Source organism: Niallia sp. Kr1 (assembly GCF_050389805.1).
In the GTDB taxonomy this organism is placed as follows: domain Bacteria; phylum Bacillota; class Bacilli; order Bacillales; family Cytobacillaceae; genus Bacillus_BD.
Genome location: NZ_CP130945.1, coordinates 3905830 through 4021172, shown reverse-complemented (window position 1 = coordinate 4021172; position 115343 = coordinate 3905830). Strand labels below are relative to the sequence as shown.

Below are 115343 nucleotides of genomic sequence, written 5' to 3'. Positions count from 1 at the left end.
AAAAAGACATTAAGATGCTTGTGATTGCTTGTAATACAGCTACTGCTGTTGTCCTTGACGAAATCAGGCAGGAGCTTTCAATCCCTGTTCTCGGTGTAATTCATCCAGGAGCAAGGGCCGCGATTAAAGCAACAAGAAATAACCGGATTGGGGTTATTGGCACAATTGGAACGGTAAAAAGCGCGGCGTATGAAAAGGCGTTAAAGCAAATTAATCATCGGACAAAAGTGACGTCCCTTGCTTGTCCTAAATTTGTTCCTCTGGTAGAAAGCGGTGAGTATCGGGGGTCTCTTGCGAAAAAAATTGTTGCAGAAACGCTTAATCCTATTAGAAATAAAGGATTAGATACATTAATTTTAGGATGCACCCACTATCCTTTATTGGAACAATTAATTCAAAATGTGATGGGAAATCGAGTGAAAGTAATTAGTTCTGGTGATGAAACCGCAAGAGAAGTCAGTACCATTCTATTTCATAGCGGGTTATTAAATATCGATGAGAGCGATCCAGAACATGTCTTTTATACAACGGGATCCAAAAAAATGTTCGCTAAAATTGCATCAGATTGGCTCGATAAACCGCTCAAAAATGTAATATCAATTAAATTAGGACAAGAAGAACCTCAAAGTGATTCATGAGGTTTTTTTGTTAGTCTGTGTTAATGATTTTGGAGCACTGTTAATGGGAGTAGAAGGAACAAAGACTTCTGCTGGAAAAAAAGACAGACTAAGGCACGAAGGATCAAGGTGTTTCAGACATAACCGAACTGAAAACGAAATGGCTAAAACGGAAATTAACAATCAAGAGTTTCTTAAGCTCAAGGCACTCTCGCTTTTCAATACTTGTATTAATTTTTTTCTCAAAGACGGTCTAATTTTCAAAAAAGCTCGTATATATGTAGTACAAACTGTCTTTGGGGGGAATTGTAATGCCTAAGTCTAAATATAAGATGACGTTAGCATCAGGTGTTGTAGGAACAGCTTTATTTTTGTCAGGATGCGGGCTTTTAGGTGGAGAAGAAAAAGCAGTTGAAATTGACCCACCTCAAGAGGTCACATATACAGACGAAGAAATTGAAGTTACTGAACAAGCTGCTGAACAAGAAGTGTCAGAAGATAAAGCTGTCGAAGAAACCATTAAAACAGAACTTTATCTCATTGATAAAAACGGTTATGTCGTTCCACAAACATTGGATTTGCCAAAAACGGATTCAGTGGCAACTCAAGCGCTGCAGTACCTTGTCAAAAATGGACCTGTGACAGAAATGCTGCCTAATGGATTCCAAGCGGTTATTCCGGCAGATACAAAGGTGAGTGTAAACGTAAAGGATAAAGTGGCGACGGTTGATTTCTCAAATGAATTTAAAGAGTATCAAGCAGAAGAGGAAATGAAAATTCTTCAGTCTATTACATGGACATTAACTCAATTTGATGGGATCGAAAAAGTAAAATTACAATTGAATGGGCATCCAATCGAAGAAATGCCGGTAAATGGAACACCGATTGGATATGAATTATCAAGAAACGATGGTATTAACCTAGAGACATCCAGTGTAGCGGATGTGATGAATACAAAACCTTTAACAGTTTACTTCGTTGGTGGCGATAAGGACAACTACTATTATGTTCCGGTCACAAAGCGTGTAAGCAATGAAGTAGAAGACAATATTACAGCAGCAGTGAATGAACTTGTAGACGGACCTGGAATGTTTTCAAATCTATTAAACGAATTTAGACCAGAAGTGAAGCTACTAGATAAAGCAAAAGTAGAAGACGGTCTTGTAACCCTTAACTTCAATGAATCGATTTATAATAGCTTTGAAGAAAAAATGATTTCAGAACATGTCCTAAATACACTTGTTCTCTCTCTAACTGAACAACCTGGTATTGAAAGTGTAGCGGTAACGGTAAACGGTAAAGCTGAACTTTTAGATGAGGACGGTAAAAAACTAACTGAGCCTGTTAGTCGACCAGAAAAAGTAAATACAGGTAGTTTTTAAAAGAATATTTTTGTTATACTAAATAAAGAATGTAATGAAAGAGTGGGCTGTGATGCCGACTCTTGTTCTTTTTAGACCCACAGGATGTGGGTCACCCAGGCGAAGGCATACGGACGTGGCGCTTTTAGCCAGTGTTCATTGATATCTATCTTTACAAAGGGGTTTCAACATGGAAAATATAATCATTGCAACGAAAAATGCCGGCAAGGCGAAAGACTTTGAACAAATATTCCAGCCATATGGAGTAAAGGTTAAGACTTTATTAGATTTTCCAAAAATTGAGGATGTGGAAGAAACAGGTGAAACCTTTGAGGAAAATGCCATTTTAAAAGCGGAAGCGATTAGTAAAAAGTTTAATGAGATGGTCATCGCAGACGATTCAGGTGTGATGATTGATGCACTTGATGGTCGACCTGGAGTATATTCTGCTCGATATGCTGGCGAGGAAAAGAATGATGAGGCTAATAATGAAAAGGTATTAAAAGAATTGGCAAATGTCCCAGAAAAGGACCGAGGAGCCCAGTTTTATTGTGCAATCGCTGTAGCACAACCAGGAAAGCCAACCATTACCGTCAATGGAATTTGTGAGGGGTCGATTCTCTTTGAAGGAAAGGGCACAAACGGCTTTGGCTATGATCCCATCTTTTTTGTTACCTCAATGGGAAAATCAATGGCTGAGTTAACGCCAGAAGAAAAGAATACAATTAGTCATCGGGCGTCAGCTATGAAAAAACTTGAGGATCAATTAACTGAGTTTTTTCATAGATCATAATAGAGTTGAGCTCTCTAGAAAGGATATCAAAAGTGAAGGTACTTTTTGTTAGTGATAGTCATGGATTAACAAGTGAACTTGAAAAAATCGTGGAAAAGCATCAAAATGATGTAGATTTATTTATTCACTGTGGGGATTCTGAATTACCCCCAGATCACCCTGCATTGAAAAAATATGTAGTCGTTGCAGGAAATTGTGATTTTGATGAGCGTTACACTGAAGATCTTGTAAAAAAAGCAGGGGATAAGATGATTTTTATTACGCATGGTCACAAGTATTCCGTGAAGTCCAACCTTATGAAAATCTCCTATAAAGCAAGAGAAGTGGGAGCTGATATTGTTTGTTTTGGTCATTCCCACTATTTAGGTGCGGAAATGGATCGGGGAATTTTATTGATTAACCCTGGAAGTATTCGGCTGCCACGCGGAAGAATGGAAAGAACGTATGTGATTTTAGAGATAATGGAAAAGTCCTATGATCTACATGTTTATGATGTGGATAAGGGAGAACTAAAAGAGCTAGCACAAACCTTTCTCTACTGATTCGCGGTAGAGAAAGGGAAATAATCTATTCTAGAAAAAAATTTAAAAAATGGTTGACATTCTATCTTAAAGTTAATATAATAAAAAATGTCCTTGAAAAAATATTGTCCCAGTAGCTCAGCTGGATAGAGCATACGCCTTCTAAGCGTACGGTCGGGAGTTCGAATCTCTCCTGGGACGCCATCTATATACCAATGAAATACATAACTACTACCGATAATAAATAAAACTCATCTTTCTAGAAGATGAGTTATTTTTTTGCGTTTTAGACATTCTGGTGAAATCTTTTTGATCATTGATTCTTTTAACCGTTTGAAACCCATATTTTAAAAAAAATTTAAACGGTCAAACATTGATTAGACCAAGTTGTAACCGAATACAAGATTGTGTGATTTCTGTTAATTTTAAATAATTCTTCGGATTGCTCTTGACTCAATTGCAAATTCAGCGTAAGATAATTTCAACAAACAAGTTAATCATTCTTTCAGAAAGAATAATTGCTTGATTAAGTTTACATTTAAACTTATTTGATTGAAAATTTAAATCATTATTATTCTTTTTGGACATATACTAATGATTAAGAAAAAGTGATGATGAGGACAAGTAATTTTTTACGTTAGATTGCCAAGAGAGCCGGGGGAGCTGGGAGCCGGTGAATCGCGTATTAAATGAACTCACCTCTGAATGTTTATCTGAAAAACAATAGTTGTTTATTAGGATAAGCCGGGTGTACGCCACCCGTTACTAAAAGCGAACAACAATTTGTTGTTCTTGAGTGTACGCTTTATTGCGTAAACGAGGGTGGTACCGTGGAATGGTTCTCAAAGCCTTTTCATCCCTTTGCCATATATTGGCAGATTAGGGATGAAGGGGCTTTTTATATTTTATTATTGGCTAGCTTCAGCGCCTAACCCGCTCGTCTTTTGAAATTTGGGGATGAGCAAGGCGCTTGCGCATTTCAAAATAAGAGGAGGTATAATCCATATGTTGCAGAAAACTGCCTCTACCGACAGTCAGAGTCAACAAAAAGTGGTAAGTGGGGCTGAATTATTTGTTAAATCGTTAGAACGTGAGAATGTTGAAGTTATTTTTGGATATCCGGGTGGAGCTGTTTTACCTATATATGATGCGATCTATGATACTAAGATCCGTCATGTTTTACCGCGACATGAACAAGGTGGAATTCATGCTGCAGAGGGTTATGCGAGAGTTACTGGTAAACCAGGAGTTGTGATTGTTACATCTGGACCAGGAGCAACCAATGTAGTAACTGGTATTGCAGATGCAATGATGGATTCACTGCCAATGGTTATCTTTACGGGGCAGGTAGGAACTAGCTTAATCGGATCAGATGCTTTCCAAGAGGCAGATGTTTTAGGGATCACAACACCAATTACAAAACATAATTACCAAATTCGCAACATTGAGGATATTCCTCGAATCATTAAAGAGGCATTCTATATTGCTTCCACTGGTCGCCCAGGTCCTGTATTAATCGATATTCCAAAAGATATCGCAACAGGTAAGATTGAATATAACGATGTTGATGAAGAAGTGAATTTACCTGGTTATCAGCCTACTCTTCAACCCAATTATTTACAAATACGCAAATTAACAGAGGCTGTAAGCTCTGCGAAAAAACCAGTAATCTTAGCTGGTGCAGGTGTCCTACACTCGAAAGCGACAGAAGAATTAAAAAAATATGTAGAACAGCAAAAAATCCCTGTTGTCCATACTTTACTTGGATTAGGTGGATTCCCAGCTGATAATGAGCTATTCATTGGTTTAGGTGGAATGCACGGATGCTACGCTGCTAACATGGCAATGTATGAAGCGGATCTTCTAATTAATATTGGTGCACGTTTTGATGATCGGTTAACAGGGAATTTAGAGCATTTTGCTCCTAATGCAACAGTAGCCCATATTGATATCGACCCAGCTGAAATCGGGAAAAATGTATCAACTGACATTCCAGTTGTAGCGGATGCGAAAGAAGCGTTAAAACAATTATTTGACCAAGATGGTAAACCACCAGTGCATCAAGAATGGATGAATAAAATAAATAATTGGAAGAAAGAGTATCCTTACTTTTATAAGGAGGATTCTGAATATCTGAAGCCACAAAAAGTCTTTGAGTTGATTTACGAAAAAACAAACGGCGAAGCGATTGTGGTAACCGATGTTGGACAGCACCAAATGTGGGCTGCGCAATTCTATCGTTTTAATAAAGCTGATAAGTGGGTAACATCCGGAGGACTTGGAACAATGGGCTTTGGACTTCCAGCTAGTATCGGTGCTCAAATTGCTTCACCTGATGAAACAGTTGTGATGATTTCAGGAGATGGCGGTTTCCAAATGTGTTTACAAGAGCTTCAAATCATCAGTGAACACAAACTGCCAATCAAAATGGTGATTATCAACAACCAATCACTTGGAATGGTTCGCCAATGGCAAGAACTTTTCTATGAAGAACGTTATTCTCACAGTTTAATTCCAGGTCAGCCAAACTTCATTAAATTAGCGGAAGCGTATGGAATTAAAGGTTACACGATTACGACAAGCGAAGAAGCAGATAAAATTTTAAATGAAGTATTACACAATAATGAACCAGTCCTATTGGATTTTAGAGTAGAACCTAAAGAATGTGTCTATCCAATGATTGCAGCAGGAAAAGGACTACATGAAATGGTAGGTGTCAAACCAAATGATTAAACGAATCATTAGTTTAACTGTTCTTAATCAACCTGGAGTACTAAACCGTATCACTAATTTATTTTCAAAAAGAAATTACAATATTGACAGTATATCCGTTGGTCCTACTGAACAAGAAGGGGTTTCAAGAATCACCTGTGTTGTTGAAGTAGAGAATGAAAGCATCATTGAACAAATTACAAAGCAATTAAACAAACAAATTGATGTTTTAAAAGTTATTGATATTACAGATCAATCGATTGTTTCACGTGAATTGGCATTGATAAAGGTTCAAACATTACCAAACACAAGACATGAAATCTATTCGCTTATTGAACCATTCCGTGCATCAATCATCGATGTAAGTAAAGATAGCATTGTGATTCAAATTACTGGTGAAACAGAAAAAATCGAGGCCTTTATTGAACTTGTCAAACCATTTGGCATCAAGGAAATGGCTAGAACAGGTACAACTGCATTTCCAAGGGGTATGCAATTACAAGGGAAAAAGAAACTTAACATTGTTTAATCAATTGTTTCTTATTAACTATTTGGAAAAGATAAGTAGGTATTAATAAGAAATAATATTAATAATAAAAAAATAATAAAACTATAAATGATGATCAGAGAGGGAGTTTTTTAAAATGGCAAAAATGTACTATAACGGAGATGCAAATGCAGAATTCTTAAATGGAAAAACAGTAGCAGTGATTGGATATGGCTCACAAGGTCATGCTCACTCTTTAAATATGAAAGAAAGCGGAGTAAATGTTATTATCGGTCTTCGTAAAGGTCGTTCTTGGGATCGTGCAGTAGAAGCTGGTTTTGAAGTATTTTCAGTTGGTGAAGCAACGAAAAAAGCTGATGTAGTGATGATCCTTTTACCAGACGAACAACAAGCTAAAGTTTATAAAGAAGAAATTGAACCAAACCTAAACGGTCAAGCATTAATGTTCGCTCATGGTTTCAACATCCACTTTAGCCAAATCGTACCACCTGCAAATAGTGATGTTCTATTAGTAGCACCTAAGGGTCCAGGACACTTAGTAAGAAGAACTTACACTGAAGGTGCTGGTGTACCAGCAATTTTCGCTATTTACCAAGATAATTCAGGAAACGCAAAAGAATTAGCTTTAGCATACGCACAAGCAATCGGTTCATTACGTGCTGGAGCAATTGAAACGACATTCCAAGAGGAAACTGAAACAGATCTATTCGGTGAGCAAGCAGTTCTTTGTGGAGGTTTAACATCTCTAATTAAAGCTGGTTTTGAAACTCTAGTAGAAGCTGGATATCAACCAGAAGTTGCTTACTTCGAATGTTTACACGAAATGAAATTAATCGTTGACTTGATTTACGAAGGAGGAATGGAAAACATGCGTTATTCTATTTCTGATACAGCAGAATGGGGAGACTTCGTAAGCGGTCCACGTGTAGTTGATGCAAAAGTGAAGGAAACAATGAAAGAAGTTCTTAAAGATATTCAAACAGGTGAGTTTGCAAAAGGCTGGATCCTAGAGAACCAAGCAAATCGTCCAAAGTATACAGCAATTAAAAATCGTGAAAACCAACACCAAATTGAAGTAGTTGGTCGTGAACTAAGAAAAATGATGCCATTCGTAAACGACGCTAAACAGAAAGAAGTGGTGGGTAGTGCAAAAAATTAAGATCTATGATACGACACTTCGAGATGGGGAACAAACTCCAGGCGTCAATCTTAATTTTTCTGAAAAACTAGAAATTGCTAAACAACTTGAACGTTTAAATGTAGACATCATTGAGGCGGGCTTCCCAGCCGCCTCAAAAGGTGATGCTGACTCTGTCCGTAAAATTGCTCAAACGATCAAAAACAGTACAGTAACAGGTCTTGCTCGTTGTACACAAAAAGACATGGATATTGCATGGGAATCATTAAAGGAAGGGGTTAATCCAAGACTTCATATTTTCTTGGCTACTTCTCCGATTCACCGTGAATACAAGTTAAAAATGACAAAAGAACAGGTTATCGAAAATTCTGTGGCTGCCGTTAAATATGCAGCAGCAAAGTTTCCTGTTATTCAATGGTCTGCAGAAGATGCAAGTCGAACAGAATTAGACTTTTTAGCTCAAATTGTTGAAGAGGTTATTCAAGCAGGAGCTCATGTGATTAACATCCCAGATACAGTAGGATATGGAACTCCATACGATTATGGTCAAATTTTTAAATACTTAAAAGAAAATGTTCCATCTATTGATAAAGTAGATCTTTCCACACACTGTCATGATGACTTAGGGATGGCAGTTGCAAACTCTTTAGCAGCTATTGAAAATGGGGCCACTCAAGTAGAAGGTACCATCAATGGTATTGGAGAAAGAGCGGGTAATACAGCATTAGAAGAAGTGGCACTAGCGCTACGTATTCGAAATGATTATTACAAAGCAGAAACACGTTTAAACCTACAAGAAATTAGCAGAACTAGTACCGTTGTAAGCAAATTAACGGGCATGGTTGTCCCGGCAAACAAAGCAGTTGTTGGTGCGAACGCCTTCGCTCATGAATCTGGCATCCATCAGGATGGAGTCTTAAAAGAAAAGTCAACGTACGAAATTATTTCTCCTGAATTAGTTGGAGCTTCTTCGAACAACCTAGTTCTTGGAAAACATTCAGGACGACATGCTTTTAAAAATCGTTTAGAAGAAATTGGATTTGTTGTTGAAGATGAAGAAGTAAATGAATTATTCTCTGCTTTTAAAGATCTTGCTGACCGCAAGAAAGAAATGACAGACGATGATTTAGTTGCACTTGTGTTAGAAAACAAAATTTCTAAAGATGACCAGTACTATCAATTAGTGAATGTAGCGGTTCAAAGCAATGAGAGTGAGCATTCTGCAACGATTACCTTAACTAGTAATGGTGAAGAAATTACGAAAACTGGAACGGGTAAAGGGAGCGTTGAAGCCGTTTATAATACATTAGAACAAATGGTAGATGAATCTGTAACATTATTAGATTATCGGATTCAATCTGTTGGCGGGGGACGTGATGCTCTTGCGCAAGTATTTGTAAAACTCCGCTGTTCCAACTTGGAAACAAGTGGGCGTGGTCTTGCTCAAGATGTCATTGAAGCATCTGCAAAAGCGTACTTAAATGCCATTAATCGAGTGATTTATTTAAAAGAAAATGCTCAATCAGAGTTAGTAAACTAATAAAATATAACGGGCTGACTCAGATGGAAAAGTGACTAGATGACCTTAATGGGTGCTATCCTTCTTCTAAAGAGTCAGCCCTGTTTAAAATAATGAATAGTTTTCTGAATTTATAAAAAGTATTAAAAGATATTGGAAAAACGACGGAGGGATTACTATGGAGAAACGAATCGCAGTATTGCCAGGAGATGGAATTGGCAAAGAAGTTATTCAAGGTGCGATTGAAATATTACAAGCGGTAGGGGAGCGATACAACCATCAGTTCTCATTTACATATGGAGAAATCGGAGGATCTGCCGTTGATTCAACTGGAGTACCGTTGCCAGACGAAACCATTCGCCTATGCAAGGAAAGCGATGCCGTTCTTCTAGGAGCAGTAGGTGGACCAAAATGGGAAACATTACCTGTTCATCTTCGTCCGGAACAAGGATTACTAAAAATCCGTAAAGAATTAAATCTTTTTGCGAACTTACGTCCAACGACTTATTATCAAAGTCTTGCCGACTCTTCACCGCTTCGAAAAGAAATTATCGAAGGTGTTGATATGCTAATGGTAAGGGAATTAACGGGTGGAATTTATTTCGGTAAACCAAGTGAAAGAAGAAACGTTGAAGGCAAAGAAGTGGTTGTAGATACCCTATCTTATGAAAGATATGAAATTGAACGAGTGATCAGACAAGCATTTGAATTAGCGAAAACAAGAAGAAAAAAGGTCACTTCTGTTGATAAAGCCAATGTACTAGAATCCAGCCGTGTGTGGAGAGAAATCGCCATCGAAATCAGCAAAGATTATCCAGATGTAACACTTGAGCATATGCTTGTTGACAATGGAGCGATGCAGCTTGTTCGAAACCCTAAGCAATTTGATGTTGTAGTAACGGAAAATATGTTTGGTGATATTTTAAGTGATGAGGCATCTGTATTAACAGGATCTCTAGGAATGTTACCATCCGCAAGTATCTCAGAAAATGGACCATATCTATTTGAACCAATCCATGGCTCTGCACCAGATATTGCGGGGAAAAATATTGCTAACCCACTAGCGACTATTCTATCTGCAGCCATGATGTTGCGCGTTTCATTCAACTTACATGAAGAAGCAGATGCGATTGAAAATGCTGTGAATGCGGTACTAGATGCGGGATATCGCACAGGTGACTTAATGTCAGAAGGCATGACTAGAGTGTCAACAACGGAAATGACTGAGAAAGTAAAAGCTGCTCTCGCATAATTGGAAATGAAAATACATTGTGATGATGTGTATATGAATCTATTATAAATATGAAAAATCTAAAGCAATAGGCTTTATTATAAATATAAAATTTTAACTTTGAAGAATGGATTAGCGTTTCACACTATGCCCTGCGCAATATGTTGATACGCTTCTCGCTTTTCAAAATAGGGGGGATTACGATGGGGAAGTCTATTATTGATAAAATTTGGGACAAGCATATCGTTCATCAAGAAGAAGGGAAACCGGATTTACTTTATGTTGATTTGCATTTAGTTCATGAGGTTACTTCACCGCAAGCTTTTTCAGGATTAAGAATGAAAAATCGTAAGGTAAGAAGACCGGATAAAACCTTCGCTACAATGGATCACAACGTTCCAACTAAAAATCGTCATGTGATTAACGATGAAGTTGCAAAAACTCAAATGACAACATTAGAGAAAAACTGTCAGGAATTTGGTGTTCCATTAGCGGGAATTGACAGCCCTGATCAAGGAATTGTCCATGTTATTGGACCGGAGCTAGGGTTAACGCAACCAGGTAAGACGATAGTCTGTGGAGATAGCCATACATCTACACACGGTGCATTCGGTGCCCTAGCATTTGGGATCGGTACTAGTGAAGTAGAACACGTACTTGCTACACAAACAATTTGGCAATCAAAACCAAGAACGTTAAAGTTAGATATTAAAGGTTCTTTGCAAGAGGGTGTTACTTCAAAAGACGTGATTCTTTACGTCATTGCAAAACACGGCATCGGTTTTGGAACAGGGCATGTCATTGAGTATTGTGGAGAAGCGATTCGCAAACTTTCAATGGAAGAACGTATGACCATTTGTAATATGTCAATAGAAGGTGGAGCGAGAGCTGGATTAGTTTCACCAGATGAAACGACTTTTGCATACTTAAAAGGAAGAAAATATGCACCGAAAAACTTTGATGAAGCGGTAGCTACATGGAAGGAACTTGCTTCAGATGAAGATGCCGTTTATGACAAGGTGATTGAAATTGATGCATCTGATATTGAACCAATGGTAAGTTGGGGAACCAATCCTTCCATGACTTCAAAAGTAAGTGCAAGCATTCCAACACTTGAGGATTGTAAGGATGAAAACGAACGAAAAGCATTAGAGAGTGCACTTCATTACATGGGGTTAAAAGAAGGTCAAAAAATTGAAGACATTCACATTCAACATGTCTTTATTGGTTCTTGTACAAACTCACGTATTGAAGACTTACGTGCAGCAGCTGGGGTGGCAAAAGGCAAAAAGGTACATCCATCTGTTCGCGCATTAGTTGTACCTGGTTCACAACAAGTGAAAAAACAGGCTGAGCAAGAAGGGTTAGATCAAATTTTTGTTGAAGCTGGCTTTGAATGGCGCGATGCAGGCTGTAGTATGTGTTTAAGTATGAATAATGATGTCGTACCGGCTGGTGAACATTGTGCGTCAACCTCAAACCGTAACTTCGAGGGCAGACAAGGAGCAGGAGCGAGAACTCACTTAGTGAGTCCAGCAATGGCAGCTAATGCAGCAATCCATGGGAAATTTGTAGATATCCGAAAAACTTCAGTAGTAGGGTAAGGGGGAAGCATTTATGAGCGGAATTAAAATACACACAGGTAAAGCAGTCGCTTTAGACCGAGTAAATGTAGATACAGACCAAATCATTCCAAAAAACTTTTTAAAGAGAATCGAAAAAACAGGCTTTGGACGTTTCTTATTTAATGATTGGCGATATCTTGAAGACGGAACACCTAACCCAGAGTTTGAATTAAATCGACCTGAAAACCAAGGAGCTTCTATTTTAGTAGCAAATGATAACTTTGGATGCGGATCATCTCGTGAACACGCTCCATGGGCATTACAAGATTACGGTTTTAACGTCGTTATTGCCCCATCTTTCGCAGATATTTTTTATCAAAACTGTTTAAAAAATGGTATGGTGCCAATTAAACTAGAGCAAGAAAAAGTCAACTACCTATTAAATCAAGCAAAAAATCAACCATACGAATTAACTGTAAATGTTGAAGAAGCAACTGTTTCTGATGATAAAGGCTTTAAAGAAATCTTCCCACTATCTGATTACTGGAAAAAGATGCTAGTCAATGGATGGGATGAAATTGAAATCACTCTTCAACTTGATGAACAAATTTCTAAATACGAAGAAGAACATCCTGTTTTAAAATAAAAAAACTCAGGGACAGGTAATTTATCTCTGGGGATTGACCAAGCACTATCTTCAAGACAGATTTCTCTGCTTAAGATAGTGCTTGTTTATTTATTGATCGTTCTGGGACAAGGACCTTCTTTCCCACTTTCATTGTTTTTTTCAATGTGCTACACTTACAAAAGAAAAATGAGTACGAAGGTATAAAAGGGTGTTTTTGTTATGAATAAGGGTCAGACCGTGAACAAAACAAAGGTCATTAAGTTCCCTGGACTTGAAAATAAGTTATTGGAAAAGGGTCTAGAGCATTTACAAGCAAAGAACTATCAAGAAGCTGTCCGTTTGCTTGAACAATGCGTTAACCTGGATCCAACCAATCAGGAGGCTTATATCGGATTATTACTAGCCTATTTCGACTGTGGATTGGTCGAAGAGGCAGTCGCACTTGCTCATCATATGCTACAAGAGGATATAGGAGATGAATTAGAAACGTTAAACATTTATCTCATGTTACTTGTGCAAAGAAACGAGCACGAAAGAGTTGTTGCTGAAATCAATCAGCTTATGAAGGAAAGTCGAATTCCTTTTCATAAGCTAGAGCATTTTGAAAGATTATTGCATTTAAGCGAAAAAATGTTAGAAAACCAGATTGATTCAGAACCAATGGAATTGGACGAAGAGTCATTCAGTCCGCTAAACCTATTCCAATATCAAGATCCACAGGAGCAAATTATGATTGCGGCACAATTAAACAATCGTCCAATCGAACCCTATGAAAAGGAATTGAAAGAATATCTTCAATCTCAGACAGGGGATTCTTTTTTCAAAACTTTGCTTCTTAATGTTTTAAAAGAACAACAATATGACCATCCTGTACTCATTGAGAAATTTGGGAAGAAAATGACGATGAGCCCAGCTCAAATAATCGATCTTCAAGAGAATGAACAATTATCTTCCCTATTAAACGTGATTCGAGAAAGAGTAGCAGACGAAGATCCAATCCTTTTTGAAAATACAAAAGCCTTAATCGAGAGGCATTTCTTCCTCATGTTCCCGTTCCCATTAGAGGATCTAGATATTCAGGCTTGGGGTGCAGCTTATCATTATACTGGTAACGAGTATTATGGTATTCATCAATCGGTAGATGAAATGATAGACCAATATGGAACGAGTTATGAGGATGTAGAGAAAGCTCTATTATTTATAAAAGAATTCGAGGAACTTCTTTAAAACTAGACTGTTGAAACACGCCAAACATGTGCTATAATATAGTGGTTGCTTTTGTGTGAAAATATTTTATCTAAATAGATTATGACTAGATTTTTACATATGTATGTGATTTTACTAGTGATAGCAAATTGAATAGATTGTTGGAGGGAAAATCAAGTATGTCGGCGAAATTTGAAAAATTAGAAGGGAACCAAGGGGTTCTAACAGTAGAAGTAGAAGTAGAGAAAGTAAACGAAAGCCTTGACGCTGCATTCAAAAAAGTTGTCAAGCAAATCAATGTACCAGGATTCCGTAAAGGAAAAATGCCTCGTCCATTATTCGAAAAGCGTTTTGGCGTTGAATCATTATACCAAGATGCAATTGATTTAATGCTTCCAGAAGCATATTCATCAGCAATTGAAGAAACAGGAATTGAGCCTGTTGATCAACCTGAAATTGATGTAGAGCAAATTGAAAAAGGTAAATCATTTATTTTTACAGCTAAAGTAACGGTTAAGCCTGAAGTTAAATTAGGCGAATACAAAGGACTTGAAGTTGAAAAGTTCGATACAACTGTAACGGATGAAGATGTTGATGCTGAAATCAAATCTCTTCAAGAAAGACAAGCTGAACTTGTTGTGAAAGAAGAAGGAAAAGCAGAAATTGGCGATACTGTTGTAATGGATTTCGAAGGTTTTGTTGATGGTGAAGCATTCGAAGGCGGAAAAGCAGATAACTATTCTTTAGAATTAGGTTCTAATTCATTTATCCCAGGTTTCGAAGATCAATTAGTGGGTGTAGCTACTGGTGAATCTAAAGATGTTGAAGTATCCTTCCCAGAAGAATATCATGCTGCTGAATTAGCAGGAAAACCAGCTGTATTTAAAGTAACTGTTCATGAAATCAAAGGAAAAGAACTTCCTGAACTTGATGATGAATTTGCAAAAGATGTGGATGATGAAGTTGAAACATTAGATGCATTGAAAGAAAAAATCAAAAATCGTTTAGAGCATGACAAAAAGCATCAAGAAGAACACCACATGCAAGATTCTGTAGTTGAAAAAGCAACTGCAAATGCTGAAATCGATCTTCCAGAAGTGATGGTTAATAATGAAGTAAATCGTATGCTTCAAGAATTTGAACAACGTCTTCAAATGCAAGGAATGAACCTTGAGTTATACTTCCAATTCTCTGGTCAAAGCGAAGAAGATTTACGCGGCCAAATGAAGGAAGAAGCAGAACAACGCGTACGCGGTAGCTTAACTCTAGAAGCAATTGCTAAAGCAGAAAACATCGAAGCAACTGAAGAAGAAGTAAATGAAGAATTAGAAAAAATGTCTCAAATGTACAATATGACAGTTGAAAATATTCGTGCAGCTTTAGGAAACCTTGATGCTGTTAAAGGTGATGTTCAAGCTAGAAAAACAGTTCAATTCCTTGTTGATAACAGCAAAACAGTAGAAAAGCAAGATTAATTTTTTGTATTTTGACTTTATAAAGGGTATAATAAGTAAAATAAAAACAAGGTGCGATTTTATCGTGCCTTGTTTTATATAACCGGAAAAGCACATATAATAAGGGTAATCACTTATCACATTTTACTTTCAATGGATAGAACAGAGAGACTTACAATTACATAAGGGCAATAACTGGATTTAAATGATGTAAATATCATGGAACTATACATACATAATAAAGGAATGAAATCAAACACATTCTTTTTACAAACCGTACAAAATGCAAGCAATATTATTTCCTGTATATTCATAAAATGTGATACAATTCAGTAAATAAGTGATTCTCTTATCCAGCGTGTGATCCGCATTTCTATAGATCCGATCAACTCATTCAAGGGGTGAAAGCATTGTTTAAATTTAACGACGAAAAAGGCCAATTAAAATGCTCGTTCTGTGGCAAGACCCAAGAACAAGTCCGAAAGCTAGTAGCCGGACCAGGAGTTTATATTTGTGATGAATGTATAGAATTATGTACTGAAATTGTTGAAGAGGAATTAGGAACAGAAGAGGAAATTGAATTTAAAGATGTTCCAAAGCCAGCTGAAATCCGTGAAATATTAGATGACTATGTCATTGGACAAGATCAAGCAAAGAAATCTTTATCTGTAGCCGTTTACAATCATTACAAACGTATTAATTCAAACAGTAAAATTGATGATGTTGAACTTGCGAAAAGTAATATTGCAATGATTGGACCAACTGGTAGTGGTAAAACATTACTGGCTCAGACACTCGCTCGTATTCTAAATGTTCCATTTGCGATTGCTGATGCCACTTCTTTAACAGAAGCTGGGTATGTGGGTGAAGATGTTGAAAACATCCTATTAAAATTGATCCAAGCTGCTGATTATGATGTGGAAAAAGCTGAAAAAGGCATTATCTATATTGATGAAATTGATAAGGTTGCACGTAAATCTGAAAATCCTTCTATTACAAGGGATGTATCAGGTGAAGGCGTTCAGCAAGCCTTGTTAAAAATCTTAGAAGGTACAGTGGCAAGTGTTCCTCCACAAGGTGGCAGAAAGCACCTACATCAAGAATTCATTCAAATTGACACAACCAATATTTTATTTATTTGTGGTGGTGCATTTGATGGAATTGAAACGATTATTAAACGCCGTCTAGGTCAAAAAGTAATTGGTTTCGGTTCTGATATGAAAGAAACTGAAGTGGATAACAAGGATCTTTTAGCAAAAGTATTGCCAGAAGATTTACTACGCTTTGGTTTAATTCCTGAATTTATTGGACGTTTACCAATTATTGCAAGTTTAAATCAACTAGATGAAGAAGCTCTAGTTGAAATTTTAACAAAGCCAAAGAATGCTCTAGTGAAACAATATCAAAAAATGCTTGAAATTGATGATGTTGAATTAGAGTTTGAAGATGGAGCATTACGTGAAATCGCGAAACAGGCAATCGAAAGAAAAACAGGTGCTCGTGGTTTGCGCTCCATTATTGAAGGAATCATGTTAGATGTGATGTATGACCTTCCTTCACGAGATGATATTCAAAAATGTATCATCACAGCAGAAACGGTTATCAATAAAAATGATCCTAAATTAGTTTTAAAAGACGGTACCGTTGTTGAAGAAAAACGTAAAACGTCTGCATAAATTAAAAAAACACAAGAGATTCTTAAATCTCTTGTGTTTTTTTTGTTAAGAAACCTAAAAGAAATTCTGTTTAATCCTGCTTTTATACGGAGATACTAGCATATATCATCTCGTACTAATTAGCAGGAGGGAACAATATGAGTTGGACTGGAATCGTCATCTTTATCCAATTATTTTTTGGTATAGTGATTGGTTTATACTTTTGGAATTTACTCAAAAACCAACGCACACAAAAAGTAACCATAGATCGTGAATCAAAAAAAGAAATGGATCAATTACGAAAAATGCGTGATATCCAATTAAGTGAACCATTATCAGAAAAAGTTCGACCATCCAGCTTTGATGATATTGTCGGTCAAAAGGATGGCATCAAATCATTAAAAGCGGCATTATGTGGACCGAATCCACAGCACGTCATTATATATGGACCTCCAGGTGTCGGAAAAACAGCAGCAGCGCGCCTTGTATTAGAAGAAGCGAAGAAAAATACGAAATCTCCTTTTAAGCCATCCTCAGTGTTTGTGGAATTAGATGCAACCACGGCAAGATTTGATGAACGAGGAATTGCCGATCCACTCATTGGATCTGTACATGATCCCATTTATCAAGGAGCAGGTGCGATGGGACAAGCCGGAATTCCACAACCTAAGCAAGGAGCGGTCACCAATGCCCACGGGGGCGTTTTATTTATCGACGAAATTGGAGAATTGCATCCCATTCAAATGAATAAGCTGTTAAAGGTACTTGAGGACCGTAAAGTCTTTTTAGAAAGTGCTTATTACAGCGAGGAAAATACACAAATCCCGAATCACATTCACGATATTTTCAAAAATGGATTACCTGCTGATTTCCGTTTAATTGGTGCCACCACTCGAACGCCAAGTGAAATTCCGCCTGCAATTAGATCTCGATGTATGGAAGTCTTTTTTAGAGAATTATCCCAAGAAGAAATCTCCATCGTCGCGAAAAAGGCAGCAGACAAGGTAGATCTAACGATTAGTGAAAAAGGGCTTGAGATTTTGGCTTCCTATGCAAGAAATGGTCGCGAAGCCGTGAACATGATTCAATTGGCAACAGGTCTTGCGATTACAGAAGAACGTTCATACATAAAGGAAGAAGATATTGAATGGTTAGTTCATTCAAGTCAACTCACGCCAAGAATGGAACGAAAGGTATCCGGTTTTTCAAAAGTAGGGTTGGTGAATGGTCTTGCCGTTCATGGTCCGAATACGGGCTCTTTACTTGAGATTGAAGTGACCGTCATTCCAGCTAAGGAGAAGGGCTCCATTAATATAACAGGCATTGTCGAAGAGGAAAGTATGGGAAATAGCAGCAAATCCATTCGCCGCAAAAGTATGGCAAAGGGATCGATTGAAAATGTGATTACTGTACTACGGACAATTGGGGTACCAGCACATGATTATGACATTCATGTGAATTTTCCTGGAGGAGTTCCTATTGATGGACCATCCGCAGGGATTGCAATGGCAACAGGCATTTACTCAGCCATTTATCAATTACCTGTTGACAGCAAGGTCGCCATGACTGGAGAAATTAGCATTCATGGAAGTGTCAAACCAATTGGTGGGGTTTATCCAAAAGTGAAGGCGGCCAAAGATGCAGGTGTCAAAAAAGTTATTATTCCAAAGGAAAATATGCAATCAGTATTAAATGAAATCGAAGACATCGAAATCATTCCCGTTACTCATATCAATGAAGTGTTTGACATTGCTCTTAAAAAGACTTATGCAACTGACGAATCCATTTCGGCTTCCATTGATATCGATGTATCCAAAAAAGAAAGTATATAACATAGAAGAAGCTTCGCTTTGTTGCTTTGTGAGGCCCTAGCGAAGTTTCTTTTTGTAATAAATAAGAAGCCATCGTGATTGTCCACCAAATTAGACACGCTCACTTAAATACGATAAAATTGTCTAATATAAAAATGTTTTTATACAGAAAATGAATATGGAGGTGTAGGTTTTGGCTAACAATGAAGAAATCATCGTTCCTTTGTTACCATTGCGAGGATTGTTAGTATATCCCACAATGGTTCTTCATTTAGATGTTGGGCGTGAAAAATCTGTTCAAGCCCTTGAAAAAGCAATGGTTGATAATCATTTAATCTTTTTAACAACCCAAAAGGATCTATCAGTAGATGTCCCAATTGAAGAAGACTTATATGAAGTTGGTACATTAACAAAAGTAAAACAAATGCTTAAGCTTCCGAACGGAACCATTCGTGTTTTGATTGAAGGCTTAAAAAGAGGGAAAATCATTGAGTTTTTAGATGAACCTGATTATTTTTCCGTTAAATTAATGACCTATGAAGACGATCCAACCGTTGATCCAGAAGATCAAGCGTTAATGAGAACAATGTTGGAGTACTTTGAACAATACATAAAAGTATCGAAAAAAATATCTGCAGAAACATTTACATCTGTAAGTGATATAGAAGAACCTGGCCGTATGGCTGATATCATAGCAAGTCATTTGCCCTTAAAATTAAATGAAAAACAAGAGATTTTAGAGTTAACGGATATTAAAGAACGCATGAATCGCGTCATTGAAATCATCCATAATGAAAGAGAAGTACTAAATCTCGAAAAGAAAATTGGCCAGCGTGTCAAAAAATCAATGGAAAGAACGCAAAAGGAATACTATCTGCGTGAACAGATGAAAGCCATTCAAAAAGAACTTGGGGATAAAGATGGTAAGTCAGGTGAAGTCGCTGAGTTAACGGAGAAAATTGAAGAAGCTGGTATGCCTGATCATACAAAAAATGCTGCATTAAAGGAATTAGATCGATATGAAAAGGTTCCATCCAGTTCTGCGGAGAGTGCAGTCATCCGCAATTATATCGATTGGCTCATTAGCCTTCCTTGGTCCAAGTCCACAAATGATGATATTAATATCGAAAAAGCGGAAAAAGTTTTAAACCGCGATCATTTTGGACTAGAAAAGGTGAAAGAACGTGTCCTCGAATATCTAGCGGTTCAAAAATTAACGAACTCTTTAAAGGGACCGATTCTCTGTCTTGCAGGTCCTCCAGGGGTTGGTAAAACAAGCCTTGCTCGTTCTATTGCGACGTCATTAAATCGAAACTTTGTAAGGGTTTCACTTGGTGGCGTACGGGATGAATCTGAGATTCGCGGTCATAGACGGACTTATGTTGGGGCTATGCCGGGTAGAATCATTCAAGGTATGAAAAAAGCGGGTACAATCAATCCTGTCTTTTTACTTGATGAAATTGATAAAATGTCGGGAGATTTCCGTGGTGACCCGTCTGCTGCGTTATTAGAAGTGTTAGATCCAGAACAAAACCATAATTTCAGTGATCATTATATTGAAGAACCCTATGATCTATCTAAGGTTATGTTTATCGCCACAGCCAATGATTTAGCTTCTATTCCAGGACCATTACGTGACCGGATGGAAATTATATCGATTGCTGGATACACAGAAATCGAAAAAATCCATATTGCTAAAGACCATTTATTGCCAAAACAAATTAAAGAGCATGGTTTAACGAAGGCGCAGCTTCAAGTTCGTGAGGATGGCATTAAGCAAATCGTGCGCTATTATACGCGTGAAGCAGGCGTTCGTAGTCTTGAACGGAAACTAGCTAGCATTTGCCGTAAAACAGCTAAAATTATTGTATCAGGCGAGAAAAAACGTATCGTTATCACAGAGCAAAATGTGGAAGAGTATCTTGGAAAAACGATGTTCCACTATGGTCAAGCAGAACAGGAAGATCAAGTCGGTGTGGCGACAGGTCTTGCTTATACAACGGTTGGCGGGGATACGCTACAAATCGAGGTTTCCTTGTCACCTGGTAAAGGGAAATTAGTCCTAACTGGAAAATTAGGCGATGTCATGAAAGAATCGGCGCAGGCCGCATTTAGTTTTATCCGCTCCAAAGCGACAGAGCTTGGAATTGACCCTGAATTTCATGAGAAAAATGATATTCATATCCACGTTCCAGAAGGTGCTGTTCCAAAAGATGGTCCATCTGCAGGAATTACGATGGCAACGGCCTTGGCTTCTGCGTTAACAGGCAGACCTATTCGCAAAGAAATTGGGATGACCGGTGAAATTACGCTTCGTGGTCGGGTATTGCCAATTGGTGGATTAAAAGAGAAGTCATTAGGTGCTCATAGAGCGGGAATTACAAAAATTATTTGTCCTAAGGAAAATGAAAAAGATTTAGATGATATTCCTGAAAGTGTAAGGCAGGAGTTAGAATTTGTTTTTGTTTCTCATGTGGACGAAGTGCTGGCTCAGGCTTTAATAAGTGAGGGATAAGAATGAAAGTAACAAGTGCTGATATTATCATAAGTGCGGTCAAACCAGAGCAATATCCAGAAGGTGGACTACCGGAATTTGCTTTGGCCGGACGTTCAAATGTAGGGAAATCTTCTTTTATCAATAAAATGTTAAATCGAAAAAGTCTTGCACGGACTTCATCTAAACCAGGAAAAACACAGACGTTAAATTTTTTCTTAATAAACGAAAATTTTTACTTTGTGGATGTTCCAGGCTATGGATATGCAAAGGTTTCTAAAACTGAACGAGCTGCATGGGGAAGAATGATTGAAACGTATTTAACTAATCGTGAACCATTAAAGGCTGTCGTATTAATTGTAGATTTACGCCATCCCCCAACAGCTGATGACGTGATGATGTATGATTTCTTAAAGCATTATGGAATTCCGTGTATCATCATTAATACAAAGGCAGATAAAGTACCAAAATCAAAATGGCAAAAACATGTGAAAATCACAAAAGAAACACTCAACCTAGATCCCAATGACCCAATTGTCCTCTTCTCATCCGACACAGGCTACGGAAGAGACGAAGCCTGGTCCGTACTACAGAGTTATATGTGAGTCAGGGGGACAGGTTCCTTAACTCAGATTTAAAAGCACTAGCTTAGTTTTCCTCTAAGCTAGTGCTTTTTTACTTTAGAATGAGACAAGGGGCCTGTCCCCTAGACTCAATGACTTCCTCTACTTCCGCTTAAAAAACAACAAATAAATCCCAACTACAATGAGTAGAATCGGCCAATATTGAATGATTGAATCAACTTTATTTGTTAATAAACCCAGCCAGCCCATAATCTTTTCATAGAATATCATCAATCCGGCTAAGGATAAAAATATAATTCCCTGTCCCAAACCATTACTGGTTTTTTGATAACGAAGAAAGGATCCGAGGGCAATGAATAGGATAAGGGCACCACTCGCATCAGGCCAGATGGATAAGCGATTAACCAAATGAAAATGAAGACCAAATCCGGTTAAAATGACCCCAGGCATGATCGCTTCATAATCTTTTCCTCCGTAGCCTTGAGCTAAAAAGGCGATTCCAACAATGATTAAAAGGGTTGACCATGTCATAAATTCACTTAAAAAAGTAATATTGGCTTGTTTCCAAATAATGTATATTCCAAATCCTAATAAAATGATCCCAGGGAAAAAACGCTGATTTTTCATTCTCTTATTCCTTTCGTACCTGTTTTCTTGAATATTCGCCCATTTTTTGTTACTGTACAGAGGAGATATGATTCTAGAATTTATAAATACTTTCTTAAATATATTACCATATTATTGGAAAAACACTTTTGCATTTTTACAGGAGTTTCCAAAACTGTTCGTTATTTTCAAAAATAGTTAAAGGTTTTCATGATATAATAGGCTCTAGGGATTTATGCTTATTTTTAAGGGGGATAAAAATAACATGCATATCATTGTCGTCGGTATTAACCATAAAACCGCCCCAGTAGAAATCCGCGAACGGTTGACATTTGACCCATCGCAATTAGGGGATGCGATGACTACTTTAAAACAAAAGAAAAGTATTCTTGAAAATGTCATTCTATCAACATGTAATCGGACGGAGATATATGCTGTCGTTGATCAGATTCATACAGGTAGATACTATATTAAAGAATTTTTATCAGAATGGTTCCATATTGAAAAAGAAGAATTTACACCATTTCTATTTATATATGAAGAAGACGGTGCCATGGAGCATCTCTTCAAAGTAACCTGTGGATTGAATTCACTCGTTCTAGGTGAGACTCAAATCCTAGGTCAAGTTCGTACAAGCTTTTTAACCGCACAAGAAGGGCAAACAAGCGGAACGGTTTTCAATCAATTATTCAAGCAAGCAATTACGTTAGCGAAAAAGGCGCATTCTAACACAGATATTGGATCCAATGCGGTATCTGTTAGTTATGCGGCAGTCGAATTAGCGAAGAAAGTGTTTGGGTCGATTGAGAACAAACATGTGATCATTTTAGGTGCCGGAAAAATGGGTGAGTTGGCGATCCAGAATCTTCATGGCAGTGGCGCAACGAAAATCACGGTGTTAAATCGTACGTACGAAAAAGCTGAAAATTTAGCTTCTCGTTTTAACGGGCAAGCAAAAACGATGGATGAGCTTCAAACTGCATTGATGGACGCTGATATTTTGATCAGTTCAACTGGAGCGAAGGATTTTGTCTTAACCAAGAAAATGGTTGAGGAAGTTGAGAAAAAGCGTAAAGGCAAGCCATTATTTATGGTGGACATAGCGGTACCTCGTGATTTGGATCCAACAATTGCTGAACTTGAAGGGGTCTTCCTCTATGATATTGATGATTTAGAGGGTATTGTAGAAGCGAACCTGCAAGAGCGTAAGAAAGCGGCAGAAGCGATTATGTTGATGATCGAGGAAGAAATCGTAGAATACAAGCAGTGGTTAAATATGCTAGGCGTTGTCCCAGTGATCTCTGCTCTTCGTGAAAAAGCATTAAATATCCAAGCGGAAACGATGAAAAGCTTGGAGAGAAAATTACCGAACTTAAGCGAACGTGAAATGAAGGTCTTAAATAAACATACAAAGAGTATTATCAATCAAATGTTGAAGGATCCGATTTTACAAGTGAAGGAATTAGCTGGTTCGAAGGACGCCGATAAAAACTTAATATTCTTTATGAGTATTTTTAATATTGAAGAACAAGTTGAAAAGCAAAAGAATGTAGAATTCGTGAAAGAAACAGCCGTTAATGCTCCATCACCAATAACTGTTTTTCAATCATAGAATGAGGGTATGATATGTTGGATAGCTTAATACCTCGGCTACAAGAGCTAACGGTTATTTTATACGCCATATGCGTATTGTTATATTTTATTGATTTTCTTCACCAAAACCGGAAGGCAAATCGTGTTGCCTTCTGGTTACTTTTATTTGTATGGATCCTTCAATCCTTTTCATTGTATTATTATATGGTTGATACGGGGCGATTTCCGATACTGACGATTTTTGAAGGGCTTTATTTTTATGTGTGGGTGCTCATTACCCTCTCATTAATCATTAATCGTGTCATGAAAGTCGATTTTATCGTGTTTTTCACCAATATTATTGGGTTTATGATTTTGGTTATACATACCTTTACTCCCGATCAAATCGGCTCAACCGTACGAGCTGAGCAGCTTGTTTCAGAGCTTCTTCTGATTCATATCACAACGGCCATCTTGTCGTATGGAGCTTTTTCACTTTCATTTGTTTCTTCGATTCTTTATTTAATTCAATATAATTTGCTGAAACAAAAGAAATGGGGGAAAAGGCTCTGGAGAATAGCGGATCTACAAAAATTAGAGCAGTTTTCATACATTTTGAATATGATTGGAGTCCCAATCCTCATGATCGGAATCATCTTGGGAGTACGATGGGCTTATATTAAATTACCGATTGTCCCATGGTACGATCCAAAAGTTATCGGCTCCATTATCGTTGTTATGATCTATTGTATTTATATTTATTTTCGCATTAAAAAAGGGATGACTGGGAAGTCGCTCGCCTTATTAAATATCGCGGCTTTTCTGATTTTGCTTATCAATTTTTTCTTAATCGGAAACATCTCTTCTTTTCATATTTGGTTATAGTAACTATTCATTTGGAGGCTATCATGAGAAAAATAATCGTTGGCTCTAGACGCAGTAAATTAGCAATGACTCAAACAAAATGGGTGATTGAGCAGTTAAAAAAATTAGATGATTCATTCGAGTTTGAAATCAGAGAAATCGTCACAAAAGGCGATCGGATTTTAGATGTCACCCTGTCAAAAGTTGGAGGAAAAGGGTTATTTGTTAAAGAGATTGAACAAGCTATGCTTGATAAAGAAATCGATATGGCTGTACATAGTATGAAGGACATGCCAGCTGTTCTTCCAGAAGGGCTTGTTATCGGCTGTATTCCAGAAAGAGAAGATCACCGAGATGCCTTTATTTCCAAAGGTCATATTAAATTTAACGATTTAAAGCCAGGAGCTATTGTCGGGACAAGCTCGTTAAGAAGAGGTGCACAGCTGCTTGCCAAGCGTCCTGATATCGAGATTAAATGGATTCGAGGAAATATTGATACAAGACTTGAAAAGTTACAAACAGAAGACTATGACGCCATCATTTTAGCGGCAGCAGGCTTATCAAGAATGGGATGGACATCTGAAACCGTCACTGAATTTTTAGATCCAGATTCTTGTCTTCCTGCAGTGGGTCAAGGAGCGCTTGCGATTGAATGTCGTGCTAGTGACGATGAACTTCTTTCCTTGCTTAAAAAGTTCAATAGCGTTGAAACAAGTCAAACGGTACGTGCGGAGAGAGTCTTTTTAAATAAAATGGAAGGTGGCTGTCAGGTGCCAATTGCTGGCTTTGCCACGCTAAATGATGCTGATGAAATTGTTCTCACTGGTTTAGTTGCTTCCCCTGACGGAAAAACCATTTATAAAGAACAGGCTGTTGGTCAAGACCCAGAACAACTTGGTGAAAAAGTCGCTCAACAATTAATTGGTTTGGGTGCCAAGGACTTAATCAAAGAGGTAACAGAAGAGAATGAGAGTGAATGAACCCCTCTCTTCCTTTGAAAAATAAACAGGTTTTAGTAGCCAGACGAAAAAATCTAGCGAAATCATTTTCAGAGATTGTGAAAGGGATGGGCGGGATTCCTGTTGAAATTCCATTATTGGCGTTTAGACCAAGGGAAATCACGCCTGAGATTCAAAGTAAAATCGATGAAGTATCACGCTATGATTGGATTATTTTTACAAGTAATGTAAGCGTTGAAACCTTTTTATCATATGTTGAGCTGCTACCTTCTCAATTTCCTCAAATTGCAGCGATTGGGAAGAAAACAGCTAAAGTACTAACAGACAGAGGGCTTACGGTTGAGTTCATACCGACTGAGTATGTGGCTGAAGCATTTGTTGAAGAATTCGCTCCCCTCGTCCAAAAGGGGACAAAGATACTGATACCTAAAGGGAATTTGGCCAGAGATTATATTGCGAAAAACTTAATCGAATTAGGGGCAGAAGTAGATGAAGTGATCGTATATGAAACTTACTTTCCACCTGAAAGCAAAGCGGTATTGAAGCAAAAAATAGAGCAGCAAGAGTTAGATATCATTCCCTTCACAAGTCCATCAACCGTGGATTACTTTATGGAAGTGATTCATGATTTTAAATTAGCCGATGAGTTATCTTCCTTTATTTTTGCGTGTATAGGTCCTGTAGCGAAAAAAAGGGCGGAAGAATATGGTCTACCTGTTCATGTCGTTCCATCGGTTTACACAGTTGAGGAAATGATGAAGGAAATTGCCCATTACATATTAAAATTAAAATAGTTGTTGGAGGGGTTTTCGATGGATTTACAGTTTAAGCGCCATCGCCGATTAAGACAAAACGCGACAATGCGTTCATTAGTAAGAGAGAATTTTATTCGATTAGAAGATTTCATTTACCCTATTTTTGTGATTGAAGGCGAAAATATTAAAAATGAAATTTCCTCAATGCCTGGGATTTACCAATTTTCCCTTGATCGTTTAGCCGAGGAAATGGATGAGGTACAATCCCTTGGAATTAAATCCGTCCTACTTTTTGGGATTCCTGCTCAAAAGGATGAATGTGGTACAGGCGCTTTTCATGACCATGGGATTGTTCAAGAAGCGACTCGTTTTATTAAAGAGAAATATCCTGAAATCCTTGTGGTTGCCGATACATGTCTGTGTGAATACACAAGTCATGGCCATTGTGGAATGGTCGAAGGAGATCAGATCCTAAATGACTCTTCCCTAAAAGTTTTAACAGATACTGCGGTTAGCCAAGCTAAAGCAGGTGCTGATATTATTGCTCCCTCCAATATGATGGATGGGTTTGTGGCAGCGATTCGGCAAGGACTCGATGAAGCTGGATTTACCCATATTCCAATTATGTCTTATGCAGTAAAATATGCTTCGTCTTTCTATGGTCCATTCCGCGAAGCCGCTGATGGGGCTCCCCAATTTGGTGACCGCAAAACCTATCAAATGGATCCAGCGAATCGTCATGAGGCGTTCCGTGAAGCCCATTCGGATATCGAAGAAGGTGCCGACTTTTTAATTGTGAAACCGGGTATGCCATACTTGGATATCGTTCGTGATGTAAGAAATGAGTTTCATGTACCTGTTGTGATTTACAATGTCAGTGGAGAATTTTCAATGGTAAAAGCAGCAGCTGCAAACGGATGGATTGAAGAACAAGCAGTTGTCATGGAAATGTTGACTGGAATGAAGCGCGCTGGAGCTGATCTGATCATTACGTATCATGCGAAAGATGCTGCTCGTTGGTTACAAGAAAATTAAAATAATACATAGAGAAGAGGGATTGCATGCGCTCATATAATCGATCAATCGAAGCTTTCCAAGAAGCCAAAAACTTAATGCCAGGTGGCGTAAATAGTCCTGTACGTGCCTTTAAATCTGTAAACATGGATCCAATTTTTATTGAAAGAGGAAAAGGGTCCAAAATCTATGATATTGATGGCAACGAATATATCGACTATGTCCTTTCATGGGGTCCACTTATTTTAGGACATGCAGATGATAGAGTTGTTGAAGCATTGAAAAAGGCAGCTGAAATGGGGGCAAGCTTTGGTGCGCCGACTCTCAGTGAAAATAAATTAGCTAATCTAGTAAAAGAACGTGTTCCATCGATTGAAATGATTCGAATGGTTTCTTCAGGAACAGAAGCCACGATGAGTGCCCTTCGCTTAGCTAGAGGGTATACAGGTAGAAACTTAATATTAAAATTTGAAGGCTGTTACCATGGTGCCTCCGATTCTTTATTAATTAAAGCTGGTTCAGGTGTTGCAACTCTAGGGCTACCTGACAGCCCTGGAGTACCCGAAGGAGTGGCTAAAAATACATTAACGGTTGCGTATAATGACCTTGACGGTGTGAAGTACGCATTTGAGCAATATGGAAAAGACATTGCCGCAGTCATTGTCGAGCCAGTTGCAGGAAATATGGGCGTTGTTCCACCACAACCAGGCTTCTTATCTGGATTACGTGAATTAACAACAAACTATGGTGCTTTGTTAATTTTTGATGAAGTCATGACCGGTTTCCGTGCTGGTTACAACTGTGCCCAAGGCATTTTTGGTATAACTCCTGACTTAACTTGTCTTGGCAAAGTAATCGGTGGGGGACTTCCAGTCGGTGCTTACGGTGGTAAGGCTGAAATTATGGAAAAAGTCGCTCCAAGCGGTTCGATTTACCAAGCAGGAACCTTATCAGGAAATCCACTAGCGATGACAGCTGGGTATGAAACAATTAGTCAGTTGAAGCCAGAGGATTACAAAGAGTTTGAACGTAAAGGAGACAAATTAGAAGCAGGCATAAAAGCAGCTGCGGATAAGTATGGGGTACCCGTTACCTTTAATCGCGCTGGTTCCATGATTGGCTTCTTCTTCACAAACGAAGACGTGATCAATTATGATACAGCGAAAGCTTCTGATCTCAAATTCTTTGCAGATTATTACAAAATTATGGCGGACAATGGTGTTTACCTGCCACCTTCTCAATTCGAAGGATTATTCTTATCAACAAAGCATAGTGATGAAGATATCGATAAAACCCTTCAAGCGGTAGAAGTCGCATTTTCAACGTATAAAAAATAAGGAAAACCAGCCAGTTACTCATTTACGAGTAACTGGCTTTTTTGATTCGATGGGACAGGTCCCGTGACTCATTTTCTGGGGGATAGGGAACCTTTCCTTGTGTCCCTCATAAATCAACGTTTTTTTTAATATGAAAAATCATAAATCCCTTTTTCTGTTCATAAAGTGTAATGACATAGTGATTAACGTGATGGAATAGAAGGGAGGAGTCGCTTTGTCACATGGTAATCAATCCTATTTGCGATTTTCATTAGAGGAATCTGTCTGGTTTCAAAAAGGACAGGAAGTGGATGAATTAATCTCGATCTCACTTGACCCAGATATTACCATTCAAGAGAGCGATCAATATATAACCATAAAAGGGTCGTTAGAGTTAACGGGTGAATATAACCGTGAACCGTCATTTGAAGTAGAGGAAGAGGACAACACGGATTATTTTCACACTAATCCAAGAACCATTCAATCCGTAGAGTATCGGAATGAAGAAGGTCTATGTGCTTTTACCCATCAATTTCCTGTTGAAGTTACGATTCCTAAGAACAGGATTCAAAACTTAGACGATATTGATGTAGCGGTTGAAACTTTTGACTATGCTTTTCCTGAAAAAAGCTGCCTGCGACTGACTGCTGATTTGATGATTGTTGGTTTATATGGAGAGCAGCAACATGAGCTTTATGAGGAAGAAGAGGAACCTGTTGAAATCGAGGTTGAGGAAATTAAGCATGACCAACCAACATTCAGTGATGATTTTAAGGAATTCGATTTATATTCAAAGCCATCTCTACCAGAGATCCATACGGATGACACTTACCGTCCATATCAAGCAGAAAGAAACAACCTAGAGCCTGTAGAAGAGCCTGCTGAAGAACCATTCTCTTATGCAAAACCAGAAATTCCTGAAGAGAACGAGGAGATTTACGTGCCTTTTGAAGTAGAAGCAAGAAAACCACCAGAAGAGGAACAAAAAGTTGAAGAGGTTGTAGGATTTCAATCGTTTGAGGAGAAATACCCGGATATTACTTTAGGAAATGATGAAGAAGAAGACGAGCGAAAAGAAGCTTCTGAAAAGGAACCTGTACTTGAAAAAGCTACAGCAAAGGAACCAGAAGAAGTGGTTCCTGAAATTACATTTATAACCCAGGAAAAAATGAAAGCACCTGTAGAGGAAAGTTCTTCTTCAGAAGAAAGTTCCGCTGAAGAAGAGGAAGTCCTTCATCAGGAAGAAAAACCTGCTCAAGAAAAGAAGAAAAAGAAGAAGTTAAAAAACAAACAGTCGATTACACTTTCTGAATTTTTTGCTCGTAAAGATGACGAGGAGCACACAAAAGTGAAAATGTGCATCGTCCAAAGTGGGGATACCCTTGAAAACGTTGCAGAACGCTATGAGGTTTCTGTTTCTCAAATCCAACGAGTCAATCAAATGGAATTGAATCAAGACATTTACGAAGGGCAAGTGTTATATATCCCGATACCACAAACACAAAGTTAAAACCCCCGATGAGGATTGAGGGATAACATGAGAAACGCTAATAGAGAACAAACAGTGGCTGCCATTTTGAAAAATTACGGACTACAGCCAACCTTTGTAGAACAACAGGGAAAAGTGGATAAAGTGTATACTAATCAAGGGATTTATGCGTTAAAAAAAATCCATCCCCATCAAGGGCTCGATTTTATACGATATGTCCAAAATCTTTATCAACATGGATACAATCGCATTGTTCCGATTTATCCAACGTTAGATGGTCGATATGGGGTTCTTCATGAACAGGATCTTTATTATTTAATGCCATGGCTTCCGAATCAGGAAAAAGGAGATTATGCCAAAATCTTTCGCGAACTAGCACGTCTTCATACGCTGTCAGCACGTGAAGTAAAGGTGAATAAAGAAGATCGCAAGGCTCACTATGAAAAATCCATTGAAGAATTGGACCGAGAAGAAGAATTTATCAATGAATTAATTGAGGAATGTGACAAAAAGGTGTATTTGTCACCATTCGAATTAGCATTTTGTTCGTATTACCATACCATTAAGCATGCCTTGGCTTTCTCGAGAAGAAAACTAACAGAGTGGCACGAAAGTACAGAAGAGAACGACAAGGCACGGATTGTCATCATTCATGGAAAATTATCAAAGGATCATTTTCTCTTTGATGATAAGGGTTATGGTTATTTTAGCAACTTTGAAAAATCAACCATTGGTTCGCCGATCCATGATTTATTGCCATTCACGGTTCAATCGTTACGAGGTTATCCGAAGCAGTTCGAGGATTTAGTGGAATGGCTCTATACGTATTTTAAGTTTTTCCCTTTTAAAGAAGAGGAAATGCAGCTATTTCTTAGTTATTTAGCACAGCCCTCATTAATGATTAAGACCGCTGAGAAGCTTTATCTTGAAGGGAAAAATCGCAATGAGCGCAAGGCGGTTAAAAAGCTCCAAAGAGAATATTGGCTTTTAAAAAATATTGAATACGTCGTTTCTCGTATTGATGAAACGGAAAGACAAAAAAAGCTGCAACAGCAGCAAGAAGAAGCCCAGAACGCAGAATAGGGCTTCTTTTTTTTTATGTCCAGCTCCAGCGCCTACCCCCTCGAGGTCACAAGCTTGTCTAGTGTCGGCTCCTAGGGCCTAGGGTCATAAGTCAAGTAATTCTGAAGGCAAAGAACGCCTTTAGAAATACTCGTCATATGCCCTTCGTCCCTGGGCAGTCGCCTATACTTTTCTGCCAATCCGTCAAGAAGATAAAGAACAATCTTCATGCCGGCTTGTCTTGTGCTTGGTCGTACCGGCATAAGTACAACTACTCCTCTGTCTTCGCCTAAAGGCTAGCCAGTCGGAGAGTTTTTTTTATCGGGGGGGGACAAGGCGCTTGTGCTTTTCTTGTTAATGAACTTCAATAGCGGTTGGTGACTCGATGTTCAATTCGTTCTTTTCCATCCAGTCTTTTCCTTCCACATTTCTGGATACGAGCATGGCCGCTGCATTGTCGCCGGTAGCGTTTAACATCGTGGCTGGTGCGTCAATGATGGTACTGATCGCGGCAATAATCGGTAAAGATTCGATCGGAAATCCGTATAAGCTAATAATGAGCATTTCTGCAATCATGCCTCCGTTTGGAATAGCCCCCATCACTGTTCCTCCAAGTACAGCAATTAACATAGCAAGTCCAATTGTAGTGAAGCCAGAAAACTCCATATCAAATACACTAAACAAGACTGTAATTTTTAAAATAACCCCCATAACCGATCCATCTTTGTGCATCGACGCTCCTAACGGGATGACCGTTTCACGAATATCCTTTGGAATTCGCATTTTTTCAGTTGCTTCGATATTGACTGGAATTGCCGCCATTGAACTACATGTTGCTAAAGCGGTTACAGAAGGAGAAAGCATATTTCCCCAAAAACGACCTACCGCTTTCTTCCCACCAGCGATAAAGGCATAGGCTGTATAAAACACGAAGAAAAACACAATCGTAACACCTAAATAGAGAAGAGTTGTATGAAGATAGGTTCTCAGCATACTAGCTCCAAATGAACCAACTAAATGAGCGAAATAGGCGCCCAATCCGATTGGTGCATAATACATAATTAAATTCACCATTTTCGTAAGTACGACCGAACCTGCATCCATGAAACGAGCTAATGTTTTCGCCTTTTCACCTACGAGCGAAATCGATAACCCGAGCAGCAGTGAAAAGAAAATCAGCGCTAACATATGCTCACGTGTAAAAAGATTGATAAAGTTATCGGTTGTAAAAATCCCAACAATTTGGTCGGCAATCGAAATCTTTTCTACATCTTCAGGTTTCGTCAAAGCGATATTCATATCAGTAGCAGCTGGAAATAACTTAACCGCCGCAACCATTACAAGAGCGGCGACTAACCCCGTTCCGATAAAGACAATAAAAGTAGAACCCATGACTTTTTTGAATCGTCCCGCACTATCCATATTGGCAATTGCTGAGGTGACGGAGAAAAACACTAAGGGAACAACTAGCGTAAACATTAAATTTAAGAAAATATCTCCTAGCGGTTTCAGTAATTCTGCTTTTTCTCCCATCAGGATACCAATGATACTTCCTAAAATGACGGAAGACAGGAGGAGAATAGGGAAACGATAATTTTTCCAGGTCTTGTACAAAACAAAAACCTCCATATTAAGATTATGATTATAGCATTTTAAGTATATTACATTTTTAGGGAAGTCGAGTACGATTTTTTGAAGAATTACTGATTTTTCCATTTAACTTCCTTCAGCAGAAGTCTCCCACTTCAATTAGTTGTGAGATGAATGCAAGCTTTTATCAGTCCAGTTGGGGTTAACCCTAAGCTGAATGAAGTTAAAGCCTCCGGCGGATGTCTCGGATTTTTTAAAGGAAATTTCTCGAGCGGGCTCGAGAAAAATCCGGACGCAAATTCGACGGGCGAATTTGATATATGTAAAAAAGCCGCCTTATGAATGACGGCTTTAATCATTAAATTATATCTAAACGCAAGGCAAGGGCAATTAATACAAAAATAGCTAATAAAAAGACATCAAAGGTGGTAGGTAATAAAAACGTTCGAATTCCTTGAAAGACGCTAAAAGGAATGATAAATTGCTGACATATGCTCCTTGTCTTTTTTAACCATGGCGGCAGTGTATAGGGATTATAACGATTGTAGCGTTTCATGGTCCACTTCCTTTCGGCTATTATAGGCTATTTTATGTTTAAATGGGGGAATAAGTGACTATCATAAGAATGTACAATTCTTTTAAAATGAGGATATTCGACAAAAATCAGATTGCCATATTGACGAACAATCGAATTTTTAGGTAGTATAGGTAGTAGAATCAATTACATAATTAGGCATGGATAGGGAAGAGTACAATGACTTTTGCTTCAAAGAGAGGAAACCATTTGCTGGAAGGTTTCTAAGTAGAACCATTGGAAGTCGCCCTTGAGCTTTTTTTGCGAACGAATGACTATTTCAGTAGTAAAAAACGGATGAACACCGTTACCACAATGAAGTGCCAGCATGGCTTTTTTATGCTGGAAAAAAGGTGGTACCGCGAACTAGAGCTCCATTCGTCCTTTTATGACGATGGGGTTTTTTATTTTGCTTGAAATAAGAGGAGGACAGTATTCATGGAACAAAATGAATTAACAATGCCAACCAAATATGATCCACAGTCGATTGAACAAGGCCGTTACAAATGGTGGTTAGATGGAAAGTTTTTTGAAACAACAGAAGATGAAAGTAAACAGCCATACACAATCGTGATCCCACCTCCGAACGTAACGGGAAAACTTCATTTAGGACATGCTTGGGATACAACGCTTCAAGATATTTTAACAAGAATGAAGCGGATGCAAGGCTATGATGTACTTTGGTTACCAGGAATGGACCATGCGGGAATAGCGACACAAGCAAAAGTAGAAGCCAAGCTTCGTGAAGAGGGCAAAAGCCGTTATGATCTTGGACGAGAAAAGTTCCTAGAACAAACTTGGGCGTGGAAAGAAGAGTATGCTGGATTTATCCGTCAACAATGGGCAAAGCTTGGTCTTGGTCTTGATTACAGACGTGAACGCTTTACGATGGACGAAGGTCTTTCAAAAGCGGTAAACGCAGTGTTTGTTAAGCTTTATGAAAAAGGCTTGATCTACCGCGGGGAATATATTATTAACTGGGACCCTGCAACCAAAACAGCAATCTCAGATATTGAAGTGATCTATAAAGATGTTCAAGGTGCATTCTACCATATGAAATATCCTTTAGCAGATGGCTCTGGCTCGATTGAAATTGCGACTACTCGTCCAGAAACGATGCTTGGTGATACAGCGGTTGCCGTTCACCCTGAAGATGAGCGCTACAAGCATTTAATTGGAAAAACGGTTATTTTACCAATCGTTGGCCGTGAAATTCCAATTGTTGGGGATGATTATGTAGACATGGAATTTGGATCTGGTGCGGTGAAGATTACGCCTGCTCATGACCCGAATGACTTTGAAATAGGAAACCGTCATAACTTAGAGCGTGTCTTAGTGATGAACGAAGATGGAACGATGAACGCAAAAGCGGGTAAATACCAAGGAATGGACCGCTTCGAATGCCGTAAGCAAATCGTGAAGGATCTTCAAGAACAAGGTGTACTTTTCAAAATTGAAGATCATATGCACTCAGTTGGTCACTCTGAAAGAAGTGGAGCGGTTGTTGAACCATATCTATCCACTCAATGGTTTGTAAAAATGCAGCCACTTGCAGACGCATCGATTGAGCTTCAAAAACAAGACGGCAAAGTAAACTTTGTTCCTGATCGTTTCGAAAAGACGTACCTACATTGGATGGAAAACATCCGTGACTGGTGTATTTCTCGTCAGCTTTGGTGGGGACACCGTATTCCGGCTTGGTATCATAAAGAAACTGGCGAGGTTTACGTTGGAACAGAAGCACCTGCAGACAGTGAAAACTGGACTCAAGATAATGATGTACTGGATACATGGTTCAGTTCAGCTCTATGGCCATTCTCAACACTAGGCTGGCCTGATGAAGATAGTGCTGATTTCAAACGTTATTACCCAACTGATGCGCTTGTAACAGGCTATGACATCATTTTCTTCTGGGTATCTCGTATGATTTTCCAAGGAATCGAATTTACTGGCAAACGTCCATTCAAAGACGTTCTGATCCATGGTTTAATTCGTGATGCAGAAGGTCGTAAAATGAGTAAATCACTAGGAAACGGAATTGACCCAATGGATGTGATTGACAAATACGGTGCCGATTCCCTTCGTTACTTCCTAGCAACTGGTTCATCACCAGGTCAAGACTTACGTTTTAGCATGGAAAAAATCGAATCGACTTGGAACTTTGCCAATAAGATTTGGAACGCTTCTCGTTTCGCGTTAATGAATATGGAAGGCTTGAAATATAGGGAGATTGATCTGACTGGTGAAAAATCAGTAGCGGACAAGTGGATTTTAACTCGCTTAAATGAAACAATCGAACATGTAACAAGACTTTCGGATCGTTATGAATTCGGTGAAGTCGGTCGTGTTCTTTACAACTTCATCTGGGATGACTTCTGTGACTGGTACATCGAAATGTCAAAACTACCGTTATATGGGGAAGATGAAGCAGCGAAGAAAACAACTCGCTCAATCTTAGCTTATGTATTAGACAACATCATGCGTCTAATGCATCCGTTCATGCCGTTTATTACGGAAGAAATTTGGCAAAACTTACCACATAGTGGAGAGTCTATTACAGTAGCGAAATGGCCTGTAGCAGATCCTTCATTAACCGATGTAAAAGCAGCAGAAGAAATGAAATTGTTGGTGGAAATCATTCGCTCTGTACGAAATAGCCGTGCAGAAGTGAATACACCATTAAGCAAGAAAATTAAAATGATCGTGAAAGCAAAAGATGCGGAAGTTCTAGCAACTTTAGAGAAAAATAAAGCGTATCTAGAGCGTTTCTGTAATCCTGAAGAATTAGTGCTTGGTACAGACGTAGCAACACCAGACAAAGCGATGACATCAATCGTAACAGGAGCGGAAATCATTCTACCTCTTGAAGGTTTAATCAACTTAGACGAAGAAATCGCCCGTCTTGAAAAAGAATTAGACAAGCTGAATAAAGAGGTAGAACGTGTTCAAAAGAAACTAAGCAACGAAGGCTTTGTTAAAAAAGCTCCAGAAAAAGTTATTAACGAAGAAAGAGCAAAAGAAAAAGATTACACGGAAAAGCGTGCAATTGTAGAAGAACGTTTAAAAGAACTAAAAGGCATGTAATTCAATTTCAAAAGTGGGGGCTTTGCCCCTACTTTTTATGTAAGGAGACGCAACTATGTTTCATACATACGAAGAAGTCATACAGTGGATCGAATCGAGATTAATCGTCGGGGTTAAGCCAGGTTTAGAGCGGATGGAATGGATGCTAGAAAAACTGGATCATCCAGAAAAGAAAATCACCACTGTGCATATCGGTGGAACCAATGGCAAAGGCTCAACCGTGACTTATTTACGATCCATTCTAGAAAATGCCGGCTATAAAACGGGAACTTTTACATCCCCGTATATTGAGCAATTTAACGAACGCATCAGTATAAATGGGCAGCCTATTACGGATGAGAATATCGTAAAGCTAGGAAATATCATTTATCCCCTTTCTGTAGAGTTAGAAGAAACGGAACTCGGTGGTCCATCTGAATTCGAGATTATCACGATCATGGCGATCTATTATTTTGCCGAAATGCATCCGGTTGATCTAGCAATTTTCGAGGTCGGACTAGGTGGACGCTTTGACTCAACGAATGTTATTCAACCCTTACTAGAAATCATTACGAATATTGGTTTGGATCATGTGAAGTTTTTAGGAAATACCCATCAAGAAATTGCATTTGAAAAGGCGGGTATCATTAAGGCGGGAACCAGTTTGATTACAGGCGTTAGTCAACCAGAAGCACAAGAAGTCATACTAAACAAAGCTGATGAATTAAATGTACCTTCGTTTCTATTAAACCGAGATTTTAGTGTTGTCGATCACGAATCGATTCCAAGGGGTGAATCTTTTACTTGGAAGGACGACGAAACGATATTATCTCATTTAGAACTATCAATGTTTGGAAGACATCAAACTGAAAACGCAGCTCTAGCCGTAAAAGCATCTCTTATTTTAGAAAAAGACCATTCTTTTAAAATTGAAGAAAAACATATCCGTGAAGGACTAAAGAATGCTTTCTGGCCTGGACGATTTGAAATCCTTTCCCGTGAACCGTTGGTTGTCATTGATGGTGCTCATAATGAAGAAGGGGTTAATGCGTTAGTAGAAGTCTTGAATAATCGATTTACTTCTAAGAAAAAAGAGATAATCTTCTCGGCACTCTCAGATAAAAAGTTAGATAAAATGATTGCCAACTTGGATAAGGCTGCAGATCAAATTACATTTGTTTCGTTTGATCATCCACGGGCATCGAATGTAGAAGACTTATATGAGATTAGTAATAGCAAGAATAAACATTATAACAAGGATTGGAAGCAAGCGATTGAGGAAGAGTTTCGGTCATTGAATTCGGATGAAATACTGGTCGTGACAGGGTCTCTTTATTTTATATCAGTTGTGAAACCATTTATAATGGATGTTTTATCTTAATAACTTTTCTATATAACCCCTGATTTAGACTAAAAGATAAAATTGCTCAGTTATGACCTTATGACCGTGCAATTTTATCTTATTTTTATTCTTCGGTCTTTTCTTAAATTAATTTTTACCAAAATATCAATGAACATTGTGTGAATTTTTCATTAGTAAAATACTAATTATTAACAAAAATGATTTAGGTAGCAAAAAGGTTATAATAAGATAGGAGTAACACGATATGTAATTTGGGGGAATAAAAATGCATGTGAAAAGGCTAGTGTTTATAGTAGTTATAATGGTCTTTGCAATATTGATAGCAGGATGTCAGCAAGATGAATCTAAAGAAGAAGCAGTTCAACAAAATAATGATACGAAATATGAGGATTATGTTTATAAGAAGTATGATCTTGATGTAAAAGATAAAGTCAAATTAGGGGAAGAGAACGCAGAGAATTCATTTGTTTTAGCTTTTGACTATTCATGTCCATGGTGTCATAAATGGATGGAAGAAGTATTACCAGTCGTGCAGGAGAAATATATCGATACCGGTAAAGCTAACTATGTAGGTCAACCCCTTGTCCTACTAGCTCAGAGATCATTACTATTATCTCATGTCGATTACTATATGGAAAAAAATCAACCGGAAAAGCTTTATGATATCCAGCTTCGTATGACAAAGGAAGCGAATAACGAGGGTTGGGGAACGGAAGAATATGTTCAAACGACATTGAAGGACTATGGAGTCGATATTAGCATAGAAGAACTTGAGGAAAATAATCCCGATCCTATTTCTCTTACTCGAAATTACACAAAAAATCTTGATGTTCAATCCGTTCCAACTTTGTATATCAACGGCATTAAAGTATACAATGCATTTAATGTAGATGAGATCGAGCAAATTCTCAATGGAGAAATTAAAGAGAATGATGTTATAAAAGTTCCAGTCAGTGAATAGAAGTTCTAAGAAATTTAAAATATTACAATATTATCATTTAAAAATAAAGTAATAGTCTATTCAGGCATTTAGTCATGGATAGGCTATTTTTTTGTACAAAACGCCTCTGTAGTAAAATATAAATGTGACAAAAATTTGCCTAATTCGAGTTTAAGTCACAATATATGATAAGTGCAGTACTTAGAAAAATGCTTATTTTTTCAATAAAAACCGGTTCTTAATCCCCAATTATTAGCAACTGTTCAATGAAAGAATATGCTTTCTTCCTGAGAATACACATGGTACAATAATAACAGATACGGATGAGTATCTTTTGTTAAAAATGTAAAATATAGGTAAAAAGTAACGGATAACACTTGCTAATCTTGTCGATAGCAGTGTAGAATTATTCTAAACTAATATTTAATATTGGATGTTATGAAAAATGACTTGTAACTGGGCACCTGAGTCATTTGGAGCAATTGGTGCAACCGGCCTTTGCAGATCGTATACTCATATACATGTGTGAAGGTTATTTTTTTAGTTTAAGAGAGTGAATACTCAAAAAAAGAAATCTAGTAAAACAAGGGGAGGAGAAGTTCAAATGAAATTAATCAAAAAACTTTTGAACTCAAAAATGAAGTTTGCTAAGAATCAAAAAGGTTTAACACTTATTGAGTTGCTTGTAGTAATTGTTATTTTGGGGATTATTGCTGCAATTGCAATTCCTGCAATCGCTAATCAGTCTTCAAAAGCTAGGGAAAGTGCAGTTGAGCAAACTAATTCAATTGTCAAGGATGCTGTTCAACGCTATATTGCTGTTGAAGAAACCTATACTGCAGGCGATGCAGTAACTTTGAAAGACTTAATGGATGAAAAACTTTTGCAAGATATCCCAAGTTGTCCAGAAGGTAGCACCATTAATGTTACAAATACAGAATCAAATGGAAGTGTAACTGCAGATAGTACAACAGATTTACTAGGGGTTAATTATTGTGAATTAAATTAATTCATAAATGAATGATAATAAAAAAGCTGTCGCGTCGTACATGACGGCGACAGCTTTTTTATTACATGGTTTTTAACACACAGAAGGGAAGAATTCTTTTGTTAATAATTGATATTTTTATAATCATATTTGGATTAATATTAGGAAGTTTTTTTAATGTCGTTGCGATTCGCTTATTAAATAAAGAATCCATTGTATTCCCTCCTTCGCATTGTATTTACTGTAAACACCAATTACATGCATTTGATTTAATCCCTGTTTTCAGCTATATATTTTTAAAAGGTAAATGTCGTTACTGTAAAAGTCCTGTCTCTCTCCTATACGCATTGGGTGAGTTATTAACAGCAGTATCTATTTTGTTTGTATATAAAAATGTGGGAGTAAATCTCGAACTAATCCCAGCACTTCTATTAACGATATTATTAGTAATCTCGGTTTTAACTGATATTCGAGAACAACTAATCTTAGATATTGTTACGTTACCTATGGTAGGGTTATTAATCATTTCTCGTTTATTTATTGGTACAGAACCATTTTTGTACTACTTGATCGGTGGTGCGGCAGGATTTTTATTATTACTATTCCTTGCAATTGTCAGTAAAGGAGGCATGGGCGGGGGAGATATTAAATTATACGCTGCCATTGGTGTGGCTTTAGGACCTCTCCTTACTGTGATGAGTCTCGTCCTTGCGTCCTTTGTTGGGGCAATCGCAGGGATTTTCCTGATGATGACAGGAAGAGTCAAAAAGGGTCAGCCCATTGCTTTTGGTCCCTCTATCTTTATTGGAACTTTAGTGGCTTATGTCTATGGTAATGAAATATTGGATTGGTATATAAGCTTTTGGTAGAGGTGAAATCTATGAAAAATGAGAGAGGTATCACTTTAATAGAGCTTTTAGTAGCTGTTGTTATTTCAGGAATTATCATCATTCCTTTGCTTACAATCCTAAGTGGTTCCTATACTCGAACAATAAAACAAGGTGAGGAAACCCAATTAATGTACTTTGCTCAAGAAGTTATTGAGGGAATAAGAAGTGAAGGATTTGTAATTGGAACGACACCGACAAAATATTGGTGTTTAAACAATAGCGGATGTGAATCTAGTGAAAACTCTAGCATTCAATACGATGCAATTGTTGAGGTTAGTTCATTTCCTATAACATTTAATGTAATTTCAAATGATGTAATTGAAGCCTATGAGGTAATAGTAACAGCAAAGTCGTTATCAAATAACCTATCAACTGAATTGGTAACGGTGGTGGTGAATACAAATAATGAATAACCAAAAGGGAATTACTCTAGTAGAGTTATTAGTTGTCATTACAATTATGTCTTTTGCAATATTTGTGCCAATGAGTTTATTTAATTTATCTATAAAGACCGAGAAGGACGTCAGAATAGAAAATGAATTACAAAGAGAGGCAAGGTTTGTTATCGAATATATAACTAAACATGTGCGAGACGGTGCATTTTTTGAAAAAGAACCTACAGTAGGAGGAGACATTTTTTTAAAAGTTGAAAATGAAGATAGTACGATAACAAGTTTACTACAGTATGATTCTAGCGCTAATAAGGTTTACTTAGATCCAGAATATAGTTCGCAAATAATATCACAGCATATAGTTGAGTTTACTTGGGATGATACTAGTAATCTTTTATATTTGAAATTTGTACTGGATAATATAGATTATGAAGTATCTACTGAAATCTCAAAAACAAGAATTAGGGGTATATAGAGAAAGGTGATAAGATGCGGAAAGCAAGCTTAATAATATTATCTAAACTGCGAAATCAAAGTGGCGCGGCCCTTCTATATATATTATTTACTGTTGTATTTATCAGTATTGTAGGGACAGGACTTCTCATGAGTACAACTTATGGTACAAAGTCAGTTGTAATAAATGAAAAAAAACAACAAGAGTTTTATCTTGCAGAAGGAGCTCTTGAGATATTTTTAAATGAATTAGCTACTTTTAATAATCCAGATGTGATTTTAGAAAGTGAAAATAGTATTCCTTATACGATAAATGGTAGAGAAATGTTAGTAGAAATAAGTGGAAATAATCCATATACATTAACTGCAGGATACAAAGAATCTAGTTTAATTAAAAGAAGTGTTGTTATTGAACCTACTGAACAGGTTAATTTTACAATGAATACACCAATTATTACAGGTATAGGAAATGATAAAACATACTTACCGTATGAAAGTGTTGAGGAATTAAATGTTTTTCAATTACTTTATGATTATGTCATAGGTAATAAAGAAGAATTAAATGATATGGGCTTTACTATTAGTGAATATAAGGGGGAAACACTAACAGAAGTACCAGCAAATACTATTATGTATACCAATTTAAATACAAATAGTGAAGTGGAAATTAAAAACGATACTCTAACTATCTCGGGTCTATTGCTCGCAAAGCAAATAAATAAAACCGGAAACAGTGATATAACTTTGAATTTTAATGGAGGAACAATTATCTCAGAAGGTATATGTCAAAGTAATGCAATTACGGGTTCTTGTCCAGAAGGAGAATTTAAGGGTAAAGATCATAATGGAAACATTGATAAATGGGAAATCAATCGCAATGAAGCTCCCAGTTTTACATGTGAAATGTTAGGGGAAGCAGTTAAGGAATCTGCTAATGTTCAAATCAAAGAGCAGATTAATAACGTTTGCCTAAGCTCAGATTCTGATAATGAAATTGATAGATCCTTTAATATATTGAAATATAAAACACAATAGTTATAAACCCTAAGTGCATTTCTTCTAAAGCAGGATTTATCAATATTCAACTTTTAGTTAGATTATTTAAGGTGTGGTGACAACATGTTTCGCAACAAAAAATTCTCAGGAATAGATTTCCACGAAAATTACATCACCTGTGCAACAATCAAACTCGAAAGAGGCATCCCAGTTGTACAAGGTGTTACAAAAATAGATTTCAAATCCCCTATTTTGGCTGGAGGACGAGTAAACCAGCCTGAAGACTTATCGGAATTTTTGGAAGGTGTATTAAAGGACGGTTCCATCTCTAAAGAAGCTCATCTCGCCATTCCAACGCAAAATATACTCATTAGGAAAATTACCTCGTTGCCAGACATTGGGGAAACTGAACTAGCTAAGTTATTGCAGTTTGAGATCGGAGAAAGTATTCACCTGCCATTTGAAAATCCAATTTATGATTTTGTTAAAATTGGATCAATTGTTCCAGAACCTATCGATGGTGATCGAGAAGATGGGATGGAAGAACTCTCTTTAGATGATCTTGCGCAAGGGATTCAACAAACAATGGAAGGTCCTAAAAGTGAAATCTTGCTTTTTGCTACATCACAAGCTTTATCGCAGGATTTAGCAGATGTTTGTCATGAAGCCGGACTTAAACCATTAACAGCTGAAATTCGTGGATTGGCGTTGCAACGATTACTTTCGTATGCCCAACCACGTTGGTTAACCCAAACCGAGATGATAATCGATGTATCGAAGAATTCGTTAGATATTCATATATTTAAAGATGGGATGATTGTTTTCTCAAGAATGATGTCCATTCATACAAATGACATGGTATCAAATGTCTCTCCGACTAGACCAAGTCCAGACGACGATGTTTTGTTATTTGAAGAGGATATCCCTGTCTTTAGAGAAACACAAAGTCAAATTGCCGCAACCATTGAAGAAGTCATGGATCTAAATCAAGAATCTTACGTCAATGAAATCGCGCTTGAAATTGAGAAAGCCCAGAACTTTTTCCGTTATTCTTTAAATGAACGGGATAGTGAGTTTAAAAGAATCATTGTGACTGGAGAAAAGACCGATGGGATATTTCAACCCTTAAAAGAGAGACTGGGAACGGAAGAAATTGTTCGCATTGATTATCGTTCCATCCTCAATCATGACTTTACAAATGAAGATCTATTAGATTCATGTAGTGTGGCTATAGGTCTCGCAATGAGGGCCAATGATATTCAGAAAAAATAAGGAGATCATTGTGCATTGGTGAATGGAGGACAAGCATGGAATTTCGAATTAATTTATTACCTCAAACCTATAGTACAAAAGAAAAAAGTTCAGTGTTTCTAATCCCCATTTTAGGGATTGTGGCTGTCGTCGCTACTGCCTCTATCTTAACGTACACTTATTTTGATAAGAAAGATTCCATTGGAACATTATCAGCTAATATAGAAACACAAACTTTAACAAGAGATACGTTATTAAAAGAATATCAACAGAAAACAACGGGTGTAACAGAGTTTAATTTCGTTGATCAATATAAAGCCATGAACGAAACGTTAAGTACCATTTATGTGGATACCAGTAACATCCTTGAAAGAGTGAAAAGTTTCTTACCAGAAAAGGCTAAGCTTACAAACTATACCTATACAAACAATGGAGAAATAAGCATGACGGTAAACTTTTTTTCAAAAGGGGACTCGGCCGTGTATCTTAATGCATTGTTACATGCACCTTTTGTAAATGAAGCACAACTCACTAGTATTACAATCGATGAAGAAAGTCTAACCTATGATGCCACTTTTGAATTAAAAGTGAAAACGTTAGTGGGTGTTGAACAATGACAAAGTGGTTAGAGGAACATAAAAATTCCGTTTTAATCGTTGTCCTTATTCTATTTATTTTATTGTCTTTATTTTTCTTTTTCCTCATTCGTCCTTTGGCTGCAGAGGAAGAAGCGAAAAAACAGGAATTAAATCGAATACAATCTGACGTGGCATTTTATCAAAACCACTTAGATGAGTTAGCGCCACAAACGTTTACAGAACAAGAAAAAGAAGACTTACTAGGAAAAGTTCCTACTCTACCTAATGTTGAAGAGGTTGTTAAAGAGCTAGAAAAAGCAGAAATCGAGACGGGTGCTGTCATTGATAATATTACCATTAGTGACCATCCCAATGAATTAGGACCAAAAGCACTTCAAGAGAATGAAGATTCTGAGGCCAACAGTGAAACACAAGAGAACACGGAAACCACACAGCAGCCTGGAACAACTATCTGGTCGCATATTTTACCTGAAGAAACTCTTAAATCATTAGAAGAAAAAGAAAAACTAGCCCATGTTAATAAACTAACTGTTTCTTACATTGAATTAGCCATTGACGTTAATGGGGAAGAAGAAGATGTACATCAATTTTTAGAGACCATAGAAAAATTCAAACGAATTATTCATGTTCAAAGTTATGATTACACGATAAATGAAGAGAACGACCGATTAGAAGGAGTTTTAACGATTCGTGCTTTTTACAGCAACGATTTCGAAGAACTAATCAATGGAAAAAACGAATTCAAGTTAGATTACAACTTCGACCCTTCTAAAATTAAGCGATACATTGAACCAGAAACAACTGAAGTTGAAACGGGTACAGTAAATAATAGTGAAACTCCCCTTACTGGAAGCGTAAGTAACAATAATAGCGATGGATATAGCAATCCTAGTGGAAACACTATTCCAAGAGTAGAAGAACTACCGCCAACAAGAACACCGAGTGAAACGAATCCAAGTGGTGGGAAAAAACAAAATAAGTCCAGCATAAATCCTGATACTAAATTATACAGCGCCCCACCAATAAAACGGGAAGGTGAGCCAGTATTTCTTGTCGTTCAAACAGGAGCCTATAATGAAAATGCCAATCTAAATAGTGCTGTACAAGAATTGGTAGACAGCGGAGTTTATCCGAGAATTATTGGTAATGATCTTTTCTATGTATACACGGCAACAGACAGCAGTGACGATTCGGCACAAAAAATTGTTGATCTATTAAAGAGCAAAGGCTTTGATTCCTATGTGAAAACATTGCCGTATCGTTTAACAACTGTTGAAAAAGATGTCCTCTTAGTTGCGGCAGATGAATTAGTAGGAACAACGACTGAAATATTGACAAACAATATCACGAATGGCGATATCATCAAAGATGAACAGTTAGATGCCATCCGTACCAAAATAAAGGTATATGATAGTAAGATTCAAGAATTAATGAACAAGGGTGTTAGTGAAGATCGAAAGAGAGAGCTCCAAGAAACGCTATCGATTTCAACTCAATTGGACCAAGTATTACAGAACAATCAAAAGGACGGAAATCGTGAATCCTTATGGGAAGCAGAAGGATTACTACTTGATTTTATGCTCATTCTAAATCGATATGTTCCAGCTGACATAAATTAGTAGAATACTAGGGTATCTTATTACGGCATAATGCGGGTAAACCCCACTGATGGAAGTTTCACTTTATGAAAAGAAGGGATACTAGATGATTCAAAAGCGAAAACGATTAGGGGATTTGTTAGTAGGAGCCTCCATAATTACTGAAGAACAGCTAATGGAAGCTTTACAAGAGCAAAAACATACAGGACTAAGACTGGGCGATCAGTTAATCGCCATGAATTTAGTAAGTGAGCAGCAAATCATAGAAGTACTAGAGTTTCAGTTAGGCATCCCGCATGTTGACTTGTATAAACAAAAAATTGATCGGAAATTAGTCAACATCATTACCGAGGAACTCGCTCGAAAATATCAAATACTTCCTTTGAAAAAATCGAATAACCGCTTAATGGTGGCGATGTCTGATCCCCTTGATTACTTTGCGCTTGATGATTTACGTCTAAGCACAGGATTTGAGATCGATCCGGCTATTGCTAAAAAGGATGAATTGCGTCTAGCGATTAACCGTTATTATGGGATGCAAAAATCGATCGATCAAATGCTCCAAGAAATTCCAATGTATGAAGATGAGATGGCACTACTTGAAGCGCAGCAAAATGATGATTCTGCTGTTGCGAAAATGGTCAATCAATTAATCAGTCAAGCGAATCAACTGGGGGCCAGTGATATTCACTTTGATCCTCAAGAAACGGAAATGCTTATTAGACTTAGAGTTGACGGGATTCTTCGAACAGAGCGATCCTTGCCAATTAAAATGAACAATGTCCTGGTTTCAAGAATTAAAATCATGTCACGGTTAAATATTGCGGAAAAACGTTTACCACAAGATGGTCGTTTTAAAATGGAGTTTGAGTTAAAAACGATTGATATCCGTGTTTCGATATTGCCAACGGTCTATGGCGAAAAAGTCGTGATGCGTTTACTAGATAATCAAAGTGTTACATTAGGGATCAATCAATTAGGGTTTTCAGAGGATAATGAACAAAACTTCCGTAAAGCCATTAAGCATGCATATGGGCTAATTCTCGTCACAGGTCCAACGGGATCAGGGAAATCGACCACTTTGTATACCGCACTACAAGAGTTAAACAATGATAGTGTCAATATTATTACAGTAGAAGATCCGGTCGAGTATCAAATTAAAGGGATTAACCAAGTCCAAGTAAGGTCCAATATCGGAATGACCTTTGCTGCTGGTTTGCGGTCAATTTTACGACAAGATCCCGATATTATCATGGTTGGGGAAATTCGTGACTCGGAAACAGCAGAAATCGCTTTACGCTCAGCGATGACAGGACATTTAGTATTAAGTACGCTGCATACGAATGATGCTGTCAGTGCGATTAGTCGTTTAATTGATATGGGAGTAGAACCTTTCCTTGTTGCCTCTTCCTTAGTTGGAGTACTGGCGCAAAGGCTTGTAAGAAAAGTGTGTCCTTATTGTGCGACCACTTATAGTTTAACAGATGAGGAGAAAGAGCTTTTTGAATCAAAAGGACTTCCAACGAGTGGAATTGTAAAAGGAGCGGGATGTTCAAACTGCAATAGTACGGGCTATAAAGGCAGAATGGCGATTCATGAAATGGTATTGTTAGATAATCATTTAAGAGAAATGGTCACGAAAAAACACCCTGATTCCATGTATCGTCAATATGTTGAAGAGCTTGGGTTTAAAGGAATGTTTTATGATGGACTCCATAAAGTATCAAAGGGACTTACAACATTAGAGGAAGTGTATCGAGTCATTGTATAAAGCCCCTACTCCAAGCAAAGACGAGATAATGAATGAAGGGAATAAGAGCAATGAACACAACAAATGCGTTGGCCATGGAGAAACTCTTACATTTTGCTTTTAAAAACGAAGCATCTGATTTACACATTACAACTGGAATTACCCCCATTGTACGAATCAATGGGAAATTAAAGAGAATCGGTGTAGAAAAGCTAACACCAGAAGATACACTGCGAATGGCGAAGGAAATTACGACAGAGGTTCAGTTTGAACGCTTCCTAAATGATGGAGAACTAGACTTTTCCTATTCTTTCCAAGGAATCTGCCGTTTTCGTGTCAATATGTACAGACAAAGAGGTTCGATTGGGATTGTTTGCCGTGTGATTAACAGTGAAATTCCGACGATTGAGTCATTGAACCTCCCTCCAATTACAAAGGAGTTTGCCAAATACCCACAAGGGATTATACTAGTCACAGGTCCAACTGGGAGCGGGAAATCTACGACATTGGCGGCAATCATTGATCATATTAATGAAACACAAAGTAAGCATATTTTAACGTTAGAAGATCCGATTGAGTATCTTCATCGCCATAAAAATAGCATTGTCAATCAGCGGGAAATAGGTCAAGATAGTCAATCGTTTTCGATTGGATTACGAGCAGCTCTTCGTCAAGACCCGGATGTCATTTTAGTAGGAGAAATGCGGGATCTAGATACGATTCAAACAGCGATTACTGCGGCTGAAACGGGTCATTTAGTGTTAGCAACCCTCCATACAACTGGAGCTGCACAAACCGTTGATCGGATCATTGATGTTTTCTCTGCTGAGCATCAACAGCAAATTCGTACGCAATTGGCGAGTACATTGGTCGGGGTTATTTCACAAAGACTATTGCCAACAGCAGATGGATCAGGAAGGGTAGCGGCTCTTGAAGTATTAGTGTCTAATTACGCTGTTGCTAACCTGATTCGTTCAAATAAAATTCATCAAATTCAAACCGTATTGGAAACGGGTAAATCTTACGGGATGCAGACGATGAATATGGCTGTTACTCAATTAGTTCAAAAAGGAATTATTACACGTGCAACTGCAGATGAGTTTGTTCCAAACTGGGATCGAAATAAATAAGCAGGTTCTGAGAAAGGAGGTTCACGTTGAATGATATTTCAATATAAAGGAATTGATTCACGAACAGGGAAGGAAGTAAAAGGGAAATTAGATGTCGTTTCAAAGGCAGAGGCGATGGAAGAGTTAAAAAGGAAAGGCTTATATATTTCAGAAATCAAAGAAAGAAAAGAAACCTTCCTAACAAAAGACTTAGATATAACCATTGGCAAGCCTGTAAAAAGCCAGGACTTTGTGATGTTTTGTCGCCAACTAGCAACTCTATTAAATGCAGGTACGCCTATTGCCGATTCGATTCGATTACTTTCTGACCAAGTTTCTTCAAAACCTTTACAAAAAGCGTTGAATGCCATTTACCAAGATATCCGTTCGGGTATCGCTTTTTCAGAAGCCTGTAAAAAATTCCCAAAAATCTTCGATAAAGTTTTTATCAATATGATTCTAGCTGGGGAAACAAGTGGGGACTTAGAAAAAGTCATGGATCAATTAGCGCTTTTCTATGAAAAGGAACATAAAATTCATGGAAAAGTAAAGTCTGCAATGATGTATCCAATCGTTGTTTCCGTTGTTGCTGTTGTGGTCGTTGTGATTTTATTAACACAAGTGCTACCGAGTTTACTCGATAACTTGTTATCAGTAGGTGGAGAGATTCCATTACCTACTAAAATCGTTCTAGCCATTTCTAATTTTATGATTGATTATTGGTATATTTGCGTGTTATTTGTTGTACTACTGATTATTGCTTATATTGCCGTCAAACGGAATCCAAAAGGACAATATATGCTGGATTTAGTGAAATTGAAAATTCCTGTGTTTGGAGTATTAGCGCAAAAGCAAATCATTGCGAGAATTTCGCGAACGATGGCTTCTTTATTCGCCAGCTCTGTTCCGGTTTTACAAATCCTGAGAATGAGTGGCGAAGTTTCAGGAAACAAAGTGTTTGAAAAAGTATTAGATGAATCTCGGGAATCATTACGAATGGGAGCTAGTTTGTCCATGCCCCTAGCGCAAAGTTGGGTTTTTCCAAACTTGGTCAGTCATATGGTGGCAATCGGAGAAGAAACAGGGCAATTGGATACGATGCTTGAAAAAATTGCTGATTTCTATGAGGAAGAAGTAGAACAAATGGCTTCAAGATTAAGCACCGTACTAGAGCCACTCATGATCGCGATTTTAGGTGGGATTGTCGGTCTAATCGTACTAGCAGCCATGATGCCAATGTTCTCAATCTACGAAGGCATATAACCTATTTTTGAAGAAATTACCAAACCGTGCCCAACATCATATTAATTCATACTCTTTTAGGTTTTACATAATTATAAAACCTAAAAAGAGTTTTAATACAATCGGGGTTAACAGCAGAAACGTAAACCAAACTTGGCATAAATACAAGACAAACTAAAATGCTCACCCTTGGAGTATCGACACCCCCACGCGAAGCGAGAAATGTCGAAAGCATTCTCTAACAAGACGACAAAAGTCTTGTTATTTTTTTTTGCCGTTATGATAGGATGTTACCAATGAGTTTTGTAGGGAGGATGCACCTAACATGGACAAGCCTAATGAACGGAAAACAATTACCATCAAAATTAACGGAAAGGAAAGTCCGTTTATCGATAAAACTAAAAAAGAAAATGAAGAAATACAAAAGGTTGAGGCAAATGAAAAGCAATCAACATCAACTGAACCAGTACAGCAGGAAACGGCTGCGGCAGTGGATCAAAACGATGAAAATGATAGCTTTGAGTGGATTTTGCCCAAAAATACAACTCCTCCTGTGATCGAAGAAATTAAACCCCAATCAACATCGAGCAAAAAGAAAAAAAATCTACCTACTAAAAAGTCTAGTTTTAAAACTATGAAACTACCATTTAAAAAGATAAACCTTTCTATGTTTTTTTCGATCTTTTTCGCAGTACTCTTGGGCACTTTCTTTGGATTAATGCTTCTAAAAATTGTTCCAGCTGAGAAGGTAGTTGATCAAGACCAGCCTGTTGTCAATAATGAAGTAGAGGCTCCTCCAGCCGGTGAAAATCAAGGAGGAAGTGGAACATTGACAGCGACAAAACAGACTATCTCCGCAGCTGTTGTTCAAGAAGGCATTTATTCTACCAAGGAATCGGCAGGACAAATAAAAAAAGATTTGAACAATAAAGGCATCCCAGCAGAGGTTTTTGCCTCCGATCAACAATTTGCCTTATATGTAGGACTTTCTGGTACTGTTGAAGATGCTAAGTTAATAGGGAGTAAACTAGGATCGAGTGGAGTGGATACCTATTCAAAACAATGGAGTATTAGTGAAAAACAAATTTCAAAGTTACTTGAAGAAGAAGTAAAGACGCTCGAATTAACTCCACAGCTTTATCAAAGTTTAATGACGAGCATTTCCTCTGTAAATGGGACGAATAAGATTCCTCAAGATGTAATGGATAATGTAAATAAACAAGCCGCTAATTTAGCGAAAATTGATAAGGAAAAGCTACAAAATCAACATATGATTGGAATTTACTCCCAATTAGAGGCGGCCTCAGCTCAATTAAAGGTGTATGATCAGAATCCTAAATCTAGTACCCTAAATATGGTTCAACAGCATCTATTGACTTTTTTAGCACATTATCAAAGTTTATAAAATAGCTTCCATTGCCGTATCCTGACTGATAAAGTCGTATGCACTCGATACCAGTATTTTCTGGGAAATGAATTTACAAAAAGGGGTAAACATTGACTCATTGTTTACCTCTTTTTTAAATTTCCTCATATTGTTTGTCGTAATTAGAAATGATAGTATGTACATGTATCTCCCTAACTAGAAAATAAAGGAAGGTGGCCATATGCAAGACCTCATTTTAGCCTCATCATCTCCACGACGAAAAGAACTTCTAGAAAATCTCCAATTAACGTTTCAAACAGTAAGCAGTGATGTGGATGAGAATTATGACCCAAACTGGAGCCCAGATGAAATCGTGATGGAATTGGCTTATCGAAAGGCGCAGGCAGTCGCACTTAAGTATCCATCCTCTTTTGTGATTGGTTCTGACACCATTGTTGTAAATGATGGAGTTATTTTAGGTAAACCGCAAAACCGTGAAGATGCATTTTCCATGTTAAATAGTTTGTCTGGAAAAACGCATTCTGTATTTACCGGGGTATCCATTGTTACACCAAATGACAAAATCAAATTTTATGAAAAATCAGATGTAGAGTTTTGGGAGTTATCCATTGAAGAAATTAATCAATATCTTGATACCGGAGAACCGTTTGATAAAGCGGGTGCATACGGCATACAAGGGTTCGGTAGTCTCCTTGTGAAAAAAATGGCCGGAGATTACTTTGCTGTTGTAGGGCTCCCGGTTTCTCGGACGATAAGAGAGCTGAAAAAAGCAGGATTTGAGCTGTAATTTCTTCATACTCCCACTCTAAAAGGGAGGAAAAAATAATGACAACCGATTCATTCATGATCCGTGATTTTCCAAAGGATGAACGTCCAAGAGAACGATTCGTCCATTCAGGGCCAGAGAGTTTATCCAACCATGAATTACTGGCCCTTTTACTTCGAACGGGTACAAAAGAAGAATCTGTCCTTCAATTAGCCAATCGTCTACTGACTCAATTTGAAGGCTTACGCTTATTAAAAGATGCCACGCTAGATGAAATAACGGCCATTAAAGGAATTGGTTCAGCGAAAGCTATCCAAGTTCTTGCCGCCATCGAACTAGGCAGAAGGGTCTCCAATTTAAACTACGATGACCGATATGTCATCCGCTCCCCAGAAGATGGAGCCAAATATGTCATGAATGACATGCGATTCCTCACACAAGAACACTTCGTCACCCTTTACTTAAATACAAAAAATCAAGTTATAAACAAGAAAACTGTTTTTATCGGAAGCCTGAATGCCTCGATCGTGCATCCGCGCGAAGTATACAAAGAAGCTTTACGCCGCTCAGCCGCATCGATTATCTGCATTCACAACCATCGTGCGACACGTTCATAACTGAAAAGGTTATGCACGCTGTCTGAAAGTCAAAAGACTGTAAGAGAGTCGTGAACTCTTAACTTGATAGGTAGAATGATAGGGTAACGCCTTGAAATGCCTACTCTAATACTCCGACATGCTTTATTTAAATGTGTACAAGAATAAGGTGTGAAGCTCGGTGAAGTCGGCTGAATGTTGCCGTAGTGCCAATTATTGGTAACCGAAAGCTAACTAGAGGTAGTTAGTGCGATAGATAGGTCGGGAGTCATTAAAAACTTAATATGGTGAGAATGTGGTAAAACACTGACGAACTAGCGAACGAAATGTCTGTAAGTGGAACTATTTAGAAATGAGTAGACTTGATGAAAATTTAAGTGCGTTCCGTGGGCGAGTAAGTATGGTGGTTTCGAAAGCTCCATGCATCGTTACAGGCGATGGAGAGGATGCCAGGCAAGAGCTAGCACCTAAGTTAAGTATTGATAGAGTTAAGGGAACGTGGAAAGCTACCAACATGGAGAGTACACACTTGATGAAATGTTAGGAAGGAAAGGAATAAATCTATAACTTCCTTTTATGGTAGTGAGAGTAGAGGCAGGAGTAATGAAGTTTCCGTAATGGAAATGGAACAATAGCCTCAAGTCGTTTCGACTAAACTATTTCAACTCAATCATCTCAAGGGTTCTCGTATGACTAAAAAGGTCACGAGCCATGATTGGAGCGTGATAGACCTTGAACGAAAACTTTAAGAAAATCCCTAGAATGAAAAATACAAGGTTACGCCATGCAGAGTATTATGGCATGACAGAAACCTTCGATGAACTTTATGCAAAAAGTAAAGATAACCAGAAGTTTAATAATCTTATGGCTATCATTACTTCAGACAACAACATCCTACTAGCCTATCGAAATATTAAACGAAACAATGGAAGTGCCACGGCTGGGGTAGATGGAGTAACAATAAACGATATTGAAAAGCTTGATACGCATGAGTTCGTTAAGATTGTAAAGAAAAGGTTTACACACTATAATCCTCGAAAAGTAAGGCGTGTGGAAATCCCAAAACCGAATGGAAAAACTAGACCTTTAGGTATTCCTTCTATGTGGGATAGAGTTGCACAACAATGTATCTTACAAGTGCTAGAACCTATATGTGAAGCAAAATTCTATAAATATAGCTTTGGATTTAGACCGACAAAATCAGCTGAAAATGCAATATCTGCAAGTGCTGGGAGAATAAACAATAATAAAATGCAATTCGTGGTGGATTTAGACATTAAAGATTTCTTTGATGAAGTGAAACATTCTAAACTAATGCGGCAGATTTGGACAATGGGTATTCGTGACAAACAATTACTTGTCATTATCCGGAAAATGTTAAAAGCCCCTATTGTTCTACCAAATGGTGAAATTTTATATCCTACAAAGGGGACACCCCAAGGCGGAATACTTTCTCCTTTATTAGCGAACATCAATCTAAATGAATTTGATTGGTGGATTGCGAACCAATGGGAAAGTAAAAAGTGTCGAACGATTAATGACTACTTTAACAAGAAAACAGGATTGTATAGTCACCAATATCGCTATAGACAACTTAGAGAAACATCGAAGTTAAAAGAAATGTATATTGTTCGCTATGCTGATGACTTTAAAATTTTTACTACAACTCGGTCAAATGCTGAGAGGATTTACATGGCGAGCAAAATGTGGCTAAAAGAACGGTTAAATCTAACCATTTCTGAGGATAAATCTCAAATTACAAATCTGAAAAAGAAAAGTAGTGAGTTTCTTGGTTTTGAACTGAGAATGGAACGTAAAGGATATGACCGTTTTAGACGCAAAAAATATGTCTGTCAATCACATATAACAGAAAAAGCACGAAAGAGGATTAAGAAACAACTCAAAGATCAAATCAAGCTCATGCAAAGAGTTCCTGACGGAAATGAATTAATTAAGAACGTTCGAATTTATAACAGTATAGTCATTGGCATTCATAATTACTATCAAATCGCAACACAAGTTAACGCTAGTCTAATGCCAATACAATATCAACTAACACAAGTAGAACGTCATCGATTAAAACAATTTTCGTTGAAGAAAACAACCACTTACCCAATTAATGACAAAGGCATTAAACCTTATTTGAAATCTGAGATGACAAGATATATAAATGGATACCCTCTAATTCCTATTGGGTTTATTAAAACGAGAACAGCGTTAATGCCGAAAAACGGTGTCAATAAATTCACCAGAGAAGGACGAAAACTAATGCATAAAGAACAAAAGTCGGTTCGAAACTGGCAAGTTCAATGGATTAGGGAACATCCTGTGATGAGTGAACGAGCAACGATAGAATTTAATGATAATCGGATATCGTTATTTATAGCCCAAAATGGAAAATGTGCAGTAACAGGAGAAGAATTAATTCTAACGGAGATGGATTGCCATCATAAGAGGTTATGGAGTGAAACAAAGGATGATAGATACTCTAACCTAGTCATCATTACTAGAGATATTCATCGACTAATTCATGCCACTAGTACAGAAACAATCCAAACATATCTTGAGTTACTAAAGTTAAATAAGGAACAAATTATGAAAGTAAACAAGCTAAGGTTGTTAATTGGAAATGAAGCAATAATATAGGGATGCAAATTAGATTAAGCAGATTGAGGTAAGTGAAATAGAAGGCAAACGATGGAATGCCGTGTGCAATGAAAGTTGCATGCACGGTGTGGAGCAGGGGAAAAGGTAGAGATTACTTCAAAGCCTTACCTATTGCTATCCTCCGGAGATCCCGCACCAAGCCGCGAAGATATTGAGGTTACCAAGCGTCTCAATGAATGTGGTAAAATACTTGGAGTAGATCTCCTTGATCATTTAATCATCGGCGAAAATAAATTTGTCAGTTTAAAGGAGAAAGGTTACTTATGATACTATGATTTTGGCTTTTGTTGAGATATAATATAGTTTGTGATTTTTTGACGAAACCGGTAGACTTCGTTACAATTTTTATACAGCTATGAAACGAACAAAATTGAAATAAATCAAATCATTTTATAAACAATTGGAAAAAACTGCCAGAAATTGGAGAAGCTTTTTTTCGCTTTACGGGGAAAAATAGGTTGAATGGTATTATGTTTTAGAAGGGGAGATACAACCATGTTTGGAATTGGGACACGGGATTTGGGAATTGATTTAGGAACGGCAAACACACTTGTGTATGTGAAAGGCAAAGGGGTAGTTGTAAGAGAACCTTCTGTTGTTGCTCTGCAAACAGATACGAAGGGGATCGTTGCCGTTGGAAACGATGCGAAAAATATGATAGGTCGTACACCAGGAAATGTTGTTGCACTACGTCCTATGAAAGATGGAGTCATTGCTGATTATGATACAACTGCGGTAATGATGAAGTACTATATTAAAGAAGCAACAAAATCAAAAAGTATTTTTTCTGGTAAACCGTATGTAATGATTTGTGTTCCATCTGGAATTACGGCAGTAGAAGAAAGAGCCGTAATTGATGCCACACGCCAAGCGGGTGCAAGGGATGCTTATACGATTGAAGAACCATTTGCTGCAGCGATTGGTGCCAATCTACCCGTTTGGGAACCAACCGGAAGTATGGTCGTTGATATCGGTGGAGGAACGACCGAAGTTGCGATCATTTCACTAGGTGGAATCGTTACAAGTCAATCCGTTCGAATTGCTGGGGATGAAATGGACGAAGCGATTGTGAATTATATTCGAAAAACCTATAATTTAATGATCGGGGAACGTACCGCAGAAGCGATTAAAATGGAGATTGGCTCTGCAGGAGATCCAGGGGAAATTGAAAACATGGAAATCCGTGGACGTGACTTGTTAACGGGATTACCAAAAACGATTGAAATTACAGCAGAAGAAATTGCACGTGCCTTAAAAGATACAGTAGTTGCAATCGTTGATGGTGTTAAATTAACACTTGAAAGAACGCCACCAGAGCTTGCCGCAGATATTATGGATCGTGGAATTGTATTAACTGGAGGGGGAGCGCTTCTTCATAATTTGGACAAGGTCATTAGCGAAGAAACAAATATGCCTGTTTTAATTGCGGAAAATCCTCTTGATTGCGTTGCGATTGGAACCGGTAAAGCTCTAGAACATATTCATTTATTTAAAAATAAAGCGAAAGACGCTCGCTAACATCAGTAGAGGTGTGTACGTATGCCACAGTTCTTTTTGAACAAACGCCTGATTATTTTGCTTGTTAGCATTATCATTCTCGTGGCATTAATTGGGTTTTCATTAAAACAACGTGAAGAGTTGACCTGGCCGGAACAGTTTGTAAAAGATACTGTCGGCTGGGCTCAAACCCTTGTGTCTAGACCGGCCCATTATCTTGCCGGTTTTTTTGAAAATGTGCAAGACTTGCAAAATACATATGAGGAAAATAAAACATTAAAATCAAAGTTAAATGAATTAGCACAGTTAAAAGCAAATGTACAAAGCTTAGAAGATGAGAATGCTAAACTTAGAGAAATCGTAGATAAACAAGAAGCATTACGGGATTTTGAATCCATTCAAGCTACAGTGATTGGTCGGAACCCAGATCGATGGAATGACCTGATTATTATCAATAAAGGTTCCACAAGTGGAGTCGAAGCCAATATGGCGGTGATCACACCAACCGGTTTAATTGGAAAAGTAAAAAATAGCCGTCAATTAACAGCAACGGTTCAATTATTAAGTTCAAATGACACGACGAATCGGGTATCAGCAGAAATTCTCGGAGATGAGAAAGTCTACGGTCAGATTGAAGGCTTTGATAAAGAAAGTGAAATGCTGCTGTTAAAGAAAATTCCTTATGAAGCGAAAATTGAAAAAGGGCAACTGGTTCAAACGTCTGGGTTAGGTGGGGTTTTCCCTTCAGACCTTATGATTGGAACGGTTGAAGAGGTTGTTCCTGATGAATATGGCTTAACTCAGACCGCTTATGTAAAAACAAGCGCTGATTTTTATGACTTAGAGCATGTGATGGTTGTGAAAAGAACCATGACTCAGCCTAAGTTAAGTGATATGATGGGCGAAGAGGAGGAGAAGGAATAATGAAATTTTTTCTTCCTCTTATCATTAGCCTTTGTTTTATTGGCGAGAGCATTTTTGTTGAACTATTGCCAGAGGCTTTTTCTACAAATGAGAAGATCATCGTGCCACATTTCCTCATTGTGGTCATTATTTTTGCTGCAATTTATGGGGATCGTAAACAAGGGTTGATCTATGGACTCATATTTGGACTTTTATTTGATATTGTTTATACCGAGATAATCGGGATCTACCTGTTTATCATTCCTTTGGTTACGTATATCGCTGCTTGGATGATGAAGCTCCTACAAACCAATATCCTGGTTGTTGGTATTGTTACGCTTATAGGTATTGCTTTGTTAGAATTAGGAGTCTATGAAATGAATTTTCTCATTGGTTTAACCAGGATGGATTTTACGAGTTATCTACAAGTTCGATTGTTACCAACCTTACTATTCAATGGTATTTTTATTGCAATCGTGGCTTTTCCTTTGAAAAAGTTTATGGACTCATATAGACGATCATTAAACGAATAATTTGTCATCAATATTATTTTAATAAAGAAAAATCAATTGTTTAAAAGGAAATCAACAGATTTTTGTCGAAGTTATAAAACGGCTTTCTGTAAAAGGAAAACCATTATTTAGAAAGCATTTTTTAAAAATGGCTTTGTTAAAGGTTAATAATGGATTCGGACTACTGTTGATTTTAGTGGAGGCCATGAATACTCCTGTGCGAGACGGGAAACAGACCAGACATTATAGATACGAAATATCATGGTGGCTCTTGCGTTGCTGAGCGAAAGTGAAGCCCCTGTTTCGGAAATCAACAACCAAGTTTAACAAAGCTTTTAAAATAGAAAGCGATCTTTGTCATGCTTTCCCATTGAAGTGCTCTAGTTGAGGTGAAAATCTTTATAATGAAAAAACTCCAAAATGTAACGATTAAAGGGACTAAAGAGGGGATTATTCTCCATTTAAATGACAATTGTTCCTTTGATGAGTTAAAAAAAGAGCTTCAAATGAAATTGATGGAAAGCTCTCGATCACATGCCGACCATCATCTAATCACTGTAAAGGTCCAATTGAATAATCGCTATTTAACAGAAGAACAAACAGAAGAAATAAAAGAGATCATTAATGAAAATGAAAATTTGACCGTGGATTCGATTACGTCCAATGTATTGACAAAAGAAGAAGCCCAGTTAAAGAAAGAGGAACAAGAAATTGTTTCTGTTTCAAAGATTATTCGTTCAGGTCAAGTCTTAAATGTACCTGGGGACCTGTTGCTAATTGGTGATGTGAATCCAGGTGGAACGGTGATGGCAGGAGGCAATATTTTTGTAATGGGTACCCTAAAGGGAATCGCCCATGCTGGCTGTAACGGTAATCACAATGCGGTTATTGCTGCATCAGTGCTGATACCACAGCAGCTTCGAATTGGTGACCTTATTAATCGAGCGCCTGATCATGTCGTGGATCAAGAACCACGAGAAATGGAATGTGCTTATATCGACGAAAATAATCAAATGATGATTGATAGATTACAAGTTTTAATGAATGTTCGGCCAAATTTAACGAGATTGGAAAGGGGACTCTAGGATGGGAGAAGCAATCGTTATAACATCAGGAAAAGGCGGAGTAGGAAAAACGACAACATCAGCAAACATTGGTACGGCTTTGGCTATCCAAGGTAAGCGTGTTTGTCTAATCGATACAGATATCGGTTTACGTAACCTTGATGTCGTCATGGGTCTTGAAAATAGAATCATCTATGATCTTGTTGATGTGATCGAGGGAAGATGTAAAATTCACCAAGCGCTAGTAAAGGATAAACGATTTGATGATCTCCTTTATCTACTTCCAGCAGCTCAAACAAGTGATAAAACAGCCATACAACCTGAACAAATGAAAACGTTGGTTGACACGTTAAAAGCAGATTACGATTATATTATTATTGATTGCCCGGCGGGTATTGAACAGGGGTACAAGAATGCGGTGGCAGGTGCGGACAAGGCTATTGTTGTCACAACTCCAGAGGTTTCTGCCGTACGAGATGCTGACCGAATCATCGGCTTACTAGAAAAAGAGGAAGGCGTGGAGCCCCCTAAATTGGTGATTAATCGGATTCGTAACCATATGATGAAAAACGGTGAAATGTTAGATGTCGATGAGGTTACCACTCATCTATCGATCGACTTAATTGGAATCGTTGCGGATGACGATGAAGTGATCCGCGCATCTAACAGTGGAGAGCCAATCGTGCTGAATCCAAATAGCAAGGCAAGTATTGCTTATCGAAATATCGCTAGAAGAATTCTAGGAGAATCGATCCCACTTCAGCCGTTAGACTCTGAAAAAAGTGGCGTCTTCTCGAAAATCAAGCGATTTTTTGGTGGGAAGTAAATCGTTAATCAAATTCGCTCGTCGAATTTGTGCCCGGATTTTTCTCCATAAAATACAATTAAAACAATGCATGAGTGATTCTAGAATTATAGAGCAGCTTATGCATTTTTTATTTCCTTAAAAGTCCTTCACACCGATTTTGAAAAAAATAAACCTCGTTTACTATAAGTCATATTTGTCCATTTTCCCTCATAGACTTGTACTACTAAATGTCGTATAAGGAGAATGGTGGAAATTATGCGTTCAAGTAGTGATGAGATTCGTAAAAGAATAGAAAAAAGAAAAAAACAACGAGAACGAATGGCTAAAAAAGTGGAGCCACGGAACAAGGATTTTCGCCGCACTCGTCCTTCGGATGCCGAACAAACAAAAATACCATGGCTCGAAGACGAAGAACGATATGGATTTGATTCATTGACCTCTTATGAAAGTGGTCCAAATGACGGGGACCACCATCCATTGTTTAGCAAGGAAACGTTTATTTTTAAAATATTATCATCCGCCGTCCTTTTCTTAGTGATTGCGATTATGTTTCGAAATTCAACTGCCACGCTCGATCCCGCTCGCGACTTTGTGACAAAGGCGATGAATGAGGAATTTCAATTTGCAGCTGTTTCGGATTGGTATGAAGGGACATTTGGAAAACCGTTAGCCCTGTTTCCTGAAAAAACTGAAGAGCCAACCCAAACCGTTGATGGAGAAGATTCCAAAACCCATTATGCTTTGCCTGCTTCTGGGAAAATTCTAGAAGATTTCGGTGAAAATGGACAAAGGATCACGATTGAAACTGGAAAAGGTGCCGAAGTTGAAGCGATGATCGGCGGGCTGGTCATTGAAGTTGGCGAGAAAGAAGGCTTCGGACAAACCGTTGTCATTCAGCATCCCGATAAAACTAAATCCTGGTACGGCAATTTAAGCGCTGTAGACGTGACCCTTTATCAATATATTGAAAAGGGGACAGTTGTTGGAAAAGCGACAGATTACGAGGATGGAACAAAGGGCTCCTTCTACTTTGCTATTAAAGAAGGTGATGATTTTGTTGATCCGATACAGGTGATCCAATTTGACTAAAATAGTTGACTTACTTAAACAAATTCATATTCACCCTTTGTTATGGCTTGTGATGGCTTTAGCGATAATGACAGGTCATTTTCTTGAACTGTCACTTTTTTTGTTCATTATTTTAATACATGAACTAGGGCATGGTGTAATGGCAGCCCTTTTTTCCTGGAGGATAAAACGAATATCCATGCTCCCCTTTGGAGGGGTAGCAGAGGTTGAAGAACATGGGAATCGTCCGTTACGAGAAGAAACCATAGTCACGTTAGCCGGTCCCTTACAGCATATTTGGATGATGGCTGTGGCTCTTCTATTACATCAATTCTATTTGATTTCAGATGATTTTTATCAAAAGTTTATTGACTTTAATTTAATGGTCCTCGTTTTTAATTTATTACCGATTTGGCCTCTTGATGGCGGGAAATTGATTTATCTCTGGAGATCAAAAACAGAGTCTTTCCCAACGGCTCACCAAAAAACGATCTTTATCTCAATTATTAGTTTAGCAGCATTTTTTATCTGTTTAGTATGGATTCAACCAACCAATATAAATTTATGGGTCATTATGTGTTTTCTTACATTCTCGCTTTATACAGAGTGGAAACAAAGGCATTATGTGTTTGTTCGATTTTTATTGGAACGGTTTTATGGAAAAAAGGTGGAGTTTAAATCATTAATCCCGATACATGTCCAAGAAGATGAGCTGGTGACCAATGTTCTCGAACAGTTTCAGCGTGGCTGTAAGCACCTTATTATTATTGAAAAAGAAGACAACGAAACCGAGCAACTGGACGAAAACGAATTGCTCCATGCTTACTTCGTAGAAAAAAGGCATAGCGCCAAAGTAAGCGAGTTGCTTTATCCTTATTAAAAAGTCATAATAAAGATAGATGAGTGAATGGCTGTATGCTGTTCACTCATTTTTAAATGAGTTGTGTATGAAGATTAGAAACTGGTAGGCAGCCTGCTTCTCAAGGACATTTTGGTTGAAAAAGTCCATGATGAAGGCTCTCAAGGACATTTTGGTTCAAAAAGAGCAGAAAAAGTCCTTGAGAAAAGCCTCTTAACAATAAAGCGAGGAAGTAAAATGAAAAAGCTAATTGTGAATGTTTTAACACGAGAAAAGCGCTTTGCTCTACTAGATGGTTCGAAGGTTGAAAAGCTGGAGATCAAACAACCAAAGCACACTTCTCGTGTAGGAAATATATATCTAGGTACGATCACTAAGGTATTACCAGGAATGAATGCGGCATTCGTTGATATTGGAGAGGAAAAGAACGGATATATTCATCGAGATAAACTAGCAAGTTTTGTGCTAGCAGACGGATCAAAGGAGGAAAAGGAAAAAAAGGGTATTTCCTCTTTCGTCCACCAAGGTGAAAAACTTCTTGTTCAAGTGGAAAAAGATGCAACGGGAACAAAAGGACCAAAGCTCTCTTCGATTATCGAATTATCAGGTGAGCATCTCATTTATATGCCAAAAGGAAAGTACATAGCCGTATCAAAAAAGATTCAAGACTCTCAGAATCTACGTCAATTTGGCTATCATCATAAAACGGAAGAAGAGGGTTTTATTTTTCGGACAAGTAGTGCAAATGCTAATGAAGAGGAGTTAATGATTGAAATCGAACAATTACGATCTCATCATGAGCATCTTGAGAAAAAAGCAAAGACACTAAAAAAGCCAGGATTGGTTTTGGAACATCAACATTTTTTTCATGAGCTTGTAGAAGTGATTAGACCCATTGCCCAAAACCTTGAAGTCGTCATCGATGATCGTTCGTTACTCGAGAAACTTCAAAATGTTTATCCATCACTTCAAATCACTTTACACACAGGATATGAAAATATTTTTTCAGCTTATCATCTCCATGGAGAAACGGAAAAGGCATTGAAGCGAATGGTCTGGCTGTCTAATGGGGCATATTTGGTGATGGATGAAGTCGAGGCTTTAACGATCATCGACGTGAATACTGGGAAATTTTCAGGTAAGCAGGATTTGGCTGATACCGTTTTGAAAACCAATTTGTTAGCGGCCGAAGAAGCAGCACGGCAAATTCGTCTTCGTGATTTAGCGGGGATGATTCTGATTGACTTTATTGACATGAAGAATGAAAAAGAGAGAAATCAAGTTCAAGAGAGAATCACAGAAGAATTAAGGAAAGATGGGCGGCAAACTCGAATTGTAGGATTTACGGCACTTGGAATCCTTCAACTAACACGAAAAAGAACGAAAAATTCATTAGCAGAAAGTCTAATGGAAAAATGTCCAGTCTGTGAAGGGACTGGGAAACTCCCGAGTACCGAAACGGTTGCCTTTCGTCTAGAAAGAGAATTATATGAATATCGAAATCAGGATGTTGAAAAAGTGATCATTGAGAGTACGGAACACGTGAAGAGAGTGTTTTGTGGAGAGCAGAACGAGCATAAGAAAAGATTAGAGGAAATCCTAAAGTTTACGATTGAATTCAAAATAAACGAAAATGTCCAGCCTTTTTACAATATCCTTCAACTAAAATCATAGTAGAAAACTATATTGACAGTGATTTACCTGTGTGTTAATATTTTAATGTTATGTTTGTAGCACCCGTGCTACAACCGCACGGATCAGGTATAAAGTATTTACATATGTAAATCACCTGTGATTGGCGAGTCTGAGTTTATGAGGAGGTGCAAGTCTATGTACGCAATTATCGAAACAGGCGGTAAGCAAGTAAAGGTAGAAGAAGGTCAAGCAATCTACATTGAAAAGCTAAACGCTGAAGCAGGCGAAACAGTTACTTTTGATAAAGTTCTTTTCGTTGGTGGTGACAACGTAAAAGTAGGAAGCCCAGTTGTTGAAGGCGCTACGGTTACAGCTAAAGTTGAAAAAAATGGTAAAGCAAAGAAAATCATTGTTTTCAAATATAAAGCGAAGAAAAACTACCACAAAAAGCAAGGTCATCGTCAGCCATACACTAAAGTTGTTATTGAAAAAATCAACGCTTAAGGTGTAAATGATGATAGACATTACAATCAATCGTAACCATAAAGGTTTCATCAAGTCTTTTACCATGAGCGGACATGCATTATTTGCTAATCATGGGAAAGATATTGTCTGCGCTGGTGCATCGGCTGTGTCCTTTGGAACGATTAATGCCGTTCATGCATTAACCGGAATAGTGCCCCATATTCAACAAGATGATGGGTTTTTGAGATGTCAGATGCCGGATCAACTTCCGTCAGACATTGATGACAAAATTCAAGTTTTGCTTGAAGGAATGGTGGTTTCTTTACAGACGATTGAAGAACAATATGGTGAGCATATAAAAATAACCTTCAAAGAGTGAGGTGAAAATACATGTTACTAAAATTAGATCTTCAGTTTTTCGCATCTAAAAAAGGGGTAGGTTCTACAAAGAACGGTCGTGACTCTATCGCAAAGCGCCTTGGTGCTAAGCGTGCAGATGGTCAGTTCGTAACAGGCGGTAGCATTCTTTATCGTCAACGTGGAACAAAAATCTATCCAGGAGTAAACGTTGGCCGTGGTGGTGACGACACTCTATTCGCAAAAGTTGACGGCGTTGTTAAATTTGAGCGTGTAGGTCGTGACAAGAAACAAGTTAGCGTATACCCAGCTGCTCAAGAAGCATAATCGTTAAAAAACTCTAGCCTTTACGGTTAGAGTTTTTTTAACTTTTTCCACAATTCAGGTCCCACAAATTCTTTTTCCTTCAACTATACTACTTTCTTCCATTTTTTTGGTATACTATCAAAAAGCGGTCTATAGTGGGGTATCAATGATTATGAAAAAAAAGGATTGGAACAAAGTTGAATTACTTCGGCAAGTACGACATGACTGGTTAAATAAATTACAATTAATTAAAGGCAACTTGGATTTAAATAAAATTGACCGGACAAAAGAAATTATTGCTGAAATCGTGATTGAGGCACAAAATGAAACAAAACTTTCGAATTTAAATTTTCCTAATCTTACTTTGTTACTACTTACCCATAATTGGGAACAGCATTCGTTTCAAATTGAATATGAAGTACTCGATCAAATCAAGTGCAAGGGAATTGATGACCAATGGTTAACCGATTGGGTCGCTATGTTTTTCTCAAAAATTAATCATAGTGTGAAGCCATTTGGAAATAATCATTTATCCGTAACGATTGAGCCACATGAGCAAGGAATTCGTTTCTTTTTTGATTTTTGTGGAACAATAGAAAAGAAAGATTCCATCCAGGAGTTTATTGAAGTGCCACATCATGGTGTGCATATTCATCAATTTAATATAAAAGAACAAGAGTTTTCTCTTGAAGTATTTTTTCAACAACCTACATAGAAATGACAAAATTAGATGATTGTAAAGGCTTAACGCTTGCGCAAACAGTCGGGAGGATAAAAAATTATGTTTGTCGATCAAGTTAAAATATATGTGAAAGGCGGAGATGGCGGCAACGGGATGGTCGCTTTTCGACGTGAGAAATATGTACCAAAAGGCGGTCCTGCTGGCGGAGATGGCGGAAAGGGTGCGGATGTTGTATTCGAAGTGGAAGAAGGTCTACGTACATTAATGGACTTTCGCTATCAACGTCATTTTAAAGCAACTCGTGGTGAACACGGCATGTCAAAAAATCAACATGGTCGTGGTGCCAAAGATATGGTTGTTAAAGTACCCCCTGGTACCGTAGTTTCGGATGCAGATACGGGTGCAATCATTGCCGACCTTACTGAGCATGGTCAACGTGCCGTTATTGCAAAAGGTGGAAGAGGGGGCCGTGGGAATTCTCGTTTTGCCACACCGGCAAATCCAGCACCAGAGCTTTCAGAGCACGGGGAACCGGGTCAAGAAAGAGAAGTCATTCTTGAATTAAAACTTTTAGCAGATGTTGGGCTTGTTGGATTTCCTAGTGTAGGTAAATCGACATTATTATCGGTTGTGTCTTCAGCTAAACCGAAAATTGCCGAATATCATTTTACGACGCTTGTTCCAAACCTTGGAATGGTTGAAACTGAGGATGGTAGGAGCTTTGTTATGGCTGACCTGCCAGGGCTTATTGAAGGGGCACATTCTGGAGTCGGCTTAGGACATCAATTTTTACGACATATTGAAAGAACACGAGTGATCGTCCATGTAATTGACATGGCTGCAACAGAGGGACGCGACCCTTATGAAGATTACCTGACCATCAATAAAGAATTAGAGCAATATAATTTACGATTGACAGAAAGACCGCAAATTATTGTTGCTAATAAAATGGATATGCCAGACGCCGAAGAAAACTTAGCCGTATTTAAAAATAAATTAACCGAAGATTACCCTGTTTTTCCTATATCCGCTTTAACAAGAAACGGATTAAGAGAACTACTCTATGCGATTGCTGATAAGATCGAAACAACACCGGAGTTCCCGCTTCATACCGTAGAAGAGGAGCAAGAGGCACATCATGTTCTTTACAAACATGAGCCGAAGCAACAGGAATTTGAAATTTCTAGAGGAGATGATGGTAGCTTTATCTTATCTGGGGATGCCGTTGAGAAGCTATTTAAGATGACGGATTTCTCAAGGGATGAATCTGTCAGACGCTTTGCTCGTCAGCTAAGAGGAATGGGAATCGATGATGCCTTGAGAGAAAGAGGTGCCAAAGACGGGGATATCGTGAAGCTATTAGAATTTGAGTTTGAATTTATCGAGTAGCCTTCCTATAAAATAAAATTGCTATTTAAATACCTATCATTGTCTAGCGCAAGCTGCCAGCCCCTCAAGGTCAAAAGCCGATCCTCTCTGAAAGATCAGAACACCTTTTCGAGAGGCTCGTCTTATGCTGGTAGGGCTGTGCAAGGCGCTTACGCTTTTCTATTGGGGGGAGAGGAATTGCGAGAAAAAAAGCCAGATAAAAAGTTTTATTTGGTCCGAGAAGATGTATTGCCAGAGGCGATGAAAAAAACGATTGATGCGAAAGCACTGATTGATAGAGGCAAGGTAGATTCCGTATGGGAAGCTGTACAGAAAGTAGATTTAAGCCGAAGTGCTTTTTATAAATACCGAGATACCGTTTTTCCGTTTCATACCGTTGTAAAAGAACGCCTCATCACCTTATTTATCTATTTAGAAGATCGTTCGGGGACTCTCTCTAATTTATTAACAACCGTGGCTTCGACTGGCTGTAATGTATTAACGATTAACCAGACGATTCCTTTACAAGGACGAGCCAATATTACACTGGCACTGAATGTAGAGAATATGGAAGTCGATATTGAAGAACTCCTAAAAAGAGTAAGACAATTAGAATTCGTTGAAAAGGTAGAGGTGCTTGGTTCAGGCGTGTAAAAAGCGCTTGGGCTGAGGCCTTTTTTCTAATTATGATTTAAATGGATAGGGGCAAATTGTTCTCAAGGACAAAAATAGTTGAGAAATGGAAAAAAGGTACATGAGTAGGGTCCTCAAGGACAAAAATAGCTGAGAAATAGAAAAAAGGTCCGTGAGCAGGGCTCTCAAGGACAAAAATAGCTAGGAAATGGAAAAAAAGTCCATGAGCAGGGTTCTCAAGGACATTCCAAGCTAAGAATCGGGAAAAAAGTCCATGAGAAGCTTTTTAAAGGACTTAAATAAAAAAATAAGTCCATAAGGGGTCGCTCCAGATAGCTCTTAATAAGATGACAAAGTAATTAATCTTGTACAATTATTTTTTAACATGGTAAAGTATTTGTAAAATACAAAATAGGGAGAAAAGAAATAGTGAAAACAGGTTACTTAGGTCCGAAAGCAACATTTACAGATTTAGCAGTTCGAGAAATGTTTCCAGATTACGAGACAGTTGCCTATACGACCATTCCAGATTGCATTGAAGCAGTTGTGAATGATGAGATAGATATTGCAGTTGTACCGCTTGAAAACGCCCTAGAAGGCTCAGTAAATATCACATTGGACTATTTGATCCATGTTGTCGATCTACCCGTCAGAGGCGAGCTTTCTGCGCCAATTCGACAGCATTTAATGGTGCACCCAAACCAATCAGATAAATGGAAAAATCTAAAAAAGATTTATAGTCATTCCCATGCGATCGCCCAATGCCATAAATTCTTACATACCGAATTAAAGGGAGTACGAGCTGAGAGCTACACTTCTACAGCTGGGGCGGCACAGTATGTGATGGAGCATCCGGACGAGCCAATTGGTGCGATTGCCAATGAACTAGCAGCACAAGAATATGGTCTTGAGATTGTCAAACCGGATATTCATGATTTTGATTATAATCGGACCCGTTTTATCTTTTTATGTAAAAAACCATTAGAATTACCGATTAAACCTCATTATGTGGGTTACAAAACAACTTTAATGATTACTCTGCCAGAGGATCGCTCAGGGGCACTTCATCAAGTCCTATCAGCGTTTGCTTGGCGTCAGCTCAATTTAATAAAAATTGAGTCAAGACCAACGAAAACGGGATTAGGCAATTATTTCTTCATTATTGATATTGATAAAGCTCTTGATGACGTATTAATTCCAGGCGCGATTGCCGAAATTGAAGCAATCGGCTGTCAGGTTAAAATATTGGGAAGTTACCCTTATTACCAACTACAAGCGAAATAATACAAAGAACTCACTCTCTTTATTGGAGTGAGTTCTTTTGTTCTTCTGTATAAAATGGTGAAGACTGAAATCCGGATTATTTCATTAGAAAACGGTCTTCATAAGTCTGATGAAGACCAAAACCCAAAGCATGAACGAAGAAAACGGTCCTCATAAGCGGGATGAAGACCAAACCCAAAAGCATGAACAAGGAAAACGGTCTTCATATCCCCCATGAAGACCGAAATCCTATACAATCACAAAAAAATGGTCTTCATCAAAATAAAATGAAGACCATCACCAAAAAAACAATATAACATGATCTACTTCAATCCCAATCAATCGTTACTAATTCGACCATATCTTCAATCCATCGTATCCATCAAAAATCCTGCATCCTTCAAAGCCAATTCTGCTTCATCCAGCGCTTTTTCCGATGTTGCACTTAATGTATGAAGATGAATCCCATTTGTAAGCTCCAACAAATACGAAGCTTGGGTTTCTCTTACTTTTTTCATAAATTGCTTCACTTCTTTGCGATTGGATACCAAAATGGAAGCCGTTAGGTCACCGTATACAGGATGTTCGATTTTCACATCTTTCACCGTTACCCCATGGTCAACAATCAAGTTTAATTCTTCTTCTGTCCGCCCTGGTGGATGATTGCAGGCAACGGTTCGTTCCACACGGGAGATAGGAGTTTTTGGTTGAATATAAATATAGCCTTGACTGGTTGCAATAATTGGTTCATTTCTCGCCTTCAAGATCGATATATCCCCGACAATGATTTGTCTGCTGACATTGGTTTCAGCTGCTAACTCATTTCCCGTTAATGGGGCATCTGACTCTTTTAACCGTGATAAAATAAAATCTCGTCTCTCATCCGCTGTTACTTTTTTCACTTTTGCATTCCCCCTAAAAACCTTACCTTGCCCCTTCAATAACTCCGATTAAAGCTTGAGCCAATTCGCTCAATTCTTGCTCTGTTGTATGATCTCCAAATGAGATACGAATAAATTCTTTGCCAATCTTTTCAGGAATTTCCATGGCGACCATTGTTTTTGATGCAGACTGCAATCCAGTTGAACAGGCACTTCCTGTCGAGATCGCAAAACCAAGTCGATTGCATTCAAGCATGACCCATTGACCTTCTAGTCCATGTAATCGTAAACCAATCGTATATGGAATCTGCTCATCTCCGCTACCGCCGTAAACCGTAATGGTATCCTTTTCTTTTTCTAAAAGGGATAAAAAGCTCTTCCGCAATTGATTAGCTTCCTCTAAGCTTTCCTTTAGTTCCAAGTGGCAGCGTTGAGCGGCTACCGTCATTGCTGCAATCGCTGGAACATTCACCGTTCCCGGACGAAAGCCATTTTCATGAGACGTTCCTGGATAAAACGGCTTCCACGCTAGTTTTGGGTTTACATAGGCAATGCCGATTCCTTTCGGTCCATAAAATTTATGAGAGGAAATCGAAAGACTATCAATCAATGGAGTGATCGGTTTGAGATCCATTTTGGCAAAAGAATGGACCGTATCACAATGGAAGAGAATTTCCTTTTCTTTACACCATGCTGCGATTTCTTGTACGGGCTGGACTGACCCAATCTCGGAATTAGCATGTTGAATGACAATTAGTACCGTATCTTCCCGTGTGGCGGCCTTTAATTTCTCTACATCAATTCGTCCCTGTTCATTTAATGGTAATAGGGTGACTTCATAATTTTGTTGAGATAAAGAATTCAATGTGCTACGAATTGAGCCATGCTCTGCTACACCTGAAATAATATGAAATCCTTCTTTCTTCTTCGCTGAAAGCAAAGCCTGAATCCCTAGGAAATTACTTTCAGAACCACCACTTGTAAAATAAATTCCACTAGATTCTACCCCTAGCATTCCCGCAAATTCCCTACGGCAGTTCTCTAGTAAATCCTTTGCTTGGGTCCCCATATCATGAAGACTTCCTGTATTTCCAAAATAGGTCGTGGCTGCCTCCATGTAAACCTTCGCTGCTTCCGAATCAAGTGGAGTACTTGCCGCATAATCAAAATAATTCACTAATTTCACCAACTTCTTTTATTTTCACTACTTACAGTATAGACAAATCGATAGATACTTTGCTAATTCAAGCAACCAAATCTATGGAAATTCTAAAAAAGTACTTGTCAATAGTTTAAATCTATGTAAATATAGGTGTCAAGACACCTGTTAACTTCATTCAGCAAAACTTCTCCATATACACATGTGCGAGATGAATATAACAAACCTCTCTGATTCATTGAGGGTACAAACCCGGGCTGAATGTAGTTAGCCTCCGGCGGATGTCTGGATTTTTATCGGGCGAGCTCCATACGGACAGCACATCCATGTCAGGTGATACATTCGGATGTGGCGATTTGAGGCATGATAAAAATTCGGACGCACAGTTGACGGAGCGAATTTGATTCCTAGAGAGGTAGATGATCGTAAAATGAAAGCAAATGTTATCATCATTGGAAGCGGAATTGCAGCCTTACAGTTGGCAAAAAAATTACGTCATGATTTAAATGTGATTATTCTCACAAAATCACAAGTGACGACTAGTAATTCGTATTTAGCTCAAGGGGGCATTTCGGTTGCTTTAGCTGCCCGTGATGACCCATATAAACATTATCAAGATACATTAGAAGCGGGTCGTTACCATAATAACGAAAAAGCTGTAAGAGAAATGACAAAAGAGGCACCTTCTTTAATTAAGGAACTGATAAGTGAAGGAGTTCCTTTTGACCGTGATGAATCAGGAGAAATAAAATTAGGTCTTGAGGGTGCGCATAGTGAAAATAGAATCATTCATAGTGGTGGAGATGCAACAGGTAAAAATGTCATTGACTTTTTACTTTCCCAGACACATCATATCAAAATCGCTGAGAACATGACAGTGTATGACCTATTAATTGAAGATCAGCGCTGTGTTGGCGTGAAAGTCAAAGATTCAAACGGAAAACCCCTTTCAATTTTCGCTGATCATGTTGTCATTGCAACAGGCGGGGTTGGACAGATATATAGTTTTACCTCAAATGCTGATACTGTTACAGGTGATGGAATCGCTCTAGCCTACCGTGCTGGGGCAGAGCTGGCGGATATGGAATTCATTCAATTTCATCCGACACTTCTGTTAGCAGATGGAAAAGGGGCAGGTCTTGTTTCAGAGGCTGTTAGAGGAGAAGGGGCAAGACTTCGAACAGATGATGGAACCTACATTATGGAAGAGGTTCATCCTTATAAGGATTTAGCTCCTAGACATGTCGTTTCACAAACCATCTACCAAACAATCAAAAATGGAAAGTCTGTTTATTTAGATATTTCATCAATTAAAAACTTTGAAACTCGTTTCCCGACTGTTGCTTCGATTTGCAGAGAGAACGGGATTAATATAGATACTGGAAAGATTCCTGTTGTGCCAGGATGCCATTTTTTAATGGGCGGAATCAAAACCGATGTAAATGGTCAAACCACAATACCGGGACTTTATGCAATTGGAGAAGTAGCTTGTACCGGTATACATGGTGCCAATCGATTAGCAAGTAATTCTTTACTCGAGGGCTTATATTTCGGGAAAAGACTAGCGGATTTCATTAATGATACACCGACTGAGGCTCAGTATCGATATATGACATTAAATCATCCGAGAAAGAAACGTTCACAGTACAACTTGCCTGAAATCGTAGATATTAAAAAAAGCATGATGGAACGAACAGGGATTTCACGTCATCAAGAATCACTTGAAAAACAACTGAGCTACTTAGAAAGCTATCAAATCGAAGAGTGGCTAGGTGCAGATTTAGATGATTTACCGTTAGAGGATACTCAAAAAGTATTCATGCTAATTAGTTCATGGCTTGTCACAAAAGCGGCTTTACAACGAACAGAAAGTCGTGGCGGACATTTACGCAGAGATTTCCCTCAAGAGAATCAGGAATGGGAGAAAGCACAAATTATTTTACAGTTAAAGGGTGACCGAGTTGAACCAATTAAAATTAAAATCACAACTTGAGCAATTTTTTATAGAGGATATCGGGGATCGAGATTTATCGAGTGAAACGATTTTTGGAAAAGATGAAAAAGGACAAATTAAATTTGTCGCAAAGGACAACGGGATTTTTTGCGGTGAAGATGTCATACGCACAGGTTTCCCTATGCTTGACCAAGAGGTAGTGGTGGAAATCAGTGTGAAAGATGGAGAACGCATTGAAAAAGGACAAGTCTTTGCTACTGTAAGCGGAAAAGTGTCAAGCCTTCTTCAAGGCGAAAGAGTCGTGTTGAATTTAGTTCAACGAATGAGCGGAATTGCAACTGCAACAAACGAAGCCGTTCGCATTTTAAACAGTCAACATACCAAAATAACGGACACACGAAAAACAACACCAGGATTAAGGATGATGGAAAAATATGCCGTACAATGTGGAGGTGGAGTCAACCATCGTTTTGGTCTATATGATGCCGTTATGATTAAAGACAACCATATCTCCTTTGCGGGTTCCATTACAAAGGCAGTTGAAAAAGTTAGATCCCAAATTGGCCATATGGTCAAGGTGGAAGTGGAAATTGAAACAGAAGATCAAGTAAAAGAAGCGGTTGCGGCAAAAGCAGATGTGATTATGTTTGATAATCGAACACCAGATGAAATCAAAGAGTGGATTGGACTTGTTCCTGAGGGCATTAAAACCGAAGCATCAGGTGGAATTTCTTTAGATAATTTAGCGAGTTATCGTGATACAGGGGTAGATGTCATTTCACTTGGAGCACTTACACATACGGTTAAAGCCCTTGATATAAGTGTGAAAGTTGTAATTGGCTAGATTATAGATTAATGGGGGAGAGCAGAAAATGAGTATTTTACAAACAATGGCGAATAAATTGATTCCAGATATATACAAGAAAATGTCTACAGAAGAGCTAGAAGACCGAGTTCAAGCCGTAAAAACAAGATTAGGCAGCCGTTTATTTATACCTGGCCATCATTATCAAAAAGACGAGGTTATTAAATTTGCAGACGCAAAGGGGGATTCCCTAGTATTAGCCCAGCTATCTGCACAAAATAAAGAGGCCGAGTTTATAGCTTTTTGTGGCGTTCACTTTATGGCAGAAACAGCAGATATTTTAACAACAAACGAACAAAAAGTTTATTTGCCAGATATGCGTGCCGGCTGTTCAATGGCGGATATGGCTGATATTCATCAAACCGAGCGTGCATGGGAAATCTTAATGGATACGTTTGGCGATACGATCTTACCATTAACATACGTCAACTCAACGGCTGCGATTAAGGCGTTTGTCGGAGAACATGGGGGTGCAACGGTTACTTCTTCAAATGCTGAAAAAATGGTATCTTGGGCATTCGAGCAAAAAGAACGTATTCTATTCTTACCGGATCAGCATTTAGGTCGTAATACAGCTTTCAATTTGGGGATTCCATTGGAGCAAATGGCGATTTGGGACCCGATCCAAAACAAACTCGTGTTTGAAGGTAAAGTTGAAGATGTAAAAGTCATTTTGTGGAAGGGACATTGCTCCGTGCATGAAAACTTTACAGTCGCTAATGTGAAGGATGTTAGAGAAAAACACCCTGAAATGAAAATCATCGTTCACCCTGAATGTTCACATGAAGTAGTTGCTTTGAGTGATTTAGCCGGATCTACTAATTATATTATCAATGCTATAGAAAAAGCAGAACCAGGTTCACAATGGGCAATCGGAACAGAACAAAATTTAGTCAACCGAATCATTCAAGAACATCCTGATAAGCATATCATTTCCTTGAACCCATACATGTGTTCATGCTTAACGATGAATCGGATTGACCTTCCGCATTTAGCTTGGAGCTTAGAGTCAATCGAGAAAGGGGAAACTCATAACATCATTAAGGTAGATCATGAAGTGGCACAAAAAGCAAAGCTTGCTTTAGACCGCATGCTACAAAATTAATGTAAGTCGTGATAAAGATAAATTTGAATTTCGAACTACTATTGATTGAAGTGTAAGAACCGAAATCAATCAAACAATCCAGTTTAATAGAGCGGAATAAAAGAGGAACACCCATCGTCAGCTGCATTTTTTGTAGCTGGCATTTTTTTTGAAGATTGTCCGCAACATAATCTAATTGTCCTTTGCATAAGTTGTTATGTAAAAAAGAATAGCAATTTGCCTAATACAACATAGAATGTATGGACTTATGCACAGGAGGGGAAATCAGAGTGAAAATCCATATCGTACAAAAAGGGGATACTCTTTGGAAGATCGCCAAGAAGTACGGCGTGAATTTTGAAGAGCTGAAAAAAATAAATTCCCAGCTCAGCAACCCTGATATGATTATGCCCGGTATGAAAATTAAAGTCCCAACATCTGGTGGAAATATAAAAAAAGAAACGCAGATGGGGGCCGGCGGAGCAAAAATCAATATGGGTTCTCAGAAAGAATCGCCAATTAAAGAACAGCCATTTGTAAAAGAAAAGCAAATCGTAAAAGAACAACCCAAATTTAAAGAAGTACCGATTAAAGAACAACCAAAAGCAAAACCGGTTAAAGAGCAACCTGTTAAAAAGGAAGCACCGATCATTATAGAAACACCGATTGTTAAAGAAGTACCAAAAAAAGAAGCTCCAAAACCCAAAATGCCTCCAGTAGTAGAAAAACCAATGATAGAAAAACCAATAGCAAAGAAGCCTATAGCAGAAAAACCAATAGCAAAGAAACCTGTAGCAGAAAAGCCTGTAGCAGAAAAACCAATAGCAAAGAAACCTATAGCTGAAAAGCCTATGGCTAAGAAACCTGTAGCTGAAAAGCCTATGGCTAAGAAACCTGTAGCTGAAAAGCCAATTGAGCAAGCAAAGAAGCCTTTCGTTCCAAAAATGCCTCATATTCCGAAAATGCCTCAAGCAATTATTCCTGAGGTTGAAATGAACAACTATTTTATGACGAATATGGCTAATATGAATATTCAAGAACAACCAATTATTCCACCAGTGCCGCCAAAACTAGAGAACAAACTTCCAAATATACAACCAATAAGTGAGGAAATCCCACAGCAAAAAATGCCGACTAATAAAATGCCATTTCAAAAGGCGCCTCAAAAGATGCCATCTGATGATTTTGGACCAACAAAAAAAATACCTGGAATGGTAGGGGGGATGACTCAACCAATGAATCCATATATGCCTCAAATGCAACCGTCATTTAATCCGTGTGGACCTATACAACCATATCAAGATCCATGTTATCAAAGTCCACAAGCAATGCCTTATTCACAAGTACCAGGCGGATATATGCAGCCAGTACAAGGACAATCGTTTCCACAGGTGCAAGGGGCTTATATGCCACCAATGCCACCGATGCAAGCAATGCCATATCCGAATGTACAGGAAGAATATATGTCACCACCAATGCAAGGGCAGCCATTTCCGCAAGTTCTAGGTTCCAGTGTACCTGCATCACCAATGCCATATCCAGAAGTACAAGGAAGTTATTCACCAGAGTCACCAATGGAATATCCATTCATGGAAAATCCTTATGCGTCCGTTAGTATGATGCCAGGTGTATGGGATGAAGGATTTGAAGAATCTTCACCATTTATGGGACCTCAACAAACGTTTGCAGGGGGAGATGCTGTTCCAGGACCTTATTACGGGGCACCTGTAAATCCATTTGGAAACCAAGAGGTTCAAGGGGTTAGTATGGGAGCCGCACAACCATTTCCCCCAACTCAAATGCCAGCAGCAACCCATTATCCATACTATCCACAGCAGAAAAAAGATTGTGGCTGCGGAGGACCAAAAGCTCCTCAAGCTAGCGGATATGGAGTTCAACCTGGATTTCAACAACCGATTGCACCAGGATACGGTATGGAAGGGGGATATTTCCCAGCTCCCGGATATGGTACAGGAGGTGGTTATCCCCCAGCACCACAAGGGCTTGGAATGAGTGGAGGATATGCCCCAGCACCACAGGGTTTCGGTGGTTTTAACCCTGAACCATATGGTCAAGGATTTGGGTCAGGACCTATGTCAGGTGGTTATGCTCCAATGCCTCAACAATCATTTGATTACGGTTATGGAGGGCAGCCATACCCGCCGACTTTCACTGGTTATCCGGGCGTTCCAGGAGTTCCAGGAGTTCCAGGAGTTCCAGGAGTACCAGTACAACGAGATGAGAACGATGAATCGATTGAATAAGATTGGAGGAGACGAAGAATTTAATCATCGTCTCCTCTCTTATTTAAAAAAGCAACTTTCGACGAACATTCAACAATTTACACACATTAAGAAGAATGTTTATTTTATAAAAATGGAAGATGGAACACCCATTATCGTAAAAGGTTTTTCCTCAAGGCGCAGTTTGTTAATACAGGATGCATTTACCTCATCCTTAAAAAAGAATCATTTTCACTCCACTTATATGTTTTATCAAGGAATGACTAGTCTACAATTTAATAAAAAATATTATGGACTACTCGAGTATATTAATCCGAGTAAACAGCGCTTTCTATACAATAGTATGGAAAATTGTCAAGAAGCAATGTCGTTGCTTCAAAAGTATCATCAAACATCCAAAAAATTAGTGGGAAGCTATCGACGACTATTACCTAGTTTTGACCTCCAAAATAAATGGGAGGAACGCTTTTTTTTATTTTTAAAAAACGAAGACATTCTTTCTTATTTTATTCCAAGGGAGATCGTTTCCGAGCTGATTTCTTGGGCTGAATGGTCGCTTAAAGGATTGAAAAAAGAAAAAGAATCTCTTTTTCGTCAACCTGTTGTGATTTTGCATGGAGATGTAGCCCATCATAATTTCCTTCGAAAATCAAATGGCGACTTATATTTAATCGATTTTGATTTAATTAGTGTAGGACCAGTTTTTGCGGATTATGTACAATATGCAAATCGAATCCTGCCTTTTTTGAATTGGTCGCTCCCAGCTCTTAATGAATTTCCAATTATACAACCTTATTTTCAGCAAAAACTGTTTTTGTATGCTCTCGCCTATCCAACTGATATCTTTCGAGAATGGAATCGCCTTATTAAAGAACAATCTCACCAAGATTTAAATAAAATTCGGAATACTCTTCAGTTAACCTTTAGTCAATTTGATCAAAGACAGGAGTTTGTTCGTGAACTTATGCGAATAGTTAAATGATGTCGAAATTGGAGGCAACTGACAGGATGAAATGGTTCCATCTGTCATACTCTAAACATGAGCATATATAGATGCTCGAGTTTGATATAGAGAGGTGGAACCTAGTTGCGACAACATCGAAAAACGTGGCTCCTCTGTACCTTATTGAGTATTGGATTGGCTGGTTGTGGCACAAACGACGAAGCGGCCAATAACGGGAATAGACAAGAAAATGATATGATGCGAATTGGTTATTATTCCAATGAATCCCATGATAACAATGGTGGAAATGTAAGGATATTAAATGGTAATGATAATGATGGTCCAGCAACTGAGATGCTAGACCATACATTAGGTCAGGAACGTGGTTCGGAAAAAAATAATAATGGTCGTCGAGGAGCAAACATTCAAACCCAATATGATGACCCTTTAATTGGTGCGAATGATCGTAATTATCACGGTCACTTATCGAATGCGCAGAATCAAACTGGTAAGAAAGTCTATAATCGCGAAAACCAAGGGAACTTGAGCAAAGAAATCACTCAAAAAGTAAGACAAGTAGAAAATGTGAAAGATGCAGAAACGATTATTACCGAGCAGAGGGTATTAATTGGCGTTCTTCTTGAAAAAAATGAACTGGTTGATGAAACAAAGAAAAATATTCAAAATGCGGTTCAACCACAATTAAGGGGAAAACAAGTTCAAGTCTTTACAAATGAAAGTCAGTACAATCGAATCAAAGTCATGAATAATGATTTGAAAAACGGTGGACCAACTAAAGAAATCGAAGCGGAAATAAATAACATATTTAATAGGGATAACCGATAAAAACGGGGGTGAAGTATCCCCGTTTTTTTGTATTTAAATTTTCAAATATATAGTTTTAACGAAAATTAGGATAAGGAAAATAAAAAATGGTCACAATAGGAATGTAATAGAGATGTATAATCTCTAGTGTTTTGATTTTAATAAAAGAGGTGATCGTCTATGCAAACGGAAGGTTTCATTCATACTATTATTCGTACGATTATAATATGGATACTTATATTAGTAGGATTCCAGTTTGGAATACAGCACCATGCGTTTGCGGAAACGGGAACAATTGAGGAAGAGAAAACCCCGATTACAGTTGACGTTCTTTTAAAATGTCTGTATATGGATGGAGAAATCAGTGAAGAGACGGTCACAGAAACAATCTACTCAATGGAGAATTTTTGGGCAAAGTATGAGGACTGGCAATTTATTGGTATGGAAAATAATAAAATGGTCTTTCATAAGAAAGCTGATGACATTTCCCCGTTATTAAAGGCAAATGGATATTTTGGTGTTACGGATGATGGAATTTTAACGATTTTTAATGGCAGACCCTATAAATCTCATATCATTCAATCTTTCTTTCAAATTGATGTAGGTAAATTAGAAAGTAGGAAACGCGAAGAATTAAAAAATGGCATTCGAATCAAAACAAAAGATCGATACGTAGAAGTATTAGAAACCTTTAAAACATACTCAAAAGAAAAACAAGCAAATTAAAAAAGAACCGATCAATCGGTTCTTTTTTGGTTTTGATCAAACGGTTTTCATCCCTGAAAAACTATTGTATGATAAGGTGAAACTTAAATCAGTGGTGGTTTTCCAATGATAGGTAGTTCTTTATTTTAGGACATTACGGGCAGTTATATCCCACTAAGAGTAGAATTTGTGATACTCTTAAATATTAGGGTGGGATTTTACTGCCCATTATGACGTGGTAAAATGATGAACAGTGATTTATGAGGAGAGAAGAGAAATTGTACGAATTTATTAAAGGGAAAGTTCAATATATTCATCCAGAATACATTGTCATTGAGAATAATGGGATTGGTTATCAAATTACCACTCCCAATCCATATTCCTATACGAATGATTTTGGGCAAGAGAAAATTATTTACACGTATACCTATGTTCGTGAGGATATTTTTGCTCTTTATGGTTTTCAATCTAGAGAAGAGAAGCTGCTTTTCACGAAATTATTAAGTGTAACGGGGATCGGTCCTAAAGGAGCTCTAGCCATTCTAGCTTCAGGTGAACCAGGGCAGGTCGTTCAAGCTATTGAAAATGAAGATGAGGCATTTCTCATAAAATTTCCTGGAGTAGGAAAGAAAACAGCAAGACAAATAATTCTTGATTTAAAAGGAAAGCTTCCAAATATACTACCAGATTATTTTCCTAACTTATTTAACGCAGATCAACAAAAAGAGTTAGAGTCTGGGAATGGGGATTTTGATGAGGCAGTTCTAGCCTTACTGGCACTCGGGTATTCAGAAAGAGAAATTAAAAAAGTTTCAACACAATTAAAGAAAGAAAACCTATCAACCGATCAGTATATAAGAAAAGGGTTACAGCTTCTACTTAAATCCTAAGGGGTTTGTTTCGAAAATAAAATTTGGGGGTGCTGCCCAAAATGGATGATAGAATTATTTCAAGTGAAGCCGGCTTTGAAGAAGAATCGTTTGAAACGAGTCTTCGTCCGACCAGCTTAAAACAATATATTGGTCAAGATCAGGTGAAGGAAAACTTGACTGTCTTTATTGAAGCGGCCAAGCTCCGTAGGGAAACCCTAGATCATGTTCTTCTTTACGGTCCACCCGGTCTCGGAAAAACAACCCTCGCCATCATTGTTGCCAACGAAATGGGTGTTAATATTCGCACAACATCTGGTCCAGCTATTGAACGCCCAGGAGATTTAGCGGCTATTTTAACCACACTTGAACCAGGGGATGTTTTGTTTATTGATGAAATCCATCGCCTTCCAAGAGCCATTGAAGAAGTATTATATCCAGCCATGGAAGATTTCTGTCTTGATATTGTCATAGGAAAGGGAGCAGAAGCGAGGTCTGTAAGACTTGATTTGCCGCCCTTTACTTTAATTGGGGCTACAACAAGAGCCGGTTCTCTATCTGCTCCATTGAGAGATCGGTTCGGCGTACATGCCCGCCTTGAATATTACACAAACGACCAATTACAGGATATTGTCATTCGTACTGCTGAGGTATTACAGACTGAAATTAATCCGAGGGCTGCTGCTGAAATTGCAAGCCGTTCTCGCGGAACCCCGAGGATTGCCAATCGCTTGTTAAAGCGAGTCCGTGATTTCGCGCAAGTATTAGGAGATGGCACCATTGATGAAAAAATTTCGAATAAATCATTAGAGCAGCTTCAAGTTGATCGTTTAGGGTTAGACCATATTGACCATAAATTATTAAGAGGGATTATTGAGAAGTTTCGTGGTGGACCTGTTGGACTCGAAACCATCGCGGCAACGATTGGGGAAGAATCACATACGATCGAAGACGTTTATGAGCCATATTTGTTACAAATTGGATTTTTACAACGGACATCTAGAGGAAGAATGGTGACTCATTTAGCTTACCAACATTTAGGAATGGAGGTGCCTGGTAAATGACCGGAATTGGAAAAATGTTAATGCTCCTTGGTGTAGTGATTTTTATTATTGGATTACTGATGCAATTTATTCAAATTGGAAAGCTACCAGGGGACCTTGTATTCAAAAAAGGAAATACAACCTTTTATTTTCCAATTATGACCTCCATTATTTTAAGTGTTGTGCTATCGTTAATCTTTTACTTCTTAGGGAAGTTTCGTTAAACCGTATAGAATTGTGGGTGACAGGATTGAAAGTAGATTTATTTGATTTTGATTTACCGGAAGAATTAATTGCACAGACACCACTTGAAGACCGGTCAAGCAGCCGGTTAATGGTGTTAAATAAAGAAACCGGAGATATCGAACACAATGTTTTTAAAAACATTAAAACGTATTTAAAAGAAGGGGACTGTCTTGTTCTAAATGACACGAAAGTTCTACCTGCTCGACTTTTTGGTGAAAAAGAAGAAACAGGTGCCAAAGTAGAAGTTCTACTATTAACGCAAAAAGAAGGTGACACATGGGAAACCCTTGTTAAACCGGCAAAGCGAATAAAAAAGGGAACAAAAATTCACTTTGGTGAAGGGCTATTAACAGCTGTTTGTATGGAAGAGCTTGACCATGGTGGTAGAATTCTTGAGTTTCATTATGAAGGGATTTTTTATGAAATCCTTGACCGTCTTGGGGAGATGCCCTTACCCCCTTATATCAAAGAACAATTAGACGACCAAGATCGTTATCAAACGGTTTATGCACGGGAGAGAGGTTCAGCAGCTGCACCGACAGCAGGTCTACATTTTACAGAGGAACTGTTGAATGAACTAAAAGAAGCTGGTATCCAGATTGCTTTTATCACCCTTCATGTGGGACTTGGGACATTTAGACCGGTTAGTGTAGATGACATAGACGAACATGAAATGCATTCGGAATTTTATCAAATGACAGAAGAAACGGCTGATATATTAAATGGTGTGAAATCATCGGGTGGTCGAATTATTTCTGTTGGCACAACTTCCACTCGGACCCTCGAGACGATTGCTTCGGCATGTGATGGAAGATTCAAAGCGATGAGTGGATGGACCAATATCTTTATCTACCCGGGATACGAGTTTAAAGCGATTAATGGGTTAATTACAAACTTTCATCTTCCGAAATCGACATTGATTATGCTTGTTAGTTCTTTAGCTGGTCGAGATCATGTATTACATGCTTATAACACCGCTGTAAAGATGCGTTATCGCTTTTTTAGTTTTGGGGATGCTATGCTTATCATCTAGTCTTTTGTGTTTTATTTTGAAAGGAGTATTTTCTTTGGCTGCAATAACATATGAATTAATTAAAACATGTAAACAAACAGGTGCAAGACTCGGTCGTGTTCACACCCCGCATGGCTCATTTGAAACGCCTATTTTTATGCCGGTAGGTACTTTAGCTACGGTTAAAACGATGTCACCGGAAGAACTAAAAGAAATGGGCGCAAAAATTATCTTAAGTAATACATATCATTTGTGGTTACGACCAGGTCATGATATTGTAAAAGAGGCCGGCGGATTGCATAAATTTATGAACTGGGATCGTGCCATTCTTACTGACTCTGGTGGTTTCCAAGTGTTCAGTTTAAGTAAATTTCGTAAAATTGAAGAAGAAGGTGTCCATTTCCGTAATCATTTAAACGGAGATAAACTTTTTCTATCGCCTGAGAAAGCAATGGACATTCAAAATGCCCTTGGGTCCGATATTATGATGGCGTTTGATGAATGCCCGCCATATCCAGCCGAATATGATTATATGAAAAAGTCAGTGGAAAGAACGTCAAGATGGGCGGAGCGTTGCTTAAAAGCACACCAACGACCAGAAGATCAAGGATTATTTGGAATTGTTCAGGGCGGTGAGTACGAAGCCTTACGAAAGCAAAGTGCACAAGATCTTGTATCAATGGATTTTCCGGGTTATGCGATTGGTGGTCTTTCCGTAGGAGAGCCAAAGGATGTTATGAACCGAGTGTTAGAATTTACAACACCATTATTGCCGGCTAACAAGCCGCGCTATTTAATGGGGGTCGGTTCACCAGATTCCCTAATCGACGGAGCTATACGAGGAATCGATATGTTTGATTGCGTATTGCCGACCCGAATTGCCAGAAATGGAACGCTAATGACATCCAATGGTCGATTAGTTGTCAAAAATGCGAAATATGCAAAAGATTTCGGTCCGATTGATGAGAATTGTGATTGTTACACTTGCCGTAATTACAGCCGTGCCTACATTCGCCATTTAATTCGTTGTGATGAAACATTCGGAATTCGATTAACATCTTATCATAACTTACATTTTCTGATAAAATTAATGGAACAAGTCAGACAAGCGATTCGAGAAGATCGTTTGGGAGACTTTAGAGAAGAATTTTTTGAGCAATATGGCTTTAATATGCCAAACGCGAAAAACTTCTAAATTCCTATAAAGTTAACGTGAAAGGAGGAGAAAGATGGAAGGTTTACTGGGTACTTTAGGACCGATTATTTTAATGTTTGTATTATTTTATTTCCTTTTAATTCGCCCACAGCAAAAAAGACAAAAGCAAGTGGTGTCGATGCAAAACAGTTTGCAAAAAGGTGATAAAGTAGTTACAATCGGCGGCCTACATGGAATCGTTGATGCTGTAGATGAGGGTAAAATTGTTATTAAATGTGGAGATGGAAGTCGTCTTACATATGACAAATCAGCAGTACGTGAAGTGGTAGAGTCTGCTCAAGGTTAATACAAATAAAAAACAGAAGGCGGGATAATCGCCTTCTGTTTTTAATTGTTTCTAGATTTGCCACTCATGTTAACGCCAAGAATCCCACCCATCATACAGATTAAAATATAACAAACATGATAGATGATTTGCTCGAAACTAAAGAGCCGATCAAGACCTAAAAATTGATAAAAAAAGACAATCAGCGAAAACGCAAACCCCGTTAAGCCTCCTAACAACCAGCCCTTCTGTTGCCCTTTTCCTCCAGCCATAAAACCACCGGCAAATAAGGCTATAAAAGAGATAGCTGTAATAATGTATTGAACAGATGATTCTTGTAGGGATGTAAATCTTAAAATAAAGGCAAATATAATACTGCTAATGATCGCTATAATAAAAATTGTAAGCATCCCATATAAAATGGCACTTCCTAACTTTTTTGACCCTTCGATCGCAAACCTCTCCCTTCAGATCTTCTTTGTACATGCTTATTCGTCCAACCTCAAATATAGAATCAATACTTTTTGGTTTCATAAAAATCTTAATCCTGCACAAACTAACAGGTGATTATCTTAAGGGGGCAAAGTGAAATGGATAGTCTATTTACGATGTTGTGGCGTACAATCATTATGTATTTGATCATTTTAATTGTGTTTCGTTATATGGGAAAAAGGGATATTGGTGAATTAAGTGTCTTTGACTTAGTCGTCAATATTATGATCGCTGAAATGGCTGTAATGGCGATTGACGATTCAAATACAATGACGATCCATTATATTGTTCCGATAGTAGTATTAATGTTTATTCAAATTTCAACAGCAAGAATGTCTTTAAAAAGTAAAAAGTTTAGAGACTTAATCGATGGCTCCCCAACCATTATCATCAATCATGGTAAAATTGACGAACACGCGATGCGTAAGCAACGATATAATTTTGATGACCTACTTCAGCAACTTCGTGAAAAGGACATTCGCAACATTGCCGATGTGGAATTTGCCATTCTAGAACCCTCTGGAAAATTATCAGTGTTGAAAAAAGAACTAAAGGGTAGAGATTTAACGTTGCCTCTTATTATTGATGGTGTCATTCAAAAGGATCATTTAAAGCGAATTCAAAAGTCTGAGGATTGGCTGTTGCAAAAATTAGAGGAAAAAGGATATAAAAATATTAGTGACATTTCTTTCTGTAGCTATCAGGACAGAGAGTTTTACATTGATGAGAAAAACTTATAAACGTCAAAACGATGACATTTATTTTTGTCATCGTTTTGATGTTGAGTGGGGTTGTCCAAATATCGCAAACTTTGCTAAAGTTGGACCAATCCATGGAATTCTGTTTAATTCATCCTTGTGAAGCAATCCAAGTAGCAAGACAAGGATCAGATAGATCAAACTAACGGCTAATGCCACAACAATAACCTTTATAACGAGTGTTTGATTGTTTGGCAGGATTTGAAATACCCAATGACCAAACCAGCCCGAAGCCAGTATTACCAGGATTGTTTTTACATAGTCACGGATATAAAAAGTAAAGGAAATGGATTTGATAATGGTTGCAAAATGAAGAAACGTGACTAAAACAAAGCCCACTAATAATCCTATTGCCACTCCATTGATCCCAAAAGTAGGCTGACTTGCTAATAGGAAAATCACAGTGGTTTTCGCAACGGCCCCAATTAGACTATTAATCATTGCAGATCTTGCTAGATTTAACGCTTGTAAGGTGGCTTGCAAGGGTGCTTGACAATAATATAATAGGAAAAACGGAGCCATTAGTTTAATAAATTGTGCCCCACTTGTAGAACCATACATGACTTCCATGATCGGATCGGCTAGGATGTATAAAACCACGATAGCTAGTCCACCTGAAATAAAGACAAAACGAAGGGCTTGTTGGAGCCGATACTCTACTAATCGCATATTGTTTTGTGAATTGGCTTCACTAATGGCTGGAACGAGTGATGTCGATAACGAATGTGTCACAAAAGATGGGAGCATAAGCAATGGGAGTGCAAATCCCGTTAGTGCCCCGTACTGCTTTGTTGCCATAGAAGTAGCAACTCCTGCTAAAGCCAGTGCATGGGCAACGACAATCGGTTCGAAAAACCATGAAAGCGAACCAATCATTCGGCTCCCGGTAGTCGGCAGGGCGATACTCATGAGTTCTTTAAAGGTGTTTTTTCCAGATTTAACATAAGAGAAAAAATTCTTTCGTACAGGAAACCTCTTTTTTAATTTAAACGTTGTTACTAAATAAAGAAGGGATGCTAACTCACCAATTACAGATGAAAACATAGCAGCGGCTGCGGCATATTCGATTCCATAGGGCAAAAAGGCTCTTGTTAAAAAAGCAATTAAAGCTATGCGGACAACCTGTTCAATTAATTGGGACAAGGCTGCTGGTTTCATATTTTGTTTGCCTTGGAAATATCCTCTTAAAACAGATGATATCGCAATCACAGGCACAACAGGTGCAATCGCCAGTAAAGGATATAAGGTTCTCTCATCTGTGAAGAGCGTTTGCGCTAACACTGGGGCTAAAAAGAACAAAAGTGGGGTAAAGATCACCGAAAGAGTAAGCGTCGTTGCTAATGAAACGACTAGAATCTTTTTGACTTTGCCTTTATCCCCAATCGCTTCGGCTTCTGCTACGTTTTTCGAAATGGCAACAGGCAATCCAATTTGGGTGATGGTAATGGCTAAAATAAAGGTCGGCATCGCCATCATATAAAGACCAACGCCTTCTTCCCCAATAAAACGGGCGATTACAATGCGATTGATAAAGCCTAGTACTCTTGTGACAAGCCCTGCTGCTAATAAAATCATCGTCCCTTTTAAAAACTTAGACACCTGCATTCTCCTGCCTTCTCAAAAAAGGTAAAATAATATACAATTATTTATATGCTTACAGGTGGACAAAGCATGACTACGAATTTTAACTTACATTCAGTAATGTTTTTTTTACTGAAAGCTTGCGACAGGTACAACGGTTTACCACTTTTTAAAAGTGGTGAGGTAAATGCCAGCTTTTATCAATTTAGTGTGGTTCAAACTCTGGCTTATTGAAATTAAGCCTCCGGCGGATGTCTCGGATTTTTTAATGGTAACTTCTCGAGCAAGATGAGGGATTACATCCGGACGCAAATTCGACGGGCGAATTTGATGATGGGGAGGGGCTAATAATGGACATTAGCCATAAGGATGAAAGCCTTTATGAAAAGGTGAAGCCGGTATTGCAAAGCAAGGTTGAGGAATTTACGTTATTAGGCTATGATTCAGTAACAGAAAAGGATATTTGGGATTACTTAGTCAATAAAACGTGGAAAAAGAAAAAAGAGGTTCCGATGTTATATGAAGTTGTTCAAAGTATTCTCACCCTGAAAATTGGAGATTTTATGAATTACCAGAGAGTTGAAGCATTGAAGGATACAAGTTTTTCTTTGGAAAATGAAGAAGACCGTTTAGAATTACTAAAGTAGTGAAAGTAGTTTAGTTGTTGTTTTTGGTTTCAGCACTAAGGAGGAAAATTACATAATGATAAAAAGAAACAGAATCGTAGCCTTTGTTATTTTTATTGTCGTTATGGGAGCGGTAATGGGAACGACGACAAAGGACATTGTCAATAACATTAAGCTTGGCCTTGATTTGCAGGGTGGGTTCGAAGTTCTATATGAGGTAAGCCCCGCAAAAGAAGGACAAGTTATTGATCAGAATGCGCTCATTGCCACAGCAGAGGCATTGGATCGCCGAATTAATGTACTTGGAGTTAGTGAACCTAACATTCAAGTTGAAGGCGATAATCGGATTCGAGTCCAATTAGCCGGTGTAGAAGACCAAAACGAGGCAAGGGAGATTCTCTCAACTGAAGCCAACTTAACCTTTAGGGATGCCAATGACCGTTTAATGATGGATGGCACAGACCTTGCTGAGGGTGGTGCTCAACAAACCTTTGATGAAAATGGGCAACCGATTGTTTCGCTAAAATTAAAGAGTGCTGAAAAATTCAAAGAGGTGACACAAGAAATCGTTGGAATGGCACCTAATAACTATTTGGTCATTTGGTTGGATTTTGAGGAAGGGGTAGACTCTTTCCAGGAAGAAATTACGAAACCAGCTCCAAAATTTGTTTCAGCTCCGACGGTTAATGAAGTGTTTAGCCAAGATTCGGTATCGATAACAGGGCGTTTCACAGTGGATGAGGCAAAAAGTCTAGCCGATATCTTAAATGCAGGTGCACTGCCCGTCCAGCTTGATGAAATTTATTCGACTTCAGTAGGAGCTCAATTCGGAGAGCATGCGATGCAACAAACCGTTTTTGCGGGATTGATCGGGATTGCTGCCGTATTCTTGTTTATGATTTTCTACTATCGTTTACCAGGTTTTATTGCTACCATTACGTTAACTGTATATTTATTTTTAACATTAACGGTTTTTGATTGGGCGAATGTTGTTTTGACTCTTCCGGGGATTGCGGCATTTATTCTCGGAGTTGGTACTGCCGTTGATGCGAACATTATTACCGCTGAGAGAATTAGAGAAGAAATCAGGGTAGGGAAATCGATTAAGTCTGCCTTTAAGGCTGGAAATTCAAACTCAATCTCTACTGTTACGGACGCCAATCTTACCCTGCTTTTAGCAGCTGCTGTCCTATTCTATTTCGGGACTAGTTCGGTAAAAGGATTTGCGACAAGTTTAATTATTGGAACATTGGGCAGCTTTATTACAAACGTTTATTTGTCTAGATGGCTGTTAAGTTTATTTGTAAATAGTGGTTATTTTGATAACAGACCAGGTTGGTTTGGTGTGAAAAAATCGGCGATTCATGACCTAAAAGAAAATGTAGATACATTAGATCTATCAACTAAATTTGATCGCTTTGATTTTGTTACAAAACGCAAAAGATACTTTGCCATTTCGGGAACATTATTGATTGTTGGAGTAATTGTTTTACTGGTGTTTAAGTTGAATCTATCGATTGATTTCACACAAGGAACCCGTATTGAAATTTTAGCGGACAAAGCCATAACATCTGAAATGATCTCTGAGGACTTGGAACAACTAGGTGTTACAACAGATGATATTGTCATTTCTGGAGAGGATCGAAATATCGGCGTAGCTAGAACATCAGATGTGCTTTCTCAAGAGGATATTTCAGCGTTAAAAGCTCAGCTTAATAAGAAATATGGTACAGACCCGAGTGTTAGCTCTGTAACGCCAATGGTTGGTAAAGAGTTAGCCAAAAATGCGCTAATCGGGTTGCTCATTACATGTCTTGGATTGATTGTGTTCGTGTCGTTTCGATTTGAATGGCGAATGGCCATCCCAGCTGTATGTGGCTTGTTGTTTGCGGCATTTTTTGTTATTCCGTTCTTCAGTCTAACTCGATTAGAGGTAGATTTAAATTTTATTGCAGCCTTGTTAACGGTCGTTGGTTATTCCATTAATGATACCATTGTTACCTTTGATCGAATCAGGGAAAATATGCAACGTCGGAAGAGAATCAAGAACGCACAAGAAATTGTCGATATCGCCAACACGAGTGTTCGTCAAACGTTAGGAAGATCCGTCAATACGGTGTTAATGGTAACCATTACGGTTGTTGCTTTAATGATTTTTGGGAGTGAGTCGATTCGCTCCTTCTCGGTTGCATTAACCGTTGGTTTAGTCGTTGGGACTCTATCTTCTATTTTCATCGCAACACCGCTTTGGGTCGTCATGAAGCAAAAAGAGTTGAAGAATAAAGGTGTTCTAATTACGTATAAAGAGAAAAAGGTTCGAACAGATGAACCAGTTGTATAAGAACAGGAAAGGGCTGCAGGAAATTTCTGCAGTTCTTTTTGTTATTGCGGATTTGAATGAGCCCTGAAACGTAATACAACCATTTTTCCAGGAAACTTTGCCTTTTTAGTAGTATTAAGCCATAATACAACCATTTTTCCTTTAGAAAGTAAAATTATGGTAGTATTCTACTCCCGAATTACAACCACTTTTCCGCCTCAAACCCAATTTTTGTTGTATCTACTTCAAAAAGCAGCCCTCCATTTCCCAATTTCTCTCATTGAAACCCTGTCCCCTCTTTTGTATAATAAGTAGGTTAAGAGGTGAACGTATGTTAAAATCGAAAACTCGTTGGATCGTACGACCGTCAAATCATGAAAAAATGAGTGACTTAGTTGAAGAATTGGGAATCTCACCGTTAGTTGCTTCGCTACTTGTTAACAGGGGATTAGACGATCCTGCTCAGGCAAGGGCTTTTTTATTTAATGAAAATCAAGAATTCCATGATCCTTTTCTTTTAAATGACATGGATAAAGCTGTTCAAAGGGTTCAAGAGGCTATTGCCAATGGAGAACTGATCCTTATCTTTGGAGACTACGATGCAGATGGGGTCACAAGCACAACCATCATGATGAAAACCCTACAGGAACTCGGTGCAAATGTTCAGTTTTACATACCGAACCGATTTACTGAGGGTTATGGACCCAATGAAGGCGCATTTAGATATGCACATCAAATCGGAGTCAAACTCATTATCACCGTCGACACAGGGATTGCAGCGCTCCAGCCAGCACTCGTTGCGAAAGAGCTTGGGATCGATTTGATTATTACGGACCACCATGAACCAGGACCAGAATTACCAGAGGCACTAGCTATTATCCATCCAAAATTGGAAAATGGTCACTATCCATTTCCAGAGCTTGCAGGGGTAGGTGTAGCATTTAAATTCTCCCATGCGTTACTTGGTAGAGTTCCAGAACATTTACTCCAATTTGCGGCAATTGGAACCGTAGCAGACCTCGTTCCACTTAAAGATGAAAATAGATTAATTGTTCAAAAGGGTATCAACGAACTGCGCAAAACCCAAAATGCAGGTGTAAAAGCTCTATTAAAGATAGCAAAAGTGGATCTAGGGCAAATCAACGAAGAAACGATTGGCTTTACACTTGGACCGCGTATCAACGCAGTAGGAAGACTGGAGTCAGCGGACCCAGCGGTTGAGCTTTTACTAGAAGAAGATCCAGACCAAGCTGATATGCTAGCAGAGGAAATCGAACAACTTAATCAAGATCGGAAACAGTTGGTAAATGCTATTACAGAAGAGGCGATCCAGTTGGTCGAAGAGCATTTTCCAATCTCTGAAAATACTTGTATCATCGTTGGAAAGGAAGGCTGGAATTCTGGCGTCATTGGGATTGTAGCTTCTAAGTTAGTTGAAAAATATTACCGCCCTACCATTGTTTTAAGTTATGATCTTGAAAAGGGCTTAGCGAAAGGCTCTGCTCGAAGTATAGAAGGTTTTGATTTATTTAAAAATCTATCAACTTGCCGTGATCTTTTGCCTCACTTCGGTGGACACACGATGGCTGCGGGAATGACGTTAAAGCTTACGGATGTTGATGACTTAAGAAATCGAATGAACATCTTAGCAAATGAGCAACTTAAAGAAGAAGATTTAACCCCAATAACTTATATTGATGCAGAAGTAAACATTGAAGATATCAGCATTGAAGTAGTAGAGGAAATGAATCGGTTAGCCCCTTATGGCACAGACAATCCAAAGCCAAAAGTTCTCATTAAGGATGCTCCGATTGATAGTATCCGAAAAATTGGTTCTGAACAAAATCATTTAAAATTATCTCTAGAACAGAGTGGAGTCACTTTAGATGGGGTCGGATTTGGGCTAGGTCCAGCCTTTGATCATGTTTCTCCACATTCCAATCTTTCTGTGATCGGAGAATTATCCATTAATGAATGGAACAATCGTAGGAAACCACAAATATTCCTGCAAGACCTATCTGTTTTATCATGGCAATTATTTGATTATCGTGGCGGGAAAAAAATTACCCCACTTGCCGAATCCTTACCAAGAGAACAGACGAAATGGATCATTTTCCAACCAGATCTCTATACAAGAGTGAAAAAATCGTTGACTCATTCAGATGTCATTTTGCTTTCTTCAGATGAAGATGCGTTACAATTGGAACTTGATCAATGTCACGTTATTCTAGTTGATTTTCCAACTTCAAAAAGTCGATTGGTCCAATTGCTAGCGGGTAAAAACGTGGCGAGAATCTATGCTCATTTTTATAAAGCCCAGAGTGATTTCTTTTCAACCATCCCAACAAGGGATCATTTTAAATGGTTCTATGCATTTTTAGCGAAAAAAGGACCATTTGATTTGCAAAAAAATAGCGGGGCTTTGGCAAAATATCGTGGGTGGACAAAGGAAACGATTGATTTTATGACACAGGTGTTTTTGGAATTAGAATTTGTTACAATGGAGAATGGATTCGTTACATTAAGGAAAAATGCGAATAAGCATGACTTATCTGACTCAAGCACATATAAACAAAAACAGGAATCTCTATTACTTGAAAAAGAGTTACTATTTTCATCATATGAGCAATTGAAAAACTGGTTTGATCATGTAATTCATACAACAGTGCAACATGAGGAGGAAGTAAAGGAATGGATTTAACACGCTATGTGGAGATTGTACAGGATTATCCAAAGCCAGGCATAAGCTTTAAGGATATCACCCCATTAATGAATAATGGTGAGGCATATAAATATGCTACAGATCAAATTGTTGAGTATGCACAAGAAAAACAAATTGATTTGGTGGTTGGTCCTGAGGCTCGCGGATTTATTATTGGATGTCCGGTTGCCTATTCACTTGGGGTAGGTTTTGCTCCAGTTCGTAAAGAAGGGAAACTTCCTCGTGAAACAGTCAAGGTAAGCTACGGCCTTGAATATGGAAAAGACGTTCTTACCATCCATAAAGATGCGATTAAACCTGGTCAAAGAGTATTAATTACCGACGACCTTTTAGCAACAGGAGGTACGATTGATGCAACCATTCAATTAGTTGAACAACTAGGTGGAGTGGTAGCAGGAACAGCTTTCCTCATTGAGCTAAGTGAATTAGAAGGAAGAAAAAAATTAAAAGGTTACGATATGTTAACGTTAATGACCTTCTAGCAAAGGGAGCGCTTACAACTGAGCGCTCTTTTCGTATATATTTTCGATTCGCGAAATAAGATTTATCAAACGGACTAAATTATTCATAAACATGTCGAAAAATAATATCATTTTCTTTACATCGTGGTCATTTTTATTGATAATAATAACAATCATTAATTTTTTGGTAATAAAAAATACGAAATGAATAAAAAGGTGATTACATGGCGAATGATCAAGTGTTAACCGCCGAACAAGTCATCGAAATAACGAGTAACTACTTAATCGATGAGGATGTAGAGTTCATTAAGAAAGCCTATGAATACGCCCAACATTCTCATCGTTTTCAATATAGAAAATCCGGTGAACCGTATATTATACATCCGATTCAGGTAGCAGGCATTTTAGCTGATCTTGAAATGGACCCGTATACGGTTGCCGCTGGTTTTTTACATGACGTTGTTGAAGATACAGAAGCTACATTAGAAGATATTAAGGAAATCTTTAACGATGAAGTGGCCATGCTCGTCGATGGTGTTACGAAACTCGGTAAAATTAAATATAAGTCCCATGAAGAGCAGCAGGCAGAGAATCATCGGAAAATGTTTGTAGCGATGGCACAGGATATCCGGGTCATTATGATTAAACTGGCCGACCGACTCCATAATATGCGAACATTAAAACATCTTCCAGCAGAAAAACAACGTCGAATTGCAAATGAAACATTAGAAATATTTGCACCACTAGCGAATCGTCTCGGTATATCAGCGATCAAATGGGAGCTAGAAGATACCTCATTACGTTATCTAAATCCTCAACAATATTATCGAATTGTGAACCTAATGAAACGGAAACGAGCCGAACGTGAGGAATATTTAGATGATGTAAAAAACGAATTAAAGAGTCAATTAGATGAAGTTGGCATTGTAGCAGAATTATCGGGTCGCCCAAAGCACATTTATAGCATTTATCGAAAAATGGTTCATCAAAGTAAGCAATTCAATGAAATTTATGATTTGCTTGCTGTACGAATTATTGTGAATTCCATTAAAGATTGCTATGCGGTACTTGGGATCATTCACACCTGTTGGAAACCAATGCCTGGTAGATTTAAAGATTATATCGCAATGCCAAAGCCAAATATGTATCAATCCCTGCATACAACCGTTATTGGTCCGAAAGGGGATCCACTTGAAGTGCAAATTCGAACAAAAGAAATGCATCGAATTGCAGAATATGGGGTGGCTGCACATTGGGCGTATAAAGAAGGAAAAGCTGTTCAGGAAGGTTCTTTTGAGGAAAAACTATCATGGTTCCGTGAAATTCTTGAGTTTGAAGAAGATATCGTGAATGCCCAAGAGTTTATGGAATCATTAAAAGTTGATCTATTTTCGGACATGGTCTTTGTTTTCACACCAAAAGGGGATGTCATCGAGCTTCCAGCTGGATCGGTACCAATTGACTTTGCGTATCGAATTCACTCAGAAATTGGAAATAAGACAATTGGTGCTAAAGTAAATGGGAAAATGGTTCCTCTTGATTATAAATTAAAAACAGGGGATATTTTAGAAATCCTAACATCCAAACATTCCTATGGTCCAAGCCAAGATTGGTTAAAACTTGCGCAAACGTCTCAAGCAAAAAATAAAATTAGAGCCTTTTTCAAGAAACAAATGCGTGAAGAAAATGTAGAAAAAGGCCGTGAGCAAGTCGAAAGAGAAATTCGGGCAATGGAATTCGATTTAAAAGAAATTTTAAATCCTGATAATGTTAAACGAGTAGTGGAGAAGTTCAATTTTGCTAATGAAGATGATATGTATGCAGCTGTTGGGTATAACGGAATCACGGCTTTACAGGTAGCCAATCGATTAACAGAAAAATGGCGTAAAAAGCGCGATCAAGAACAAATTGCAAATATATCCAATGCCGTATCAGAATTAAAAACACTGCCACAAAAAAGAAAACGTGAGTCTGGTGTCCGTGTCGAAGGAATTGATAATCTCCTTATTCGTCTTTCACGTTGTTGTAATCCTGTTCCCGGAGATGATATCGTTGGATTTATCACTAAAGGAAGAGGGGTATCGGTTCATCGGAAAGATTGTCCGAATATCGTGACAGATGATGCGAAAGAAAGATTAATTCCTGTTGAATGGGAAACAGGTCTGAATGATCGGAAAGCATACAACGTAGAAATTGAAATTACCGGATTTGACCGCAGAGGATTGTTAAATGAAGTTCTCCAAGCAGTCAATGAATCCAAAACCGATATTACAGCTGTAGCAGGAAAAACGGATCGCAATAAAATTACGACGATTACGATGACCATTTCGATTTTAAATGTGAGTCATTTGCAGAAGGTTGTCGATCGAATTAAGCAAATACCTGATTTATATGCGGTTCGAAGAGTAATGAGCTAAGGTGATAACATGCGAATAGTTTTACAAAGAAGCAAAAGAGCAAGTGTAACGGTTAATGGGGAAATAGTCGGTGAGATTGAGAGCGGGCTTGTATTACTAGTGGGCATCACTCATGAAGATACGGAAGAGGATGCCCGCTATTTAGCAGACAAAATCGTCAATTTGCGAATTTTTGAGGATGAAAATGATAAAATGAATCATTCGCTCATTGATGTTGGAGGCAGTATCCTTTCGATCTCTCAATTTACTTTATATGGTGATTGTCGTAAAGGCAGAAGACCTAATTTTATGGGGGCGGCAAAACCTGAACAGGCTAAAGCTATTTACGATTATTTTAATCGTCTTTTACAAGAGAAGAATATAAAAGTAGAAACGGGTGAGTTTGGAGCCATGATGGATGTATCCTTAATTAATGACGGTCCCGTTACCCTAATTGTAGACAGTAAATAAAAGCGAGCTGACCGATTGGTCATGCTCGCTTTTATATTGAATTAGCATTAGTACTGGTTTTTAAAATAACGAGCAAGTCCCTCGTAAATTCCAGTAGTAACTAATATTTGATAATGCTGGGATGTGATGAGTAGTTCTTCACTCGGATTGCTTAAAAATCCAAGTTCAACGAGAACCGCATTTTGGCTGTTTTCACGAATGACATAATAGTCTCCTTTACGAACACCACGATTATGTATATTCGTTTGATCGATGATCGATGAATGGATACTTACTGCCAATTCCTTTTGCCAAGGATGATAGAAAAAAGTAGTTGCTCCCTCTGCGCCATCATTAAAACTATCATAGTGAATGGATATAAACGCATCCGCATTCATCCGATCCGACATCGCCACACGTGTAGGCAATGTGATATATTGATCTTTATAACGGGTTAAAGTCACCTCAGCACCTGCATTTTTCAGCTTGTTATATAATCTAGTCGCGGTTTCCATCGTAATGTTTTTTTCTAAAGTACCGCTTGCACCTGTAGTTCCCTTATCTTTTCCCCCATGACCTGGGTCGATGACAATTTTTTTCCCTTGTAAGTAGTTTTCGAGATGGTCATTGCTTGTGGATGATACTTCTACATTTTTTGTTTGGGGAAGATTTTCACTTTTTTCACTTATAAGCCATTCTGCTACATATCCAGTTTGTCCATTTTGAAGTTTAATTTGGTACCAATCATTTTTAAAGTCAACGACTTCGAATGCGTCTCCTTTATTTGCTCTAGCTAAAATGGTTGATAGCGTGTTTGGGTTTTTTCGGATATTGGTCCCGTTATGGGTAATGAAAATTTGATCTAATGTAGAAGAATTAGTTTGATCGTCAGAATCATCTAACTCATTTTCTTGAACGAAAACTAAATAATCAGCAACCCAACCCTCGTCTCCATTTGGAAGGTTTATTTGAATCCAGTCACCGACTTTTTTAACGAAATGATATTTTTCACCCTTATGGATGGTTGTCATATAATCGTCTTGTAAGCTTGGACCACTGCGTACGGTTAAATTATCTGTATTGACGGTAACGGTGTAGTCTGCTGCTTCTGGATGTATCGTCGGAAATACAAACGTTATACAGAGTAACATGAGTAAAGTAAATATGAATTTCCTCTTGCCAGTTTCTACCAGTGTCGTTCCCTCCTTTTCTATTGGACCCATATAACTTCCACCAGAAAATGCTGTGTTGGACAAGCTAATAAAACCCCAATTAAAATACTTCTATTTTTTTCTAACAATTCCTTCTACTTATTTTAATTCTTTAAAAAAGGGTCGATGAAAAACGGTCTGGGTGAAATGAATCGTTTAAATTTGGTTAAACTAAATGAAAACAACTAGGGGGATGAAACATGCGCCACGGAGACAAAGGAAATTCTGTCTTTTCAGGAGAGAATCAATTGTTGGGTGTGGATTTCAGAGATTCGATGCAAAAAGAGCAATCCACTACATCGGTGGAAGCCGCTTCTGAATATGGTTTTGCCAATCAGGATATTAAAAAGTTAAAGAGGCGATTAGAACGAAATTAAAGGAGAACTATTGACAATTTTCGAGTTGATTCGTATGATGATTAAATGAAGTGAAACTTTAATGACAATCAAAAATGAAAGCTGTAGAAGAAGAAAAGTAGTTTAGTTTCAGATGGATAGAGAGGAAACATCTTAGGCTGAAAGTGTTTCCCCATAAATGGCTAGATGAAGAACACTTTGGAGGCTTCTCTCTGAACAAGATCCTTTCTTTATTAGGAGAAGAACGTGACAGGCGTTAACTGGAAAGTGGGAGTGAATTCGTTCACTTCAATTAGGGTGGCACCACGGGAATTTCAGCTCTCGTCCCTTGTATGAGTTTAATCTATACAAGGGACGAGAGCTTTTTTAAATGCGTGAAAATCTTTCGTATTGTACGGGAGGTTCTCAAGGACAATTTTGACTGAAATCAGGCTAATAAGTCCATGAGGGAGGTTTAAGGTCACTTTTACTAGAATCCTACAAAAAAGTCCATAAGATTAAAGCTAAAGGACTTTTTAGTATAAATCTCAGATAAAAAGTCCATAAAGGAGGTTTACATAAAAATGTCTATCCAAATTCCAAGAGGAACACAGGATATTTTGCCAGGTGAAGTAGAGAAATGGCAATACATTGAACAAAAGGCACGAGAGCTTTGCGAAAGATTTCAGTATCATGAAATTCGCACACCCATTTTTGAACATACAGAACTTTTTACAAGAAGTGTTGGGGAAACAACAGATGTTGTCCAAAAAGAAATGTATACCTTTGAAGACCGAGGTGGAAGAAGTATCACATTACGTCCAGAGGGAACGGCTTCTACCGTACGATCTTTTGTTCAGCATAAAATGTACGGAGACCCGAACCAACCGGTTAAACTTTTCTATATGGGACCGATGTTTCGTTATGAAAGACCACAAGCAGGGCGTTTTCGCCAATTCGTCCAGTTTGGGGTGGAAGCGTTAGGGAGTAAAGACCCGGCCATTGATGCGGAGGTCATTGCACTAGCAATCTCGATTTATCATAGCTTAGGGTTAAATAAGTTGAAGTTAGTCATCAATAGTCTTGGTGATAAAGAAAGCCGCCAAGCACACCGGACCGCTTTAATCCAACATTTTCAACCTCGTATTGGTGAGTTCTGTCAGGACTGTCAAAATCGATTAGAGAAAAACCCAATGCGAATTCTTGATTGTAAGCAAGATCGTGATCATGAACTAATGCGAACAGCTCCATCGATCATTGACTATTTAAATGACGAATCGAAAACTTATTTCGATAAAGTACAGCAGTACTTGACGGATTTGGGGATATCCTTTGAAGTGGATCCTAACCTAGTTCGCGGACTAGATTATTATAATCATACAGCTTTTGAGATTATGAGTGATGCCCAAGGGTTTGGGGCGATTACAACTCTTTGTGGTGGTGGTCGCTATAATGGGTTAACACAGGAAATCGGTGGTCCTGAAACACCAGGAATCGGTTTTGCTTTCAGTATTGAACGCTTTATTGCCGCCTTAGAGGCGGAGAATGTCGAACTTCCGATCAACCGTAACATCGATTGTTATCTTGTGTCTTTAGGAGAAGAAGCACAAGATTATACAGTTAAGCTTTTACATCAACTCCGTTTGGCTGGTTTTTCAGCTGAAAGAGATTATTTAAATCGTAAAATCAAAGCGCAAATGAAAGCAGCTGACCGTTTGAACGCAAAATATGTAGCGATTTTAGGAGAAGATGAACTGGCAGCTAATAAGATTAATGTGAAAAAGATGGAAACTGGTGAACAGTGGGAAATCGATTTAGAAAACTTTATTACTGAATTTAAAGATTTGAATTAATAGGAGGAAATATCGTGACTGGAAGAAGTTATTTTTGTGGAGAAGTACCACAAACGGCAATTGGGGAGAAAGTAAAATTAAAAGGATGGGTACAAAGACGTCGTGACCTTGGCGGACTTATTTTCATCCATTTACGTGACCGTACGGGAATTATCCAAATTGTGTTTAATCCAGAGGTTTCGAAAGAAGCGTTAGAAGTAGCAGAAAAGGTTCGAAGTGAGTATGTGGTAGAAGTAGAAGGAACTGTCATTGCTAGAGCGGAAGATACGTACAACCCGAATTTAAGTACAGGTACAATTGAAGTTCAAGTCGAGAACATGACGATCATCAATGAGTCAAAAACACCACCATTTATGATCGAGGATGATGTAGAAGTATCTGAGGATATTCGTTTAAAATACCGTTATCTTGATTTAAGAAGACCAACGATGTTCAATACGTTAAAAATGCGCCACCAAGTAACAAAAGCAATGAGAGATTTTCTTGATGGAGAAGGATTTCTTGATATTGAAACTCCGATCTTGACGAAAAGTACCCCAGAAGGTGCACGTGACTATTTAGTACCAAGTCGTGTACATCCTGGAGAATTCTATGCTCTTCCACAATCACCACAAATCTTTAAACAACTATTAATGGTTAGTGGTATTGAACGTTATTATCAAATTGCTCGTTGTTTCCGTGATGAGGACTTACGTGCCGATCGTCAACCAGAATTTACACAGCTTGATATTGAAACAAGTTTCTTAAGTGCTGAGGAGATTCAAGACCTTACCGAGCGCATGATTGTTAAAATTATGAAGGAAGTTAAGGGCATCGATGTAGTAGCTCCATTCCCTCGTATTCCTTATGACGAAGCGATGGGAAGCTATGGATCAGATAAGCCTGATACTCGTTTTGAGATGAAGTTAGTGGACCTAACTGAAGTATTCAAAAGCTCTAGTTTTAAAGTTTTTGCTGGAGCTATCGCAAACGGTGGCCAAGTAAAAGCGATCAATGTTAAAGGTGGATCCGTACAATATTCACGTAAGGATATTGATGGTTTAACAGAATATGCTGCACGTTATGGTGCTAAAGGTCTAGCATGGCTAAAGGCAGAGGAAGATGGATTAAAAGGACCAATCATTAAATTCTTTACAGATGAAGAGCTTGCCTCATTAAATGAGTTACTAGGAGTCGAAAAAGACGATTTAATTTTATTTGGTGCAGATAAGAAAAAAGTGGTTGCCGATGTACTAGGTAATTTACGTTTAAAAATTGCGAAGGATATGAACCTAATTGATGAAAATAAATTCAATTTCCTTTGGGTAACAGATTGGCCGTTATTAGAGTATGATGAAGATGCTCGTCGTTTTACGGCAGCACACCATCCATTCACAATGCCTGTAAGAGAAGATGTTGATCTTCTTGATACAGAACCAGAAAAAGTACGTGCACAAGCCTATGATATCGTATTAAATGGGTATGAACTTGGTGGAGGATCTCTTCGTATTTATGAAAGAGAAGTGCAAAATAAAATGTTTAAAGCACTCGGTTTCACAGAAGAAAAAGCCAATGAACAATTTGGATTCTTATTAGATGCTTTTGATTATGGTACACCTCCACATGGTGGAATCGCTTTAGGTTTAGACCGCTTCGTTATGCTGTTAGCTGGAAGAACGAATCTTCGTGATACGATTGCATTCCCTAAAACAGCGAGTGCGAGTGATTTATTAACGAATGCACCAAGTGAAGTAAGCCCTGAACAATTAATTGAGCTTAACCTTGCATCAACTGTCATTAAATAATCATTGTCCAAATCTTGATGACTAAATCCAGTTATGCTATTATAAACGTAAGCAAAAAGGAGTCCTGATGTGTTCGTAAGTGAAACCATTCGTTTGACCGAACATTTTACCTTTGGGAGTCCAGAGTTCATTAACAGCGTACATGCCTAACCTATTTAGGACTTACAAAAGTTATGACAGGACACCCACCTGCTCGAGTGCGGGTTCAAACAAGGTATAAAAGCGACGGCATAATTGGGACTCTTTTACATAGCCTTATGATCAAAACCATGTCAATATTGGCATGGTTTTTTATGTTAAGGGAGTAGAAGTTCTTTGAAGTTAGATGAATACCTAGCTCCTAGTGAACAAACAATTGCGTCAAAATCGATTCGAACTAACGTGCTCATCGTGTTTCCTTTATCTCAAGGGGGAACATCAATTAAAATCCGCCACGTCCTGTAGCGAACGTCGATGTATGCACATCCTGTACAGGTAAGTTCATACGGAGCTGAGCACTCAAGGAAAAGCTTCTTTGAGTTTGCTTCACAGGAACAAAAGACTTTTTGTTCCGAAGGCGCTCCGCTTTTCTTTTTACTTACTTTTTTAAAAAAGTATGATATATTCAGTTACAGGAAAAAATGAAGCTTAAGAAGGAATATTGGAGTTGGTAATATTATGTTACATCAGTTTTCGCGGAATGAACTCGCGTTTGGTAAAGAAGGTTTAGATATATTAAAAAATGCTACCGTTGCCGTTTTAGGTGTTGGAGGTGTAGGTACGTTTTCAGCTGAAGCTTTAGCACGTTCTGGGGTAGGAAAATTAGTATTAATTGATAAAGATGATGTGGATATTACAAATGTTAACAGGCAGATCATTGCGCTTCTTTCAACGGTTGGTCAACCAAAGGTTGATTTAATGAAAAAAAGAATTGCGGATATTAACCCGGATTGTGAAGTAGTGGCATTGAAAATGTTTTACACAGAAGAAACATACGAAGAAATCTTTAATTATGATCTAGATTTTGTTATTGATGCATCTGATACGATTTCTTATAAAATACACCTGATGAAAGAATGTTTGAAACGAAACATCCCGATGATTTCAAGTATGGGTGCAGCCAACAAAATGGACCCTACTCGTTTCCAAATTGCAGATATCTCAAAAACCCATACAGACCCCATTGCAAAGGTCATTCGTACAAGATTGAGAAAAGAGGGTATTCGAAAAGGAATCCCAGTTGTCTTTTCTGATGAAAGTCCGATTGTGATCCGTGAAGATGTTCGTAAAGTGGTAGGTAAAGACGATGCGGAAATTCGTAAAGCCAAAATGCCACCATCCTCAAATGCATTTGTTCCATCTGTTGCAGGCTTAATTATGGCCAGTTATGTTGTAAGACAATTATTAAAAGACATTAAAATAGATACAGTGAAAGATGTAAAATCGTCTAACAACTGAGCATACAAAAGAGCGTTGTGGTGGCATTAAACTCAACGCTCTTTTTTTAATTAACTCGCGATTTCAGACTTTTTGTCTTTGACTAACTTGTAATGATTTTCAAAGTAATCATTTGTCTCACTTACAACGACTTTACTAAGTAAGATGAGAGCGACTAGGTTTGGTATCATCATAAGTGCATTTGCCATATCTGCAAATGCCCATACGGTTGTTAGACTGGTAATCGCTCCAATGCCACAAGCGAACACATAAATAACCCGATAACTGTTAATCCCTTTGACGCCAAACAAATACTCGAAACATTTAACCCCATATACATACCATCCAACGATTGTAGAGAAACCAAAGAATATGATCGAAATCGCAACAATGTATTCTCCAAGTTTGCCAAGGTTTGCAGCAAATGCTGCTGTCGTTAAAGCCCCGCCTTCAAGACCAGTCTCGAAAGCAACGCCCGATAATTGTCCACCTGTAGGATCCCAGAATCCTGAGAACATGAGGACAAGCCCAGTCATTGTACAAACAATAATCGTAACAATAAAGGTACCAGTCATCGCAACAAGCGCACCTTTTACCGGATGGTCTGCTTTAGCATTCCCAGCAATAAGGGCTGCAGTTCCTAAGCCTGCTTCATTTGAGAAAATACCACGAGAAACACCACTGCGAATTGCCTCTGATACTAAGATCCCTGAAAAACCACCTACTGCAGACATCGGATTAAAAGCATAATAGAAGATTAATTTAAAAGCGGGAATAATTTGGTCAAAATTCATTCCGATTATGATTAGCGAACTTGCTAGATAAAAGATCGCCATAATGGGAACAAGAAAACCAGCGACATCACTGATTCTTTTCAGCCCGCCCATAATAATGAGACCAACTAATACAACAAGGACAATGCCTGTCATCATTGGAGCTACACCAAAGGAAGTGTTCATTACTTGAGCAATCGTATTCGATTGTACACTATTCCCAATTCCAAGTGCTGCAAAAGCACCAAAGATAGCAAAGGCAACAGCTAAGAATTTGAATTTCTTCCCAAGACCTCTTTCTACGTAATACATAGGGCCACTTGAATATTCTCCGTTTGCATTTTTAACACGAAATTTCATCGCAAGAATTGCTTCAGCATATTTGGTAGCCATGCCAAACAGACCAACGATCCACATCCAGAAAATGGCGCCTGGTCCACCTACTGTGATTGCTGTTGCTACTCCAGCAATATTCCCAATCCCGATAGTCCCAGCAAGAGTTGTCATTAGCGCTTTAAAATTACTCACATCACCTTCAGCGTCTTGTTGCTGACCTTCTTTCGTAAAAGCTAATTTAAATGCATACCCTAACTTTCTAAATTGAAGCCCTTTAAGCATAATGGTTAACAGTATCCCAGTTCCAAATAAAAGGATTAAACTTGGTGTTCCCCATAACACCGCATTTATTTTGTTTAATACTGCAACTATGTCCATGATATGCCTCCCTATTCATTATATGGTAGCGCTTACATTTAAAATTGTAACATGTTCAATCACACAAACCATTATGTTATTTTCACAAAAATGATCGTAAAGTAATATTTTTTATTTGTGGAAATACACAAAGTATAAGTTTTTAATTCGTTAAATTTGACAAAAATGTTATACAAGAAAAAGCGGTAACTGTAAATATGATACGTTTTTACGTTATAATAAAAGAAGGATTAAACAGGGATTTCTTACTGGAGGTGATGGAATTGAACTTAGAACCACTTGCCTATCGTATGCGACCAGCTACCATTGATGAAATCGTAGGGCAAAAAGAAATTATTGGGGTTGGGACCAATTTATATAAGATGGTAAAAAACGGGTATGTACCTTCCATGTTATTGTATGGTGAACCTGGAATCGGAAAAACCTCTCTTGCACATGCAATTGCAGGAACGACGAAACTTCCATTTATCGCACTGAATGCAACAACATCGGGAAAGAAAGACGTAGAGGAAGTCGTTCAAGAATCCAAATTAACGGGAAAACTGATCTTGTTTTTAGATGAGATCCATCGCTTTAATAAGGCACAGCAGGATTATTTACTGCCACATGTTGAAAATGGCAGTATTATTTTAATTGGTGCGACAACCGAAAACCCCTTTCACGATGTGAACCCAGCCATACGTAGTCGGTGTGGACAAATATTGCAATTAACAAGATTATCTCAAGATGATATTAAAGATTTAATCATACGTGCTCTATCCCATAAGGAAAAAGGATTAGGGAATCTGTCTATTAAAATAGATGAGAATCAAATACAGCGGATTTCAGAGGGCGTTAATGGGGACGCGAGAAAGGCATTAACGATGTTAGAATCAATCGTCTATGCTTCTGATATGGACGACGATACGTATATAGTAGAGGATGCCACCATTGAAAAGATGATCTCACGAGTTGGAGTGGGTGGTGACAAAAAAGGGTCTCATTTTTATAATCTTTTATCTGCACTCCAAAAAAGCATTCGTGGAAGTGACGTAAATGCGGCGCTCTATTATTTAGCTCATTTACTTGAGAATGGAGATCTAATTTCTGTAAATAGAAGATTATTAGTGATTGCCTATGAAGATATTGGATTAGCCAATCCCCATGTCGGTAGTCATGTATTCGCTGCCGTTCAAGCAAGTGAAAGACTTGGACTGCCTGAGGCGAGAATTCCACTAGCTGCTGCTGTTGTAGAAATGTGTTTGTCGTCAAAGTCGAACTCTGCTTATCAAGCATTAGATAAAGCGATTGATGATATTCGGAAGGGAAAAGTGGGGGACATTCCAAAACACTTACGGGATAGTCATTATGCTGGGGCTGCTGTTTTAGGTCATGTCGGCTATCAATACCCACATGATCATCCAATTGGAACATTTGGTGGTTGGGTTAAACAAGAGTATTTACCAGAAAACCTCAAAGGAACCGAATACTATCAACCTGTAGAAGCAGGAGAAGAAAAAAGGCTGGGGGCTATTTATAAAAGGCTTCAACAGTTTAAGGAAAAATCATGAAGGAAATGGGAAACCCTCCAAAGACCATGAAATTATGATATAATAACAAAAGTCTATCTCAATACTATGCTTTTTAAGCAGACTGGAAGGGTACAATGTACAAAAAATATACGGGTCAATTAGGTCCAAGATTTTCTATTTTTATCCTTGGGCTACTTGTCATGTCACTAGGAATTGTTCTTGTGATCGTCGCTGACCTTGGACCTGCTTCGTGGGATGTTTTGCATATAGGTTTATTTTACCAATTTGGATTAACCATTGGTACTTGGAATGTTATTATAGGAATTGGAATTGTCCTATTATCCTGTCTTTTGCTTAAATCATTTCCACCAATCGGAACGTTTATAAATATGGTGCTAGTAGGTCTTTTTATGGATATGTTTTTATGGCTTCCTTTTTTACAAACACCAGATACGACCGTTGGTAAAATCGTTATGTTTATTTGTGGGTTATTCATTAATTGTTATGGCATGGGATTATATATTTCCGCACAATTAGGTGCCGGACCTCGGGATAGTTTAATGCTGGCAATTACGACGATTACAAAATGGAAAGTGGGACCTGTTCGTACAACTCTAGAATTAGCAGCGGTTCTGATTGGTTGGCAACTAGGGGGTCCTTTATTTTGGGGAACCATCGTTTATAGTGTATTAATTGGTGTGATCGCTGGTTTTGCATTGCCACAATGCCAAAAGTTGACCGATTTGATTTTAAAGAAAATGAAGAAACAGTCAAAACAAATGATTGAAAAATATAATAGGAGTGTTTAAAATGAAAATCTCTACCAAAGGTCGATATGGCTTAACCATTATGATTGAATTGGCAAAAAAATACGGAGAGGGTCCTGTGTCACTTAAATCGATTGCACAGGCAAACGATCTCTCTGAACATTATTTAGAACAACTGATCTCTCCATTGCGTAATGCTGGTCTAGTAAAAAGTATTCGTGGCGCCTATGGCGGTTACGTGTTAGCAAAAGAGCCATCAGAAATTACATCTGGTGATATTATTCGTGTTCTTGAAGGTCCGATCACACCTGTTGAAGGAATTGAGGATGAAGAACCGGTAAAACGGGCATTATGGATAAGAATCAGAGATGCAGTTAAAGATGTATTAGATAGCACAACCATTCAAGACCTTGCAAACCATACAGACGATGGTGAAGTTGATTCATATATGTTCTATATTTAAGCTTTCTTAAACGGAAAAGCTTATTCTTTTTTGTAAAGTAGGTGAAAGGTTTGGAAAGAATATATGTCGATCACGCGGCTACAACTCCCACAGATCCTGTAGTCATTGAAAAAATGACTGAAACGATGGTAAACAGTTACGGAAATCCATCAAGCATCCATTGGTTTGGTCGTGAGGCAAGAAAAATCATTGATGATGCACGAGCAGGGATCGCCAAAAGTATTGGAGCCACTGAAACAGAAATCATTTTTACGAGCGGTGGAACGGAGGCCGATAATTATGCCATTTTTGGTGTAGCAGAGGCCAATCGTGATAAAGGAAAACACATTATTACAAGTGTGATCGAACACCATGCCGTACTGCATGCTTGTCAGGAACTTGAAAAAAGAGGGTTTGAGGTTACTTATTTACCTGTTGATGAGAACGGGGAGATCTCGCTAACCGATTTTCAACATGCCTTACGTGCTGATACAATTCTTGTTACGATCATGTACGGAAATAATGAAGTAGGTTCTATCCAGCCGATAGCTAAAATGGGAGAAATCCTTGAAGACCACCAAGCAATTTTTCATAGTGATGCTGTTCAGGCGTACGGAATTGAAAAATTGAGTGTAAAAGAATTAAAGGTTGATTTACTCAGTGTATCAGCTCATAAAATCAACGGGCCAAAAGGGATTGGGTTTCTTTATGCGAAAAAAGGAATTCAATTGTCTCCTCGTCTATTTGGTGGAGAGCAGGAACGAAAAAGACGTGCAGGAACAGAAAATGTTCCAGCTATTGCAGGCTTTTTTGAAGCTGTAAAAAAGATTCAAAATGAGCAAGACATGAGATGTGAGCAATATAAAAAATATAAAGAAGTGCTTATTGACACATTAAAAACAAACGATATTACCTTTCATATAAATGGAAAACTGGAGGAATCACTCCCACATATCTTGAATGTAAGTTTTCCAGGAACAAATGTTGAGGCGATGCTTGTTAATTTAGACTTAGCAGGGATTGCGGTTTCAAGTGGTTCTGCTTGTACAGCAGGGACAGTTGATCCTTCGCATGTGCTTGTCGCTATGTTTGGACAAGAATCACCTAGAATTGCAGACTCCATTCGTTTTAGTTTTGGTACAACGAATTCAGTGGAGCAAATTAAAAATGTAGGCGAAGAAGTTTCTAAAATTGTGAATCGATTATTACGTTAATGATCGAAAGGAGGGGCACTGTTGAAAGATCCAAAAGATACTCGTGTTGTGGTTGGGATGTCAGGTGGAGTAGATTCATCTGTAGCAGCCTACCTTTTAAAACAACAAGGATATGATGTCATTGGGATTTTCATGAAGAACTGGGACGATACCGATGAAAATGGCGTTTGTACGGCCACCGAAGATTATGAAGACGTGATTCGAGTATGTAATCAAATTGGCATCCCTTATTATGCCGTAAATTTTGAAAAACAATATTGGGATAAAGTTTTCACTTATTTTCTTGATGAGTACAAAGCAGGAAGAACGCCAAATCCTGATGTTATGTGTAATAAAGAAATTAAATTTAAAGCCTTTTTAGAGCATGCCATGAACTTGGGTGCTGATTATTTAGCAACAGGTCATTACGCAAGAGTTGAGTACCGTGATGGCGAATATAAAATGCTTCGCGGAATCGATGAAAATAAAGATCAAACGTATTTTCTAAATCAACTTTCACAAGAGCAAATTTCAAAAGTCATGTTCCCAATCGGAGATATTAAAAAATCAAGGGTGAGGGAAATTGCTTTAGAGGCAGGTCTTGCTACAGCGACGAAAAAGGACAGCACTGGAATTTGTTTCATTGGAGAAAGGGACTTTAAGACGTTCTTGAGTCAATATTTGCCTGCGCAACCAGGACAAATGGAAACGCTAGATGGGGAAGTAGTCGGGAAACATGACGGTTTGATGTACTATACGATTGGTCAAAGACATGGTCTTGGAATCGGTGGTGCAGGTGAACCTTGGTTTGTGATCGGGAAAGATTTGAAACGAAATGTTCTTTATGTTGGACAAAGCTTCCATAATGAAAAACTGTATTCTACTTCGATTCTAGCTACGGATATTGGCTGGGTTTCCGATCGAGAAAAACAAACAACTTTTGAATGCACAGCTAAATTTAGATATCGTCAACCCGATAATAAAGTAACGGTGGAGTTGTTAGAAGACAATAAAGCCAATGTGATTTTCCATGAACCGATTCGAGCTGTGACCCCTGGACAGGCTGTTGTCTTTTACAAAGATGAAGAATGCCTTGGCGGCGGTACGATTGATGAAGTTTTTAACAATGATATGAAACTTACGTATGTAGGATAATGGCACTTTGGTTTTTCAACCAAAGTGTTTTTTGTTTACGCGGCATCTCTCCTTTCATGTGAAAAATATGCTATACTTTTTTATTAGATAATCTTGAGGTTGGAGTTGGAAATATGGATAAGAATCTATTAGGAATTCAATACATGCAAGAGGGTAAGTGGGAGGAAGCGGTAAAAACATTTACAGAAATGATCGAAGAAAATCCCAAAGACCCGATTGGTTATATTAACTTTGGAAATTTGTTAGCAACATTAGGTGATTCTGAGCGGGCATTGCAATTTTTTCAAAAAGCGATCGAACTCGATGAAAATGCTGCTTCTGCTTATTATAGTATGGGGAATCTTTATTATGAACAGGAGCAGTTTCAACAAGCAGTAAACATGTTTGAAACAGCACTGAAAAAAGGTTTGGAGTCTAGTGATAACTTCTTTATGCTGGGAATGTCTTTCATCGCTATGGAACAACCGAGACTGGCCCTCCCTTATTTACAAAGATGCACAGAATTAAATGAACAGGATGCAGAGGCGTTCTTTCAATATGGGCTTTGTTTAGCAAATGAACAATACATTGAGGAAGCGATCGTTCAATTTCATACATGCGTAAAATTAGATCAATCTCATGCAGATGCTTATTATAACTTAGGTGTAGCCTATGGGTTTAAAGAAGATGGCGAGAAAGCTTTAGACATGTTTAATAAAGCTCTAGAGCTAGATCCAGAGCACATCCTCGCCGGTCATGGTAAAAAATTATTAGAATCATAATCACTCTAAAGTGAGACGGGCAAGGGAGGTGTTATGATTGGAGAAACAAGATTCTCTTGATTTATTTGGAGAACAATCGAAATATATAAAAGGAAGACCGATCGTTACGATTTTCCATAATGAACAAAACTTATATACGGTCTTACGGATTCGAGTAGACGATACAAATATGGATTATGAGGATAAAGAAGCAGTTATAACCGGTTATTTTCCTGCGATCCATGAACAAGAGTATTATATTTTTTATGGTGAAATGAAGGACCATCCAAAGTTTGGTTTACAATTTCAAGCCACGCATTTTCGAAAAGATATTCCGCAGTCTAAACAAGGGGTGGTCAGCTATCTCTCAAGTGAACTGTTTAAAGGAATAGGGAAGAAAACAGCGGAGAAAATTGTTGAGACGCTTGGTGAAAATGCCATCACGAAGATTTTAAATCAACCGTCTTTATTAGATAGTGTACCTAAGTTGCCACCTGAAAAAGCCAAGAGTTTATATGACACGCTGATGGAGCATCAAGGACTTGAACAAGCAATGATTGCATTAAATCAGTACGGATTTGGTCCTCAGTTGTCGATGAGAATCTTTCAAACATACAAAGAAACAACGTTAGATGTGATTCAAACGAATCCCTATAAATTAGTTGAGGATGTGGAGGGAATTGGCTTTGCTCGCGCAGATGAACTCGGATTTCAACAGGGGATTTCAGGAAATCATCCAGATCGGATCAAGGCTGGGTGTCTGTATGTGTTAGAGCAAGAGTCCCTGCAAAATGGACATGTCTATGTAAAAGCAGAAGATCTATTAGTGAGAGTTCAATCCCTGTTAGAGGAAAATCAGCGGGATCGTATTGAGTTTGATGACATTACACTTGAATTAATAAAACTTGGCGAAGAAGGCAAGATTATTGGCGAGGACCAGCGTTTTTACTTGCCCTATCTTTATTTTTCGGAAAAAGGTCTTGTCACAAGTATAGAAAAGCTCCTTTCTCAAACGGAATATGCTGAAGCATTTCCAGAATCTGAGTTTCTTTTGGCTTTAGGGAGTTTAGAAGAACGATTAGGGGTTCAGTATGCACCAACTCAAAGAGAGGCCATTCAAACCGCCTTAATGTCACCGTTATTAATTCTAACTGGGGGTCCTGGAACCGGGAAAACAACGGTTATCAAAGGGATTGTAGAACTTTATGCTGAACTTCACGGTTGTTCATTGAACCCAAATGATTATAAAAAAGAGGAACCATTCCCATTTTTATTAACGGCACCAACTGGAAGAGCAGCCAAACGGATGACAGAATCAACAGGACTTCCTGCGGTCACGATTCATCGCTTATTAGGCTGGAATGGAAATGATGGCTTTGATCACAATGAAGATCATCCCCTAGAAGGGAAAATATTAATTGTTGATGAAAGCTCCATGGTCGACATTTGGTTAGCGAATAAACTATTTAAAGCATTACCCGAGCATATTCAAGTCATTTTAGTAGGAGACGAAGACCAGCTCCCGTCTGTTGGTCCTGGTCAAGTATTAAAGGACTTATTGCGTTCCGAACGGATTCCGACGATAAGGTTGACCGACATTTATCGTCAGGCAGAAGGCTCCTCCATCATTGAGCTTGCTCATGATATTAAAGATGGTCAGCTGCCTGTAAATGTTTCGACAGCTACAAAAGATCGTTCTTTTATAAAATGTTATTCAGGGCAAATTGCAGATGTTGTGCAAAAAGTGGTATTAAATGCTGTGAAAAAAGGGTATCCAGCTCGAGATATTCAAGTATTAGCACCAATGTACAAGGGACCAGCCGGCATTGATCGACTGAATAAGGTGTTACAAGAAGCATTAAATGGCAATCCCGATGGAAAACGTAAAGAAATTGTTTACGGAGATACAACTTTTCGGGTTGGAGACAAAGTTCTCCAGCTCGTCAATCAACCGGATCAACATGTTTTTAACGGCGACATGGGAGAAATTGTTTCCGTGTTTTACGCAAAAGAAAATGTCGAAAAACAGGATATGGTAGTTGTATCATTTGAAGGAACAGAAGTTACGTATACGAAGCAAGACTTGTCGCAAATTACACTTGCCTATTGTTGCTCTGTACATAAAGCCCAAGGAAGTGAATTTCCGATAGTCATTTTGCCGATTGTAAAAAGCTATTATCGAATGTTACGTAGAAATTTGATTTATACAGCCATTACAAGAAGTAAGCAATTTTTAATTCTTTGTGGAGAAGAAGATGCTCTAAAGCAGGGAATTCAACGTGCAGACGAACAGTCACGACAGACCACCTTAGCAGAAAAGTTGAAGGGGTTAGGCGAAGTAGTGAGTGAAGAAGTGAAAGCAACTCCGGTTTCAGAGGATGCTTCTGCCCAGATCCAAGAACTTCCTTATGAGGACATGTTAATGAACGTAGATCCGATGATTGGAATGGAAGGGGTTAGCCCTTATCATTTTATGTAAATAACTTAGACCTGCTCAAAAGTGTGGAGCCAGAGTCCGAAGCTGGTTCTAGTTCGGACGATCTTCCGATTAAAAGCAGTAGCAGAGTCTGAGGCTACTCGAAGGTCAGATTCACCCGGTAAAAGCACCGCAACCTCCGAATAACGCAGGGGAAATATTAAATTCCCCTTGCGTTATTTTTATGAAAAACAGACCTCTTTTTTGTAAATCTTTCTTGTATGGTTAATCCTCAATTTCAGGAGATAATAAAAATGTTCGGGAAGGTGGGGAAACTCTTTGCGAACATTTTCATTGTTAAAAGGCATGCCAGTATTTGAGATCCAAACCGGTTCAAAAATCGGTGAAGTATGTGATTTATCTCTTACAGATAACGGTGTAGTAAAGGGATTGTTGCTAAAAAAAGGCGTAGTCTTGAAAAAAACATATATTATCTACCTTGAACATGTGTCCTCTTTCGGTCAGGATGGGGTAATGATTGAAGATGAAAGTCTGTTAGAACTGGTAAATGAAACAACAGACAGCGAGACAATTGAAGTCGGTTACTCTCTAATCGGGAAAACTCTAATGACAAAGCAAGGGGAACAACTTGGATTACTAGAAGATGTATATTTTCTGGAAGAAGTGGGAAGAATCGTAGGGTATAAATGCTCAGATGGCTTCTTTTCAGATATTTTGGAAGGTAAACGAGTTGTTAAAACGGACGAACCGCCCGCTATTGGGAAGGATGCCATCATAGTGAATGTAAAATAACTGTGAGGTGGAACTCCCATGTTTAGTTGCCCAAATTGTCAAAGCAAAGATATTGGAAAAATTGGAATTAACCAATACTATTGTTGGAATTGCTTCATTGAATTGTCCGTATCACAAGGGGTCATTCATACCCATCAAGTAGAAGAAGATGGCACATTAAGTTCGTTAGATGATTTGTTTGGAGAAGATGATCGCCGATTCATTTTATAAATAAATTGAGGTGAACATTATGAACAAAGTCATCACTTCAATGCTTGCTGTAGGTGCAGGTGTTGCGGCTTATAACTATGCACAGAAAAACAATTTAGTCTCCAATCGCAATATGAGAAAGCTTAAAAAAGGGATTAAAGGAATGTTTTAGTCCATAAGGGGTAACCTATTTAAGGTTATCCCATTTTCATATACAGTAGGAGGAGAGAGAGATGGATATCCGTGTAAAATGGTATTATCGATTAGGATTTCTACTCCTTTTAATGATCGTTTTATTTGTGTTTGTCAAACTGAAACCTTTTTGGCAGCCACTTGTTGAATTAATTATAACCATATTTCTGCCATTTCTGATCGCAGGATTTATCACTTATTTATTGCACCCTATCATCGAAAAAATTCATGAAGCCGGTTTACATAGAGGCGTTGCGGTTTTTTTTATTTACTTTTTATTTTTTGGTGGAATTGGATATGGAGTATATAAAGGACTACCAGAAATCATCAAGCAATTAAAAGATTTAGCTCAGAGTGTCCCCGTTTTTTCTCAACAATATATGGAGTTTATTCATTACATCCAACAGAAAACTGCTGCTTGGCCAGATGGAATTCAAAAAAGAGTATACGAGGGAATATCATCCATTGAAAAAGGGCTGGAACAGAAAATTACCAGCATAATTAATTCAACTTGGGGTATTTTGGGGAATGTCTTTATGATTGCCCTTATTCCTGTCATTTCATTTTATATGTTAAAGGACTATGGAACGATTAAAAAAGCGATTTGGTATATATCCCCGAGAAAGTGGCGGACCGGAGGTAGTATATTACTTCGAGATATTGATAAATCGCTCGGAGGTTATATAAGAGGGCAGATTTTAGTATGTGTTGTCATTGGGGCAATATCGAGCTTAGCTTTTTGGATCTTTGATATGAAGTATCCGCTGTTATTGGGACTCATTATTGGAATTACCAATGTCATTCCGTACTTCGGTCCCGTTTTTGGCGCGATCCCCGCGGTCTTAATTGCTGCGACCATTTCTGTTAAAATGGTGATCATTGTACTTGTCATCGTTTTATTATTACAATTTTTAGAGGGCAATATTTTAGCGCCCATGATTGTCGGGAAAAGTCTACATATGCATCCATTGGTGATTATGTTTGCTTTGTTTGCGGGCGGTGAAATAGGGGGGATCCTTGGGATGATTTTGTCTGTTCCAATAATAGCCGTGTTGAAAGTTAGTTTGCTTCATTTAAAGGTCTATTTAGAGAAGAAACGTGAGGTTTTAGAGCCCGTTCATGATAAATCATAAATCCAACAATCGCTAATTCTAGTAAATGTTGACAAGCCTTTGATTAAATCGCTATAATTTGAGTGAAAAAATAAAATTACTTTAACATGTTGACGGAAAAAGTACGTTATAGTCCATCTAAACGACTGATGCGTAAGAGAGGAGCTTCCCAGGCTGCAAGAAGCTCTAGATGAAGGATAACAGAAAGCTACTCCTGAATGCAGTTAATCACTGCCGTGAGCCGCGTTAAGGCTTTTGAGAGATGAGTATTTCTTTTTGTACTCATAATCAGGGTGGTACCGCGAGTAAAAGCTCCTCGTCCCTGTCTGGGGAAGAGGGGCTTTTTTGTGCAAAAAAATGAATCTTTATATAAATTAGGAGGTTTTATAAATGAAGAATCTAACGGGTTCTGAAATTCGTCGTATGTTTTTAGACTTTTTTAAGGAAAAAGGACATTCCATTGAACCAAGTGCTCCTCTTGTTCCACATGATGATCCGTCATTATTATGGATTAATAGTGGAGTTGCAACGCTCAAGAAATAT

General features: G+C 38.2%; 102 protein-coding genes, 1 tRNA gene, 1 other RNA gene, 2 pseudogenes, 1 riboswitch and 4 other annotated features (2 of these 111 only partly in view). Of the genes and pseudogenes, 97 read left to right on the top strand and 9 right to left on the bottom strand.

The genetic code is table 11. The features are described from left to right. From racE to yihA, 18 genes are all read left to right on the top strand, one after another. A protein-coding gene (gene racE / locus Q5760_RS19740; protein ID WP_428909315.1) for a glutamate racemase crosses the window boundary here: on the top strand, positions 1-638 show its 3' portion. It extends 184 nt beyond the left edge of the window; 638 of the gene's 822 nt are visible here — the last part of the coding sequence; its start codon lies off the left edge, out of view; the stop codon is at positions 636-638. Between the two features lie 290 nt (positions 639-928). Next, positions 929-1999: a GerMN domain-containing protein gene (locus Q5760_RS19735; protein WP_428909314.1), complete on the top strand. Its 1071-nt coding sequence runs from the start codon at positions 929-931 to the stop codon at positions 1997-1999. A 169-nt stretch (positions 2000-2168) separates the two neighbouring features. Further along, a complete protein-coding gene (locus tag Q5760_RS19730) occupies positions 2169-2771 on the top strand; it encodes an XTP/dITP diphosphatase (protein ID WP_428909313.1) in 603 nt (200 codons plus the stop codon). A gap of 32 nt (positions 2772-2803) precedes the next feature. Beyond that, positions 2804-3313: a metallophosphoesterase gene (locus Q5760_RS19725; RefSeq protein WP_428909312.1), complete on the top strand. Its 510-nt coding sequence runs from the start codon at positions 2804-2806 to the stop codon at positions 3311-3313. A 106-nt stretch (positions 3314-3419) separates the two neighbouring features. Next, positions 3420-3496, top strand: a tRNA-Arg gene (locus Q5760_RS19720). A 398-nt stretch (positions 3497-3894) separates the two neighbouring features. After that, positions 3895-4156 (top strand) — a binding site (T-box leader). Positions 4157-4297: 141 nt separating this feature from the next. After that, positions 4298-6025, top strand: a complete 1728-nt coding sequence (gene ilvB / locus Q5760_RS19715) for an acetolactate synthase large subunit (protein ID WP_428909311.1) — start codon at positions 4298-4300, stop codon at positions 6023-6025. Then, positions 6021-6533 (top strand): acetolactate synthase small subunit, encoded by a 513-nt coding sequence (gene ilvN, locus Q5760_RS19710; protein ID WP_428912641.1) that lies wholly within the window; start codon positions 6021-6023, stop codon positions 6531-6533. Before ilvB ends, ilvN begins: the two co-directional genes overlap by 5 nt. 115 nt (positions 6534-6648) lie before the next feature. Next, complete coding sequence (ilvC, locus tag Q5760_RS19705; RefSeq protein ID WP_428909310.1) at positions 6649-7671, top strand: ketol-acid reductoisomerase; 1023 nt, start codon at positions 6649-6651, stop codon at positions 7669-7671. Beyond that, positions 7658-9190 (top strand): 2-isopropylmalate synthase, encoded by a 1533-nt coding sequence (locus tag Q5760_RS19700; RefSeq protein ID WP_428909309.1) that lies wholly within the window; start codon positions 7658-7660, stop codon positions 9188-9190. Before ilvC ends, Q5760_RS19700 begins: the two co-directional genes overlap by 14 nt. Before the next feature lie 157 nt (positions 9191-9347). Continuing rightward, positions 9348-10421, top strand: coding sequence for a 3-isopropylmalate dehydrogenase (gene leuB, locus Q5760_RS19695; RefSeq protein ID WP_428909308.1), 1074 nt, complete (start codon positions 9348-9350; stop codon positions 10419-10421). Positions 10422-10603: 182 nt separating this feature from the next. Further along, entirely contained in the window at positions 10604-12004 is a 1401-nt protein-coding gene (leuC, locus tag Q5760_RS19690) for a 3-isopropylmalate dehydratase large subunit (RefSeq protein WP_428909307.1), read from the top strand. Between the two features lie 13 nt (positions 12005-12017). Beyond that, positions 12018-12611, top strand: a complete 594-nt coding sequence (leuD, locus tag Q5760_RS19685; RefSeq protein WP_428909306.1) for a 3-isopropylmalate dehydratase small subunit — start codon at positions 12018-12020, stop codon at positions 12609-12611. A 201-nt stretch (positions 12612-12812) separates the two neighbouring features. Continuing rightward, entirely contained in the window at positions 12813-13820 is a 1008-nt protein-coding gene (locus tag Q5760_RS19680; RefSeq protein ID WP_428909305.1) for a tetratricopeptide repeat protein, read from the top strand. Between the two features lie 158 nt (positions 13821-13978). Then, the gene (tig, locus tag Q5760_RS19675; protein WP_428909304.1) at positions 13979-15274 is read left to right on the top strand and encodes a trigger factor; all 1296 of its coding nucleotides are present in this window, start codon (positions 13979-13981) and stop codon (positions 15272-15274) included. 389 nt (positions 15275-15663) lie between these two features. Further along, a complete protein-coding gene (clpX, locus tag Q5760_RS19670) occupies positions 15664-16929 on the top strand; it encodes an ATP-dependent protease ATP-binding subunit ClpX (protein ID WP_428909303.1) in 1266 nt (421 codons plus the stop codon). Between the two features lie 137 nt (positions 16930-17066). Further along, positions 17067-18740: an ATP-dependent protease LonB gene (gene lonB / locus Q5760_RS19665; protein WP_428909302.1), complete on the top strand. Its 1674-nt coding sequence runs from the start codon at positions 17067-17069 to the stop codon at positions 18738-18740. Between the two features lie 172 nt (positions 18741-18912). Then, positions 18913-21234, top strand: coding sequence for an endopeptidase La (gene lon / locus Q5760_RS19660; protein ID WP_428909301.1), 2322 nt, complete (start codon positions 18913-18915; stop codon positions 21232-21234). A 2-nt stretch (positions 21235-21236) separates the two neighbouring features. Then, positions 21237-21818, top strand: coding sequence for a ribosome biogenesis GTP-binding protein YihA/YsxC (gene yihA, locus Q5760_RS19655; RefSeq protein ID WP_428909300.1), 582 nt, complete (start codon positions 21237-21239; stop codon positions 21816-21818). Positions 21819-21938: 120 nt separating this feature from the next. On the opposite strand, the gene Q5760_RS19650 is transcribed toward yihA, so the two are convergent. Next, positions 21939-22424 (bottom strand): hypothetical protein, encoded by a 486-nt coding sequence (locus tag Q5760_RS19650; RefSeq protein ID WP_428909299.1) that lies wholly within the window; start codon positions 22422-22424, stop codon positions 21939-21941. A 244-nt stretch (positions 22425-22668) separates the two neighbouring features. On the opposite strand from Q5760_RS19650, the gene hemA reads away from it, so the two are divergent. The 8 genes from hemA (at position 22669) to ysxE (ending at position 31455) form a co-directional block, all read left to right on the top strand. Beyond that, the gene (gene hemA, locus Q5760_RS19645) at positions 22669-24015 is read left to right on the top strand and encodes a glutamyl-tRNA reductase (RefSeq protein WP_428909298.1); all 1347 of its coding nucleotides are present in this window, start codon (positions 22669-22671) and stop codon (positions 24013-24015) included. Between the two features lie 14 nt (positions 24016-24029). Then, positions 24030-24860: a cytochrome C assembly family protein gene (locus Q5760_RS19640; RefSeq protein ID WP_428909297.1), complete on the top strand. Its 831-nt coding sequence runs from the start codon at positions 24030-24032 to the stop codon at positions 24858-24860. A gap of 23 nt (positions 24861-24883) precedes the next feature. Then, positions 24884-25819, top strand: coding sequence for a hydroxymethylbilane synthase (hemC, locus tag Q5760_RS19635; protein WP_428909296.1), 936 nt, complete (start codon positions 24884-24886; stop codon positions 25817-25819). A gap of 14 nt (positions 25820-25833) precedes the next feature. Continuing rightward, positions 25834-26592, top strand: a complete 759-nt coding sequence (locus Q5760_RS19630) for a uroporphyrinogen-III synthase (RefSeq protein WP_428909295.1) — start codon at positions 25834-25836, stop codon at positions 26590-26592. A gap of 18 nt (positions 26593-26610) precedes the next feature. Then, the gene (gene hemB, locus Q5760_RS19625) at positions 26611-27588 is read left to right on the top strand and encodes a porphobilinogen synthase (RefSeq protein ID WP_428909294.1); all 978 of its coding nucleotides are present in this window, start codon (positions 26611-26613) and stop codon (positions 27586-27588) included. Positions 27589-27614: 26 nt separating this feature from the next. After that, positions 27615-28904, top strand: coding sequence for a glutamate-1-semialdehyde 2,1-aminomutase (hemL, locus tag Q5760_RS19620; RefSeq protein WP_428909293.1), 1290 nt, complete (start codon positions 27615-27617; stop codon positions 28902-28904). Positions 28905-29118: 214 nt separating this feature from the next. Next, positions 29119-30393, top strand: coding sequence for a stage VI sporulation protein D (gene spoVID / locus Q5760_RS19615; protein ID WP_428909292.1), 1275 nt, complete (start codon positions 29119-29121; stop codon positions 30391-30393). A 27-nt stretch (positions 30394-30420) separates the two neighbouring features. Beyond that, positions 30421-31455, top strand: coding sequence for a spore coat protein YsxE (gene ysxE, locus Q5760_RS19610; protein ID WP_428909291.1), 1035 nt, complete (start codon positions 30421-30423; stop codon positions 31453-31455). Positions 31456-31788: 333 nt separating this feature from the next. Here ysxE and Q5760_RS19605 read toward each other — a convergent pair whose 3' ends face one another. Continuing rightward, positions 31789-33048: a dicarboxylate/amino acid:cation symporter gene (locus Q5760_RS19605; protein ID WP_428909290.1), complete on the bottom strand. Its 1260-nt coding sequence runs from the start codon at positions 33046-33048 to the stop codon at positions 31789-31791. 334 nt (positions 33049-33382) lie between these two features. Further along, positions 33383-33580 carry a hypothetical protein gene (locus Q5760_RS19600; RefSeq protein WP_428909289.1) on the bottom strand — a complete coding sequence of 66 codons (198 nt, stop codon included), beginning with the start codon at positions 33578-33580 and terminating at the stop codon, positions 33383-33385. A gap of 171 nt (positions 33581-33751) precedes the next feature. Beyond that, positions 33752-33987, top strand: a binding site (T-box leader). 49 nt (positions 33988-34036) lie between these two features. Here Q5760_RS19600 and Q5760_RS19595 point away from each other — a divergent pair. The 34 genes and pseudogenes from Q5760_RS19595 to pheA all read left to right on the top strand — a co-directional run bounded on the left by Q5760_RS19595 (position 34037) and on the right by pheA (position 69089). Further along, positions 34037-36682, top strand: a complete 2646-nt coding sequence (locus Q5760_RS19595; RefSeq protein WP_428909288.1) for a valine--tRNA ligase — start codon at positions 34037-34039, stop codon at positions 36680-36682. A 55-nt stretch (positions 36683-36737) separates the two neighbouring features. Further along, entirely contained in the window at positions 36738-38042 is a 1305-nt protein-coding gene (locus tag Q5760_RS19590; protein ID WP_428909287.1) for a bifunctional folylpolyglutamate synthase/dihydrofolate synthase, read from the top strand. Positions 38043-38325: 283 nt separating this feature from the next. After that, on the top strand, positions 38326-38985 hold the full coding sequence (locus tag Q5760_RS19585; RefSeq protein ID WP_428909286.1) for a DsbA family protein: 660 nt from the start codon (positions 38326-38328) through the stop codon (positions 38983-38985). Positions 38986-39386: 401 nt separating this feature from the next. After that, positions 39387-39470: riboswitch (cyclic di-GMP riboswitch) on the top strand. Positions 39471-39568: 98 nt separating this feature from the next. Further along, positions 39569-39973 carry a prepilin-type N-terminal cleavage/methylation domain-containing protein gene (locus tag Q5760_RS19580; RefSeq protein WP_428909285.1) on the top strand — a complete coding sequence of 135 codons (405 nt, stop codon included), beginning with the start codon at positions 39569-39571 and terminating at the stop codon, positions 39971-39973. Positions 39974-40071: 98 nt separating this feature from the next. Continuing rightward, a complete protein-coding gene (locus tag Q5760_RS19575; RefSeq protein WP_428909284.1) occupies positions 40072-40821 on the top strand; it encodes a prepilin peptidase in 750 nt (249 codons plus the stop codon). Positions 40822-40832: 11 nt separating this feature from the next. Then, positions 40833-41255 carry a type IV pilus modification PilV family protein gene (locus Q5760_RS19570; protein ID WP_428909283.1) on the top strand — a complete coding sequence of 141 codons (423 nt, stop codon included), beginning with the start codon at positions 40833-40835 and terminating at the stop codon, positions 41253-41255. Further along, positions 41248-41709, top strand: coding sequence for a PilW family protein (locus tag Q5760_RS19565; RefSeq protein WP_428909282.1), 462 nt, complete (start codon positions 41248-41250; stop codon positions 41707-41709). Before Q5760_RS19570 ends, Q5760_RS19565 begins: the two co-directional genes overlap by 8 nt. Positions 41710-41723: 14 nt before the next feature. Next, positions 41724-42722 (top strand): hypothetical protein, encoded by a 999-nt coding sequence (locus Q5760_RS19560; RefSeq protein ID WP_428909281.1) that lies wholly within the window; start codon positions 41724-41726, stop codon positions 42720-42722. Positions 42723-42806: 84 nt separating this feature from the next. Further along, entirely contained in the window at positions 42807-43955 is a 1149-nt protein-coding gene (gene pilM, locus Q5760_RS19555; RefSeq protein ID WP_428909280.1) for a type IV pilus biogenesis protein PilM, read from the top strand. 35 nt (positions 43956-43990) lie between these two features. Further along, complete coding sequence (locus tag Q5760_RS19550) at positions 43991-44551, top strand: hypothetical protein (RefSeq protein WP_428909279.1); 561 nt, start codon at positions 43991-43993, stop codon at positions 44549-44551. Continuing rightward, positions 44548-46152 carry an SPOR domain-containing protein gene (locus Q5760_RS19545; RefSeq protein WP_428909278.1) on the top strand — a complete coding sequence of 535 codons (1605 nt, stop codon included), beginning with the start codon at positions 44548-44550 and terminating at the stop codon, positions 46150-46152. Before Q5760_RS19550 ends, Q5760_RS19545 begins: the two co-directional genes overlap by 4 nt. An 85-nt stretch (positions 46153-46237) precedes the next feature. Continuing rightward, positions 46238-47902, top strand: coding sequence for a GspE/PulE family protein (locus tag Q5760_RS19540; protein ID WP_428909277.1), 1665 nt, complete (start codon positions 46238-46240; stop codon positions 47900-47902). 50 nt (positions 47903-47952) lie between these two features. After that, positions 47953-49011, top strand: coding sequence for a type IV pilus twitching motility protein PilT (locus Q5760_RS19535; protein ID WP_428909276.1), 1059 nt, complete (start codon positions 47953-47955; stop codon positions 49009-49011). A 30-nt stretch (positions 49012-49041) separates the two neighbouring features. Continuing rightward, positions 49042-50253, top strand: a complete 1212-nt coding sequence (locus Q5760_RS19530; RefSeq protein WP_428909275.1) for a type II secretion system F family protein — start codon at positions 49042-49044, stop codon at positions 50251-50253. Between the two features lie 304 nt (positions 50254-50557). Continuing rightward, a complete protein-coding gene (locus Q5760_RS19525; protein ID WP_428909274.1) occupies positions 50558-51637 on the top strand; it encodes a hypothetical protein in 1080 nt (359 codons plus the stop codon). A gap of 202 nt (positions 51638-51839) precedes the next feature. Then, positions 51840-52406 carry a Maf family protein gene (locus Q5760_RS19520; protein WP_428909273.1) on the top strand — a complete coding sequence of 189 codons (567 nt, stop codon included), beginning with the start codon at positions 51840-51842 and terminating at the stop codon, positions 52404-52406. Positions 52407-52444: 38 nt separating this feature from the next. After that, positions 52445-52984 (top strand): annotated as a pseudogene (gene radC, locus Q5760_RS19515) (RadC family protein); the annotation flags it as partial. Between the two features lie 729 nt (positions 52985-53713). After that, positions 53714-55627: a group II intron reverse transcriptase/maturase gene (ltrA, locus tag Q5760_RS19510; RefSeq protein ID WP_428909272.1), complete on the top strand. Its 1914-nt coding sequence runs from the start codon at positions 53714-53716 to the stop codon at positions 55625-55627. A gap of 141 nt (positions 55628-55768) precedes the next feature. Then, positions 55769-55915, top strand: a pseudogene (locus Q5760_RS19505) (JAB domain-containing protein); the annotation flags it as partial. A 228-nt stretch (positions 55916-56143) separates the two neighbouring features. Beyond that, complete coding sequence (locus Q5760_RS19500; protein WP_428909271.1) at positions 56144-57166, top strand: rod shape-determining protein; 1023 nt, start codon at positions 56144-56146, stop codon at positions 57164-57166. A gap of 21 nt (positions 57167-57187) precedes the next feature. Further along, positions 57188-58069, top strand: coding sequence for a rod shape-determining protein MreC (mreC, locus tag Q5760_RS19495; protein ID WP_428909270.1), 882 nt, complete (start codon positions 57188-57190; stop codon positions 58067-58069). Beyond that, complete coding sequence (gene mreD, locus Q5760_RS19490) at positions 58069-58581, top strand: rod shape-determining protein MreD (protein ID WP_428909269.1); 513 nt, start codon at positions 58069-58071, stop codon at positions 58579-58581. Before mreC ends, mreD begins: the two co-directional genes overlap by 1 nt. Positions 58582-58964: 383 nt before the next feature. Then, positions 58965-59645, top strand: a complete 681-nt coding sequence (minC, locus tag Q5760_RS19485; protein ID WP_428909268.1) for a septum site-determining protein MinC — start codon at positions 58965-58967, stop codon at positions 59643-59645. A 1-nt stretch (position 59646) separates the two neighbouring features. Beyond that, positions 59647-60450 (top strand): septum site-determining protein MinD, encoded by an 804-nt coding sequence (gene minD / locus Q5760_RS19480; RefSeq protein WP_428909267.1) that lies wholly within the window; start codon positions 59647-59649, stop codon positions 60448-60450. A gap of 225 nt (positions 60451-60675) precedes the next feature. Next, positions 60676-61521 carry a peptidoglycan DD-metalloendopeptidase family protein gene (locus Q5760_RS19475; RefSeq protein ID WP_428909266.1) on the top strand — a complete coding sequence of 282 codons (846 nt, stop codon included), beginning with the start codon at positions 60676-60678 and terminating at the stop codon, positions 61519-61521. Beyond that, positions 61514-62380, top strand: a complete 867-nt coding sequence (locus Q5760_RS19470; protein WP_428909265.1) for a M50 family metallopeptidase — start codon at positions 61514-61516, stop codon at positions 62378-62380. Before Q5760_RS19475 ends, Q5760_RS19470 begins: the two co-directional genes overlap by 8 nt. A 111-nt stretch (positions 62381-62491) precedes the next feature. Continuing rightward, complete coding sequence (locus Q5760_RS19465) at positions 62492-64033, top strand: Rne/Rng family ribonuclease (protein WP_428909264.1); 1542 nt, start codon at positions 62492-62494, stop codon at positions 64031-64033. A 62-nt stretch (positions 64034-64095) separates the two neighbouring features. Beyond that, positions 64096-64175, top strand: a sequence feature (ribosomal protein L21 leader region). Positions 64176-64189: 14 nt separating this feature from the next. Continuing rightward, positions 64190-64498, top strand: a complete 309-nt coding sequence (rplU, locus tag Q5760_RS19460; protein WP_428909263.1) for a 50S ribosomal protein L21 — start codon at positions 64190-64192, stop codon at positions 64496-64498. 10 nt (positions 64499-64508) lie between these two features. Further along, positions 64509-64838, top strand: coding sequence for a ribosomal-processing cysteine protease Prp (locus Q5760_RS19455; protein WP_428909262.1), 330 nt, complete (start codon positions 64509-64511; stop codon positions 64836-64838). Positions 64839-64849: 11 nt separating this feature from the next. Beyond that, a complete protein-coding gene (rpmA, locus tag Q5760_RS19450) occupies positions 64850-65143 on the top strand; it encodes a 50S ribosomal protein L27 (RefSeq protein WP_428909261.1) in 294 nt (97 codons plus the stop codon). Positions 65144-65288: 145 nt separating this feature from the next. After that, the gene (locus Q5760_RS19445) at positions 65289-65837 is read left to right on the top strand and encodes a Spo0B C-terminal domain-containing protein (protein ID WP_428909260.1); all 549 of its coding nucleotides are present in this window, start codon (positions 65289-65291) and stop codon (positions 65835-65837) included. A gap of 66 nt (positions 65838-65903) precedes the next feature. Next, entirely contained in the window at positions 65904-67193 is a 1290-nt protein-coding gene (gene obgE / locus Q5760_RS19440; RefSeq protein ID WP_428909259.1) for a GTPase ObgE, read from the top strand. A gap of 177 nt (positions 67194-67370) precedes the next feature. Then, complete coding sequence (locus Q5760_RS19435; RefSeq protein ID WP_428909258.1) at positions 67371-67826, top strand: ACT domain-containing protein; 456 nt, start codon at positions 67371-67373, stop codon at positions 67824-67826. Positions 67827-68234: 408 nt separating this feature from the next. After that, the gene (gene pheA / locus Q5760_RS19430) at positions 68235-69089 is read left to right on the top strand and encodes a prephenate dehydratase (RefSeq protein ID WP_428909257.1); all 855 of its coding nucleotides are present in this window, start codon (positions 68235-68237) and stop codon (positions 69087-69089) included. A 344-nt stretch (positions 69090-69433) separates the two neighbouring features. Here the strand turns inward: pheA and Q5760_RS19425 are convergent, their stop codons facing one another. After that, positions 69434-69970 (bottom strand): transcription repressor NadR, encoded by a 537-nt coding sequence (locus Q5760_RS19425; protein WP_428909256.1) that lies wholly within the window; start codon positions 69968-69970, stop codon positions 69434-69436. Between the two features lie 22 nt (positions 69971-69992). Further along, positions 69993-71135, bottom strand: coding sequence for an IscS subfamily cysteine desulfurase (locus Q5760_RS19420; protein WP_428909255.1), 1143 nt, complete (start codon positions 71133-71135; stop codon positions 69993-69995). Between the two features lie 403 nt (positions 71136-71538). Here Q5760_RS19420 and nadB point away from each other — a divergent pair, with 403 nt between their 5' ends. The 13 genes from nadB to yajC all read left to right on the top strand — a co-directional run bounded on the left by nadB (position 71539) and on the right by yajC (position 84399). Then, positions 71539-73101 carry an L-aspartate oxidase gene (gene nadB, locus Q5760_RS19415; protein ID WP_428909254.1) on the top strand — a complete coding sequence of 521 codons (1563 nt, stop codon included), beginning with the start codon at positions 71539-71541 and terminating at the stop codon, positions 73099-73101. After that, a complete protein-coding gene (nadC, locus tag Q5760_RS19410) occupies positions 73070-73906 on the top strand; it encodes a carboxylating nicotinate-nucleotide diphosphorylase (protein ID WP_428909253.1) in 837 nt (278 codons plus the stop codon). The genes nadB and nadC overlap by 32 nt, the downstream gene beginning before the upstream one ends. A gap of 28 nt (positions 73907-73934) precedes the next feature. Continuing rightward, entirely contained in the window at positions 73935-75032 is a 1098-nt protein-coding gene (gene nadA, locus Q5760_RS19405; protein WP_428909252.1) for a quinolinate synthase NadA, read from the top strand. A gap of 269 nt (positions 75033-75301) precedes the next feature. After that, positions 75302-77275 carry a SafA/ExsA family spore coat assembly protein gene (safA, locus tag Q5760_RS19400; RefSeq protein WP_428909251.1) on the top strand — a complete coding sequence of 658 codons (1974 nt, stop codon included), beginning with the start codon at positions 75302-75304 and terminating at the stop codon, positions 77273-77275. Then, a complete protein-coding gene (locus tag Q5760_RS19395; protein ID WP_428909250.1) occupies positions 77259-78236 on the top strand; it encodes a phosphotransferase in 978 nt (325 codons plus the stop codon). The genes safA and Q5760_RS19395 overlap by 17 nt, the downstream gene beginning before the upstream one ends. Before the next feature lie 105 nt (positions 78237-78341). Then, complete coding sequence (locus Q5760_RS19390) at positions 78342-79043, top strand: YhcN/YlaJ family sporulation lipoprotein (RefSeq protein WP_428909249.1); 702 nt, start codon at positions 78342-78344, stop codon at positions 79041-79043. Between the two features lie 159 nt (positions 79044-79202). Continuing rightward, positions 79203-79748 carry a BofC C-terminal domain-containing protein gene (locus Q5760_RS19385; RefSeq protein ID WP_428909248.1) on the top strand — a complete coding sequence of 182 codons (546 nt, stop codon included), beginning with the start codon at positions 79203-79205 and terminating at the stop codon, positions 79746-79748. 257 nt (positions 79749-80005) lie between these two features. Then, complete coding sequence (gene ruvA / locus Q5760_RS19380; protein WP_428909247.1) at positions 80006-80617, top strand: Holliday junction branch migration protein RuvA; 612 nt, start codon at positions 80006-80008, stop codon at positions 80615-80617. A gap of 41 nt (positions 80618-80658) precedes the next feature. Continuing rightward, the gene (gene ruvB / locus Q5760_RS19375) at positions 80659-81660 is read left to right on the top strand and encodes a Holliday junction branch migration DNA helicase RuvB (RefSeq protein WP_428909246.1); all 1002 of its coding nucleotides are present in this window, start codon (positions 80659-80661) and stop codon (positions 81658-81660) included. Further along, positions 81657-81863, top strand: a complete 207-nt coding sequence (locus tag Q5760_RS19370) for a DUF2905 domain-containing protein (protein WP_428909245.1) — start codon at positions 81657-81659, stop codon at positions 81861-81863. Before ruvB ends, Q5760_RS19370 begins: the two co-directional genes overlap by 4 nt. A gap of 26 nt (positions 81864-81889) precedes the next feature. Then, a complete protein-coding gene (gene queA, locus Q5760_RS19365; protein WP_428912640.1) occupies positions 81890-82918 on the top strand; it encodes a tRNA preQ1(34) S-adenosylmethionine ribosyltransferase-isomerase QueA in 1029 nt (342 codons plus the stop codon). 34 nt (positions 82919-82952) lie between these two features. Next, positions 82953-84092, top strand: coding sequence for a tRNA guanosine(34) transglycosylase Tgt (gene tgt, locus Q5760_RS19360; RefSeq protein ID WP_428909244.1), 1140 nt, complete (start codon positions 82953-82955; stop codon positions 84090-84092). 34 nt (positions 84093-84126) lie between these two features. Then, positions 84127-84399, top strand: a complete 273-nt coding sequence (gene yajC / locus Q5760_RS19355; RefSeq protein ID WP_428909243.1) for a preprotein translocase subunit YajC — start codon at positions 84127-84129, stop codon at positions 84397-84399. Positions 84400-84440: 41 nt separating this feature from the next. On the opposite strand, the gene Q5760_RS19350 is transcribed toward yajC, so the two are convergent. Further along, on the bottom strand, positions 84441-84830 hold the full coding sequence (locus Q5760_RS19350; RefSeq protein ID WP_428912639.1) for a TIGR04086 family membrane protein: 390 nt from the start codon (positions 84828-84830) through the stop codon (positions 84441-84443). 138 nt (positions 84831-84968) lie between these two features. Here Q5760_RS19350 and Q5760_RS19345 point away from each other — a divergent pair, with 138 nt between their 5' ends. Further along, the gene (locus tag Q5760_RS19345) at positions 84969-85610 is read left to right on the top strand and encodes a DUF421 domain-containing protein (RefSeq protein WP_428909242.1); all 642 of its coding nucleotides are present in this window, start codon (positions 84969-84971) and stop codon (positions 85608-85610) included. 27 nt (positions 85611-85637) lie between these two features. Here Q5760_RS19345 and spoVB read toward each other — a convergent pair whose 3' ends face one another. Then, positions 85638-87227: a stage V sporulation protein B gene (gene spoVB / locus Q5760_RS19340; protein ID WP_428909241.1), complete on the bottom strand. Its 1590-nt coding sequence runs from the start codon at positions 87225-87227 to the stop codon at positions 85638-85640. Positions 87228-87559: 332 nt separating this feature from the next. Between spoVB and Q5760_RS19335 the strand changes: the two genes are divergently transcribed. The 6 genes from Q5760_RS19335 to dtd all read left to right on the top strand — a co-directional run bounded on the left by Q5760_RS19335 (position 87560) and on the right by dtd (position 96205). Next, positions 87560-87856, top strand: coding sequence for a post-transcriptional regulator (locus Q5760_RS19335; RefSeq protein WP_428909240.1), 297 nt, complete (start codon positions 87560-87562; stop codon positions 87854-87856). A gap of 55 nt (positions 87857-87911) precedes the next feature. Further along, entirely contained in the window at positions 87912-90176 is a 2265-nt protein-coding gene (gene secDF, locus Q5760_RS19330; protein ID WP_428909239.1) for a protein translocase subunit SecDF, read from the top strand. Positions 90177-90486: 310 nt separating this feature from the next. After that, the gene (gene recJ / locus Q5760_RS19325; protein ID WP_428909238.1) at positions 90487-92856 is read left to right on the top strand and encodes a single-stranded-DNA-specific exonuclease RecJ; all 2370 of its coding nucleotides are present in this window, start codon (positions 90487-90489) and stop codon (positions 92854-92856) included. Then, positions 92847-93359, top strand: coding sequence for an adenine phosphoribosyltransferase (locus Q5760_RS19320; protein ID WP_428909237.1), 513 nt, complete (start codon positions 92847-92849; stop codon positions 93357-93359). The genes recJ and Q5760_RS19320 overlap by 10 nt, the downstream gene beginning before the upstream one ends. Before the next feature lie 203 nt (positions 93360-93562). Next, entirely contained in the window at positions 93563-95755 is a 2193-nt protein-coding gene (locus Q5760_RS19315) for a RelA/SpoT family protein (RefSeq protein WP_428909236.1), read from the top strand. A gap of 9 nt (positions 95756-95764) precedes the next feature. Next, positions 95765-96205 (top strand): D-aminoacyl-tRNA deacylase, encoded by a 441-nt coding sequence (dtd, locus tag Q5760_RS19310; RefSeq protein ID WP_428909235.1) that lies wholly within the window; start codon positions 95765-95767, stop codon positions 96203-96205. Between the two features lie 47 nt (positions 96206-96252). On the opposite strand, the gene Q5760_RS19305 is transcribed toward dtd, so the two are convergent. After that, on the bottom strand, positions 96253-97407 hold the full coding sequence (locus Q5760_RS19305) for an N-acetylmuramoyl-L-alanine amidase (RefSeq protein WP_428909234.1): 1155 nt from the start codon (positions 97405-97407) through the stop codon (positions 96253-96255). Between the two features lie 188 nt (positions 97408-97595). Here Q5760_RS19305 and Q5760_RS19300 point away from each other — a divergent pair, with 188 nt between their 5' ends. The 5 genes from Q5760_RS19300 (at position 97596) to Q5760_RS19280 (ending at position 102804) form a co-directional block, all read left to right on the top strand. After that, complete coding sequence (locus tag Q5760_RS19300; RefSeq protein ID WP_428909233.1) at positions 97596-97772, top strand: hypothetical protein; 177 nt, start codon at positions 97596-97598, stop codon at positions 97770-97772. A gap of 75 nt (positions 97773-97847) precedes the next feature. Then, positions 97848-98083 (top strand) — a binding site (T-box leader). 231 nt (positions 98084-98314) lie between these two features. Further along, positions 98315-99583: a histidine--tRNA ligase gene (hisS, locus tag Q5760_RS19295; RefSeq protein ID WP_428909232.1), complete on the top strand. Its 1269-nt coding sequence runs from the start codon at positions 98315-98317 to the stop codon at positions 99581-99583. A 14-nt stretch (positions 99584-99597) separates the two neighbouring features. Continuing rightward, positions 99598-101367, top strand: a complete 1770-nt coding sequence (aspS, locus tag Q5760_RS19290; protein WP_428909231.1) for an aspartate--tRNA ligase — start codon at positions 99598-99600, stop codon at positions 101365-101367. A gap of 58 nt (positions 101368-101425) precedes the next feature. Then, a non-coding RNA gene (ssrS, locus tag Q5760_RS19285) (6S RNA) lies at positions 101426-101612 on the top strand. Between the two features lie 412 nt (positions 101613-102024). Beyond that, positions 102025-102804: a tRNA threonylcarbamoyladenosine dehydratase gene (locus tag Q5760_RS19280; protein ID WP_428909230.1), complete on the top strand. Its 780-nt coding sequence runs from the start codon at positions 102025-102027 to the stop codon at positions 102802-102804. Between the two features lie 50 nt (positions 102805-102854). Here the strand turns inward: Q5760_RS19280 and Q5760_RS19275 are convergent, their stop codons facing one another. Beyond that, positions 102855-104270, bottom strand: coding sequence for an alanine/glycine:cation symporter family protein (locus tag Q5760_RS19275; RefSeq protein WP_428909229.1), 1416 nt, complete (start codon positions 104268-104270; stop codon positions 102855-102857). 263 nt (positions 104271-104533) lie between these two features. On the opposite strand from Q5760_RS19275, the gene Q5760_RS19270 reads away from it, so the two are divergent. The 12 genes from Q5760_RS19270 to alaS form a co-directional block, all read left to right on the top strand. Further along, complete coding sequence (locus Q5760_RS19270; protein ID WP_428909228.1) at positions 104534-105820, top strand: replication-associated recombination protein A; 1287 nt, start codon at positions 104534-104536, stop codon at positions 105818-105820. 95 nt (positions 105821-105915) lie between these two features. Then, a complete protein-coding gene (locus Q5760_RS19265; protein WP_428909227.1) occupies positions 105916-106590 on the top strand; it encodes a YczE/YyaS/YitT family protein in 675 nt (224 codons plus the stop codon). Position 106591: 1 nt separating this feature from the next. Then, positions 106592-107011 carry a cysteine metabolism transcriptional regulator CymR gene (cymR, locus tag Q5760_RS19260; RefSeq protein ID WP_428909226.1) on the top strand — a complete coding sequence of 140 codons (420 nt, stop codon included), beginning with the start codon at positions 106592-106594 and terminating at the stop codon, positions 107009-107011. Between the two features lie 50 nt (positions 107012-107061). Then, positions 107062-108204: a cysteine desulfurase family protein gene (locus Q5760_RS19255; protein WP_428909225.1), complete on the top strand. Its 1143-nt coding sequence runs from the start codon at positions 107062-107064 to the stop codon at positions 108202-108204. Between the two features lie 18 nt (positions 108205-108222). Next, the gene (gene mnmA / locus Q5760_RS19250) at positions 108223-109338 is read left to right on the top strand and encodes a tRNA 2-thiouridine(34) synthase MnmA (RefSeq protein WP_428912638.1); all 1116 of its coding nucleotides are present in this window, start codon (positions 108223-108225) and stop codon (positions 109336-109338) included. A 113-nt stretch (positions 109339-109451) separates the two neighbouring features. Then, on the top strand, positions 109452-110099 hold the full coding sequence (locus Q5760_RS19245; protein WP_428909224.1) for a tetratricopeptide repeat protein: 648 nt from the start codon (positions 109452-109454) through the stop codon (positions 110097-110099). A gap of 37 nt (positions 110100-110136) precedes the next feature. Further along, complete coding sequence (gene recD2, locus Q5760_RS19240; protein ID WP_428909223.1) at positions 110137-112557, top strand: SF1B family DNA helicase RecD2; 2421 nt, start codon at positions 110137-110139, stop codon at positions 112555-112557. A 276-nt stretch (positions 112558-112833) separates the two neighbouring features. After that, entirely contained in the window at positions 112834-113307 is a 474-nt protein-coding gene (locus Q5760_RS19235) for a PRC-barrel domain-containing protein (RefSeq protein WP_428909222.1), read from the top strand. An 18-nt stretch (positions 113308-113325) separates the two neighbouring features. Next, positions 113326-113517 (top strand): hypothetical protein, encoded by a 192-nt coding sequence (locus tag Q5760_RS19230; protein ID WP_428909221.1) that lies wholly within the window; start codon positions 113326-113328, stop codon positions 113515-113517. Between the two features lie 19 nt (positions 113518-113536). After that, positions 113537-113668, top strand: coding sequence for a YrzQ family protein (locus Q5760_RS19225; RefSeq protein ID WP_428909220.1), 132 nt, complete (start codon positions 113537-113539; stop codon positions 113666-113668). A 61-nt stretch (positions 113669-113729) separates the two neighbouring features. After that, positions 113730-114821, top strand: coding sequence for an AI-2E family transporter (locus Q5760_RS19220; protein ID WP_428909219.1), 1092 nt, complete (start codon positions 113730-113732; stop codon positions 114819-114821). A gap of 369 nt (positions 114822-115190) precedes the next feature. Next, positions 115191-115343, top strand: partial view of an alanine--tRNA ligase gene (gene alaS / locus Q5760_RS19215; RefSeq protein WP_428909218.1) — the beginning only. The gene runs 2481 nt beyond the window's last position; only the first 153 of its 2634 coding nucleotides appear in the window; its start codon is at positions 115191-115193; its stop codon lies beyond the right edge, outside the window.

Bases quoted from the DNA above. Each gene is read 5' to 3' on its own strand.
- hemL (WP_428909293.1), top strand. From the start codon at position 27,615: ATGCGCTCATATAATCGATCAATCGAAGCTTTCCAAGAAGCCAAAAAC.
- obgE (WP_428909259.1), top strand. From the start codon at position 65,904: ATGTTTGTCGATCAAGTTAAAATATATGTGAAAGGCGGAGATGGCGGC.
- Q5760_RS19225 (WP_428909220.1), top strand. From the start codon at position 113,537: ATGAACAAAGTCATCACTTCAATGCTTGCTGTAGGTGCAGGTGTTGCG.
- cymR (WP_428909226.1), top strand. From the start codon at position 106,592: ATGAAAATCTCTACCAAAGGTCGATATGGCTTAACCATTATGATTGAA.
- Q5760_RS19535 (WP_428909276.1), top strand. From the start codon at position 47,953: ATGAACACAACAAATGCGTTGGCCATGGAGAAACTCTTACATTTTGCT.
- Q5760_RS19650 (WP_428909299.1), bottom strand. From the start codon at position 22,424: ATGAAAAATCAGCGTTTTTTCCCTGGGATCATTTTATTAGGATTTGGA.
- Q5760_RS19335 (WP_428909240.1), top strand. From the start codon at position 87,560: ATGGACATTAGCCATAAGGATGAAAGCCTTTATGAAAAGGTGAAGCCG.
- ilvC (WP_428909310.1), top strand. From the start codon at position 6,649: ATGGCAAAAATGTACTATAACGGAGATGCAAATGCAGAATTCTTAAAT.
- dtd (WP_428909235.1), top strand. From the start codon at position 95,765: ATGCGAATAGTTTTACAAAGAAGCAAAAGAGCAAGTGTAACGGTTAAT.
- Q5760_RS19230 (WP_428909221.1), top strand. From the start codon at position 113,326: ATGTTTAGTTGCCCAAATTGTCAAAGCAAAGATATTGGAAAAATTGGA.
- ilvB (WP_428909311.1), top strand. From the start codon at position 4,298: ATGTTGCAGAAAACTGCCTCTACCGACAGTCAGAGTCAACAAAAAGTG.
- Q5760_RS19280 (WP_428909230.1), top strand. From the start codon at position 102,025: ATGTTACATCAGTTTTCGCGGAATGAACTCGCGTTTGGTAAAGAAGGT.
- leuD (WP_428909306.1), top strand. From the start codon at position 12,018: ATGAGCGGAATTAAAATACACACAGGTAAAGCAGTCGCTTTAGACCGA.
- recJ (WP_428909238.1), top strand. From the start codon at position 90,487: ATGTTAAAATCGAAAACTCGTTGGATCGTACGACCGTCAAATCATGAA.
- Q5760_RS19540 (WP_428909277.1), top strand. From the start codon at position 46,238: ATGATTCAAAAGCGAAAACGATTAGGGGATTTGTTAGTAGGAGCCTCC.
- tig (WP_428909304.1), top strand. From the start codon at position 13,979: ATGTCGGCGAAATTTGAAAAATTAGAAGGGAACCAAGGGGTTCTAACA.
- Q5760_RS19595 (WP_428909288.1), top strand. From the start codon at position 34,037: ATGGAACAAAATGAATTAACAATGCCAACCAAATATGATCCACAGTCG.
- minD (WP_428909267.1), top strand. From the start codon at position 59,647: ATGGGAGAAGCAATCGTTATAACATCAGGAAAAGGCGGAGTAGGAAAA.
- minC (WP_428909268.1), top strand. From the start codon at position 58,965: ATGAAAAAACTCCAAAATGTAACGATTAAAGGGACTAAAGAGGGGATT.
- Q5760_RS19520 (WP_428909273.1), top strand. From the start codon at position 51,840: ATGCAAGACCTCATTTTAGCCTCATCATCTCCACGACGAAAAGAACTT.
- lonB (WP_428909302.1), top strand. From the start codon at position 17,067: ATGAGTTGGACTGGAATCGTCATCTTTATCCAATTATTTTTTGGTATA.
- rplU (WP_428909263.1), top strand. From the start codon at position 64,190: ATGTACGCAATTATCGAAACAGGCGGTAAGCAAGTAAAGGTAGAAGAA.
- mreD (WP_428909269.1), top strand. From the start codon at position 58,069: ATGAAATTTTTTCTTCCTCTTATCATTAGCCTTTGTTTTATTGGCGAG.
- Q5760_RS19730 (WP_428909313.1), top strand. From the start codon at position 2,169: ATGGAAAATATAATCATTGCAACGAAAAATGCCGGCAAGGCGAAAGAC.
- Q5760_RS19585 (WP_428909286.1), top strand. From the start codon at position 38,326: ATGGTCTTTGCAATATTGATAGCAGGATGTCAGCAAGATGAATCTAAA.
- nadB (WP_428909254.1), top strand. From the start codon at position 71,539: ATGAAAGCAAATGTTATCATCATTGGAAGCGGAATTGCAGCCTTACAG.
- Q5760_RS19570 (WP_428909283.1), top strand. From the start codon at position 40,833: ATGAAAAATGAGAGAGGTATCACTTTAATAGAGCTTTTAGTAGCTGTT.
- Q5760_RS19545 (WP_428909278.1), top strand. From the start codon at position 44,548: ATGACAAAGTGGTTAGAGGAACATAAAAATTCCGTTTTAATCGTTGTC.
- mreC (WP_428909270.1), top strand. From the start codon at position 57,188: ATGCCACAGTTCTTTTTGAACAAACGCCTGATTATTTTGCTTGTTAGC.
- yihA (WP_428909300.1), top strand. From the start codon at position 21,237: ATGAAAGTAACAAGTGCTGATATTATCATAAGTGCGGTCAAACCAGAG.
- Q5760_RS19445 (WP_428909260.1), top strand. From the start codon at position 65,289: ATGATTATGAAAAAAAAGGATTGGAACAAAGTTGAATTACTTCGGCAA.
- Q5760_RS19320 (WP_428909237.1), top strand. From the start codon at position 92,847: ATGGATTTAACACGCTATGTGGAGATTGTACAGGATTATCCAAAGCCA.
- Q5760_RS19590 (WP_428909287.1), top strand. From the start codon at position 36,738: ATGTTTCATACATACGAAGAAGTCATACAGTGGATCGAATCGAGATTA.
- yajC (WP_428909243.1), top strand. From the start codon at position 84,127: ATGGAAGGTTTACTGGGTACTTTAGGACCGATTATTTTAATGTTTGTA.
- Q5760_RS19305 (WP_428909234.1), bottom strand. From the start codon at position 97,407: ATGGGTCCAATAGAAAAGGAGGGAACGACACTGGTAGAAACTGGCAAG.
- Q5760_RS19475 (WP_428909266.1), top strand. From the start codon at position 60,676: ATGGTGGAAATTATGCGTTCAAGTAGTGATGAGATTCGTAAAAGAATA.
- Q5760_RS19500 (WP_428909271.1), top strand. From the start codon at position 56,144: ATGTTTGGAATTGGGACACGGGATTTGGGAATTGATTTAGGAACGGCA.
- Q5760_RS19455 (WP_428909262.1), top strand. From the start codon at position 64,509: ATGATAGACATTACAATCAATCGTAACCATAAAGGTTTCATCAAGTCT.
- Q5760_RS19245 (WP_428909224.1), top strand. From the start codon at position 109,452: ATGGATAAGAATCTATTAGGAATTCAATACATGCAAGAGGGTAAGTGG.
- hemA (WP_428909298.1), top strand. From the start codon at position 22,669: ATGCATATCATTGTCGTCGGTATTAACCATAAAACCGCCCCAGTAGAA.
- Q5760_RS19640 (WP_428909297.1), top strand. From the start codon at position 24,030: ATGTTGGATAGCTTAATACCTCGGCTACAAGAGCTAACGGTTATTTTA.
- ruvB (WP_428909246.1), top strand. From the start codon at position 80,659: ATGGATGATAGAATTATTTCAAGTGAAGCCGGCTTTGAAGAAGAATCG.
- Q5760_RS19560 (WP_428909281.1), top strand. From the start codon at position 41,724: ATGCGGAAAGCAAGCTTAATAATATTATCTAAACTGCGAAATCAAAGT.
- Q5760_RS19550 (WP_428909279.1), top strand. From the start codon at position 43,991: ATGGAATTTCGAATTAATTTATTACCTCAAACCTATAGTACAAAAGAA.
- Q5760_RS19370 (WP_428909245.1), top strand. From the start codon at position 81,657: ATGACCGGAATTGGAAAAATGTTAATGCTCCTTGGTGTAGTGATTTTT.
- leuC (WP_428909307.1), top strand. From the start codon at position 10,604: ATGGGGAAGTCTATTATTGATAAAATTTGGGACAAGCATATCGTTCAT.
- Q5760_RS19525 (WP_428909274.1), top strand. From the start codon at position 50,558: ATGGACAAGCCTAATGAACGGAAAACAATTACCATCAAAATTAACGGA.
- pilM (WP_428909280.1), top strand. From the start codon at position 42,807: ATGTTTCGCAACAAAAAATTCTCAGGAATAGATTTCCACGAAAATTAC.
- Q5760_RS19395 (WP_428909250.1), top strand. From the start codon at position 77,259: ATGAATCGATTGAATAAGATTGGAGGAGACGAAGAATTTAATCATCGT.
- Q5760_RS19220 (WP_428909219.1), top strand. From the start codon at position 113,730: ATGGATATCCGTGTAAAATGGTATTATCGATTAGGATTTCTACTCCTT.
- Q5760_RS19275 (WP_428909229.1), bottom strand. From the start codon at position 104,270: ATGGACATAGTTGCAGTATTAAACAAAATAAATGCGGTGTTATGGGGA.
- nadA (WP_428909252.1), top strand. From the start codon at position 73,935: ATGAGTATTTTACAAACAATGGCGAATAAATTGATTCCAGATATATAC.
- Q5760_RS19345 (WP_428909242.1), top strand. From the start codon at position 84,969: ATGGATAGTCTATTTACGATGTTGTGGCGTACAATCATTATGTATTTG.
- Q5760_RS19580 (WP_428909285.1), top strand. From the start codon at position 39,569: ATGAAATTAATCAAAAAACTTTTGAACTCAAAAATGAAGTTTGCTAAG.
- Q5760_RS19315 (WP_428909236.1), top strand. From the start codon at position 93,563: ATGGCGAATGATCAAGTGTTAACCGCCGAACAAGTCATCGAAATAACG.
- hemC (WP_428909296.1), top strand. From the start codon at position 24,884: ATGAGAAAAATAATCGTTGGCTCTAGACGCAGTAAATTAGCAATGACT.
- Q5760_RS19565 (WP_428909282.1), top strand. From the start codon at position 41,248: ATGAATAACCAAAAGGGAATTACTCTAGTAGAGTTATTAGTTGTCATT.
- Q5760_RS19265 (WP_428909227.1), top strand. From the start codon at position 105,916: ATGTACAAAAAATATACGGGTCAATTAGGTCCAAGATTTTCTATTTTT.
- Q5760_RS19735 (WP_428909314.1), top strand. From the start codon at position 929: ATGCCTAAGTCTAAATATAAGATGACGTTAGCATCAGGTGTTGTAGGA.
- rpmA (WP_428909261.1), top strand. From the start codon at position 64,850: ATGTTACTAAAATTAGATCTTCAGTTTTTCGCATCTAAAAAAGGGGTA.
- leuB (WP_428909308.1), top strand. From the start codon at position 9,348: ATGGAGAAACGAATCGCAGTATTGCCAGGAGATGGAATTGGCAAAGAA.
- Q5760_RS19530 (WP_428909275.1), top strand. From the start codon at position 49,042: ATGATATTTCAATATAAAGGAATTGATTCACGAACAGGGAAGGAAGTA.
- Q5760_RS19600 (WP_428909289.1), bottom strand. From the start codon at position 33,580: ATGAAACGCTACAATCGTTATAATCCCTATACACTGCCGCCATGGTTA.
- Q5760_RS19300 (WP_428909233.1), top strand. From the start codon at position 97,596: ATGCGCCACGGAGACAAAGGAAATTCTGTCTTTTCAGGAGAGAATCAA.
- hemB (WP_428909294.1), top strand. From the start codon at position 26,611: ATGGATTTACAGTTTAAGCGCCATCGCCGATTAAGACAAAACGCGACA.
- hisS (WP_428909232.1), top strand. From the start codon at position 98,315: ATGTCTATCCAAATTCCAAGAGGAACACAGGATATTTTGCCAGGTGAA.
- Q5760_RS19680 (WP_428909305.1), top strand. From the start codon at position 12,813: ATGAATAAGGGTCAGACCGTGAACAAAACAAAGGTCATTAAGTTCCCT.
- Q5760_RS19385 (WP_428909248.1), top strand. From the start codon at position 79,203: ATGCAAACGGAAGGTTTCATTCATACTATTATTCGTACGATTATAATA.
- ysxE (WP_428909291.1), top strand. From the start codon at position 30,421: ATGAGAAACGCTAATAGAGAACAAACAGTGGCTGCCATTTTGAAAAAT.
- secDF (WP_428909239.1), top strand. From the start codon at position 87,912: ATGATAAAAAGAAACAGAATCGTAGCCTTTGTTATTTTTATTGTCGTT.